Annotated in this window: 111 protein-coding genes and 2 tRNA genes (1 of these 113 only partly in view); 50 read left to right on the forward strand and 63 right to left on the reverse strand. The window is 71.0% G+C overall.

All coding sequences use genetic code 11. The features are described from left to right. The 9 genes from MFF40_RS03640 to MFF40_RS03680 all read right to left on the reverse strand — a co-directional run. Positions 1–1,435, reverse strand: partial view of a TRAP transporter large permease gene (locus MFF40_RS03640; protein WP_238259695.1) — the 5' portion only. It extends 458 nt beyond the left edge of the window; only the first 1,435 of its 1,893 coding nucleotides appear in the window; it begins with the start codon at positions 1,433–1,435; the stop codon falls past the left edge of the window. A 12-nt stretch (positions 1,436–1,447) separates the two neighbouring features. Next, positions 1,448–2,464 (reverse strand): TRAP transporter substrate-binding protein, encoded by a 1,017-nt coding sequence (locus MFF40_RS03645; protein WP_238259697.1) that lies wholly within the window; start codon positions 2,462–2,464, stop codon positions 1,448–1,450. A 231-nt stretch (positions 2,465–2,695) separates the two neighbouring features. After that, positions 2,696–3,577 carry an NAD(P)-dependent oxidoreductase gene (locus MFF40_RS03650; protein ID WP_147897944.1) on the reverse strand — a complete coding sequence of 294 codons (882 nt, stop codon included), beginning with the start codon at positions 3,575–3,577 and terminating at the stop codon, positions 2,696–2,698. Continuing rightward, entirely contained in the window at positions 3,568–4,590 is a 1,023-nt protein-coding gene (locus MFF40_RS03655; RefSeq protein ID WP_147855001.1) for a transketolase family protein, read from the reverse strand. Before MFF40_RS03655 ends, MFF40_RS03650 begins: the two co-directional genes overlap by 10 nt. Beyond that, a complete protein-coding gene (locus MFF40_RS03660) occupies positions 4,587–5,450 on the reverse strand; it encodes a transketolase (RefSeq protein ID WP_187278118.1) in 864 nt (287 codons plus the stop codon). Before MFF40_RS03660 ends, MFF40_RS03655 begins: the two co-directional genes overlap by 4 nt. Positions 5,451–5,460: 10 nt before the next feature. Further along, positions 5,461–6,210, reverse strand: a complete 750-nt coding sequence (locus MFF40_RS03665) for an SDR family NAD(P)-dependent oxidoreductase (RefSeq protein ID WP_238259700.1) — start codon at positions 6,208–6,210, stop codon at positions 5,461–5,463. A gap of 215 nt (positions 6,211–6,425) precedes the next feature. Next, positions 6,426–7,322 carry a LysR substrate-binding domain-containing protein gene (locus MFF40_RS03670; protein ID WP_147897946.1) on the reverse strand — a complete coding sequence of 299 codons (897 nt, stop codon included), beginning with the start codon at positions 7,320–7,322 and terminating at the stop codon, positions 6,426–6,428. A 92-nt stretch (positions 7,323–7,414) separates the two neighbouring features. Further along, positions 7,415–7,705, reverse strand: coding sequence for a hypothetical protein (locus tag MFF40_RS03675; RefSeq protein ID WP_147897947.1), 291 nt, complete (start codon positions 7,703–7,705; stop codon positions 7,415–7,417). A gap of 115 nt (positions 7,706–7,820) precedes the next feature. After that, complete coding sequence (locus MFF40_RS03680; RefSeq protein ID WP_238259702.1) at positions 7,821–8,267, reverse strand: hypothetical protein; 447 nt, start codon at positions 8,265–8,267, stop codon at positions 7,821–7,823. 341 nt (positions 8,268–8,608) lie between these two features. On the opposite strand from MFF40_RS03680, the gene MFF40_RS03685 reads away from it, so the two are divergent. From MFF40_RS03685 to MFF40_RS03695, 3 genes are all read left to right on the forward strand, one after another. Then, complete coding sequence (locus tag MFF40_RS03685; protein ID WP_238259704.1) at positions 8,609–9,199, forward strand: hypothetical protein; 591 nt, start codon at positions 8,609–8,611, stop codon at positions 9,197–9,199. A gap of 119 nt (positions 9,200–9,318) precedes the next feature. Then, positions 9,319–9,588 (forward strand): hypothetical protein, encoded by a 270-nt coding sequence (locus tag MFF40_RS03690; protein WP_147897949.1) that lies wholly within the window; start codon positions 9,319–9,321, stop codon positions 9,586–9,588. A gap of 106 nt (positions 9,589–9,694) precedes the next feature. Further along, complete coding sequence (locus tag MFF40_RS03695; RefSeq protein WP_147897950.1) at positions 9,695–9,958, forward strand: hypothetical protein; 264 nt, start codon at positions 9,695–9,697, stop codon at positions 9,956–9,958. A 27-nt stretch (positions 9,959–9,985) separates the two neighbouring features. Here the strand turns inward: MFF40_RS03695 and MFF40_RS03700 are convergent, their stop codons facing one another. The 9 genes from MFF40_RS03700 to MFF40_RS03740 all read right to left on the reverse strand — a co-directional run bounded on the left by MFF40_RS03700 (position 9,986) and on the right by MFF40_RS03740 (position 17,975). After that, positions 9,986–10,882: a dihydrodipicolinate synthase family protein gene (locus MFF40_RS03700; protein ID WP_147897951.1), complete on the reverse strand. Its 897-nt coding sequence runs from the start codon at positions 10,880–10,882 to the stop codon at positions 9,986–9,988. A 127-nt stretch (positions 10,883–11,009) separates the two neighbouring features. Next, a complete protein-coding gene (locus tag MFF40_RS03705; protein ID WP_147897952.1) occupies positions 11,010–12,011 on the reverse strand; it encodes a branched-chain amino acid ABC transporter permease in 1,002 nt (333 codons plus the stop codon). A 9-nt stretch (positions 12,012–12,020) separates the two neighbouring features. Continuing rightward, positions 12,021–12,923 carry a branched-chain amino acid ABC transporter permease gene (locus tag MFF40_RS03710; RefSeq protein ID WP_147855732.1) on the reverse strand — a complete coding sequence of 301 codons (903 nt, stop codon included), beginning with the start codon at positions 12,921–12,923 and terminating at the stop codon, positions 12,021–12,023. A 333-nt stretch (positions 12,924–13,256) separates the two neighbouring features. Next, on the reverse strand, positions 13,257–14,489 hold the full coding sequence (locus MFF40_RS03715; protein ID WP_147897954.1) for an ABC transporter substrate-binding protein: 1,233 nt from the start codon (positions 14,487–14,489) through the stop codon (positions 13,257–13,259). A 98-nt stretch (positions 14,490–14,587) separates the two neighbouring features. Further along, entirely contained in the window at positions 14,588–15,313 is a 726-nt protein-coding gene (locus MFF40_RS03720) for an ABC transporter ATP-binding protein (RefSeq protein WP_187278119.1), read from the reverse strand. After that, positions 15,306–16,058 (reverse strand): ABC transporter ATP-binding protein, encoded by a 753-nt coding sequence (locus MFF40_RS03725; RefSeq protein ID WP_147855729.1) that lies wholly within the window; start codon positions 16,056–16,058, stop codon positions 15,306–15,308. The genes MFF40_RS03720 and MFF40_RS03725 overlap by 8 nt, the downstream gene beginning before the upstream one ends. Before the next feature lie 90 nt (positions 16,059–16,148). Continuing rightward, positions 16,149–16,841, reverse strand: coding sequence for a GntR family transcriptional regulator (locus tag MFF40_RS03730; RefSeq protein WP_147855728.1), 693 nt, complete (start codon positions 16,839–16,841; stop codon positions 16,149–16,151). 160 nt (positions 16,842–17,001) lie between these two features. Continuing rightward, positions 17,002–17,784, reverse strand: a complete 783-nt coding sequence (locus MFF40_RS03735; protein ID WP_147897955.1) for an SDR family NAD(P)-dependent oxidoreductase — start codon at positions 17,782–17,784, stop codon at positions 17,002–17,004. Next, the gene (locus tag MFF40_RS03740; protein ID WP_147858045.1) at positions 17,781–17,975 is read right to left on the reverse strand and encodes a hypothetical protein; all 195 of its coding nucleotides are present in this window, start codon (positions 17,973–17,975) and stop codon (positions 17,781–17,783) included. The genes MFF40_RS03735 and MFF40_RS03740 overlap by 4 nt, the downstream gene beginning before the upstream one ends. Positions 17,976–18,122: 147 nt before the next feature. Between MFF40_RS03740 and MFF40_RS03745 the strand changes: the two genes are divergently transcribed. Further along, positions 18,123–19,466: an APC family permease gene (locus tag MFF40_RS03745; protein ID WP_147897956.1), complete on the forward strand. Its 1,344-nt coding sequence runs from the start codon at positions 18,123–18,125 to the stop codon at positions 19,464–19,466. 27 nt (positions 19,467–19,493) lie between these two features. Here the strand turns inward: MFF40_RS03745 and MFF40_RS03750 are convergent, their stop codons facing one another. The 5 genes from MFF40_RS03750 to MFF40_RS03770 all read right to left on the reverse strand — a co-directional run bounded on the left by MFF40_RS03750 (position 19,494) and on the right by MFF40_RS03770 (position 24,976). Beyond that, entirely contained in the window at positions 19,494–20,045 is a 552-nt protein-coding gene (locus MFF40_RS03750; protein WP_238259781.1) for an SAM-dependent methyltransferase, read from the reverse strand. Between the two features lie 250 nt (positions 20,046–20,295). Continuing rightward, positions 20,296–21,054: an ABC transporter ATP-binding protein gene (locus MFF40_RS03755; protein ID WP_147856343.1), complete on the reverse strand. Its 759-nt coding sequence runs from the start codon at positions 21,052–21,054 to the stop codon at positions 20,296–20,298. 5 nt (positions 21,055–21,059) lie between these two features. Next, a complete protein-coding gene (locus tag MFF40_RS03760) occupies positions 21,060–22,907 on the reverse strand; it encodes a branched-chain amino acid ABC transporter ATP-binding protein/permease (RefSeq protein WP_147897957.1) in 1,848 nt (615 codons plus the stop codon). Then, positions 22,904–23,779, reverse strand: a complete 876-nt coding sequence (locus MFF40_RS03765) for a branched-chain amino acid ABC transporter permease (protein WP_007562633.1) — start codon at positions 23,777–23,779, stop codon at positions 22,904–22,906. The genes MFF40_RS03760 and MFF40_RS03765 overlap by 4 nt, the downstream gene beginning before the upstream one ends. A 33-nt stretch (positions 23,780–23,812) precedes the next feature. Continuing rightward, positions 23,813–24,976 (reverse strand): ABC transporter substrate-binding protein, encoded by a 1,164-nt coding sequence (locus tag MFF40_RS03770; RefSeq protein WP_147897958.1) that lies wholly within the window; start codon positions 24,974–24,976, stop codon positions 23,813–23,815. A gap of 174 nt (positions 24,977–25,150) precedes the next feature. Here MFF40_RS03770 and MFF40_RS03775 point away from each other — a divergent pair, with 174 nt between their 5' ends. Together MFF40_RS03775 and MFF40_RS03780 are read left to right on the forward strand one after the other, a co-directional pair. Next, on the forward strand, positions 25,151–26,221 hold the full coding sequence (locus MFF40_RS03775; protein WP_238259706.1) for a malate/lactate/ureidoglycolate dehydrogenase: 1,071 nt from the start codon (positions 25,151–25,153) through the stop codon (positions 26,219–26,221). Between the two features lie 354 nt (positions 26,222–26,575). Continuing rightward, positions 26,576–26,986 (forward strand): DUF1236 domain-containing protein, encoded by a 411-nt coding sequence (locus MFF40_RS03780; protein ID WP_147897960.1) that lies wholly within the window; start codon positions 26,576–26,578, stop codon positions 26,984–26,986. A 92-nt stretch (positions 26,987–27,078) separates the two neighbouring features. On the opposite strand, the gene fghA is transcribed toward MFF40_RS03780, so the two are convergent. Together fghA and MFF40_RS03790 are read right to left on the reverse strand one after the other, a co-directional pair. Next, the gene (gene fghA / locus MFF40_RS03785; RefSeq protein ID WP_147897961.1) at positions 27,079–27,912 is read right to left on the reverse strand and encodes an S-formylglutathione hydrolase; all 834 of its coding nucleotides are present in this window, start codon (positions 27,910–27,912) and stop codon (positions 27,079–27,081) included. A gap of 131 nt (positions 27,913–28,043) precedes the next feature. Next, positions 28,044–29,180, reverse strand: a complete 1,137-nt coding sequence (locus tag MFF40_RS03790; protein ID WP_147856776.1) for an S-(hydroxymethyl)glutathione dehydrogenase/class III alcohol dehydrogenase — start codon at positions 29,178–29,180, stop codon at positions 28,044–28,046. Positions 29,181–29,438: 258 nt separating this feature from the next. Between MFF40_RS03790 and MFF40_RS03795 the strand changes: the two genes are divergently transcribed. Next, positions 29,439–30,551 (forward strand): FAD-binding domain-containing protein, encoded by a 1,113-nt coding sequence (locus tag MFF40_RS03795; protein ID WP_147897962.1) that lies wholly within the window; start codon positions 29,439–29,441, stop codon positions 30,549–30,551. 184 nt (positions 30,552–30,735) lie between these two features. Then, on the forward strand, positions 30,736–33,162 hold the full coding sequence (locus MFF40_RS03800; RefSeq protein WP_147897963.1) for a PAS domain S-box protein: 2,427 nt from the start codon (positions 30,736–30,738) through the stop codon (positions 33,160–33,162). Between the two features lie 295 nt (positions 33,163–33,457). On the opposite strand, the gene MFF40_RS03805 is transcribed toward MFF40_RS03800, so the two are convergent. Beyond that, positions 33,458–33,534: transfer RNA gene (locus MFF40_RS03805), tRNA-Arg, on the reverse strand. A 213-nt stretch (positions 33,535–33,747) separates the two neighbouring features. On the opposite strand from MFF40_RS03805, the gene MFF40_RS03810 reads away from it, so the two are divergent. From MFF40_RS03810 to MFF40_RS03820, 3 genes are all read left to right on the forward strand, one after another. Beyond that, the gene (locus MFF40_RS03810) at positions 33,748–34,842 is read left to right on the forward strand and encodes an acyltransferase family protein (RefSeq protein ID WP_238259709.1); all 1,095 of its coding nucleotides are present in this window, start codon (positions 33,748–33,750) and stop codon (positions 34,840–34,842) included. Between the two features lie 96 nt (positions 34,843–34,938). Beyond that, complete coding sequence (locus MFF40_RS03815) at positions 34,939–35,367, forward strand: RNA polymerase sigma factor region1.1 domain-containing protein (protein ID WP_238259711.1); 429 nt, start codon at positions 34,939–34,941, stop codon at positions 35,365–35,367. Between the two features lie 75 nt (positions 35,368–35,442). Continuing rightward, on the forward strand, positions 35,443–35,832 hold the full coding sequence (locus MFF40_RS03820) for a phage holin family protein (protein ID WP_147898243.1): 390 nt from the start codon (positions 35,443–35,445) through the stop codon (positions 35,830–35,832). A gap of 40 nt (positions 35,833–35,872) precedes the next feature. Here the strand turns inward: MFF40_RS03820 and MFF40_RS03825 are convergent, their stop codons facing one another. The 3 genes from MFF40_RS03825 to MFF40_RS03835 all read right to left on the reverse strand — a co-directional run bounded on the left by MFF40_RS03825 (position 35,873) and on the right by MFF40_RS03835 (position 40,830). Further along, positions 35,873–37,576, reverse strand: coding sequence for a sensor histidine kinase (locus tag MFF40_RS03825; protein ID WP_238259713.1), 1,704 nt, complete (start codon positions 37,574–37,576; stop codon positions 35,873–35,875). A 6-nt stretch (positions 37,577–37,582) separates the two neighbouring features. Further along, positions 37,583–40,456, reverse strand: a complete 2,874-nt coding sequence (locus tag MFF40_RS03830) for a PAS domain S-box protein (protein WP_238259715.1) — start codon at positions 40,454–40,456, stop codon at positions 37,583–37,585. Between the two features lie 149 nt (positions 40,457–40,605). Further along, the gene (locus tag MFF40_RS03835; protein WP_147854727.1) at positions 40,606–40,830 is read right to left on the reverse strand and encodes a hypothetical protein; all 225 of its coding nucleotides are present in this window, start codon (positions 40,828–40,830) and stop codon (positions 40,606–40,608) included. A gap of 711 nt (positions 40,831–41,541) precedes the next feature. On the opposite strand from MFF40_RS03835, the gene MFF40_RS03840 reads away from it, so the two are divergent. Beyond that, positions 41,542–41,769 carry a DUF6894 family protein gene (locus MFF40_RS03840; RefSeq protein ID WP_415623805.1) on the forward strand — a complete coding sequence of 76 codons (228 nt, stop codon included), beginning with the start codon at positions 41,542–41,544 and terminating at the stop codon, positions 41,767–41,769. Between the two features lie 178 nt (positions 41,770–41,947). Here MFF40_RS03840 and MFF40_RS03845 read toward each other — a convergent pair whose 3' ends face one another. Further along, positions 41,948–42,811 (reverse strand): SMP-30/gluconolactonase/LRE family protein, encoded by an 864-nt coding sequence (locus MFF40_RS03845; protein WP_238259716.1) that lies wholly within the window; start codon positions 42,809–42,811, stop codon positions 41,948–41,950. A 78-nt stretch (positions 42,812–42,889) separates the two neighbouring features. Continuing rightward, positions 42,890–44,206: a sugar MFS transporter gene (locus MFF40_RS03850; protein ID WP_147898239.1), complete on the reverse strand. Its 1,317-nt coding sequence runs from the start codon at positions 44,204–44,206 to the stop codon at positions 42,890–42,892. A 158-nt stretch (positions 44,207–44,364) separates the two neighbouring features. Between MFF40_RS03850 and MFF40_RS03855 the strand changes: the two genes are divergently transcribed. Together MFF40_RS03855 and MFF40_RS03860 are read left to right on the forward strand one after the other, a co-directional pair. Further along, a complete protein-coding gene (locus tag MFF40_RS03855; RefSeq protein WP_238259717.1) occupies positions 44,365–45,519 on the forward strand; it encodes an aldose epimerase family protein in 1,155 nt (384 codons plus the stop codon). Beyond that, entirely contained in the window at positions 45,516–47,315 is a 1,800-nt protein-coding gene (locus MFF40_RS03860; RefSeq protein WP_147854722.1) for an IlvD/Edd family dehydratase, read from the forward strand. Before MFF40_RS03855 ends, MFF40_RS03860 begins: the two co-directional genes overlap by 4 nt. 30 nt (positions 47,316–47,345) lie before the next feature. Here MFF40_RS03860 and MFF40_RS03865 read toward each other — a convergent pair whose 3' ends face one another. Beyond that, positions 47,346–48,086, reverse strand: a complete 741-nt coding sequence (locus tag MFF40_RS03865; protein WP_147854721.1) for a FadR/GntR family transcriptional regulator — start codon at positions 48,084–48,086, stop codon at positions 47,346–47,348. A gap of 164 nt (positions 48,087–48,250) precedes the next feature. On the opposite strand from MFF40_RS03865, the gene MFF40_RS03870 reads away from it, so the two are divergent. The 13 genes from MFF40_RS03870 (at position 48,251) to MFF40_RS28780 (ending at position 61,326) form a co-directional block, all read left to right on the forward strand. After that, positions 48,251–49,840 (forward strand): aldehyde dehydrogenase (NADP(+)), encoded by a 1,590-nt coding sequence (locus tag MFF40_RS03870; RefSeq protein ID WP_378996953.1) that lies wholly within the window; start codon positions 48,251–48,253, stop codon positions 49,838–49,840. A 71-nt stretch (positions 49,841–49,911) separates the two neighbouring features. Further along, the gene (gene araD1 / locus MFF40_RS03875; protein WP_238259719.1) at positions 49,912–50,892 is read left to right on the forward strand and encodes an AraD1 family protein; all 981 of its coding nucleotides are present in this window, start codon (positions 49,912–49,914) and stop codon (positions 50,890–50,892) included. 1 nt (position 50,893) lies between these two features. Then, positions 50,894–51,829, forward strand: coding sequence for a Gfo/Idh/MocA family protein (locus MFF40_RS03880; protein WP_147898234.1), 936 nt, complete (start codon positions 50,894–50,896; stop codon positions 51,827–51,829). 72 nt (positions 51,830–51,901) lie between these two features. Then, the gene (locus MFF40_RS03885) at positions 51,902–53,425 is read left to right on the forward strand and encodes a carbohydrate porin (protein ID WP_238259720.1); all 1,524 of its coding nucleotides are present in this window, start codon (positions 51,902–51,904) and stop codon (positions 53,423–53,425) included. Between the two features lie 329 nt (positions 53,426–53,754). Beyond that, positions 53,755–53,955 carry a hypothetical protein gene (locus tag MFF40_RS03890; protein WP_050735995.1) on the forward strand — a complete coding sequence of 67 codons (201 nt, stop codon included), beginning with the start codon at positions 53,755–53,757 and terminating at the stop codon, positions 53,953–53,955. A 550-nt stretch (positions 53,956–54,505) separates the two neighbouring features. Further along, positions 54,506–55,084 carry an FMN reductase gene (msuE, locus tag MFF40_RS03895; protein WP_147898232.1) on the forward strand — a complete coding sequence of 193 codons (579 nt, stop codon included), beginning with the start codon at positions 54,506–54,508 and terminating at the stop codon, positions 55,082–55,084. 8 nt (positions 55,085–55,092) lie between these two features. Continuing rightward, positions 55,093–56,043: an aliphatic sulfonate ABC transporter substrate-binding protein gene (locus tag MFF40_RS03900; RefSeq protein WP_147898231.1), complete on the forward strand. Its 951-nt coding sequence runs from the start codon at positions 55,093–55,095 to the stop codon at positions 56,041–56,043. Positions 56,044–56,047: 4 nt separating this feature from the next. Further along, complete coding sequence (locus tag MFF40_RS03905) at positions 56,048–57,049, forward strand: sulfonate ABC transporter substrate-binding protein (protein WP_147898230.1); 1,002 nt, start codon at positions 56,048–56,050, stop codon at positions 57,047–57,049. Next, the gene (gene ssuC / locus MFF40_RS03910) at positions 57,049–57,831 is read left to right on the forward strand and encodes an aliphatic sulfonate ABC transporter permease SsuC (RefSeq protein WP_147857127.1); all 783 of its coding nucleotides are present in this window, start codon (positions 57,049–57,051) and stop codon (positions 57,829–57,831) included. Before MFF40_RS03905 ends, ssuC begins: the two co-directional genes overlap by 1 nt. Beyond that, positions 57,831–58,685, forward strand: a complete 855-nt coding sequence (locus MFF40_RS03915) for an ATP-binding cassette domain-containing protein (protein WP_147898229.1) — start codon at positions 57,831–57,833, stop codon at positions 58,683–58,685. The genes ssuC and MFF40_RS03915 overlap by 1 nt, the downstream gene beginning before the upstream one ends. A gap of 116 nt (positions 58,686–58,801) precedes the next feature. Continuing rightward, positions 58,802–59,977: an FMNH2-dependent alkanesulfonate monooxygenase gene (gene ssuD, locus MFF40_RS03920; protein ID WP_238259721.1), complete on the forward strand. Its 1,176-nt coding sequence runs from the start codon at positions 58,802–58,804 to the stop codon at positions 59,975–59,977. A gap of 342 nt (positions 59,978–60,319) precedes the next feature. Next, positions 60,320–60,589, forward strand: coding sequence for a hypothetical protein (locus MFF40_RS03925; protein ID WP_147898227.1), 270 nt, complete (start codon positions 60,320–60,322; stop codon positions 60,587–60,589). Positions 60,590–61,194: 605 nt separating this feature from the next. Next, positions 61,195–61,326 (forward strand): hypothetical protein, encoded by a 132-nt coding sequence (locus tag MFF40_RS28780; RefSeq protein WP_281408002.1) that lies wholly within the window; start codon positions 61,195–61,197, stop codon positions 61,324–61,326. Between the two features lie 85 nt (positions 61,327–61,411). Here the strand turns inward: MFF40_RS28780 and MFF40_RS03930 are convergent, their stop codons facing one another. Further along, positions 61,412–62,791: a hypothetical protein gene (locus tag MFF40_RS03930; protein WP_238259722.1), complete on the reverse strand. Its 1,380-nt coding sequence runs from the start codon at positions 62,789–62,791 to the stop codon at positions 61,412–61,414. 332 nt (positions 62,792–63,123) lie between these two features. Between MFF40_RS03930 and MFF40_RS03935 the strand changes: the two genes are divergently transcribed. Continuing rightward, positions 63,124–65,376 carry an SLC26A/SulP transporter family protein gene (locus tag MFF40_RS03935; RefSeq protein ID WP_238259724.1) on the forward strand — a complete coding sequence of 751 codons (2,253 nt, stop codon included), beginning with the start codon at positions 63,124–63,126 and terminating at the stop codon, positions 65,374–65,376. Between the two features lie 99 nt (positions 65,377–65,475). On the opposite strand, the gene MFF40_RS03940 is transcribed toward MFF40_RS03935, so the two are convergent. Continuing rightward, positions 65,476–65,871, reverse strand: coding sequence for a DUF3307 domain-containing protein (locus MFF40_RS03940; protein ID WP_238259726.1), 396 nt, complete (start codon positions 65,869–65,871; stop codon positions 65,476–65,478). A gap of 197 nt (positions 65,872–66,068) precedes the next feature. Further along, a complete protein-coding gene (locus MFF40_RS03945; protein WP_238259729.1) occupies positions 66,069–67,043 on the reverse strand; it encodes a quinone oxidoreductase family protein in 975 nt (324 codons plus the stop codon). Positions 67,044–67,131: 88 nt separating this feature from the next. Here MFF40_RS03945 and MFF40_RS03950 point away from each other — a divergent pair, with 88 nt between their 5' ends. Next, the gene (locus tag MFF40_RS03950) at positions 67,132–68,091 is read left to right on the forward strand and encodes a LysR family transcriptional regulator (RefSeq protein ID WP_238259730.1); all 960 of its coding nucleotides are present in this window, start codon (positions 67,132–67,134) and stop codon (positions 68,089–68,091) included. Here MFF40_RS03950 and MFF40_RS03955 read toward each other — a convergent pair. Further along, on the reverse strand, positions 68,070–68,378 hold the full coding sequence (locus MFF40_RS03955; protein WP_147855746.1) for a hypothetical protein: 309 nt from the start codon (positions 68,376–68,378) through the stop codon (positions 68,070–68,072). The two genes, MFF40_RS03950 and MFF40_RS03955, sit on opposite strands and share 22 nt — an antisense overlap. Further along, on the reverse strand, positions 68,375–69,109 hold the full coding sequence (locus MFF40_RS03960) for an SGNH/GDSL hydrolase family protein (RefSeq protein WP_238259732.1): 735 nt from the start codon (positions 69,107–69,109) through the stop codon (positions 68,375–68,377). The genes MFF40_RS03955 and MFF40_RS03960 overlap by 4 nt, the downstream gene beginning before the upstream one ends. A 302-nt stretch (positions 69,110–69,411) precedes the next feature. Here MFF40_RS03960 and MFF40_RS03965 point away from each other — a divergent pair, with 302 nt between their 5' ends. After that, complete coding sequence (locus MFF40_RS03965; protein WP_238259734.1) at positions 69,412–70,176, forward strand: 3-hydroxyacyl-CoA dehydrogenase; 765 nt, start codon at positions 69,412–69,414, stop codon at positions 70,174–70,176. Between the two features lie 59 nt (positions 70,177–70,235). Here MFF40_RS03965 and MFF40_RS03970 read toward each other — a convergent pair whose 3' ends face one another. Together MFF40_RS03970 and MFF40_RS03975 are read right to left on the reverse strand one after the other, a co-directional pair. After that, positions 70,236–70,484 (reverse strand): hypothetical protein, encoded by a 249-nt coding sequence (locus MFF40_RS03970; protein ID WP_147856313.1) that lies wholly within the window; start codon positions 70,482–70,484, stop codon positions 70,236–70,238. A 106-nt stretch (positions 70,485–70,590) separates the two neighbouring features. Continuing rightward, positions 70,591–71,829: a pyridoxal-phosphate-dependent aminotransferase family protein gene (locus tag MFF40_RS03975; protein ID WP_210247813.1), complete on the reverse strand. Its 1,239-nt coding sequence runs from the start codon at positions 71,827–71,829 to the stop codon at positions 70,591–70,593. A 219-nt stretch (positions 71,830–72,048) separates the two neighbouring features. On the opposite strand from MFF40_RS03975, the gene MFF40_RS03980 reads away from it, so the two are divergent. Further along, a complete protein-coding gene (locus MFF40_RS03980) occupies positions 72,049–72,594 on the forward strand; it encodes a PepSY domain-containing protein (RefSeq protein WP_147856311.1) in 546 nt (181 codons plus the stop codon). 144 nt (positions 72,595–72,738) lie between these two features. Further along, on the forward strand, positions 72,739–75,012 hold the full coding sequence (locus MFF40_RS03985) for a xanthine dehydrogenase family protein molybdopterin-binding subunit (protein WP_147898930.1): 2,274 nt from the start codon (positions 72,739–72,741) through the stop codon (positions 75,010–75,012). Between the two features lie 257 nt (positions 75,013–75,269). Here MFF40_RS03985 and MFF40_RS03990 read toward each other — a convergent pair whose 3' ends face one another. The 5 genes from MFF40_RS03990 to MFF40_RS28785 form a co-directional block, all read right to left on the reverse strand. Beyond that, positions 75,270–76,394, reverse strand: a complete 1,125-nt coding sequence (locus tag MFF40_RS03990; protein WP_147857303.1) for an aldo/keto reductase — start codon at positions 76,392–76,394, stop codon at positions 75,270–75,272. A gap of 55 nt (positions 76,395–76,449) precedes the next feature. Continuing rightward, positions 76,450–77,130 (reverse strand): nickel pincer cofactor biosynthesis protein LarB, encoded by a 681-nt coding sequence (gene larB / locus MFF40_RS03995; RefSeq protein ID WP_147898929.1) that lies wholly within the window; start codon positions 77,128–77,130, stop codon positions 76,450–76,452. After that, positions 77,127–77,942, reverse strand: a complete 816-nt coding sequence (gene larE, locus MFF40_RS04000; protein ID WP_147898928.1) for an ATP-dependent sacrificial sulfur transferase LarE — start codon at positions 77,940–77,942, stop codon at positions 77,127–77,129. The genes larB and larE overlap by 4 nt, the downstream gene beginning before the upstream one ends. Continuing rightward, the gene (gene larC, locus MFF40_RS04005) at positions 77,939–79,231 is read right to left on the reverse strand and encodes a nickel pincer cofactor biosynthesis protein LarC (protein ID WP_147898927.1); all 1,293 of its coding nucleotides are present in this window, start codon (positions 79,229–79,231) and stop codon (positions 77,939–77,941) included. Before larC ends, larE begins: the two co-directional genes overlap by 4 nt. Positions 79,232–79,411: 180 nt before the next feature. Beyond that, positions 79,412–79,645: an acyltransferase gene (locus MFF40_RS28785; RefSeq protein WP_283206084.1), complete on the reverse strand. Its 234-nt coding sequence runs from the start codon at positions 79,643–79,645 to the stop codon at positions 79,412–79,414. Between MFF40_RS28785 and MFF40_RS04015 the strand changes: the two genes are divergently transcribed. Further along, positions 79,580–79,888: a hypothetical protein gene (locus MFF40_RS04015; protein WP_238259790.1), complete on the forward strand. Its 309-nt coding sequence runs from the start codon at positions 79,580–79,582 to the stop codon at positions 79,886–79,888. The two genes, MFF40_RS28785 and MFF40_RS04015, sit on opposite strands and share 66 nt — an antisense overlap. 292 nt (positions 79,889–80,180) lie before the next feature. On the opposite strand, the gene MFF40_RS04020 is transcribed toward MFF40_RS04015, so the two are convergent. Both MFF40_RS04020 and MFF40_RS04025 read right to left on the reverse strand, forming a co-directional pair. After that, positions 80,181–80,891: a Crp/Fnr family transcriptional regulator gene (locus tag MFF40_RS04020; protein ID WP_147857409.1), complete on the reverse strand. Its 711-nt coding sequence runs from the start codon at positions 80,889–80,891 to the stop codon at positions 80,181–80,183. A gap of 310 nt (positions 80,892–81,201) precedes the next feature. Continuing rightward, entirely contained in the window at positions 81,202–82,377 is a 1,176-nt protein-coding gene (locus MFF40_RS04025; RefSeq protein WP_238259736.1) for a YihY/virulence factor BrkB family protein, read from the reverse strand. 265 nt (positions 82,378–82,642) lie between these two features. Between MFF40_RS04025 and MFF40_RS04030 the strand changes: the two genes are divergently transcribed. Continuing rightward, positions 82,643–83,407 (forward strand): sigma-70 family RNA polymerase sigma factor, encoded by a 765-nt coding sequence (locus tag MFF40_RS04030; RefSeq protein WP_147857286.1) that lies wholly within the window; start codon positions 82,643–82,645, stop codon positions 83,405–83,407. A gap of 205 nt (positions 83,408–83,612) precedes the next feature. Here MFF40_RS04030 and MFF40_RS04035 read toward each other — a convergent pair whose 3' ends face one another. The 3 genes from MFF40_RS04035 to MFF40_RS04045 form a co-directional block, all read right to left on the reverse strand. Then, the gene (locus tag MFF40_RS04035; protein WP_147899467.1) at positions 83,613–83,840 is read right to left on the reverse strand and encodes a hypothetical protein; all 228 of its coding nucleotides are present in this window, start codon (positions 83,838–83,840) and stop codon (positions 83,613–83,615) included. Positions 83,841–83,962: 122 nt separating this feature from the next. Continuing rightward, positions 83,963–84,250 (reverse strand): hypothetical protein, encoded by a 288-nt coding sequence (locus MFF40_RS04040; protein WP_238259738.1) that lies wholly within the window; start codon positions 84,248–84,250, stop codon positions 83,963–83,965. 99 nt (positions 84,251–84,349) lie between these two features. Beyond that, positions 84,350–84,907 (reverse strand): metallophosphoesterase, encoded by a 558-nt coding sequence (locus tag MFF40_RS04045; RefSeq protein WP_147899469.1) that lies wholly within the window; start codon positions 84,905–84,907, stop codon positions 84,350–84,352. A 38-nt stretch (positions 84,908–84,945) separates the two neighbouring features. Between MFF40_RS04045 and MFF40_RS04050 the strand changes: the two genes are divergently transcribed. The 7 genes from MFF40_RS04050 to MFF40_RS04080 all read left to right on the forward strand — a co-directional run bounded on the left by MFF40_RS04050 (position 84,946) and on the right by MFF40_RS04080 (position 92,151). Then, complete coding sequence (locus MFF40_RS04050; RefSeq protein ID WP_238259740.1) at positions 84,946–85,785, forward strand: DNA-3-methyladenine glycosylase family protein; 840 nt, start codon at positions 84,946–84,948, stop codon at positions 85,783–85,785. A gap of 39 nt (positions 85,786–85,824) precedes the next feature. After that, positions 85,825–85,900, forward strand: a tRNA-Ile gene (locus MFF40_RS04055). Positions 85,901–86,113: 213 nt separating this feature from the next. Then, a complete protein-coding gene (locus tag MFF40_RS04060; protein ID WP_238259742.1) occupies positions 86,114–86,518 on the forward strand; it encodes a thiol-disulfide oxidoreductase DCC family protein in 405 nt (134 codons plus the stop codon). 92 nt (positions 86,519–86,610) lie between these two features. After that, positions 86,611–87,063, forward strand: a complete 453-nt coding sequence (locus tag MFF40_RS04065) for a hypothetical protein (RefSeq protein ID WP_238259743.1) — start codon at positions 86,611–86,613, stop codon at positions 87,061–87,063. Positions 87,064–87,140: 77 nt separating this feature from the next. Beyond that, the gene (locus MFF40_RS04070) at positions 87,141–87,548 is read left to right on the forward strand and encodes a FixH family protein (RefSeq protein WP_238259744.1); all 408 of its coding nucleotides are present in this window, start codon (positions 87,141–87,143) and stop codon (positions 87,546–87,548) included. Then, positions 87,545–88,984 carry an efflux RND transporter periplasmic adaptor subunit gene (locus MFF40_RS04075; protein WP_238259745.1) on the forward strand — a complete coding sequence of 480 codons (1,440 nt, stop codon included), beginning with the start codon at positions 87,545–87,547 and terminating at the stop codon, positions 88,982–88,984. Before MFF40_RS04070 ends, MFF40_RS04075 begins: the two co-directional genes overlap by 4 nt. Further along, positions 88,981–92,151: an efflux RND transporter permease subunit gene (locus MFF40_RS04080; RefSeq protein WP_238259746.1), complete on the forward strand. Its 3,171-nt coding sequence runs from the start codon at positions 88,981–88,983 to the stop codon at positions 92,149–92,151. The genes MFF40_RS04075 and MFF40_RS04080 overlap by 4 nt, the downstream gene beginning before the upstream one ends. On the opposite strand, the gene MFF40_RS04085 is transcribed toward MFF40_RS04080, so the two are convergent. The 7 genes from MFF40_RS04085 to MFF40_RS04115 all read right to left on the reverse strand — a co-directional run bounded on the left by MFF40_RS04085 (position 92,058) and on the right by MFF40_RS04115 (position 101,103). Then, entirely contained in the window at positions 92,058–95,312 is a 3,255-nt protein-coding gene (locus tag MFF40_RS04085) for an efflux RND transporter permease subunit (protein ID WP_147898860.1), read from the reverse strand. The two genes, MFF40_RS04080 and MFF40_RS04085, sit on opposite strands and share 94 nt — an antisense overlap. Positions 95,313–95,322: 10 nt before the next feature. Then, complete coding sequence (locus tag MFF40_RS04090; protein ID WP_147898861.1) at positions 95,323–96,645, reverse strand: efflux RND transporter periplasmic adaptor subunit; 1,323 nt, start codon at positions 96,643–96,645, stop codon at positions 95,323–95,325. A gap of 137 nt (positions 96,646–96,782) precedes the next feature. Then, entirely contained in the window at positions 96,783–97,142 is a 360-nt protein-coding gene (locus MFF40_RS04095) for a hypothetical protein (RefSeq protein ID WP_147898862.1), read from the reverse strand. A gap of 100 nt (positions 97,143–97,242) precedes the next feature. Next, a complete protein-coding gene (locus tag MFF40_RS04100) occupies positions 97,243–98,280 on the reverse strand; it encodes an AraC-like ligand-binding domain-containing protein (RefSeq protein WP_147898863.1) in 1,038 nt (345 codons plus the stop codon). Between the two features lie 457 nt (positions 98,281–98,737). Then, positions 98,738–98,917, reverse strand: coding sequence for a hypothetical protein (locus MFF40_RS04105; RefSeq protein ID WP_238259747.1), 180 nt, complete (start codon positions 98,915–98,917; stop codon positions 98,738–98,740). 101 nt (positions 98,918–99,018) lie between these two features. Further along, positions 99,019–100,107, reverse strand: a complete 1,089-nt coding sequence (locus tag MFF40_RS04110; protein WP_147898865.1) for a catalase family protein — start codon at positions 100,105–100,107, stop codon at positions 99,019–99,021. Between the two features lie 162 nt (positions 100,108–100,269). After that, positions 100,270–101,103, reverse strand: a complete 834-nt coding sequence (locus MFF40_RS04115) for an outer membrane protein (protein WP_147856355.1) — start codon at positions 101,101–101,103, stop codon at positions 100,270–100,272. Positions 101,104–101,304: 201 nt separating this feature from the next. On the opposite strand from MFF40_RS04115, the gene MFF40_RS04120 reads away from it, so the two are divergent. From MFF40_RS04120 to MFF40_RS04130, 3 genes are all read left to right on the forward strand, one after another. Then, positions 101,305–101,547 (forward strand): hypothetical protein, encoded by a 243-nt coding sequence (locus MFF40_RS04120; RefSeq protein ID WP_147856356.1) that lies wholly within the window; start codon positions 101,305–101,307, stop codon positions 101,545–101,547. A gap of 61 nt (positions 101,548–101,608) precedes the next feature. Further along, positions 101,609–101,941: an energy transducer TonB gene (locus MFF40_RS04125; RefSeq protein ID WP_147856357.1), complete on the forward strand. Its 333-nt coding sequence runs from the start codon at positions 101,609–101,611 to the stop codon at positions 101,939–101,941. 101 nt (positions 101,942–102,042) lie between these two features. Further along, the gene (locus MFF40_RS04130; protein ID WP_147856358.1) at positions 102,043–102,243 is read left to right on the forward strand and encodes a hypothetical protein; all 201 of its coding nucleotides are present in this window, start codon (positions 102,043–102,045) and stop codon (positions 102,241–102,243) included. A 51-nt stretch (positions 102,244–102,294) separates the two neighbouring features. Here the strand turns inward: MFF40_RS04130 and MFF40_RS04135 are convergent, their stop codons facing one another. Both MFF40_RS04135 and MFF40_RS04140 read right to left on the reverse strand, forming a co-directional pair. Then, positions 102,295–102,495 (reverse strand): hypothetical protein, encoded by a 201-nt coding sequence (locus MFF40_RS04135; RefSeq protein ID WP_147856359.1) that lies wholly within the window; start codon positions 102,493–102,495, stop codon positions 102,295–102,297. Between the two features lie 93 nt (positions 102,496–102,588). Then, positions 102,589–103,071 (reverse strand): DUF2721 domain-containing protein, encoded by a 483-nt coding sequence (locus MFF40_RS04140; RefSeq protein WP_147856360.1) that lies wholly within the window; start codon positions 103,069–103,071, stop codon positions 102,589–102,591. A gap of 577 nt (positions 103,072–103,648) precedes the next feature. Here MFF40_RS04140 and MFF40_RS04145 point away from each other — a divergent pair. Beyond that, a complete protein-coding gene (locus MFF40_RS04145) occupies positions 103,649–104,497 on the forward strand; it encodes an outer membrane protein (RefSeq protein WP_238259748.1) in 849 nt (282 codons plus the stop codon). Positions 104,498–104,608: 111 nt separating this feature from the next. Here the strand turns inward: MFF40_RS04145 and MFF40_RS04150 are convergent, their stop codons facing one another. After that, positions 104,609–105,115 (reverse strand): hypothetical protein, encoded by a 507-nt coding sequence (locus MFF40_RS04150; RefSeq protein ID WP_147853655.1) that lies wholly within the window; start codon positions 105,113–105,115, stop codon positions 104,609–104,611. A gap of 184 nt (positions 105,116–105,299) precedes the next feature. Here MFF40_RS04150 and MFF40_RS04155 point away from each other — a divergent pair, with 184 nt between their 5' ends. From MFF40_RS04155 to MFF40_RS04170, 4 genes are all read left to right on the forward strand, one after another. Then, positions 105,300–105,482: a hypothetical protein gene (locus MFF40_RS04155; RefSeq protein WP_147853654.1), complete on the forward strand. Its 183-nt coding sequence runs from the start codon at positions 105,300–105,302 to the stop codon at positions 105,480–105,482. Beyond that, entirely contained in the window at positions 105,475–105,684 is a 210-nt protein-coding gene (locus tag MFF40_RS04160) for a hypothetical protein (RefSeq protein WP_147898175.1), read from the forward strand. The genes MFF40_RS04155 and MFF40_RS04160 overlap by 8 nt, the downstream gene beginning before the upstream one ends. Before the next feature lie 138 nt (positions 105,685–105,822). Continuing rightward, positions 105,823–106,092 (forward strand): GCG_CRPN prefix-to-repeats domain-containing protein, encoded by a 270-nt coding sequence (locus MFF40_RS04165; protein ID WP_147898174.1) that lies wholly within the window; start codon positions 105,823–105,825, stop codon positions 106,090–106,092. Between the two features lie 708 nt (positions 106,093–106,800). After that, the gene (locus MFF40_RS04170) at positions 106,801–108,192 is read left to right on the forward strand and encodes an L-serine ammonia-lyase (RefSeq protein WP_147898172.1); all 1,392 of its coding nucleotides are present in this window, start codon (positions 106,801–106,803) and stop codon (positions 108,190–108,192) included. A gap of 44 nt (positions 108,193–108,236) precedes the next feature. Here the strand turns inward: MFF40_RS04170 and MFF40_RS04175 are convergent, their stop codons facing one another. The 3 genes from MFF40_RS04175 to MFF40_RS04185 all read right to left on the reverse strand — a co-directional run bounded on the left by MFF40_RS04175 (position 108,237) and on the right by MFF40_RS04185 (position 109,112). After that, positions 108,237–108,458, reverse strand: a complete 222-nt coding sequence (locus tag MFF40_RS04175) for a hypothetical protein (protein ID WP_238259749.1) — start codon at positions 108,456–108,458, stop codon at positions 108,237–108,239. A gap of 20 nt (positions 108,459–108,478) precedes the next feature. Further along, a complete protein-coding gene (locus MFF40_RS04180; RefSeq protein ID WP_147857153.1) occupies positions 108,479–108,715 on the reverse strand; it encodes a hypothetical protein in 237 nt (78 codons plus the stop codon). 193 nt (positions 108,716–108,908) lie between these two features. Next, on the reverse strand, positions 108,909–109,112 hold the full coding sequence (locus tag MFF40_RS04185) for a hypothetical protein (protein WP_058192874.1): 204 nt from the start codon (positions 109,110–109,112) through the stop codon (positions 108,909–108,911). 266 nt (positions 109,113–109,378) lie between these two features. Here MFF40_RS04185 and MFF40_RS04190 point away from each other — a divergent pair, with 266 nt between their 5' ends. Then, positions 109,379–109,765, forward strand: a complete 387-nt coding sequence (locus MFF40_RS04190) for a TIGR02300 family protein (protein ID WP_147854610.1) — start codon at positions 109,379–109,381, stop codon at positions 109,763–109,765. Here the strand turns inward: MFF40_RS04190 and MFF40_RS04195 are convergent. Beyond that, on the reverse strand, positions 109,743–110,054 hold the full coding sequence (locus MFF40_RS04195; protein ID WP_147854609.1) for a hypothetical protein: 312 nt from the start codon (positions 110,052–110,054) through the stop codon (positions 109,743–109,745). The genes MFF40_RS04190 and MFF40_RS04195 overlap by 23 nt on opposite strands. Between the last annotated feature and the right edge of the window lie 40 nt (positions 110,055–110,094).

A 110,094-nucleotide genomic window follows, 5' to 3' on the forward strand; every position in this document is an offset into this window, starting at 1 on the left:
TCACCAGCATCGGGTAGAGCCGCCGCCAGTCGAACTGGCGGTAGATCAGCAGCCCCGCCAGCACCGCGTAGACGATGCCGATGGTCGAGACCTCGGTGGCGGTGGCGATGCCCTCGACCACCGCGAAGCGGATCACGAAGGGCAGCGCCAGGGCCGGCACCGCCACCACGAGCGCCCGGCCGATCACGCTCCGCGACGGCCGGGCGACGTGGCTCAGGTCCTCCCGACGGTAGCGCCACCAGACCAGCACGCAGAGAGTCACGGCCAGCACCAGGCCGGGCATCAGGCCGCCGGTGAACAGGGCCGTGATCGACACGCCGGTGACCGAGCCGATGGTGATCAGCACGATCGAGGGAGGGATCGTCTCGGTCTGCGCGCCGGTGGTGGCGAGCAGCGCCACGAGGTCGCCCTCCTTGGCGCCCCGCGCCTTCATCTCGGGAAACAGCACGGGCGCGACCGCGGCCATGTCGGCGGCCTTCGAGCCGGAGATGCCCGAGACGAGGTACATGGCGCCGACCAGCACATAGTGCAGGCCGCCGCGGACGTGACCGAGCAGTGAGGCCAGGAACCCGACCATCGCCCGGGCCATGCCGGTCATCTCGATCAGCAGGCCGAGGAACACGAACAGCGGCACCGCGAGCAGGATCAGGTGGCTCATGCCCTCGTCCATCCGCCCGACCACCACCATCGACGGGGCGTTGGTGGTGAGCGTGATGTAGGCGTAGGTGGACAGACCGAACGCGAAGGCGATCGGCACGCCGGAGAAGACCAGGGCGCCGACCCCGAGGACGAAGAACAGCAGCAGGTTGAGGTTGCCGAGCCCCATGAGCCAGGGCTGGAGCGCGATGAGCCCAGCCGCGATGCCGCCGCCGAGCGCCAGCGCCCCGACGGTGAGCCGCCAGTCGGCGGATTCCAGGAGACGGATCACGGCGACCAGCAGCATGAGGCCGAAGCCGATCGGGAGGGCGGCGGCCCGCCAGGCGTTGTTGAGCTCCAGCGCGGGGGTCTGGACGAAGGTCTCCTCGATGGCGAATTCGAAGGCCGGCTCCAGCACCAGCGCCACGAAGATCAGGCCGGCCACCAGGGCGACCGTCTCTAGGAAGGCGCGCAGGCGCGGGCCGCACATCGCCACGATGGCGGTCATGCGCATGTGCTCGGCGCGGCGGAACGCGACCACGGCGCCCAGCATGGCGAGCCACAGGAACAGGATCGCGGCCAACTCGTCCGACCAGACCAGCGGCTCGCGGAACACGTAGCGGCTGACCACGCCGCCGAACAGCACGCCGATCTCGGCCAGAACCAGCAGCGCCGCCGGGATCTCCACGAGGTAGCCGAGGGCCACGTCCAGCTTGCGCAGCCAGGTCCTGGCGCGGAGCGGCGGCCCCGCCAGCTCAAGCCCGGCCGCGCTCTCGACGGCCGCGATATCGATCTGCATGCCGGTCGTCCTTCAGGTCAGCTTGCCGGAGACGTCTTCGAGATGCGCCCACGCCGCATCCCCGTACTTGGCCTTCCAGTCGCGGTAAAAGCTCGTCCGGCCCAGCGCCTCACGGAACCGCGCGCGGTCGACGTCGACGAAGCTGATGCCCTTGGCGGCAAGGCTCTCCCGCAGGGACAGGCTGAGCTTGGCCACATCCGCGCGCTGGTCGGTGCCGGACCGGTCGAATTCATGCGAAACGGTCCGGCGCAGATCCTCCGGCAGGCGCTGCCAAGCCTTCTTGTTGCCCAGGATCCAGTAGCCGTCCCAGACGTGCCCGGTCAGGCTGCAGGATTTCTGCACCTCGTAGAGCCGGGCCGTCGCCGTGATGGCAAGCGGATTCTCCTGCCCCTCGACCACTTTGGTCTGGAGCGCGGAGTACAGCTCGTTGAAATTGATCGGCGCCGCGCCGGCTTCGAGCGCCTTGAACAGCGAGGTCAGCATCGGCGCCGGCGGCACGCGGATCTTGAAGCCCTTCAGGTCTTCGGGCGTCTTGATCTCGCGGGTCGAGGAGGTGATCTGCCGGAAACCGTTGTCCCAGACCTTCGAGACGGTGAGGATCGGCGTCTTGGCGATCTCGGCCCGGACGTAGGCGCCGAGCCCGCCATCCATCGCCGACCAGACCGCGTCGTAATCCTTGAACGCGAAGCCGGTGTTGGGAAGGCTCGCGGCCGGCACGAAGGTGGCGAGGATCGAGGTCGCGAGGTTGAAGAACTCGACGCTGCCGTTGCGCACCTGCGCCAGCAGGTCGGTGTCGGAGCCGAGCTGGTTGGCCGGGAACAGCTTGATCTCCAGGCGCCCGCCGGTCGCCTCGCGGATCCGGTCGAGGGCTTCCTGCGCCCGGACGTTGACCGGGTGGGTCGGGTCCTGGCCGGTGGCGAGCTTGTAGGAGAACTCGGCCGCCTGCCCGCGCCGGGTCAGGATGCCGAAGACCGGCACGGCGGTCGCGCCCACGAGCAGGCTGCGGCGGCTGAAACGCGTGTCGCGCATGATTTCACTCCCTGGGTCGTCCCGAGCCGCGCGATCCCCGCCGTTATCCGGTCGTGTGGATTCGTGCGTCCCTTCAGTCTTCGCGGCCCGGTACTGGTATCCGGGGGACCGCTTCTGTGCGTCTCACGCGCCGTCTCTTGCTCCGGCGCCGATCATCCAGGCTCAGCGGCGCGGGGACAAGCCGTGGCGGCGCACGAACGCCGACACTTCACCGCTCCCGTGCCCGCCCGTTCAGTCCCCGTTGAGGGCGCGATAGGCGCGCACCACCTGGCTGTCGTCGGCGGCGCCGTCGCCGCGGCCCGATGTCGAGACGAAGAGCTGATGGGCCAGCGCCGCGAGCGGCAGGGCCGCGCCGGCGCTGCGGCCGGCCTCCAGCACGATGCCGAGATCCTTGACGAAGATGTCGATCGCGCTGGTGACCTCCGGCTCGGCCTCCAGCATCCGGGGGCCGCGGTCGCGCAGCATCCAGCTCGATGCCGAGGAGCCCGAGAGGATCTCCAGCACCACCGCGAGATCGACCCCGACCCGCCCGGCCAGGGCCATCGCCTCGGCGGCGGCCGCGATGTGGACGCCGCACAGGAGCTGGTTCACGGCCTTGACGGTGGCGCCCTGGCCCGGCCGCTCGCCGACAGGGAAGATCCGGTCGCCGAGCGCATCGAGCACCGGGCGGATCTCCGCGAGCGTCGCGGACGGGGCCGCGGCCATGATCGTGAGCTTGGCGGCCTTGGCCCCGACGACGCCCCCCGAGACCGGGGCGTCCACGAACCGGCGGCCGGTGGCCGAGACGCGCGCCGCGATGGCCTCCACGGCCCCCGGCGGACAGGTCGCCATCAGCACGACGATCCCGTCGGGCGCGAGTGCGTCGAGGGCGCCGTGTGAGAACAGCACGTCCTCGGCCTGGGCGGCGTTCACCACCATCAGCAGGAGCGCGTCGGCGCCGTCCGCCGCCTGCGCCAGGGTCTCGGCCGGTGCGCCGCCTGCTGCCACCAGCGCCGCGCGGCTCTCCGCCCGGATGTCGTAGCCGCGGACGGAAAAACCCGCGGCGACGAGGTGGCCCGCCATCGGCAGGCCCATGGCGCCGAGGCCGACGAAGGCGAGGCGGCTCACAGCCATCCGCGGATGCTCCGCGCCATGGCGGCCGCCGAGATCCCGTAGCGGTCGTGGAGCGTCGGCAGGGCGCCGGCATCCAGGAACTCGTCCGGCAGGCCGATCTGGCGGAAGCCGCGCTCCGGCATCGTTCCGTTGCGCATCAGCACGCCCGCCACCGCCTCGCCGAGACCGCCGATCACCGTGTGGTTCTCGGCCACCACCACGAGGCGTCCGCCACGTCGGGCCTCGTGCAGGATGGTCGCCTCGTCCAGAGGCTTGATCGTCGGCACGTGGAGGACCGCCACGTCGATCCGGTCGTCGCGCAAAGCGTCCGCCACTTCCAGCGCCCGCATGGTCATCAGACCGGAGGAGACAACGAGCACGTCGCGTCCGTCGCGGATCGTCTTGGCCTTGCCGAGCTCGAACGTGTAGCCGTACTCGTCGAGCACCAGCGGGACGTTGCCGCGCAGGAGCCGCAGGTAGACCGGCCCCTTGTGGGCGGCCATGGCCGGCACGACCTGCTCGATCTCGTGGGCGTCGCACGGGTCGATGATCGTGAGGTTGGGCATGCCGCGGAAGATCGCGAGGTCTTCCGTCGCCTGGTGGCTCGGGCCGTAGCCGGTGGTCAGGCCGGGCAGGGCGCAGGCGATCTTGACGTCGAGATTCTCCTCCGCGATCGCCAGGCAGATGAAGTCGTAGGCCCGCCGCGCCGCGAACACCGCGTAGGTGGTGGCAAACGGCGTGAAGCCTTCGCGGGCGAGCCCGGCCGCCGCGCTCATCAGGAGCTGCTCGGCCATCCCCATCTGGTAGAACCGCTCGGGATGGGCCTGCGCGAAGATGTGCAGGTCGGTGTATTTCGACAGGTCCGCCGACAGGCCGACGATGTCGGGCCGGGTCTTGGCGAGCTCGACCAGGGCGTGGCCGAACGGCGCGGCCTTGGTGCGCTGTCCGGGGGCGGCCAGCGAGGCGATCATCGCCGAGGTCTTGAGGCTGCCGCCCTCCCGCGGGGCGGGCTTCTCGTATTTCGAGCGTCTCACCGCACCCTCCCTTCGTCCAGGATCGCCAGCGCGCGCTGCCACTCGTCCGGCTCGACGCGCAGGAAGTGGTTGCGCTCACGTGCTTCCAGGAACGGCACGCCCTTGGCCATGCGCGTGTCGCAGATGATGATCCGGGGCTGCGGCCCCGGGTGGTTCCGGGCGGCGTCGAAGGCCGTCACCAGCGCGTCGATGTCGTTGCCGTCGACCCGCTGCACGAACCAGTTGAACGCCTCGAATTTCGGGGCCAGCGGCTCGAAATTGAGCACCCCCGTTGAGGCGCCGTCGGCCTGCATGCCGTTCACGTCGACGAGGCCGATCAGGTTGTCGAGCTTGAACGAGCCCGCCGACATGGCGGCCTCCCAGGTCGAGCCCTCGTCGAGCTCGCCGTCGGAAAACAGGTTGTAGACGAAGTTTTTCGAGCCCTTCCGCTTCAGGCCCAGCGCCATGCCGACCGCGATCCCGAGCCCGTGGCCGAGCGAGCCGCCGGTGATCTCCATGCCGGGCGTGTAGGCCGCCATGCCCGACATCGGCAGGCGGCTGTCGTCGCCGCCGTAGCTCGTCAGCTCGTCCTCCGGGATGATCTCCGCCTCGATCAGCGCCGCGTAGAGGGCGATAGCGTAGTGGCCGATCGACAGCAGGAACCGGTCGCGGCCTTCCCATTCGGGATCCTCGGGCCGGTAGGTCATGGCGTGGAAGTAGCTCACCGCCAGCACGTCGCTGATGCCCAGCGCCTGGGCGATGTAGCCCTGGCCCTGGACCTCGCCCATGCGCAGGGCATGGCGGCGGATGTGGTAGGCGCGCTCGCCGAGCGGGACGTTGGACCCCGCGCGGGGCCGTTCGGTCGGGGACGGAGACGTCATGGCGTGCTCCTCAGTGGATCAGCATGCCGCCGTTCACGTCGATCACCGCGCCGGTGATGTACGCGGACAGGTCGGAGGCCAGGAACAGGCAGGCGTTGGCCACATCGTCGGCCACCCCGAGGCGCCCCAGCGGGATGCCCTTGGCGATCTCGACCTTGAGCTCGGGGGTGAGCTTGCCGCCGGTGATGTCGGTCTGGATCAGGCCGGGCGTCACGGAATTGACCCGGATCCCGTCGGGGCCGAGTTCCCGGGCCATCGCCTTGGCGAGGCCCAGCACGCCGCCCTTGGCGGCGCTGTAATGCGGGCCGCCGAAGATGCCGCCGCCGCGCTGGGCGGAGACCGAGGACATGCACACGATCGCCCCGGAGCCCTGTCCGCGCATCCCCGGGATCACGGCCTGGCTCATGTAGAGGGTGCCGCGCAGGTTCACGTCGGTGACCGCGTCATAGTTCTCCGGCGCGATATCCATGATCTTGAGCGGCTGGGTGATGCCGGCATTGTTGACCAGCACGTCGATGCGCCCGAGTCGGGCCACGATCTCCTCGGCGGCCCGGGAGCAGGCGGCCCGGTCGGTCACGTCGCAGGCGAGGCCGACATGGCCGGCGCCGAGGTCGCGGGCGGCGTCCTCGGCCTGGCCGGCATCGAGGTCGAGCACGGCGATGCGGGCGCCGTACTGGGCGAACAGGCGCGCCGTGGCCTTCCCGATGCCGCGGGCGGAGGCCGCCCCGGTGATCACGCAGACCCGATCGTTCAACAGCATGGGACCCTCCCGGCGATCCGCGCGCGTGCGGGATCGAAGCCTGTCGTCGCGACGGAGGCTGAAGCCGGCCGGCGACCGCGATCCGGAGATCGGCGGCCTCGCGGTGACGTTTCCTCGCGTCTTGTTCGTTGGGGCGACATTGGCCCGGTGAGACCGGCCGCGACAAACGCGAATCCTGCACCCGCAGATGAATGGGATTCACCTGCGGGTGCGTGTCAGGCCAGCTCGGCGGCGAGATCGATCCCGAGTTCCCGGGCGAGCCAGCGGGCGAAGACCCGCAGCGGCGCCCGGCGGCGGGCATCGGCCGGGCAGACGAAATGGTGGCCGACGTAGCCGATGTCCTCCGCCCGCCCGGCGAGCGGCGCGACCAGGCGGCCGGCGGCGATCTCCCGCTCGGCGAGCCGGGTCGACTCGAGCGCCACGCCGAGCCCGTCTGCGGCGGCGGCCAGGGCCAAAAAGCTCCGGTCGAAGCGGATCGCGGCAGTGGGCGGCGCGGCCAGCCGGTTGCGCTCGAACCAATGGGTCCAGCGCACCTGCTTGTTGTCGCTCTGGATCAACGTCTGCGCGAACAGGTCGGCGGGGCCGGCGATCCGGGCGGCACGCTCGGGATCGCAGAGCGGCGTCACCGTCTCGAGCCCGAGCGGCATGCGGACGAGGCCTTCGCCCCGGGGTGGCCCGTAGACGATGTCGGCGTCGAACTCGTCGGTGATGAAGCGGGCGTAGTCCATGCCGGCGGCCAGCCGAACCTCGAAGCCCGGATGCTCGCTGAGGAAACGCGCCAGCCGCGGGACGAGCCACTGCGCGGCGAAGCTCGGGGCGCAGTGCAGGCGCAGCAATTGCGGCCCGCGGTTCGCCACGAGGTCGAGGCCGCGGTTCAGCTCCGCGAAGGCCCGGCCGACATGGTCGCACAGGGCCTCCCCGGCCGGGGTCGGCGTGATGCCTTGCCCGTTGCGCTCGAACAGGGCGACGCCGAGCGTCTCCTCCATCTTGCGGACGGCGTGGCTGACCGCGCTCGGCGACAGGTTCAGCTCGCCCGCCGCCGCCTTGAACGAGCGCCGCCGCGCGGCGGCCTCGAAGATCCGGACGGCGGACAGGGGGACGGGCGGACGCATCCGCGGCAGGATGGTCCGGCAATGACGGCGCTGGCAATGGCCGAAGGATCTTTGCGGACCTTCAGGTGGGCCCGCGCTGCGATGAGCCGGCTTCAGGCCGCCAGCGCCGCCTGCCCATCGCGGCCATGGGCCTGATCCATGATCTCGCCGACCCGTTCGCCGACGGCGATCGCGATGCCCGCCGAGGCGGGACCCTCCGAGCCCTGCTGGCAGATCCGGGTGAGGACGTCGGTGACGCGCTGTTCCATGACGGCGAGGATGGCCGCGGCCGCCGCGGGCTGGGCCCCGCGGAGCACGGCCGCGAGGTCGCAATAGGCGTCCTGGAGGAGCCGCAGGGTCAGGCGATCGACAGCCTGCTCGTCTTCAGCCTTCAAGACACCCATGCCACGCCTCCCTCGGGTCGCTCGCTGCAACTTGGGGACGACATATTAACGGCGCGTAAACCGGCAGGACCTTCGGAAGCCGTCGGCTAACCATGCCCCGCGCGGCGTCGCAGGCTCAGCAGCCTGAGCAGATCCCGCTCGCGGCCGCGTGGCCGCCTTTCAGGAGACGCTCCATCGCCGCGTCGCGGTCGTAGGTCTGCGCCGGGATCGTCGACGGGGCCGACCGGCCCGCCGCCAGGACCGGCGGCCTCAGGAGGTCGGCGGGGCGCAACGCCTCCCAAGCCAGGCGGCTGCGCCGGGACGAGTCCAGGGCTGCGCCCGGGTTCAGGCCCCGCGGCTCGAACGCCGGGACCGGGATCGTCATGGTCCCCGGTATGACGATGCGCGGCAGGGCGGCGACCGCCTCGGCGGGGGCCTCCGGGGTTGCGACCACCGGCACCGCGGCGACGGACGCCGGGGTGCGCGGCAACGCGCTGTAGGCCGTCGGCACGTTCGGCAGGCGCGAGCACGCTCCCGCCGACAGCAGCATGCCTAGGACCGCAATCCGCTTAACATTGATCATGATCGCCCTGATGCGATGCCGCAGCCCTAATCACCGCCGTAGGACCCTATGTTAACCACGGATTAAGCCATATGTCCAACCCACATGGCCAATTGAGACTTCTAAATAAATAAACAATACTTGTAGATAACGGGAAATCACGCGATAATCTCGGTCCGCTCAACCCGTCCGGACGGAAGCATCGCCGGCAGGGCCGGTCCAAGACCGGGCTCGCGACCTGCGTATTGAATACCGACTCTTCAAGAAAACGGTTTGCTCGGCGGCGCCCGCACGGCAACGAGAAGCTTGGCGGCTCCGGACAGCCGCCGAGATGGGTCATGAAGAGCGTTGCACATTCCCTGATGGCGGCGCTTGCTGCTTTCGCCGTCCTGTCGCCTTCGATCGTTGCGGCCGTTCCCGCGGGCCGAAGCGCGGAACAACCCCGCCCGCCGGTCGATCGCAGCGCGCTCATCGCGGAGCGACAGCAACAGAGGTGGCAGCAGCTTTCGGGCTCGATCTGCACCGGCTGCATCACGGTGGCCAACCGCGTCGCGCCGGTCAGCTACGACAAGCCGAGCCTGGTTAAGCTGGCGCAGCGCCCGACCCGCCTCGCGACGGCCTCGGGGCGGCCTCGGGCGAAGGTGCGGCTCGCCCAATCGCGACGCGCCAAGATGCGGCTCGCCCAAATACGACTTGTCCAGATGCGCAAGCGCTACGCCCGGCTTCATCGGCACGACCGGCGCCGGCTCGCGGCGGGGGCGCTCCCGGTCCGGTTGGCGAAACGCCCGCCGCCGCAGACACTCGCGCTGCAGGGCGGGCTACCGGTCGGGCCGATCCGCGTCGAGTACCGGTTGCCCGAACACCCGGTCGAGCGGCCGTGGGTGCCTCAGGACGACAACCGCTGGCACGCGACGATCCTGCCGGCCTCGTCGGTACGCCCGCGACGATCCTGACACGACGCGCGGCGCCGTCACGGCGGACGCCGGGATCGGAACGCGATACACCGCCCGGCAGACCGGGACGGGCGATCGAACCCCGCCTCCCGCATACCGTTGTGCCGGCGGAGTTTCCCGTGACCGTCATCCGCCTCGTCGCCGCCGGCCTCGCCGTCTCGCTCAGCCTCGGCTCGGCCCGGGCGGTGGATCGCGATCTGACCGGCAGTATCGCCCGCCCCGCCGGGGGCGAGCCGGCTCAGGATATCGCGGTCGCCGCCCCTGACGGGCGGACCACCGCGGTCGTGCTTCCCAAGCAGAGCGTGACCATTTCGGCCCCCGTCCAGAGGGTGCTGCCACCGCTGAAGCCTCTGCCGAAATGGGATCCGCGGGTCTGCATCGGCTGCTGAGCGGTGTCCCGCGAAGGCGCCGCCGGCCAGACGGCTTCAGATCGGCGGAACTTGGCGGCGGACGCGCGCGTCGAACCGGTAACCCCATCGATCGCCCGAGTTGACCATGCGCGCCATCCTCCTCGCCGGCCTCTGCCTGTCGCCGCTTCTCGCGACCCCCGTCCTGTCCCAGGTGCAGCAGAACAATCCCAACGCTGCGAACCAGTCCATGGAAAACAACAACCAGCTGCGGTCCCTGCGCCAGGAGCAGACGACGCAGGGCAACACGCTCCGGATGGAGATCCAGCGGAATCAGGCCGCGACGCCGGCCCCCAACACCGGGCCGAACGCGGTCGCCCCGATCGGCGGCGGAACCGGGATCGGCCGCTGAGCCGAACCCGGGTCCCGCCGCCCGCGATCAGGCGATTGCGGGCAGGGCGGGGCGGCTCTCGATCGCCTTGCGCACGATCGCCTCGACCTCGGCCCGCCGCGCCCCGGACAGGGGCTTGCGCGGACCGCGCACATGCTCGGTCGAGTTGATCGCGAGGGCTTCGGCGAGCTTGATGTTCTGGACCAGGTAGGTCGAGACATCGAGGTCGAGGAGCGGCCGGAACCAGCGGTAGATCGCCAGCGCCTCCTGGGTGCGCCCAACCTGCATCAGCCGGTAGATCGCGACCGTCTCCGCCGGGAACGCGCAGACGAGGCCGGCGACCCAGCCGCAGGCGCCGACCGCGAGCGCTTCCAGGGCGAGGTTGTCGACGCCGGTGAGGACGGCGTAGCGGTCGCCGAGCCGGTTGATGATCTCGGTGGTGCGGCGGATGTCGTCGGAGGATTCCTTGATGGCCACGAAGCGCGGATCCGCGGCCAGTTCCTCCATGATCTCGGGCGTGACGTCGACCCGGTAGGCGACGCGGTTGGAATAGATCATCACCGGCAGGTCGCCCGCGGCCGCCACGGCCCGCAGGGTCTCGACCGTTTCGGCCGGATCGGTGTGGTAGATCGGGCTCGGCACCACCATCAGGCCGCTGGCGCCGGCCTTGGCCGCCTTGGCGGCGAGGTCGCAGGCCTCGCGGGTGCCCGCCTCGGACACGGTCAGCAGGGTCGGCTTGCCCTTGGTGACCGACTGAGCCCGCTTGAGCACGTCGATGCGCTCGTCCTGGGTCAGCATCGGCCCCTCGCCGAGCGAGCCGCACACGATGATGCCGTCGCATCCGGCGTCCATCTGGAGGCTGAAGCAGCGCTCCATCTCGGCATGGTCGAGGCTGCCGTCGGGCTTGAACTTGGTCGTGACGGCGGGGATGACACCGGTCCACATGGTCGAATTTCCTTTTGTGTCAACGGTTTGAACAGTGCCGCGCTCGGGTCGCGCGGCCATGGCTTCGCCCACGCCTGGCACGGCGCGGCGGCGAAATCGGCCTGCCCGTCGGGGCAGGAGGCGCGGCTCAGGCCGCCTCGGCGGCCGGGGCGGGTGCGCGGGTGGCGGTCGGGACCGGGCGCGTCTTGCCCCGCTCGGCCCGGCGGCGGCGCAAGTGCAAGAACTCGCCGACGACGCCCCGCCGGAAGAACGAGACGCAGACGATGAAGATCAGGCCGATCACCACGGTCACGAGGTCGCCGATGGTCGCGAGGTAGTTCTGCAGCCCGACCACGAGCCCGGCCCCGAGCAGCGGTCCGAAGATCGTGCCGACGCCCCCGAGCAGGGTCATCAGCACCACCTCGGTGGAGGTGTGCAGCGAGACGTCGTTGAGGGAGACGAGCTGGAACACCAGGGCCTTCATCGCCCCGGCATAGCCGGCGACCGCCGCCGAGATCACGAAGGCCAGGAGCTTGAAGCGGTCGGTGTCGTAGCCGAGCGACGTCGCCCGCGCCTCGTTGTCCCGCACCGCCTGCAGGATCTGGCCGAAGGGCGAGTGGACCACGCGGTCCACGAACAGGAAGCCCGCCGAAAACAGCGCCAGCGTCACGTAGTACATCACCGTGTCGGAGGTGAGGTCGAGCCCGAACAGGCTGCCGCGCGGGATGCCCTGGAGCCCGTCCTCGCCGCCGGTCCAGCGGATCTGCACCGCCAGGAAATAGACGATCTGCGAGAGCGCCAGGGTGATCATCGCGAAGTAGATGCCCCGCCGCCGGATCGCGAGGCCGCCGATGGCGAAGCCGACCAGAGCCGCCGCGGCGACGCCCGCCACGAAGGCCGCCGGCATCCCCAGCGGGTGGTTGCCGAAGCGGATCATCAGGGCGCCGGTGACGTAGCCGGCGCTGCCCAGGAAGGCGGCGTGCGCGAAGGACACGAGCCCGGTGAAGCCCAGGAGCAGGTTGAAGGCGCAGGCGAACAGCCCGTAGCACATCACCTTCATCACGAAGACCGGGTAGATCAGCCCCGGCACGAAGGGGACGGCGAGGGCGAGCGCGACCAGGACGAGGACGATCTTGAAGGTGTTCGACATCGGCTCCCCTCAGACTTCGCGGCCGAACAGGCCGGCCGGGCGCACCAGCAGGGCCAGCGCCATGATGACGAAGACCACCACGGTCGAGGCCTCCGGGTAGACCACCTTGGTCAGCCCCTCGATCAGCCCGAGGGCGAGGCCGGTCATCATCGCGCCGAGGATCGAGCCGAGGCCGCCGATCACCACCACGGCGAAGACGATGTTGAGCAGGTTGCCGCCCATCAGCGGCGTCACCTGCATGATCGGCGCGGCCAGCACCCCGGCGATGCCGGCCAGCGCCACGCCGAACCCGTAGGTCAGGGTGATCATCACCGGCACGTTGATGCCGAAGGCCTGGAGCAGGCGCGGGTTCTCGGTTCCGGCGCGCAGGTAGGCGCCGAGCTTGGTCCGCTCGAACAGGTACCAGGTGCCGAAGCAGATCAGCAGCGAGGCCACGACCACGAAGACGCGGTACTTCGGCAGCAGCATGAAGCCGACATCGACCGGCCCCTGCAGGATCTCCGGCGGCTCGTAGCCCTGGCCGGAGACGCCGAACACGTATCGGAAGCCCCCCTCCATCACCAGCGCCACCCCGAAGGTCAGGAGCAGGCCGTAGAGGTGGTCGAGATGGTAGAGCCGGCGCAGCAGCGTGCGCTCGATGACCATGCCGAACAGGGCGACGCAGAGCGGAGCCAGAACCAGCGCGACCCAGAAACTGATCTGGAAATCGGGATAGCCGAGCCAGGGCCCGATCTGGGTCAGCCCGATCCAGGCCAGGAACGCCGCCATCATGAACTGCGCCCCGTGGGTGAAGTTGATGATGTTGAGCAGCCCGAAGATGATCGCGAGCCCCATGCTCAGCAGGGCATAGAAGCAGCCGCCGATCAGGCCGATGGTGAGCTGGGCCATGAAGGCCTGGAAGGTGATGTCCATCGTGGGGTCACCGGCGGGTTGGAGGGGTCGGACGGTCTTTTCGGGGATGCGCCACCAGGGCTACGGCTACGCAGGGTCGAGACACGGTCGCTCTTGCAGGGCTCGACGTGCCCCCTCTCCCGAGCGGGAGAGGGTTGGGGTGAGGGGCCAGGTCTTTCCGGAGATGTCGCATCCCTCACCCTGTCCCTCTCCCGCTCGGGAGAAGGGACCTTCGCTTTCTACGGGCGACGATGTGACCGCGCCCGCCATGCAACCCTCTGTAGTCCGCTGCCACACCGGGGAGGGGACGCGCGCCATCCCGGAGGCCGGTGCGCGCCCTTGCGCGATATTGCTTCAGCCCTTGGCGTTGAGCGGGCAGGCATCGGAGGGCTTCGGGAACACGTCGTCGCCCTTCAGGACCGCCCGGACGTTGTAGAAGTCCCAGTCGCGCTTGGATTCCGCCGGCTTCTTCACCTGCAGGAGCAGCATGTCGTGGACGAGGGCGCCGTCGGTGCGCAGCTTGCCGTTGCGGATCACCGCGTCGTCGATGGTCATGGTGCGCAGCTTGCCCATCACGGCGCCGGCCTCGTCGGTGCTCGCCGCCTCGATCGCCTTCAGGTAGCTGAGTGCGGCCGAGTAGACCGCCGCCTGCGACGCGCTCGGCATGCGCTTCATCTTGGCGAAGTACTTCTCCGCGAAGGCGCGCGAGCGGTCGTCGTAGTCCCAGTAGAAGGCTTCGGTGAGGTACATGTCCTGGGCCTTGGCCAGCCCGAGGCTCTTAACGTCGGTGATGTAGGTGAGCAGCGGGGCGATCACCTGCTTGTCGCCGCGCCCGATGCCGTACTCGGCGGCCTGCTTGACGGCGTTGATCGTGTCGCTGCCGGCATTGGCGAGCGCGATCACCTGCGCGCCGCTCCCCTGCGCCTTCAGCATGAAGGAGGAGAAGTCGCCCCCCGGGAACGGGTGGCGCGAGACGCCCAGCACCTTGCCGCCCTCGGCCTCCACCATGGCGGAGGCGTCCTTCTCGAGGGAATGGCCGAAGGTGTAGTCGGCGGTGACGAAGTACCAGGTCTTGCGGCCGGTCTTCAGCAGCGCCTTGGCGGTGCCGGCCGCGAGCGCGTAGGTGTTGACCATCCACTGCGCGTTGAGCGGCGAGCACTTCTCGTTGATCGCCGCCATGGCGACCCCGGCCGAGAGCATCGTCACCCGGTTCTTCTGCTTGGCGATCTCCATCACGGCAAGCGCGGTCGAGGAGGTCGGGAAGTCGGCGATCATGTCGACTTTGCCCTGGTCGAACCATTCCCGGGCGAGGTTGGCGGCGATGTCGGGCTTGTTCTGGTGGTCGGCCGCGATGAGCTCGACGGGGGCGTTCAGCACCTTGCCGCCCATCTCGTCGATGGCGATCTGCGCCGCCACCGCCGAGCCGCGCCCGGTGAAGTCGGAATAGATGCCCGACAGATCGTTGAGGATGCCGATCCTGACGACGCCGTCGCTGATCGCCTCGGCGGCGAGCGCCGGCAAGGGGATCGACAGGGGAGCCGACGCGAGCGACGCGCCGAGAACGTAACCGATGAACCGTGACCGCATGTTCCCGCCTCCTGTTCGTCCGGATTACTCGCCCCTGCCGGAGCTTTGTCTGCGCATCGTCGTTTTCCGAAAGCCGGCAGCACCTTTCGGGATGAGGCTCAGAGGCCGAGCAGGCGCCCGACCTCGGCCTCCCGTGACGCCACCGCGTCCGCCGGGATCTCGGCCGCGACCCGCCCGTGCTCGATCACGTAGTGGCGGTCGGCGAGATGCCGGGCGAAGTGGAAGTTCTGCTCGACCAGCACGATGGTGAAGCCACGGCTCTTGAGCAGGGCCACCGCCCGGCCGAGCGCCTCGACGATGACCGGGGCGAGGCCCTCGGTGATCTCGTCCAGCAGCAGGATGCGGGCGCCCGTGGTCAGGATGCGGCCGAGCGCGAGCATCTGCTGCTCGCCGCCCGAGAGGCGGCCGCCGCCGCTGTCGGCCCGCTCGGCCAGGTTCGGGAACAGCGTCAGCACTTCGGCCACCGACATTCCGCCGGGACCGAGGCGGGGCAGGAGGGTGAGGTTCTCCTGGGTCGTGAGCGAGCGATAGATGCCGCGCTCCTCCGGGCAGTAGCCGAGGCCGAGCCGGGCGACCCGGTGCGTGCTGAGCCGGATCGTCTCCTGCCCGCGCACCCGCACCGAGCCGGCGCGCCGATCGGTCAGGCCGAGGATGGCCTTGAGCGTGGTGCTGCGGCCAGCGCCGTTGCGGCCGAGCAAGGTCACGCACTCGCCCTCGCGCACCGTGATGTCGATCCCGTGCAGGACGTGGCTCTCGCCGTACCAGGCTTCGAGCCCGCGGATCTCCAGGGCGATGGCGGCTTCGGGCAAATCTACCTCAGGCATGTCCGCCTCCGAGATAGGCCGCCTTTACGCCGGGATCGTTGGAGACCTCGGCGTAGCTGCCCTGGGCGAGGATCTCGCCGCGCTGGAGCACGGTGATCGCGTCGCAGAGGTCGGCCACCACCGACATGTTGTGCTCGACCATCAGGATGGTGCGGCCCACGGCGATCCGCCGGATCAGCCGCTTGATCCGGTCGACATCGTCGAGGGCCATGCCCTGGGTCGGCTCGTCGAGGAGGAGGAGGGGCGGATCGAGGGCGAGCGTCGTGGCGATCTCGAGGGTGCGCTTGCGCCCGTAGGAGAGATCGGCGGCGTTGGTGTCTGCGTAATCCGCCAAGCCGACATCGGACAGAAGCGCCATGGCCTCGTCGTCGAGCACGGACAACGAGCGAATCGAGCGCCAGAACCAATATTGCGTCCCCAATCGCCGCTGGAGCGCGACGCGGACATTGTCACGCACGCTCATGTGCGGGAAAGTCGCCGAGATCTGGAACGAGCGCACGATTCCCCGCCGGGCGATCGCCGCCGAACTCTCGTGCGTGACGTCGGTGCCTTCGTAGAGGATGCGTCCGCCGGTCGGCGTGTGGACCTTGGTCAACAGATTGAAGAACGTGGTCTTGCCGGCGCCGTTGGGGCCGATGAGCGCGTGGATGGCGTGACGGCGGACCGCGAAGTCGACGTCCCGGACGGCGGTGAAGCCTCCGAACGCCTTGGTCAGCCCTTCCGTCACCAATGCGTGCTCAGCCACGACACCCTCGCCGGCTCCATTGCTGTAGATTGTATAAAATCTGCATCCGCGTCAAGCATCCTGTGTGGCGACATCCGCGCCTTGGCGGGCTCACCCGGCCTGGGCGTTCCGGTAGATCGCCACCAGCGATACGGCGGCGTGCGCGATATGCGCTTGCAAGAGTTCGGCCGCCTGGGAGATCCGGCCCACCTCGCAGAGCGCCACGATCTGTGTGTGCTCGTGATCGGCACGCGCGGTGTCCCCGGAAGCGGACAGCTGCAGCCGCGTCGGGCGGTCGCAATCCTGCAGCAGGGCGGAGACGATGCTGAGCGAGCGGGGGCGATCGGCGTAGCGCAGCAGATCGAGGTGGAAGCTTCGGTTCAGCTCGCCCCACCGATCGACCTGGCCGGCCTCGAGGGCCGCGCCGTACCCGTCGGTGAGGCTGCGCAGCCTCCGGTAATCCGCCGCCCCGAAGCGGCGTGCGGAGAGCGCCAGCAGCGGCGGTTCGAGCTGTTCGCGCAGGCGGAAGATGTCTTCCACCTCCTCGACGGACAGGCCGGCCACCACCGCCCCGCGATGCGGCACGATCTTGACCAGCCCTTGCGCCTCCAGTTGCAGCAGCGCCTCCCGGACCGGGATGCGGCTGATGCCGAACTCCTCCGCCAGCGCGTCCTGGCGCAGCTGGATCCCGGGCGCGAACTCACCGTTCAGGATGCGCTGACGCAGCGATTCCGTGACCGCGGCCGAGACGGTCTTGTGGCGCAGGCGATCGGTGGCGGGGGACGGAGACGTCGGATCGGGCATCGGCACCTCGGCATGCGTGTAGATTTTATCCGAAGTTGATGCGCTGCGACAGACGGGGTCCTCACGGGGCCAAGACGTTGCCCGAAGGACGTCCCGCAGACCACCGGGCCGGCCCGACTGGGCGACGCCGCCCCCGCGGCGAGAGGGCCGGGGGTGCCGCTCAGTCCCCCCGTTCGCCGCGCAGGGTCTTGAGGCCGATGCCGGTCGCCTCGAAGCCGCCGTCGACGGCGAGCTGCTGGCCGGTGACGAAGGAGGCCCGTTCGGAGCAGAGGAACACGATCGCCTCCGCGAGTTCCGACTCCAGGCCGTAGCGCCCGAGGGGGACGGCATCGTGGTAGTCGGCGCGGATCTCCGGGCTGTGGACCGCCTTGGCCATCGCGGTGTCCACCGGCCCCGGGGCGACCGCGTTCACCCGGATCCCGAACTGCGCCAACTCGACGGCCTGCTGCTTCGTGAGCTGGGCCAGCGCCGCCTTGCTGGTGCCGTAGGCGGTCCGCAGCGTCGAGGCGCGCAGGCCCGAGATCGATGTGATGTTCACGATCGCGCCGCCACGTTCGGCGAGCAGCGGGACGGCCGCCTGCGTGCACAGGAACGGCCCCGACAGGTTCACGGCGAGCACCCGCGACCAATCGTCGAACGTGGTCTCCATCAGCGGCTTGAAGATCGCGATGCCGGCGTTGTTGACCAGCGCGTCGAGCCGCCCGAACCGGTCGGCGACCTGCCGCATCGCGCCTGCGACCGCTTGCGGGTCGGAGACGTCCGCGGTGACAGCCAGCACAGCCTCCGGCCGGCCGAGCCCGGCGGCGGCGGCCTCCACGGCCGGGCCGTCGATGTCGAGGAGGGCGACGCGCCACCCGTCCGCGAGGAACCGGCTCGCGGCAGCAAGTCCGATGCCGCGGGCCGCCCCCGTCACCAGCGCGGTCCGGTCGTGGGTGTCGCTCATAGCGTCATATCCGTCGGCGAGGGCCGCGCGTCGGCGGCGGGGGATCGTTCCGGCAGCGGCGCCTCGCTCATGGTGCGCGACAGCGGCACCACTCGAAACAGCTCCCACAGATCCATACGATGCGGGACTTGAATTTCCAGTCCTTCCGTCGGCAGCGCGGCACCGACCGCGAAGCCCTCTGCGCGCGGCAAACGGACGCCTCGGCACCTTCGGGGCCTGCATCCGCGTGACTGCGATTCGCAACGCGGCTAGCACGGTGATGGCGGGACCGTGCCGACGCGGTCCGGTCGTGCGCCGAGGCCCCCCGTCCCGGCGGCTGGCCGCGACGGGCCGACGTCATGACCGACCGATCCGGCGCTGCCAAAGCCGCCCCGACCGTCTCCACGCTGGCGGCGACGGCCATCGTCGTGGCCGACATGATCGGCATCGGCGTCTTCACCAGCCTCGGCTTCCAGGTCGCCGACATCCCGTCCGGCTTCACGCTGCTGCTGCTGTGGTTCGTCGGGGGCGTGGTCGCGCTGTGCGGGGCGCTCTGCTACGCCGAACTCGCCACGATGTTTCCCCGCTCCAGCGGCGAGTACAACCTCCTCACGCAGATCTACAGCCCGGCGATCGGGTTCATGGCCGGGTGGCTCTCGGGCACTGTCGGCTTCGCCGCGCCGGTGGCGCTCGCCGCCATGGCGCTCGGCCAGTACGGCAAGGCGGTGCTGCCCGGGGCGCCGCCGCTCCTGCTCGGCCTCGCGGCGATCTGGATCGTCTCGCTGGTCCACCTGCGGGGTACGCGCCACAGCAGCGCGTTCCAGATCGGGTTCACGCTGCTGAAGCTGGCGCTGATCGTCGCCTTCATCGGGGCGGGTTTCGCGTGTGGGGGCGGCCAGGCGATCGGCTTTTCGCCCGCTTCGTTCGATCCGGCGCAGGTCGTCAGCGCCAGCTTCGCGATCAGCCTCGTCTTCGTGATGTACGCCTATTCGGGCTGGAACGCCGCGACCTACATCGTCGGCGAACTCGCCGACCCGCCGCGCAGCCTGCCGCGGGCGCTGTTCTTCGGGACCGGCCTCGTCGTCGCGCTCTCGATCGCGCTGAACGCGGTGTTCCTCTACACGACGCCCGCCGCCGAACTCGCCGGTCAGGTCGAGGTCGCCGTGATCGCCGGCCGTCACGTCTTCGGCGATGTGGGCGGCCGCATCGTGGGCGGGCTGATCTGCGCCGGGCTGATCCCGACGATCGGCGCGATGATGTGGATCGGCCCGCGCGTCACCGTCGCGATGGGCGAGGACGTGGCTCTGCTGCGCCTGTTCGCCCGGCGCTCGCGGCGCGGGGTGCCGGGCGCAGCGCTTCTCCTTCAGGCCTGCATCGCCACCATCCTGCTGTTCACCCAGAGCTTCGAGGCGGTGCTCGACTTCATCCAGTTCAGCCTGATCCTGTGCTCGTTCCTAACCGTGATCGGGCTGATCAAGCTCCGGATCACCCGGCCCGACCTGCCGCGGCCGTTCCGGGCCTGGGGCTACCCGGTGACGCCGATGATCTTCCTGTCGGTGACGCTGTTCATGCTGGTCCACCTCGTGACCGTCCGGCCGCTGCAGTCCCTTGCGGGGCTCGCACTGATGCTGGCCGGCCTCCTCGTGTACGGCATCGCGACGGCGCGGGAGCGGACGACGGCGCGCAGGGCGCCGCCGCGGTGAGGCCGGGGCCGCGCGCGATCACACCTGTCAGGGAGCGGGCTTGAACGCCCGCAGGACGTCCAGCCGATACTCGGCGGTTCGCGACTGCTTCAGGACCCGCGCAAAACCTTGGGCGCCCGCGATGAAGCCTTCCGCCGCCTCGTCGCCGGAGAGCGGGTAATGGGTGACGCCGAGCCAGTGGACCAGCACGATGTCCGCTTCGGGAAGCACCGAGCCCGCCACCCGGGCGACCAGCCGGGCAAGGTCGGCGCGGTCGAGATAATAGGCGACCTCGGAGATCAGGATCAGGTCGAACCGCCCGTCCGGCCATGCGCCCGGGACGGCCGCGAGCTGGAAGCGCACGTTCGGGCAATCGGCGCAGCGCGCCCGGGCGTCGTCCAGGACGGACGGCACAACGTCGAGCCCGATCAGCGCGTCGCACCGGGGGCAAAGCTGATGCGTGAACACGCCGATCGAGCAGCCGACCTCGAGGCCCGACGCGTAGCGGGCCCGCGGCAGGGCCGCCAGCGTGGCCGCATACTTGTCGCGCTCATAGGCGCTCGTGGCGAAGCGCCACGGATCCGACTCCGTGGCATACATGCCCTTGAAGTAATCGGTATCGAGGCTCTTCGCGCGGCGGCCCGTCGGCGTCTCGGCCGGCTGCTTGGGGTCGGCCTCGGCGCCTGAGGCACTTTGAATTCCGAGCATCGCGCTCGTCACGGCCGCGCCTCCGGCTTGCAGCAGGCGGCGCCGGGAGGCTGGCTTGCGATCACGCACGAGGGGCCTCACCGCGCCTTCGGGACTGTGCCGGTGAAACCGGGCCCAGTCGGGGCGGTTCCGGGCTGCGGCGTCAGGCGGCGCTGCCCGCCGCGGCGCGGCCGCCGAGATACGCGGCGCGGATGTCGTCGTTGGCCCAGAGCGCCTGCGGGTCGCCTTCGAGGACGAGGCGGCCGGTCTCCAGCACGTAGCCCCGGTCGGCCACCGACAGGCCCATGCGGGCGTTCTGCTCGACCAGCAGCACCGTCGTGCCGCGACGGCGCACCTCCGCGATGATCGCGAACACCGCCTGGACGATCACCGGGGCGAGACCGAGCGAGGGCTCGTCGAGCAGCAGGAGCCGCGGCTTGGCCATCAGGCCGCGGGCGAGCGCCACCATCTGGAGCTGGCCGCCCGACAGGGTCCAGCCGAGCGCGTCGCCGAACCGCCGGATGTCGGGGAACAGCTCGAACATCGCCTCGACCTCGTCGCGCAGGGCGCGCTTCGGGACGCCGGACCGGTTCGAGGCGCCGAGCATGATGTTCTCGCGCACGGTGAGCCCCGGGAAGACCCGGCGCCCCTCGGGCACGTGGGCGACGCCGAGGCGCACGATCGCCTCGGGCTTCAGGCCGTGGAGCGGCTGCCCGTCGAGCAGGATGCTGCCGCCCGCCGGCTTCACGAGGCCGGAGATCGCCTTGAGGGTGGTCGACTTGCCGGCGCCGTTGGAGCCCAGCAGGGTCACGACCTCGCCCGTGCCGACCACGAACGAGAGCCCGCGCACCGCCTCGATCTCGCCGTAGCGGACGGTGAGGTCGCGGATCTCCAGGACCGGGTTCGACACGGCGGTGCTCATCCTGCTCAGGCCGGCGCGAGATCGGTCTTCAACGCGGTCTGGAGCCCCGCGCCCGGCCCGGTCGAGGCGTCCTCCCCGAGATAGGCCTCGATCACGGCGGGCTCGCGCAACACGGTGGCGGTGACCCCGTCCGCGATGCGCCGGCCGAAGTTCAGGACGGTGACGTGGCTCGCCACGTCGCTGACCAGGGTCATGTCGTGGTCGATGATCAGGATGGTCAGGCCCTTGGCCGCCATCCGGCGCAGCAGCACCGTCAGGGCGTTCTTCTCGCTGGAATTGAGCCCGGCGGCCGGCTCGTCGAGGAGCAGCAGCGTCGGGTTGCCGGCGAGCGCCCGGGCGATCTCGATCAGGCGCTGGTGCCCGTAGGAGAAGCCCGAGATCGGCTCCTGCGCCCGCGCCTCCAGCCCGACGAAGGCCAGGGCCGCGCGCGCCCGGGCCTCCAGCGCCGGCCGGTCGCTTGCGCCGAGGGGGTTGTTCGGACGCTCGGCGCCGATCACCACGTTCTCCAGGGCGCTCATCGAGCGGAACAGGCGGATGTTCTGGAACGTGCGGCCGATCCCGACCGCGGCGCGCCGGTGCGGGGGAAACCGGGTGATGTCCCGGTCCTGGAGGCGCATGGTGCCGCCGGTCGGGGTGTAGAGGCCGGACAGGACGTTGAGCGTCGTGGTCTTGCCCGAGCCGTTCGGGCCGATCAGCGCGTGGATGCCGCCGCGGGTGACGGTGAAGTCGATCGCGTCCACGGCCTTGAGGCCGCCGAAATGCTTGGACAGGCCCGACACCGTCAGCAGGGTCGCCGAGGCGTCGCGCGCCTGGCTCAGGGTCAGATCCGGGGCGGGCGCAGGCGCAGGCTTGGCGGGCCGCAGCCGCCGGACCTGATCGCCCAGGAAGCCCCAGATGCCGTCGGGCATGAACACGACGATCAGGATCACCGCCAGCCCGTAGATCGCCAGGTACAGGCCCGGGATCTCCTTGAGGAAGCGCAGCCATTCGGGGATCAGGATCAGCAGGCCCGTGCCGATCACGGCGCCGACCGGCGAGCCGACGCCGCCCAAGAGCGCCATGGTCAGGAAGACGATCGACTCGGCGAAGGAGAACTGGTCCGGGCTGATATACGTGAAGCTGCCGGCAAACAGCCCGCCGCCCAGCCCCGCCAGCAGTGCCCCGATGGCGAAGGCCGCGACCTTGGTGCGGTAGACGTCGATGCCGCTGACGCCCGCGGCCAGTTCGTTGTCGCGCACCGCCCGCATGGCGCGCCCGAGCCGGGTCCGCGGCAGGTGCCAGACCAGCCAGCCGACCACCGCCAGGACCAGCACGCACAGCGCGAGGTAGCTCTGTCCGTCCGCGAACAGGGCGGGGCGGCGGATGTTGGGCACCCCGTCCGGACCGTGGGTGACCGGGATCCAGTTGGTCAGGACCAGGGTGAGGATCTGCTGGAACGAGATCGTCACCATGGCGAGGTAGTGGCCGCCGAGCCGCAGCGTCGAGGCGCCGAGGATCGCGCCGAGGACGACCGCGAGCGCCAGTCCGATCGGCAGGCACAGCCAGAAATTCAGGCCGTGATCGACCGTGCCGAGCCCGACCGCGTAGGCGCCGATCCCGAAGAAGGCGGCCTGGGCGAGGTTGATCTGGCCGCACAGCCCGAGCACGACGGTGAGCCCGATCACCGCGATCGCGTAGGTCGCGGCCTGCATCAGGATGTTGAGGACGTAGCCGCTGAACGGCGTCGTCGCGGCGAGCGCCACGGCGGCCGCGGCGAGGCCTGCATAGGCGAGGCCGCCGAGCGGCAGCGGCCGGGAAGGCCGGGAGGCGGTGCCCGTGAGGGTCGGGCCGGCCGTCGTCGGATCGGCGCTCATGCTTTCTCCGCCACGCGCTCGCCGAACAGCCCCTGCGGGCGCACGACCAGGAAGGCCACGAGGACGATGAAGGCGAAGGCGTCCTTGTACGGCACCGAGACGTAGGCCGCCCCGAAGGTCTCGATGATGCCGAGCGCCAGCCCGCCGATGATCGCGCCGGTGACGTCGCCGAACCCGCCGATGATCGTCGCGGCAAACGCCTTGAGCGCGATGGTCGCGCCCATCTGGATCGACACGAACAGCACCGGCGCCACGAGGATGCCGGCGATGCCGCCGAGCACGGCGCTGTAGACGAAGGTGAGCATGATCATGCCGGCGACCGGGATGCCGAGGAGCGCCGCCATCTCCTTGTCCTGGGAGGTCGCCTGGAGCTTCTTGCCGACCAGGGTGTGCTCGAAGAACCAGTACTGGAACGCCACGAGCGCCGCGGTCACCGCGATGATCAGCAGGTACTGGCTGTCGAGGAAGACCGGGCCGAGCAGGAAGCCCTGCGTCTCGAACACCGGCGGCAGGACCTGCGGCTGCGGCCCGTAGAGGGCGAGCGTGGTGTTGGCCAGGAAGATCGAGGCGCCGATGGTCGAGATGATCACCGGCAGGTAGGTGCGGTGGCGCAGGGGATAGTAGACGCCGAGGTTGAACAGGGCGCCGAGCAGGGCCATCCCGCCGATGGTGAGCAGCACCGAGAGCCAGTACGGCCACTCGAGATCGACGGCGAACACCACCATCAGGAAGGCCGCGACCATCGAGAACTCGCCCTGTGCGAAGTTCACGACGTTGGTGGCGCGGAAGATCAGCACGAAGCCCAGGGCCACGAGGGCGTAGACCGAGCCGATGCCGATCCCGGTGAAGAGGAGCTGGAGGATCAGGTCCATGTGCGCGCCCGTGCCCCGTCCGCGACGACGTGTTCAGCCCTGATAGAAGTCGATGCGCCGGTCGAACGTGATCGTGCCCTTGTCATTGCGCACGACGTTGTAGCCGTGCAGGCCGTCGCCGTTCTTGTCGAAGTTGTAGGTGCCCTCGGCGCCCGCGTGGCCCCGCACCGCCAGCAGCGCCTCGCGGATCGCCTGCGGGTCGGCCTTGCCCGCCTTGTTGATCGCCAGCGCCAGGACCGTCACCGCGTCGAAGGTCCAGGAGGACTGGTTGTCGGGGGCGATCTTGGTCGCGGCGCGGTAGGCCTTGCCGTAGGCCCGGGCCGCGTCGCTCGATTCCTCCGCGTAGTCGGCCACGCCGTAGGTGCCGTAGAGCGAGGGACCGGCGAGCTTCAGCGCCGTGACGTTGGTGATCGAGGGCGAGCCGACCCAGGGGGCGGTGACGCCGAGCTGGCGGAGCTGGCGGGCGAAGATGCCGAGGTCGTTCTCGAAGGTGAAGTACGAGCCGATCACGTCGGCCCCGGCCTGCCGGATCGCCAGCACCACGGGGGTGAAGTCCTGACCCTGGTTGGCGTAGCCTTGATCGAGCACGACCGTGGCGCCGACCTTACCCAGGCTCTCGGTGAGCGCCTTGGCGCCGCTGGTCCCGAAGGCGTCGGTGGAGTGGATGATCGCCCACTTCTTCTTGCCGAGGCCGTTGACGCCGTGCTCGGCGATCACCCGGGCCGAGAAGCTGTCGTTGGGCCGGAAGCGGAACATCCAGGGATTGCCGAGCTGGGTCAGCACCGGGTCGGTGCCGCCGAAGCACATCGGCTTGCCGGTCTTGAGGATGTCCGGCGCCATCGCGTGGTTCTGCGTGGAGCGGACCGAGCCCAGGAAGCCGACGAGATCGGGCTGCGAGGCCAGCTTGGAGAAGGCCAGCACGGCGCCGGGATTGGTGGTCTGGTCGTCCTCGGTGACGATCTCCAGCGGCTTGCCGAGCACGCCGCCCGCCTTGTTGACCGCCTCCAGGGCGATCTTAGCGCCGTTGAGGGCGAAGCGCCCCGCATCCGCGCCGGGGCCCGTGACCGGCAGCACCATGCCGATCCGGATCGTCGCGCCGGCGCCCTGCGCGTGACTCGATCGGATCACCCCCGGGGCGAGGCCGCTCGCAGCCGCGCAAGCGGCACCCGTCAAGAAAACGCGACGCGTCGTCTTCATAGGCATTCCCGTCCCGCCGCCGGTTCTTATGCCCGACGTTGATTGTATTGGGCCATGCGGGACGCTTCATTGTCTATCCCACGTCACCCGAACCGGTCGCCTTGCGGGTTAAGAAAGCCTAGGATCGTTACCCGAACGCGCCCGGCGAGGCGCGACGACGGGAGATAGACCATCATGCGGATCGACGCCGCCGGACTGACCGCCTTCGTGCGGGACATATTCGTTCGGGAGGGCTGCTCGGAGGCGGAAGCGGGGCGGATCGGCCAGTTCCTCGTGGCCGCCAACCTCACCGGCCACGACAGCCACGGGGTCATCCGGGTGCCGCGCTACGTGGCGTGGCTGCGCGACGGCGAGCTCGTGGCCGATCGCGCCCCAGAGGTGCTGATCGACGGAGGCGCCTTCGCGCTGGTGGACGCCCAGTACGGCTTCGGCCAGACCGCCGGCCCGTTCGCCACCGATCTCGGCATCGCCAAGGCCCGGGAGCACGGCGTCTCGGTCATCGCCCTGCGGCATGCCGGGCATCTCGGGCGGATCGGCGAATGGGCCGAGCGCGCTGCCGCCGCGGGCCTGATCTCGGTGCATTTCGTCAACGTCGCCGGCAGCCTGCTCGTCGCGCCGTTCGGCTCGGTGGAGCGGCGCTTCTCCACGAACCCCATCGCGGCCGCCTTCCCGCTTCCGGGGCGCGATCCGATCGTCCTCGACTTCGCGACCTCGGCGGTCGCCGAAGGCAAGGTGCTGGTGGCCTCGCAGGGCGGCAAGCCCCTGCCCGAGGGCGTCCTGATCGAGCCGGACGGCCGCCTCAGCGCCGACCCGACCACCCTGTTCGGTCCGCTCGACGGGCCGGAGCGCGACAACCAGAAGGGCCGGGGCGCGATCCGGGCCTTCGGCGAGCACAAGGGCTCGGGCCTGTCGCTGATGTGCGAGCTCCTGGCCGGCGCGCTCACCGGTTCCGGCACGGCGGGGCCGGGCAAGCGCCGGGTCTGCAACGGCATGCTCTCGCTCTACATGACGCCGAGCGCCTTCGGCTCGGACGACGCGATCGCGGCCGAGGCGCGCAGCTATCTCGATTTCTTCGCCTCCGCCCAGCCGGCGCCGGGCGGCGCGGTGCTGCTGCCGGGCGAGCCCGAGCGCCGCATGAAGGCGGAACGCCTCGCCGAGGGCGTACCGCTTCCGGAGCCGGTCTGGGAGACCCTGCTCGCCGCCGGCCGGCCGCACGGCCTCGACGGGCAATCCTACTGCGCCTGACCGCGCCCGATCTCCGGAGCGGGCCAACCCCGGCGCTGCAGGCGGGATCGCCGCTCAAGCGCGCCGGGGCGTGAAACGGTTCGCTAACCGAAGCCGCCCACCCTCATGCGCATGTCCAAGCGAACGATCCGAACGGCGAGGGGCGTCCTCTGGATCGCGGCCCTCGCGCTCTGCTGTTTCTCGGCCGTGATGCTGGTCAAGGCCAACCGCCCCGCGGAGCGGTCGGCCGCGGGTCCGGCCGCCTCCGATCCCGTCACGACGGGATCCATCGACCGGGCTCCGATCCGATGGTGCGGGGCCGCCCCGTGGTGCCGCTGACCGTCGCTACCGTTTCCGCTGCTTGACGAGGACCTCATGCGACACTGGATCTCCCTGCCGATCGTGCTGACGCTCGGCTTCGTGGCGCCGGCTCACGCGCAAGGCCTGGCGCGCGGCGCACAGGACGGACGGGAGCGCGGCGAGGCCATCGCGGGCCCGCTCGGCGCCGTCGTCGGCGGCGCGATCGGTGCCGCCGTCGGCACGGCCAACAGCATCCTGGGGATCGACCGGCGGGACCGCTTCCGCATCTACGCGATCGGCGAGCGGCGGCCCTCCTTCGCCTACGCGGGGCCGGTGCGGGTCGGAACCGTGCTGCCGGAGGACGGCGTGGTCTATTACGACGTGCCGGCCGAATTCGCGCTGCCGAACTACAACTACACGATCGTCAACGACCACCCCGTGCTGGTCGAGCCGCGGACGCGGCGCATCGTCGAGGTCATCGATTAGGGGCTGCGCGCATCCTCGCGGAGCCGAGGTTTCACGCCGCCGGGACGCGCCCGGCGGCGGGGTCGTGATCGGCGCGGGGCGCCGACGCGATGTTACTTCAGGCGCGCGGCGGCCCACGCGATGTGGTCGGCCATGAAGGTCGAGATGAAGAAGTAGGAGTGGTCGTAGCCCTCGTGCATGTTGAGGGTCAGCGCGATTCCGGCCTTCTTGCAGGCCTCCTCCAGCAGCCAGGGGCGCAGGCCGTCCTGGAGGAAGCTGTCGGCGGTGCCCTGATCGACCAGGAACTCGGGGAAGCGCTTGCCGTCCTCGATCAGCGCGGTGGCGTCGTGGGCGCGCCAGGCGGCCGTGTCGGACCCGAGATACTTCTCGAAGGCCGGCTTCGACCAGCCGGCCGTGGAGGGCTGGGCGATCGGCGCGAAGGCGGAGCAGGACTTGAAGCGCTCCGGGTAGGTCAGCGCGATGGTGAGCGCCCCGTGGCCGCCCATGGAATGGCCGAAGATGCCCTGGCGGGTCATGTCAGCGGGGAACTCCTTCGCGATGAGCGCCGGCAGTTCTTCCGTGATGTAGCTCCACATCTTGTAGTTCTTGTCATAGGGCGCCTGCGTGGCGTCCAGATAGAAGCCGGCGCCGGAGCCGAACTGCCAGTTGCCCTCCTCGTCCGGGATACCGGGGCCGCGCGGGCTGGTGTCGGGGGCCACGATGATCACGCCATGCTCGGCGGCGGCGGCGCGGTACTCGCCCTTGTCCATGACGTTGGCGTGCGTGCAGGTGAGCCCGGACAGGTACCAGAGCACCGGGACCGGCCCCTTCTCGGCCTGGGGCGGCACGAACACCGCGAAGGTCATCGGGCATCCCGTGGTCTGCGCGTCGTGCTTGTAGACGCCCTGCGTGCCGCCGTGGGCGCGGGCCTTCGAGACGGTTTCCATCAGCTGTGATCTCCTGCTCGGGAGGCGGGAGCCCCGCTCGGGGGCTGGATCGCGGGCCCGGGTCTTCGAGAATGCGAGGACGTGCGCGGGGCTCCCCGGCCTAGCAGGCGGGGAGCCCCGGATGGTCTTCCTCAGTAGACGACGACGGAACGGATCGACTTGCCTTCGTGCATGAGGTCGAAGCCGTGGTTGATCTCGTCCAGCGGCATGGTGTGGGTGATCAGATCGTCGATGTTGATCTTACCCTCCATGTACCAGTCGACGATCTTCGGCACGTCGGTACGGCCGCGCGCGCCGCCGAACGCCGAGCCCCGCCAGACCCGGCCGGTGACGAGCTGGAACGGGCGGGTCGAGATCTCGCGGCCGGCCTCGGCCACGCCGATGACGATCGACTCGCCCCAGCCGCGATGGCAGCATTCGAGGGCCTGGCGCATCACGTGGACGTTGCCGGTGCAATCGAAGGAGAAGTCGGCGCCACCGCCCGTGAGATCGACGATGGCCTGGACCACCTTGTCGGTGCCGACCTCGTTCGGGTTGATGAAGTGGGTCATCCCGAACTTGCGGGCCATGGCCTGCTTCTCCGGGTTGATGTCGACGCCGATGATCTTGTCGGCACCGACCATCCGGGCGGCCTGCAGCACGTTGAGGCCGATGCCGCCGAGACCGAACACCACCACGTTGGCGCCGGGCCAGACCTTGGCGGTGTAGATCACGGCGCCGATGCCCGTGGTCACGCCGCAGCCGATGTAGCAGATCTTGTCGAAGGGGGCGTCTTCGCGGATCTTGGCGAGCGCGATGGCCGGCAGGACCGTGAAGTTCGAGAAGGTCGAGCAGCCCATGTAGTGGAACACGGTGTTCGACCCGCCGGGATTGCCGCCGGTGGAGACGCAGGAGAAGCGGCTGGTGCCGTCCGGCATCACGCCCTGGCCCTGGGTCGCCCGGATCGCGGTGCACAGGTTGGTGCGCTGCGAGAGGCAGGATTTACAGTTGCGGCATTCCGGCGTGTAGAGCGGGATGACGTGGTCGCCGGGCTTCAGCGTGGTGACGCCGGCGCCGACCTCGCGGACGATGCCCGCGCCCTCGTGGCCGAGGATCGCCGGGAACTTGCCCTCGGAATCCAGTCCCGAGAGGGTGTAGGCGTCGGTGTGGCAGATGCCGGTGGCCATCAGCTCGACGAGAACCTCGCCGGCCTTGGGCCCTTCGATGTCGATGGTCTCGATGGTGAGAGGCTTCTTGGCTTCCCACGCGACCGCGGCGCGCGTCTTCATCACGTGTTCCTGTTGTTTGGACGATCACGGACGGCGTCGAACGGCCGACTCTTCGGCGCGCCTCGCCCAGGGGCGGCACACCGAACGGTCCGAAAATCTGGGGTGTGTTTGATGGTTCTGGCGCCGAGATGCAACGTTTGCGGTCGCGTTTCGAACACGTCCCCCGCCCGGGCGGTCCGGGGAATGGGTCGCATCCGCACGGCGCGGGCCGCGCGCTAACTCCGGCGCATGGATCGCACCTCTCCCATCAATCGCCCCATGACCCGAGCCGCCGGGCTCGACCGGCTCGCCGCCTTCCTGGCCGGAGCCGGAGCCGATTACGCCGCCTGCCGCAACACCGACCGCGGCCCCGGCCACGAGCCGACCACCTCGGCCCTCTCACCCTACCTGCGCCGGCGCCTGATCACGGAGGCCGAGGTCGCGGCCGCCGCCGAGCACGCGTTCGGCGACGGCGGCGCGGAGAAATTCGTGTCCGAGGTGTTCTGGCGGACCTACTTCAAGGGCCACCTGGAGACCCACCCGTCCGCCTGGACGGACTACCACGCCCTGGTTGCTCGCGACCGGGAGCGGCTCGCCGCCGAGCCCGGACTGCGCCGGACCTACGCGGCGGCGGTCGAGGGCCGGACCGGGATCGACGGCTTCGACGACTGGGCCCGCGACCTCGTCGAGACCGGCTGGCTGCACAACCACGCCCGGATGTGGTTCGCCTCGATCTGGATCTTCACCCTGCGCCTGCCCTGGGCGCTCGGCGCCGCGTTCTTCATGGACCACCTGATCGACGGCGATCCGGCGAGCAACACCCTGTCCTGGCGCTGGGTGGCCGGCCTGCACACCCGGGGCAAGCACTACGTCGCCCGCGCCGAGAACATCCGGCGCTACACGGAGGGCCGCTTCGACCCCGTCGGCCTCGACGAGGAACCGGACGCGCTGGACGAGGCGATGCCGCCCCGCGAGGTCCCGCTGCCCCGGGCCGAGGCCGCGCCGGCGGGCGACATCGCGCTGCTGCTGCATCTCGACGACCTGCACTCGGAGAGCCTGCCGTTGGGGGACGCCCGGGTGGTCCGCGTCGGCGGCCTGCTGGCCCACGCGCCCGGGGCCTCCGAGCGCGTCCGGGCGGCAGACGCCGAGGCGATGGCCGATGCGCTGCGGCGCGCGGCGGCGCGGTTCGGCTGCGAAGCGCGCCCGGTCGAGGTGGGCTGGTCCGGGGATCGTCCGGTCGTCGCCGCCTGGGCTCCGGTGGGCCCGTCGGCCGATGCCCTGCCGGAGGATTGCATCCGGGTTCGTCGTGCATGGGACGAGACCGCCTGGCCGCGATCCACGCGCGGCTATTCCCGCCTGCGCTCGGTGATTCCCGCGGTCCTGACGGCATGAGGTCCCGGACCCGTCCGCCGCCGACTGTCCGCGCCGCGCTGATTTGAATCGTCGCGGTTCCGGGTCATCCGGCCCCGGTCTTCATGGCGACCGACCCGGCAGATACGGTATGGAGCCGCCGGACGGCATGACCGTTGGGAGACCGACGGCCAGGTCTGGCGACGCGGGGGCGGGATTTCGCTGCATGGATGTCGAACACGACGCGCTGCGTCGGCGCCTTCAGGAGGCCGAGGCCGAGATCGAGCGTTTGCGGGCGTCCAACGCGAGCGCTGTGCATGCGCCGAGCGGCAACGAGCGCACGTCGGCGGCCGGGATCGACCTCTTGTTCACAGCGGCGGAGAAGACCCGCATGCCGCAGATCGTCACCGATCCCAACCTGCCCGACAATCCGATCGTCTTCGCCAACCGCGCCTTCCAGGAGCTGTGCGGCTACGGCGCGGAGGACCTGATCGGCCGCAACTGCCGGTTCCTCCAGGGGCCCGGGACGGACCCCGCCGACGTCGCCAAGGTCCGCGACGCCATCGCGGCCCGCCGCGACGTGGTCGTCGAAATCCTGAACTATCACCGCGACGGCAGGCCGTTCCGCAACGAGCTCTACGTCAGTCCGGTCTTCGATCCGGCGGGGCAGTTGCGCTACTTCTTCGCCAGCCAGCTGGACGTCACCCGCTTCCGCACCGAGGAAGAGCGCCTGGCCGAGAGCGAGGCGCGCTACCAGACCCTGTTCGAGGCCATCGATGCCGGCTTCTGTGTCGTGGAGATGCGGTTCGACGCCGAGGGCCGCGCGGTCGATTACCGCCTGATCGAGGTCAACCCGGCCTTCGAGCGCCATACCGGCCTACGGAACGCGGCGGGGCGCTGGATCAGCGAACTCGTTCCCGATCTCGAACCGTCCTGGTTCGAGACCTACGGCGCGGTCGCCATGACCGGGCGCTCGGTGCGCTTCGAGAGCGCCGCGGTGTCGATGGGGCGCTGGTTCGACGTCCATGCCCTGCGCGTGGGCGAGCCGGCGCGGCGGCGCGTCGCGATCCTGTTCAACGACATCACCGACCGGCGCCGCCTCGAGGATCACCTGGAGACCGCCGCCCGGGAGCGGACCGACGAGCGCGACACCCTGTGGCGGGCGAGCCGCGACCTGTTCGTGGTCTGCGGCTTCGACGGCGTGTACCGGGCGGTGAACCCGGCCTGGACCGCGACCCTCGGCTGGACCGCCGAGGATCTGGTCGGCGCCCGGTTCGACGCGTTCGTGCACCCGGACGACCGGACGCTTGCGGAACAGGCGCTGGAGCGCGTGATCACGGCCGGCGACCTCGACGACGTGGACGTCCGGTTCAGGACCCGCGACGGCGCCTATCGCTGGATCTCGTGGAACGTGGTCCCGCGCGGCGACCACTTCTACGCGGCCGGCCGGGACGTCACCGAGCGGAAGGCCCTCGAGGAGCAGCTGCGCCAATCCCAGAAGCTGGAAGCGGTGGGCCAGCTCACCGGCGGGGTGGCGCACGACTTCAACAACCTGCTCACCGTGATCAAGTCGTCGACCGACCTGCTCAAGCGCCCGAACCTCCCCGAGGAACGCCGGACCCGGTACGTCGACGCCATCTCGGACACCGTCGCCCGCGCCGCCAAGCTGACGGGCCAGTTGCTGGCCTTCGCCCGGCGCCAGGCGCTCCAGCCCGAGGTGTTCGACGTCGGCCGCGGCGTGGCCTCGGTCTCCGACATGGTGCGGACCCTGACGGGCGCGCGCATCCAGGTCGACATGCAGGTCGTGCCCCTGCGGGACGCGGCGGGGCGGGAGAGCCCATGCCTGATCGACGCCGATCCGAGCCAGTTCGATACGGCCCTGGTCAACATGGTGGTCAACGCGCGCGACGCCATGGCGGGCGAGGGGCGGATCACCATCCGGGTGCAGCCCGTGAACCGGGTCCCGGCCGTGCGGGCCCACCCGGCGATGCAGGGGGATTTCGTCGCGGTCTCGGTGACCGATACCGGCACCGGCATCGCCCCCGGCGACCTGGAGCGGATCTTCGAGCCGTTCTTCACGACCAAGGGGGTCGGGCAGGGCACCGGTCTGGGCCTCAGCCAGGTGTTCGGCTTCGCCAAGCAATCCGGCGGCGAGGTCGTCGCCGAGAGCCGCCTCGGCGCGGGCAGCACCTTCACCCTGTATCTCCCGCGGGCGGTGGCCGCGGCCGTCCCGGAGGCCGAGGCGCCCGAGCCCGCGGCCCTGGCCGACGGCCACGGCACCTGCGTCCTGCTGGTCGAGGACAACCTCGAAGTCGGCGCCTTCGCGGCGCAGGCCCTGCAGGAACTGGGCTACAGCACGGTCTGGGCGACGGACGCAGAGAAGGCGCTGCGCGAGTTCGAGCGTGTCCCGTTCCGCTTCGAGGTCGTGTTCTCGGACGTGGTGATGCCCGGCATGAACGGGGTCGAGCTGGCCCACGAGATCCGCCGCCGGCAATCCGACCTCCCGGTCGTCCTGGCATCGGGCTACAGCGACGTGCTTGCAGCTCACGGCACCCACGGCTTCGAGCTGCTACGCAAGCCCTACTCGGTCACCGACCTGTCGCGCATCCTGCGCCGCGCCGTCGAACGGGCACGGTCGCCGACCAGGCGGTGACGAACGGGATCTCCCGAAGGCTGCGCGCGCAGGGCCGAGCACAATCCCCGCGCCGGAGATCCGCACGGCGCGGTGTAGGCGACCGGATCCAGGGGCTGAAGCCGGCCCGCGACCAGATCGCCTCGGCTGAGATTGATCGGAAAGGCCACGGGTTCAGCCCACCGGCATCTGATCGAAGGCAGTGCTGGACGGCACACCGCATTACAGCGCCGCCAGTACGCAGACGTACCGAAGCCCGGTACCAACCCCAGGCGAACCGACACGTTACGCTGACGCGCTAGATCATTGAGGAGATTGGCGCACCCGACACGATTCGAACGTGTGACCTTTGCCTTCGGAGGGCAACGCTCTATCCAGCTGAGCTACGGGTGCAAGCCGCGCCGATTTCCTAACCCAACCGCGGCGCCAGTGCAACGGCCTGGGTGGAGCCGCCTCTGCCTGCGTCCGTGCCCGGAATGGGACCGGGCCTCGAACCGATTCCTGCGGCGGCGGCGCGATGGCTGCCGGGTGTTGCCCTGGCGGCCTTGTCTCCGCGTGCGGTTTCCCGGCCCTTGGAGGTTTCCAGGGGATCACGGGGCGGGGCGGGTGTCGCAACAGGTCGGTGGGGAAGACCGGGCGGCGAACAATTTCGGCACGCTGCGCGTGCTGTTCGCGATCCTCGTCGTGCTCTCGCACGCGCCGGAGCTGGCGGACGGCAATCGGTCGCGCGAATGGCTCACGCAGGTGTTCGGCACGCTGTCGCTGGGCGAGGTCGCGGTGGACGGCTTCTTCCTGGTGAGCGGCTACCTGATCACCGCGAGCTACCGCGCCAAGCGCTCGTTCTCCGACTACCTGAAACGGCGGGCGCTGCGGATCTATCCGGGCTTCGTGGTGGCGTCCCTCCTCTGCATCGCCGTCGTCGCGCCCCTCAGCGGCGGTGACGTGGCCGCGATCTCGCCGGCCGAGACCGCGCTGCGCCTGTCGCTGCTGCTGATGCCGGTGGTCCCGGGTGCGTTCGAGGCGCTGCCCTATCCGATGCTCAACGGATCGCTCTGGACGATTCCGTGCGAGTTCGGCTGCTACCTGCTGCTCGGTCTGGTCGGCAGCGCGCGCGCCCTGCGGCGGCGGCGGCGCTACCTCGTCCTGCTCGCCGGCCTCGGGGGAGTCCTGGCCCTGCGCTGGCTCGTCCTGCCGATCGGCCAGCCCGGGAATGGGCTCGGCATTCTGTCGGAGATGATCCGCCTGAGCTTCGTGTTCTGCTGCGGCGGCGCCTTCCAGCTGTTCGGCGACAAGATCGCCTATACCGGCCGGGGCGCGGCCGCTGCCGCCTCGCTGCTCCTGCCGCTGATGTTCAGCCCGCCGCTCGCCGAGCCGGCCTTCGCGCTGCTCGGCGGCTACCTGATCTTCTGGTTCGCCCTGGCGGTGCGCCCCAACGCCCTGAGCCGCGCCACCGCGCGCGTCGACGCCTCGTACGGGCTCTATCTCTATGCCTGGCCCGTGCAGAACCTGCTGGTCGCCCATCGGCCGGACCTGTCGCCCGGGACGGCCGCGATCCTGGCCCTCGCGGCGGCGATCCCGCTGGGCTTCCTGAGCTGGTACCTAGTCGAGAAGCCGATGCTCCGGCACCGGGCCAGCACGCACCGGCCCGGGATCCTGGGTGCCGGCGACGCCCTGACGACCGCCCCCGCGCTCGGCCGGTGACCGCGCGGTAACCGCCGGGATCTTCGTGGGTTCTCGTCGGGAGAGCACCGGCCCTCGGGGGGTCGGCCGGGGGTCGGTTGGCGGCCGGAGCTGGCGATGACGCAGACGATCGATCGCGGGACGTTGGACCGGCTGATCGCCCTCGGCCGGGCGCGGGGGGCACTCACGGCGGACGACCTGCAGGCCGCCCTGCCGATCGACCGCATGGATGTCGACGCCCTGGTGCTGGTGATGCTGGAGCTCGACGCCGCGGGGGTGAGCGTCGAGCCGGAGGCGTTCGGACCGCCCGTGGATCGGGCGATCCCGGGATCGGTGATCCTCCCGGGGCAGCAGCCCGGGACGCCGCCGCCGGCCCTGCCGGCCGGCGGGACCGAAGCTCCGGCCGACGCGGCGGAACCCCGGCCGATTCGATCCGCCGCCGCGCCGGACCGGGATCCCGACGACAGCCGCGACGCCACCCGGGCCGTCGCCCTGGCGGCGCTCGCGACGTTCCTCATCCTCGGCGCCGTGCTGCTGATGCTGTGAGCGTCGGGCCGGAACGCTTGCGCGGGCGGCTCGGTTGGCCCAGGCCCTGACGGTTCGAGAGGATAGACCCGCACCATGCGTCAACGAGCCGACGGCACCCTGGCCCTGCTGGTCGCGGCCCTGCGCGAGAGCGCGACGCATCTGGAATCGCTGCTGAGCCTGGCGCGGGCCGAGATCGACGGCAACGTCCGGGCCATCGTCTCGCTGGTCGCGATCGTCGGCACGATCCCCGTGCTGCTGATCGTCACGTTCTTTCTCGGGCTCGACGGAATCGTGAAGCTGCTCGCCGTGCCGTTCGGCTCCGAGGCGCCGGCGGCGCTGATCGTGGCGACGCCGTTCCTGGTCGCGGCGGTCGCGCTCGGCTGGCTCGGCCTGCGCCGGATGGCGCTGTCGAACCTGGAGCCGTGGCGCACCTGGCGTCAGGTCAAGCAGGACGCCCGCGCGGTGGCGCGGCCCCGGGGGTGATCCGGGGCACCCGCCGCCTGCGGGAGGAGGGGGCGCCGCTCTACTGCGTCGGGACCAGGATCGTGCTCGGCCCTGGTTCGAGCGGCACGTCCAGATGGCAGCGCAGGCCCCCGGCCTCGAAGGCGAGGTCGACCAGGCCGTCGAGTTCGCGCCGCACGCCGCCGGAGATCAGACGGGTTCCGAAGCCGGCCCGGGCCGGGGGCTGCACCGGCGGGCCGCCGCTCTCCTGCCAGGTGAGGCGCAGGCGCGGCATGCCGCCCTCCGGCGCGGACAGCGACCACGCGACCCGCACGTGCCCCTCCGGCACCGAGAGGGCGCCGTACTTGCCGGCGTTGGTGGTCAGCTCGTGGATCGTCATGCCCAGGGCCAGCACGTGCCGGGGGGAGAGCGCGACGTCGGGCCCGTCGAGGGCGATCTGGTCGCCCTCCGTGCGATAGGGACTCAGCTCGCTCTCCAGCACCTCACGCAGGGAGGCGCCGCTCCAGTCTTCGCGGGTCAGGAGATCATGGGTCTTCGACAGCGCCAGGATCCGCGCCTCGAGGACGCCCTCGGCGCCGCGGGACTGGCGGGCCAGGGCCTGCACCGTGGCCAAGGTGTTCTTCACCCGGTGGTTCAGCTCGTGCAGCATCGTCACCTGCTGTTCCTGCAGGGCGCGACCGTGGCGGATCTCGGCGTGCAGCGCGTCGGTGTTGCTCTGGAGCGCGGACGCCATGGCGTCGAGCTTGCCCCCGAGGCGGCCGAACTCCGTCGCACCGCGCAGGCCCGTGCGGGCGGCGAGGTTGCCGACCTGCCAAGCGGCCGCCGTGCGAAGCAGGCGGTCGATCGGGCGGCGGATGAACATCCGTCCGGCCAGGAGCGCTGCGGCCAGCGCCAGGAGCGCGCCCAGGGCGATCAGCACCAGCCCGCGGCGGGTGGCGGCATCGATATCCGCGAAGGCCGCCGCGCTGTCGCGTCCGACCACGAGGCGCACCCCGGCGAGCGGTCCCTCCGGCATGGCGGTGGCGATGACCCGGGTGCGGCCGTCGAGGCCCTCGTCGATGCGCACCTCGCCGTCCCGGGCCGTCCGCATCACGCCGCGCTCCGGCGGGATCGGCTTGCCGATCCAGTCCGCCCCGTCCGGGCGCCGCGCGATGATCAGGCCGTCGCGGTCCGTCACCGTGATGGCCGTCTCGGCCTGGTGCAGGGTCTGCTCCAAATGGTCGGACAGCCAGTCGAGATCGACGGCGGCCAGCAGAAGGCCGGTCGCGGGGCCGTCGGTCGCGTCCCCACCGGCCACGACCCGGGCGAAGTGGATCGAGGGCCGGTTCGAGACGGTCCCCAGCGCGTAGCCGCCGACCGCGAAGCCGCCGGCCTCCAGGGCGCGGTGATGATAGGCGCGCGCGCCGGTCGAGTAGGATCCCGGCGCCGAGCCGGCGCTGTCGCAGATCACCGCGCCGGCGGGATCCGTGAGTGCGATCAGGATCACGTGCGGGAGCCGGGCGGCGGACCGCTTCAGGTAGGCTGCGCAGGCGGCGGGGTCGTGTGCCCGCACGGACGGATCCCCGGAGATGAGGTCGAGGGCCTGGCGCATCCGCTCCGACAGCTGGGCGAAATCCTCAGCCGCGCCCCGGACGGTGGCGAGGGCGTCGGCGCGCACCGCCGCATCGCGGCTCGTGCGCAGCGCGACCTCGTTGTAGCCCTGGATCGCCAGCGCCGGGGTGAGCGCCAGCAGCACCAGCAGCAGGATGCGGGTGGTGAGCGACATGGCCGGTCAGTCGAGGCCCGCGATCATCGCCCGCACCCGGGCGGCCAGGGCCTCGACCGGGAACGGCTTGGTCATCATCCGCATGCCGGGTTCGAGGTGGCCGTTGCCGAAGGTCGCGTTCTCGGCGTAGCCGGTGATGAACAGGACCTTCAGGTCCGGCCGGTCCGGGCGGATGGCGTCGACCATCTGCCGGCCGTTGAGGCCGCCGGGCAATCCGACGTCGCTGATCAGCAGGTCGATCCGCCCCGGCGCGCGCAGCAGCGCGAGGCCCGCCTCGGCGTCCGCAGCCTGGAGCGCGGTGTATCCGAGGTCGCCCAGAACCTCGGCGATCAGGTCGCGCACCACCGGGTCGTCCTCCACCACGAGCACCGTGTCGCCGTGCTCGGCCCGGTGCAGCGCGACGAGACCGGATTCCGCCGTCTCGGACGGTGCGACGCCGTGGTGACGCGGCAGATAGAGCTTGACCGTCGTGCCGCAACCCGGCTCCGAGTAGATCCGGACATGTCCCTCGGACTGCTTGGCGAAGCCGTAAATCATCGACAGGCCGAGCCCGGTGCCCTGGCCGAGGGGCTTGGTGGTGAAGAACGGGTCGAACGCCCGGGCGGCGACCTCCGGGCTCATGCCGGTCCCGGTGTCGCTGACGCTGAGGCAGACATACGCCCCCGCGTTCACGCCGGCGTGAACGCGGGTGTAGGCGCGGTCGAGATGGGCGTTGGCGGTCTCGATCACGAGGCGGCCGCCCTCGGGCATCGCGTCCCGGGCGTTGATGGCGAGGTTGAGCAGCGCGTTCTCGAGCTGGTGCGGGTCGCAGAGGGTCAGCCACAGGCCGCCCGCGGTGACGAGTTCGAGGTGGATCCGCTCGCCCAGGGTCCGCCGGAGCAGGTCCTCGATGCCGGTGACCAGCGGGTTGGCCGCGGTCGGCTGCGGCTCCAGCGGCTGGCGCCGGGCGAAGGCGAGGAGGCGGTGGGTCAGCGCCGCGGCGCGGTTGGCCGACGACAGGGCCGCGCGGGCATAGCGCTCGATCGCGTCGGTGCGGCCCTGCTGGATGCGGGTCTGCATCAGGTCGAGGGAGCCGACGATGCCGGTCAGCAGGTTGTTGAAGTCGTGGGCGATGCCGCCGGTGAGTTGGCCGATCGCCTCCATCTTCTGCGCCTGGAGCAATTGCTCCTCGACCCGGCGTTGCTCGGTGAGGTCCCGCCCGACGATGTAGAACAGCCCGGTTCCCGGATCGGGCACCGCCGTCCACATCACCACCCGGCGCTCGCCCGCGCGGGTCAGGACGCGGTCGACGAAGCCCGCCACCGTCTCGCCGGCCGACAGGCGGCCCACCACCTCGGCGGTCTCGGCGTGGTCGCCCGGATCGACGATGTCCAGGAACGGCCGGCCGAGCAGTTCCGCCTCGCTCCAGCCGAGCATGTGCGTCCAGGCCGGATTGACGGTCTTGAGGAATCCGTCGAGGCCCGCCGTGCCCATCAGGTCGTTGGTGGTCTCCCACAGCCGGTCGCGCTCGCGGGTCCGCTGGGTGACCTCGGAGAGGAGGGTGGCCTCGACCCGCTTGCGGTCGGTGATGTCCTGCACGAACACGTGGAAGCCATCGACCGCACCGTCGGCGCCGCGCCGGGGCAGGTAGCGGATCTCTGCGTCGCGGTGGCGCCCATCCTGGTGGGGCCAGGCGATCTCGAACCGGACGGCCTCGCCGGCGCGGGCGCGCTCGACATAGGCGCGGCGCAGCTCGAAGGCCGCGGGCCCGAGCAGCACCCGCACGTCCTGACCCACGATCTCCGCGGCCGGGCGGAAGAACCAGTCCTGATACGCCGCGTTGGCGAAGCGGTAGACGTAGTCCCGGTCGATGAAGGCGATGAGCACCGGCAGCGCGTCGGTGATGAGGCGCAGCTCGCGCCGGTCGGCCTCCGCCCGCTGCTCGGCGGATTTGTGGTCGGTGATGTCGCGCACCGCCCCGACGAACCGGATCGGGCGGCCCTCGGGGTCGCGTTCGAGCGCGCCGCGGCGGGCGATCCAGCGTTCCGCGCCGTCATCCGCCCGCCGGATCCGATAGGCCACGTCGGCATCGGTCAGGCCGGCGCCCCGGTCCGCCCATTGCGCGACGCGTCCGGCATCCTCCGGGATGACGAGGCGGACGACCGCGTCGATCGGCAGCGTCTCCTGCTCGGCCAGGCCGTACAGGCGGAAGAAGTGCGGCGTGGCGTGGATGACGTTCTGGTCGAGGTCGATGGAGAAGACGCCAACGCCGCCGGCCTCCTGGGCCCGGCGCAGGCGCGTCTCGGAGGTGCGCAGCGCCGCCTCGGCCCGGACCTGGGCACCGATCTCGGCGTTGACGCCGAACCAGCGCACAACCCGGCCGGTGGCGTCCCGCAGCGGCACGATCCGCGTCAGGAACGGCCGGAACATGCCGTCGGCCCCGCGCAGGGGAAACACCATCTCGAACGGCTCGCCGGTGGCGATCGAGGCGGCCCAGACCGCCATCACCCGGGGCAGCGCCTCCGGGTCGTGGACGCTCTGCCAGCCCCAGCCGGCCATGGCCGCCTGCGTGGTGCCGCAGTAATCGAGCCAGCGCCTGTTGTACCAGTAGAGATAGCCGTCGCCGCGGGCGAGCCAGCACAGGATCGGCAGGTGGTCGGCGAGCCGGCGGAACTCGGCATCGTCGATCCGCTCGGGATCGGGATCGGGCAGGACCGCGTCGCTATGGGCGGGCCGGTGCCAGTACGCGCGGTCGAAGGCAGTCTCGTCCCGCGACGCCTCGTCCCGTACCTCCACCCGGCTCGCGGCGAGCGCGGTGCGCAGGCGGGTGACTTCGTCCTCGAGGGCACGGGTGCGGCGCCGGAGAACCTCCGCCTCGTCCGCGCTCAGGGCACCGCTCACGCGCGGACCGCGCGGCATCGGCCGGGCACGGGCGGCGCACCGGTGGGGATGAGATCGAAGGCTGTACGCCGGCTCATCTCGGCCTTGTTGCAGAACCGGCCGGCGCTCGCCAGCCCGTGGGCGGGCCCGGACTTGAGAGGTGGCGGGCGTTAATGTGCGCGGCCGCGCGCGCCGCCGGCCACGGGACGCAGGTGCAGGAAGCTGCGCTCGCCGGTGGCCGCCTCGGCCACGTGCTGGATCGTGTCGAGCAGTTCGGTCACCGCCTGCGGCGCATCCGGGCGGAACTGCGCCTTGGGCTCGACCCAGCGCTTCTGCGTGCGCCGCGCGGCGATCTGCGCTTCGCTCAATGCATCGAAATCCCGGCGTCGAACCATGGCCCAGCCCTCCGTCCGGAACTGTGTCGGCGCATGGTTGACGAAGGGTTAACGGGTCGGAGACGGCGATGCCGTCGCGACGATCGCGCGGGCGGTGACCCTATGGCGGCGTCGGCCCGCGCGGGCCCGTCCGGTCGGTCAAAGTCCGCACCAGCCTGAGCAAGACCGCGCGGATATGGGCGCGAAGGGGGGTGTTTTCCGCCATGGGTCGGTTACGGCGCTACGAGGCTGGAGGTTTCAGAAACCCGCCATTTCGAAGGGCGTTGCTACGTAAAAAGGCGGTCGTGCGCGGAGACCGTCGCTCCTCCCATCACCCAAGGGCGTATGGTCAAGCCGCCATCAGCGCGTCTGATCTTTGGGTATTGATGAAGCACTGATCTTTGAGAGAACGCTTCGGATATGCGCCCGTACCATCTCTTTTCTGTTTGAACCGCCGCCCGTTCCCTTCACGGCAGGCGGCTCATCGGCGGTCGTCATGGCTAAGCCCCAAGGTCAGAAGCGCCGCCGCTTCGGGCCACCGGGTGTGGGTGGGCGGGCTATCTGCCAGATCTATAGTAGATCGACGCGCTCAAATCCCGGACGCATTGTGGTGAATCGGTCCAATTCACGTTTTAGCTAGGTTAAGGTTTATCGCAGCCGACGTTGGTCGCGGTGGCCCATCAAACTACGTAGAGATAGTCCGGGCGCCCGCCACAGGGGTTCATCAGGGGGATGTCGGTGCCCGAGCGCTTCTACTTCGATGTCGAGAACGGCCGGGAGCGGATCCGGGACGAGGTGGGCGTCGAGGCCGAGAGCCTGGAGGAGGCCCTGGACGAGGCGCGCAGCGTGATCGGAGAGATGGCGGGTTCCGTCGGCACGGGCGCGTCCGGCGGGTCGTGGACCCTCGTCGTGCGGGATGCGACCGGCGCGGTGGTCGGCCGCCTGCCGATCCGTGCGTGATGCCACCGCGATCAAAGAACCCGCCGCGGCACAGGCCGGGCGGGTTTGAAGGTGGTCTCGTCTCGGAGAAGGCCCGACCGTAGACGCGGCACTCCCGCGCCGCATCCCCCATCCGAGGGAAGCGGCCACACGATATAGCGAGCCCTCGGACGGTGCGCCCGGCCGGAGGATCGAGCGGTCAGCCCCCGAACGCCCGGGGCGGCAGGCCGGTTACGCCGACATCGAGCTCGAACAGCGCGCCCGCGGACGGCTCGTGCTCGACGCCCCGCGACGCCGACGTGACGAACAGCCGGTCGAGCCCAGGTCCCGCGAAGGCGCAGCTCGTGATGTTCGTGGCCGGGAGCGGGATGGCCTTCAGGAGGCGCCCCTCCGGATCCAGCCGGCTGATCCGGCCCGCACCCCAGTGGGCGATCCAGAGGCAGCCGTCCGCATCCGTGGTCATCCCGTCGGGCCAGCCCCAGGCCTCGGGAAAGCGCAGGAATTCCCGCTTCCCCGCCAGGGTCCCGTCGGCGGCGAGGTCGAAGGCGAAGACGGTCCGGGCGGCGCTGTCGCTGTGATAGAGGATCCGGCCGTCGCGGCTGAAGGTCGGACCGTTGGCGACGCCGTAGGCGCCGTCCATCCGTCGCCAGCTCAAGTCCGGGTCGAGCCGGTGCAGGGCGCCCGAGACCGCGGTCTCAGCCTGGTGCATGCTCCCGGCCCAGATGCGGCCGGCCGAGTCGACCTTGGCGTCGTTCAGGCGGTTGTCCGGAAAGTCCGGCTCCGGATTGCCGATCGGCGTGACTTGGTCGGCCTCCAGATCGAACAGCGCGAATCCGCTCTTCAGGCCGATCACGAAGTCGCGCCGGCCGGCCCGGGGGATGATCCAGCCGATCGGCTCGGGAAACGGGCGCGTGCCCGTGGCGCCGCCGGCAAGGTCGAGCCAGCGCAGGGCCGGGGCCTCGATGTCTACCCAGAACAGCCGCCCCCGCTCGGGCACCCAGACGGGTCCTTCGCCGAGCCGGTCGCGCTCGGGGCGGGCGACGATGCGGAACTGTGCCTCCATGGGATCGCCTTCTCGAGTCCGGCGGAGGACCGCAGCCCACCGCGTTACGCTGAACCGTGGACGGGGGCCGATATCTTCTCAGGCGCGGTCGGAGGCACCCAGGCCCGGCCGGCTGCCCCACAGCGCGAAGAACAGGACGTAGAGTTCGCAGGCGGCCGTGATGAGGAAGGAGTGCTGCAGGCCGAACCGGTCGGCGGCCCAGCCCTGCACCACCACCAGGGAGCCCCCGGCGATCGCCATGATCAGCAGCCCCGCCCCCTCCTCGGTCAGCGGGCCCAGGCCGCGGATGCCGAGGGTGAAGATCGTCGGGAACATGACCGCGTGGAACAGCCCCACGGAGATCAGCGCCCACATGGCCAGCGACCCCGTCGCGAAGGTCGCCACCAGCATGACCGTGAAGGCCGCCAGGGCGGCGCCGGCCAGGATGGTCTCGGCGGACCGCACCTGCATCAGGTAGCTGCCGACGAAGCGGCCGATCATCATCCCGCCCCAGAGCAGGAACAGGTAATGCGAGGCCTGCGTGTGCGTGAGGTCGCCGATCTCGGGCTGCGAGACGAAGTTGATGAACAGGTTCGACACCCCGATCTCGGCGATCAGGTAGATGAAGATCGCCGGCACGCCGAGCACGAGGTTGCGGTGGCGCCAGAGCGACAGGCCGGTGCGCTCGGCCTTGGCGGCCTGCTTCGCGGCCTCGCCTGCGCCGCCGCCCATGGCGGGAAGCGGGAAGCGTGCGATCACCACGGCGAGCACGACGAGGATCGCCGCCACGATCAGGTAGGGGAGTTGCACCGACTGCGCGTCGGCCAGTCGCTCGGCCGCGGTCAGGGTCGTGCCGGCGGCGAGGTTGCCCGAAGCCGAGCGTCCGAGGATCAGGTAGCCGCCGAAGAGCGGCGCGAGCGTCGTGCCGAGCGAGTTGAAGGCCTGGACGAGGTTGAGGCGCGCCGGGGCGGTCTCCGGGGGGCCGACCACCGCCACGTAGGGGTTGGCCGCGACCTGGAGCAGGGTGATGCCGCTCGCGATGACGAACAGGGCGGTGAGGGTGATCGCGTACGAGACCTGATGCGAGGCCAGGACCATGCCCAGCGTGCCCAGCGCCATGATGCCGACGCCCACCACCAGGGCACGCTGGTAGCCGATGCGCGCGATCAGCTTCGCGGCCGGGATCGAGGCCACGAAATACGCGATGAACCACACCGACTCGATCAGCGTGGTCTGCGTGTAATCGAGGTCGAAGACGCTCCTGAGATGGGGTAGCAGAGTGTTGTTGATGACCGTAATGAAGCCCCACATGAAGAAGAGGCTCGCGAGCAGCGAGAGGGCCGGGCGGTAGCTGCCGCGGTCGGCCGACGCCGTTCCAGCCGCGGGCGCTCCGATGCTCGCGATCGGTCCTGCCATCAAACGTTTCCTCATCCCGGGGCCGCTTTGCCGCGGCCCGATGTTGTGAATTTCATTTGTATGAGTATATAGCGGAGTTTAAGACGTCAACCGCGGCACGCGTCGAGCGCCGGCGCACGATCGGCAAGCGGGAGGCGGGCATCTTGCGGGGAGATCACATGCGTGGAGTCGGGGCTGTGGCGCTGGGCGCCTGCGCGGCGATCCCTGTGGCGGCCCAGGCTGCCGAGCCGGTCCGCACCGTGTTCGGCACCCTGCCGGACGGCCGGACGGTCGAAGAGGTGACGCTGACCAACGGCAGGGGCGTCACCGCCCGCGTGATCTCGTGGGGCGCCCTGCTGCGGACGCTCGAAGTCCCGGACCGCGCCGGAAAGCCCGCCGACATCGTCCTCGGCTACGACGATCTCGCCGGCTACCTGGCCAAGCCCAACTATTTCGGAGTGAGCGTCGGGCGCTACGCCAACCGGATCCGCGGAGGCCGCTTCACCCTCGACGGCCGGACCTACACGCTGGCGACCAATGACGGATCCAACGCGCTCCACGGCGGCACGGCGGGATTCGACAAGCGGCTCTGGACCATCACAGAGGTCAAGGGCGGCGCCGCGCCGTCGGTCAGCCTGCGCTACGTCAGCCCGGACGGCGAGGAAGGCTATCCGGGTACGCTCACCGTGACCGCAACCTACGCGCTGGACGACACCGACACGCTGTCCGTGACCTACCAGGCGACCACCGACAAGCCGACGATCGTCAACCTGACCAACCACAGCTTCTTCAACCTCGCCGGGGAGGGCTCCGGCCGCTCGATCCTGGGCAACGTCCTGACGATCCCAGCCGAGCGCTACACGCCCGTGGACGCGACGCTGATCCCCACGGGCGAGCATGTCCCGGTGGCGGGTACGCCGTTCGACTTCCGCACACCGACGGTGATCGGCGACCGCATCCGCGACGGACGCGACATCCAGATCGTGCGCGGGCGCGGCTACGACCACAACTGGGTCGTCACCGACGCCCCCACGACCGAGCCGCATCTCGTGGCCCGGGTCGAGGACCCCGAATCCGGCCGGATCCTCGAAGTCGCCAGCAACCAGCCGGGCGTCCAATTCTACGCGGGCAACTTCCTCGACGCGACCGCGGTGGGCAAGTCCGGCCTGGCCTACCGGCAGTCGGACGCCCTCGCGATCGAGCCCGAGCTTTTTCCCGACACCCCGAACCAGCCGGCCTTCGGCTCGGCCCGCCTCGATCCGGGCAAGACCTACCGGAACGTCATCACCTACCGCTTCTCCACTAGCGCGGCACACCGGACCCACACGAAATGACCGATCGCCCGAACACACGGCCCCTGCGCTCGCGCGCGTGGTTCGACAACCCCGACAACATCGACATGACCGCGCTCTACCTGGAGCGCTACCTGAACTTCGGCCTGAGCCTCGACGAGCTGCGCTCGGGCAAGCCGATCATCGGCATCGCCCAGACCGGCTCCGACCTGTCGCCGTGCAACCGGCACCACCTCGTGTTGGCGGAGCGCGTGCGTGAGGGCATCCGCGAGGCCGGCGGCATCGCGCTCGAATTCCCGGTCCATCCGATTCAGGAGACCGGCAAGCGGCCCACCGCCGGCCTCGACCGCAACCTCGCCTATCTCGGGCTGGTCGAGCTCCTGTACGGCTACCCCCTCGACGGGGTCGTGCTGACCACGGGCTGCGACAAGACCACGCCGGCCTGCCTGATGGCGGCCGCCACCGTGAACATCCCGGCCATCGCCCTGTCGGTGGGCCCGATGCTCAACGGCTGGTACAAGGGCCAGCGCACCGGCTCCGGCACGATTGTGTGGCGCGCGCGCCAGATGCTGGCGGCGGGCGAGATCGACCACGACGGATTCATCAAGCTGGTGACTTCGTCCGCGCCCTCCACGGGCTACTGCAACACCATGGGCACGGCGACGACGATGAACGCGCTCGCGGAGGCGCTCGGCATGATGCTGCCGGGCTCCGCGGCGATCCCGGCCCCCTACCGGGACCGACAGGAGGTCGCCTACCTCACGGGCAAGCGCGTGGTCGAGATGGTCGCCGAGGACCTCAAGCCGACCGACATCCTGACCCGGGAGGCCTTCCTCAACGCGATCGTGCTCAATTCGGCGATCGGCGGCTCGACCAACGCCCCGATCCACCTGGCCGCGCTCGCCCGCCACGCCGGCGTCGAACTCGACATCGCCGATTGGCAGACCCACGGCCTCGACGTGCCGCTCCTGGTCAACCTGCAACCGGCCGGCGAGTATCTCGGCGAGGATTACTACCGCGCGGGCGGTCTCCCGGCAGTGGCCGCGCAGCTGATGCAGCGCGGGCTGCTCCACGAGGGCGCCCTGACGGTGAACGGGCGCACCATCGGCGACAATTGCCGCGGTGCGGTGATCGAGGACGAGGATGTGATCCGGCCGATCGACCGGCCGCTGAAGGAGGCCGCAGGCTTCCTGGTGCTCCGCGGCAACCTGTTCGACGCGGCGATCATGAAGACCAGCGTGATCGGCGAGGAGTTCCGGGAACGCTACCTCTCGAACCCCGACGATCCGGAGGCCTTCGAGGGCCGGGCCGTCGTGTTCGACGGGCCGGAGGATTACCACCACCGCATCGACGATCCGGCGCTGGCGATCGACGACAACAGCATCCTGATCATGCGGGGCGCCGGCCCGGTCGGTTATCCGGGGGCGGCCGAGGTGGTGAACATGCGCCCGCCCGCCTACCTGATCCGCTCAGGCGTGCACGCGCTGCCCTGCCTCGGCGACGGGCGCCAGTCCGGCACCTCGGCCTCGCCCTCGATCCTCAACGCCTCGCCCGAGGCGGCGGTCGGCGGCGGGCTCGCGCTGCTGCGCACCGGCGACCGGGTGCGGATCGACCTGAAGCGCGGCACCGCCGACATGCTGCTCGACGCGGACGAGATCGAGCGGCGGCGCAAGGCCCTGGAGGAGGCCGGGGGATACGCCTATCCGGCATCCCAGACCCCGTGGCAGGCGATCCAGCGCGCGAGCGTGGGGCAGATGCACACCGGCGCGATCCTGGAGGGGTCCGAGCGCTTCCAGCGCATCGCCCAGACCAGCGGCCTGCCGCGCGACAACCACTGACGCGGAACCCCGCCGCCGCGGCGGCGGGGTTCACGCCGTCAGGGACAGTTCGGTGTCGGACAGGGCGAGGCGGACCAGTTCGGTCATCGCCACCCGCGCTGCCTCGACATCGCCGGCCACGATCGCCTCGTACAGGATCCGGTGGTCCGGCATCGGGTCCCGGGGCAGGGCGCTGCGACGCTGCTTGAAGATCGTCGTCCAAGTCACGGCAGCGGCAATGGAACTCGACAGGGCCATCAAGGGTCCGTTGCGGGCCGCCTCCAGGATCGTGTTGTGGAACGCCTGGTCGGCGGCCCGCCCGATCTCGGTGGCGAGGCCGTAGCGTCCCATCTCCTCCAGGGCGTGCCCCATCCGGGAGATGTCGAGGGCGGAACGCCGCTCGGCCGCCAGGGCCGCCGCCGCCGGCTCGACGATCATCCGCAGTTCGAACAGGTCCCGGATGAACGTTTCGCTCGGCTCGGCCTCGAACGCCCAGGCGAGGATATCCGGGTCGAGCAGGTTCCAGCGGCTGCGCTGGGTCACACGGGTGCCGGTGCGCGGCCGGCTCTCCACCAGCCCCTTGGCGCTCAGGATGCGAATCGCCTCGCGATAGGCGGTGCGCGAGACCTTGAGCTGCTCCGAGAACTCGATCTCGCCCGGTAGCACGTCCCCGGGCGCGTACCGGCCGGCCAGGATCGCGATGCCCAGATCGCGCGCCACCGAACCGTGAATCCTGCGCGAGCCCGAGGCCAGCGGCAGCTTGATGTCCTCGTAGCCCGGATCCCCCCTCAACTGTCACCTCCGGTCCGAAGCCGCCAGGACGGGGCAGGATCACCGCGATCGTACCCTGAAGTTGTAGGAGTGCAAGCGCCAACACCCACAAGCACCATAGTGCTGCGACGCTTGCAGCCACTGCACAACTGCTCTAAGTTATTTGTATGAGTAAAGAGCTGACGATGAACGCGGAGCTTCGCGGCACGATCCTGATCGGCGCCGAGGATGCGACCACCACCGATACGTTCCGGGCCGCCGACGCCGCAAGCGGGGCGGCGCTGGAGCCCGCCTTTTCGGCCGCCGGCGCGGCCGAGGTCGAGGCGGCCTGCGCGCTGGCGGATGCGGCGTTCCCGAGCTTTTCCGAGTCGACCCCCGCGGTGCGCGCCGGCTTCCTGGACGCCGTGGCCGAGGCGGTAGGCGATCTCGGCGAAGCCCTGATCGCGCGGGCCATGGCCGAGACCGGGCTGCCGCGGGCGCGGCTGGAGGGCGAGCGCGCCCGCACCATCGGCCAGCTGCGCCTGTTCGCGAACGTCGTCCGCGCGGGCGACTGGGTCCAGGCCACGATCGATCCGGCCCAGCCCAAGCGCACGCCCCTGCCGCGGCCCGACCTGCGCCGCCGTCACGTCGCCCTGGGACCGGTGGCGGTGTTCGGCGCCAGCAACTTCCCGCTCGCCTTCTCGGTGGCCGGGGGCGACACGGCTTCCGCCCTGGCGGCCGGCTGCCCGGTGGTGGTCAAGGGCCACCCGGCCCATCCCGGAACCGGCGAGCTGGTCGCCCGCGCGGTGCGTGCGGCGGTGGCTGACAGCGACCTGCATCCGGGCGTGTTCTCCTATCTGCCGGGGCCCTCGAACGCCCTGGGGACGGCGCTGGTCGCCGATGCGCGCATCAAGGCGGTCGGCTTCACCGGTTCGCGTGGCGGCGGGCTCGCCCTGATGCGGGTGGCGGCGGGACGCCCCGAGCCGATCCCGGTCTATGCCGAGATGAGCGCGGTCAACCCGGTCCTGCTGCTACCCGGCGCCCTGCGGGCGCGGGGCGCGGCCCTGGCGGCGGGCTTCGTCCAGTCGGTGACCATGGGGGCCGGGCAGTTCTGCACCAATCCGGGCCTGCTGATCGGGATCGCGGGCTCCGACCTGGAGGCCTTCGCGGAGGCCGCCGCGACGGCGATTCGCGAGAGCGCGCCGCACGCGATGCTGACCGCCGACATCCGCGCCCGCTTCGAGCGCGGCGTCGCCGAGATGGCGGGCCGCCCGGGGGTCACGGTGGCGGCGCGCGGCGCGAGCGCCGGACCGGGCGGCGCACCCGCCACCCTGCTGCGCACCGACGGGGCGCGGTTCCTGTCGGATCCCAGCCTCGCCGACGAGATGTTCGGCCCCGCGGCGATCCTGGTGGCGGCCACGGATCTCGAAGAGGTCCATCGCATCATCGCCGCGCTGCCGGGCCAGCTCACCGCGACGCTGCATCTCGACCGCGCGGACGAGCACATCGCCGCCGGCCTGGTCCCGGCGCTGGCCCGCAAGGTCGGCCGCATCCTGGCCAACGGCTGGCCCACGGGGGTCGAGGTCGCCCCCGCGATGGTCCATGGCGGCCCGTTCCCGGCCACCTCCGACGGGCGGACCACTTCGGTCGGCACCCTGGCCATCGAACGCTTCCTGCGACCGGTCTGCTACCAGGATCTGCCCGACGCGCTGCTGCCGCAGCCCCTGCGTCCGGACAATCCCTGGCATCTCACCCGCAGGGTCGACGGCACGATCAGCCCGGCCTTCGAGCGCTGACGCGCGAACGCACGCCGCCACACACCGATTTCGAGCCGGCCCAGCCAAAGCCGGCCCTGGGAGAACGCAAGATGGGGCAATCACTCCTACAATTCCGCGCCTCGGACGGGCGGCGGGGTGTGGCGGTGCTGCAGGACGGCCAGGCTCGGGCCGTGGCCGGCGTGGACAGCGTCCTCGAGCTGGCGCGGCGCGCGCTCGCGGCGGGGGACGGCCTGGTCGAGACGGCCGCCCGGCACGGGCTCGGCGACACCATCGACCTCGACGCCGTGCGGCTGCTGCCGCCGATCGACCACGCGGACCCGGCGCACCTGCTGCTGAGTGGCACCGGGCTGACGCATCTCGGCTCGGCGGAGGGCCGGGACAAGATGCACCGGGCCGCCGCTGCGGATCCGGCCCCGACCGATTCGATGCGGATGTTCCGGATGGGCGTCGAGGGCGGCAAGCCCGCCCCGGGCGAGACCGGGGTCCAGCCCGAGTGGTTCTACAAGGGCGATGGCGCCGCGATCGTCGGCACCGGCGAGCCGCTCGTATCCCCGGCCTTCGCCCTCGACGGCGGCGAGGAGCCGGAGATCGCCGGCATCTACCTGATCGACGCGGACGGCACGCCCGTGCGCCTCGGCTTCGCGCTGGCGAACGAGTTCTCCGATCACGTCACCGAGCGCGGCAACTACCTGTGGCTCGCCCATTCGAAGCTCCGTCCGGCGGCGCTCGGCCCGGAGCTGTGGCTGGGGGCGCTGCCCGCGGACGTGCGCGGCTCCAGTCGCATCCTGCGCGACGGCGCCGTGCTGTGGGAGAAGCCGTTCCTCTCGGGTGAGGCGAACATGTCCCACACGATCGAGAACCTGGAGCGGCACCACTTCAAATACGCCCCGTTCCGCCGCCCCGGCGACCTGCACGTCCACTTCTTCGGCACCGCGACCCTGTCGTTCAGCGACGGCGTCACGGCGCGGCCCGGGGACGTGTTCGAGATCGAGGCCGCACCGTTCACCCTGCCGCTGCGCAATCCCCTGGCGGTCGCGCCCGCCCGCGATCTGTCCGTGAAGGTCCTCTGAGATGCCGGCTTCGAACGGGACGATCCGCATCGGTCTGGTCGGCGTCGGCAAGATCGCCCGCGACCAGCACCTGCCGGTCATCGGCGCCTCGCCGGACTATACCCTGACGGCCGTGGCGAGCCGCGAAGGCCGCTTCGAGGGGGTGCCGAACTACCGCACCCTGGCGGAGATGCTGGCGGGGCAGGGCGACCTCGACGCGGTCGCCCTGTGCCAGCCGCCGCAGGTCCGGTTCTCGGCCGCCCTGGCGGCGATCGAGGCCGGCCGCCACGTGTTCCTGGAAAAGCCCCCGGGGGCGACGCTGGCGGAGGTCGGGATCCTGGTGGAGGCCGCGCGGGCGCGGGGTGTCAGCCTGTTCGCCAGCTGGCACTCCCGCTACGCCCCCGGGGTCGAGCCGGCGCGGCAATGGCTGTCCGGCCGCCGGATCCGGTCGGTGGCGATCGCCTGGATGGAGGATGTCCGGCACTGGCATCCCAACCAGGCCTGGATCTGGCAGGCCGGCGGCATGGGTGTGTTCGATCCGGGCATCAACGCCCTGTCGATCGCGACCCACATCCTGCCGCCCTTCTTCCTCACGGGCGCGACCCTCTCGGTCCCGGAGAACCGGCAGGCGCCGATCGCCGCCGACCTGCACTTCACCGACGCCGCCGGCACCTCGATCGAGGCCGTGTTCGACTGGCGCCAGACCGGCCCGCAGACCTGGGACATCCGCGTCGACACCGAGGACGGCCTGCTGGTGCTGTCGCAAGGCGGCGGCGTCCTCACGATCGACGGCGCGCCGCAGTTGCTGCCACCGGAGGCCGAGTATCGCGGCCTCTACGACCGATTCGCCGCCCTCGTCCGATCCGGCACGAGCGACGTCGACCTGAACCCGCTGATCCACGTCGCCGACGCCTTCCTGCGCGGCGAGCGCCGCTCCGTGGAGGCCTTCACGGACTGACCGGAGGGATCCCGGCGGAACACGAACGCGACAGAGCCAATCAGGGCCGCGCGTCTTAGGGGGAGTTATCTCATGGGAAAGCACACGCGATGGGCGGCGCTCGCACTTTGCGCCACCACATTCTCTGCGGGCATCAGCACGGCTGAGGCTCAGATCGCAGACGCCCCGGACGGGGGGCCGTCCCTGGTCAATCCGGGCCCGAGGGCAACCCCGGCCGCAAAGGCCAAGTACCGTGCGAATCGCGCGCGGCGTCGGACGATCCGCGAGTCACGGAGTGCTGCCGGCCCGAGCAGCGCGGCGGCCTCGATCGACGTGCAGGGCAACAGCGCGACGCCGCCGGGCCTGCCGCCGGGGACGCTCTATCTCGGTAACGGGATCAGCATGATCCTGAACTACACCGGGGAATTCGCCGCCAACCCGTCCGGCGGCATCCGCCAGGGATCGGCCTATGCCGGTCAGGTCGTGTTCGGCCTCGACGCCGACCTCGACCGACTCGCCGGGATCGAAGGCGGCTCGTTCCACACGATCGTGACCCAGCGTCACGGCCGGAGCCTCGCGCAGGATTATATCGGTTTCAACGGAAGCGTTCAGGAGATCTACGGCGGCGGCCAGACGGCTCACCTCACGTCGGTCTCCTACGAGCAGAAGCTGTTCGACAACCGTCTCGATATCGAGGTCGGCCGTCTTCTCGCCAATCCGAACTTCCTTGGTTCACCGCTGTATTGCAACTTCCAGAATAATGCAACCTGCGGCGCGCCGAAATCCATCTTCAAGCTGACGAACTTCACGTATTGGCCGATCGCCACCTGGGGCGCCCACGCCAAGGCCTGGGTCACCGACAAGGTGTTCATCCATGCCGGCGTCTACGAGGTGAATCCCCGCGATCAGCAGCCCAACCAGAACGGCATCGACTGGTCGACCCGCGGGGCCACCGGCGTCCTCGTCCCGGTGGAGGTCGGCTACTCGACCAACTTCGGCAACGACCCGCTGCCGCGCAACTACAGCATCGGCGCGGTCTTCGACCGATCCGACTATCAAGACCCGATCTACGATCTGCGCGGTGGGGCCAGCGTGTTCAGCGATCTCGACCCGCTCACCCGGTTCGGTCGGTCGGCGGTCTATGCCCGCTTCGACCAGATGGTCTGGCGTCCGGACCCGAATGCCGTCCAGGGCCTGTCGATCTTCGGCGTCGCGATCGGCGGCACCGGCGGGCGGCAGACCCAGGATTACTTCCTGGAGGGCGGCGCCGTGCTGACCGGCACTTTCCCGGGCCGGCCCTACGACACCCTCGGGTTCGTGTTCGCCATGGAGAAGCTGTCGCCCCTGGGCTCGGCCAACATCCGGGCGGCGCGGGCTTCGTACGGGCTCAGCAGCCGCAACGTCGACACCCTGCAGACCATCCTGGAGCTGAGCTACGGCATCCAGCTCACCCCGGCGGTCCGGCTGATGCCGAACCTGCAATACGTGATCGGCCCGGACCAGACCCGTTTCCCGCTCCGGCCGAAGCCGATCCCCGATGCCTTCGTCATCGGCGCGAAGCTCTCGGTCGACCTGTTCACGCTGGGCGGCCTGGCCAAGGGCCCGGGAAGCCTCTGACGGCAGTGGCCGCGCGCCCACCCCGGTGGGCGCGCGGGCGAAAGATCGCCAGGATCGGCGCGCGCGGAACCTCCACGCGCGCCGATCGCGTTTCGGGGTGAGCGATGCGGGCACGGCGGTCGAGGACGGCGGCAGGAAGCGCAGGGGCTCGGCCCAAGGACGATTGCAGCGGCCAAGTGTCGGCGGCCGAGCGGATGGGCACCGGATCCGAGCGCGCCGCTCCGGACGTGGAACCACACACTCCGTCGCCGGTTGACCAGCAGATTGTAGCTGTTCTAATTCGCAAGAGAGAACGGCACGCCGCCGAACCGATACGGGAGCAACGAGACATGGCCAGCGCAAACTGCGAGAGCTGCAAGTTCTTCGACGAACACAAGGGCAACGGCGCGAGCGCCCAGGGCGATGCCGGCCTGTGCCGCTTCAACCCGCCGGTGAGCCAGCCCGCTCCCGAGTCCAAGGGCCTGTGGCCGGTCGTGACCACCAACGATTGGTGCGGCCACTTCACCGCCGAGATGACCGCGGCGGAGTAAGTTCGAGCGCGGACCGGCGAAGCGCGCGACGCACGAGACTCGTCGAACGATGCAGGGTCAGCCACCACGGCTGGCCCTTTTTCGTTCGCGACCCCGGATCCGAACCGGGACGCATGCGACGGAGCCTCGGCATTCGCGCAGCCTCCCCCGGCCGGCCCGCACTGCACGGACCAGGGCCCTTGCAGCGTGTTACGGCCACCTCCCGGCGACACGATCGTCCCGGCAAGACGGTCCTTCTCCCGACACGCCAATCCGAACAATTTTCCTCTCCGTTCGTCACGACGGCGAGACCGGATGCGCGCCGGTGTTAAATTTTCTCCCTGCCAAGCGCGGACCGCGCCTGTACCGCGCCTGGATCACGAGATGAAACCGAGTTCCGAACCGCCGTTTTCGAGCAGAACGTTTTTCTATTCCAGATGAATTGGAAAAGCCGTTTCATTGACGTCGCCCGGCGCAGTCAGCAATTCTAGCGCTCTATTCGGATATCCGGTTGCGCCGTCGCCATTCGCCATCGCGCAGGGCGGTCCGGCCTTATCGCAAGGCTTCTGCAATGACACGACCGAGACTCGTCGGGCTGAGCGCGAATGTTCAGCGCCCGTCCAAGACCCGCACGCTGGTCGATGCCGTGCTGCACGAGGCCTGCGCCCAGGCGGCATTCGACGGGCGGATCTTCGATTTCGTGGATGCCGGCACCGGCCTCGGGGCCGCCTGGACCCGGGATCAGCTGCCGCTGCCGGCCCGCCGCGTGCTCGACGCGATCGAGGAGGCGGACGGACTCGTGGTCGGCTCGCCGGTCTACAAGGGCGCCTATACCGGCCTGTTCAAGCACCTGTTCGACCTGGTCGATCCGACCGCGCTGGCCGGCAAGCCCGTGGCCATCGTGGCCACGGGCGGCGGGGCGCGCCACGCCCTGGTGGTCGAACATGCCTTCCGGCCACTCTTCGGCTTCTTCGGCGCGCTGCAGATCCCGACCGCGGTCTACGCGTCCGATACGGATTTCAGCGACGGCGTCCTGGTCGAGGCCGGCGTGCGGGCCCGCGCCGCCGAGGCCGGCGGCCAGCTCGCCGCCCTGCTGCTGCACCGGGCGGCGACGGCGACCGGCCCGGCCGAACTCGCCGCCGCCGAGTGAGCCGCGCGATGCTCGACCGCCGCACCTTCCTGGCCGCATCCCTTGCGGCCGTCCCGGCCATTCGGAGCGCTCGCGCGGCCGAGCCCGGCGTGCTGCGCATCGGCTACCAGAAGAACGGCATCCTGGTGGTGGCCAAGCAGCAGGGGATCATCGAGCGGCGCCTCGAGGCCCTCGGCCACACGGTGCGCTGGGTCGAGTTCTCGCTCGGGCCGCCCCTGGTCGAGGCCCTGTCCCTCGACGGGATCGATCTAGGCCAGACCGGCGACGCACCGCCGATCTTCGCCCAGGCGGCGCGCTCCAGCCTCGTCTACGTGGCGGCCCAAGAGGCCGGCGGCTCCGGCGCCGGGATCCTGCTGCCCAAGGGTTCGACCCTGCGCAGCCTCGCCGACCTCAAGGGCAAGCGCGTCGCCTTCGGCAAGGCGACGAGCGCACACAACCTCACGGTGGCGGCTCTGGAGAAGGCGGGTCTCAGCTACGCCGATATCGAGCCGGTCCTGCTAGCGCCGGCCGACGGGGCGGCGGCCTTCGCCCGCGGCAGCGTCGACGCCTGGACGATCTGGGATCCTTATCTCGCCATCGCAGAGGCGGGGGAGGGCGTGCGCGTACTGGCCTTCGCCACCGAGATCACGCCACAGAACAATTTCTTTCTGGCGAGCCGTGCCTTTGCGGAAGCACGCGGCCCGGTACTGGTCGCGGCGATCGACGCGCTGGGCGAGGTCGCCGCCTGGTGCCGGGAGAACCGCGGCGCGGTCGCGGCGCTTCTGTCGCAGGGCACCGGCGTGCCGCTGCCGGCCACCCGCCGGGCGGTGGATCGCAACGATTACGTGATCGGCCCGATGACGGCGCGCGTCACCGCCGAGCAGCAGGCCGTCGCCGACCGGTTCCACGCCTTGAAGCTGATTCCCCGATCGATCCGCGTCGCCGACGCGGTCTGGGCGCCACCCGCCCGAAACGGCTGAGATCATGACCGACCATAACAGCCACCCCCTTGCGTCCGGGCTCGCCCCGCACCGCCGAAGATTCCTGTCCGCGGGCCTCGGCCTCGCGGCGGCCGGCGTCCTGCGGCCTGCCCGGGCCGCGGGCGGCACCGTTCGGGTCGGCTACCAGAAATACGGGTCGCTCGTGCTGCTGAAGGCCCGCGGCACCCTCGAGACGGCGCTAAAGCCGCTGGGCTACGCGGTGGCGTGGTCGGAATTCCCGTCCGGGCCGCCGCTGATGGAAGCCCTGAATGCCAGGGCGATCGATTTCGGCACGGCCGGCGAGGCGCCACCCATCTTCGCGCAAGCGGCAAGCCCCGAATTGCGCTACGTGGCGACCGAGCCGCCGGCCCCGCGGGGCGAGGCGATCCTCGTGCCCAAGGACAGCCCGGTGCGCAGCGTGGCCGACCTGCGCGGCCGGACGCTGGCGCTCAACAAGGGCTCGAACGTCCACTTCCTGGTGGTGCGCGCGCTGGAGCAGGCCGGGCTGCCCTACGATGCGGTGAAGTTCGCCTTCCTGGCGCCAGCGGACGCCAACGCCGCCTTCGTGCGCGGCTCCGTGGATGCCTGGGCGATCTGGGATCCCTATCTCGCCGCCGCCGAGCGCGCCACCGACGCCCGCGTGCTAGCGGACGGGCGGGGGATCGCACCCAACCGCGAGTTCTATCTCTCGCGCCGCGGCTTCACGGAAGCCAGCCCGGAGATCATCTCGGCCGTGCTGACGGCGATCGGAGCGATCGACACCTGGGCGGAAGGCCACGCCGAGACCGTGGCGGCGGAACTCGCCCCCTCCGTTGGCATCCCGGCGCCGGTCCTCAAGATCGCCCTCGAACGCCAATCCTACGGGGCCGCCCCCCTGGACGCCACGGCGATCGCCGACCAGCAGCGGGTGGCGGACGCCTTCCACGGCCTCGGCCTGCTGCCGAAGCCGATCCGCGTGGCCGACGCGGTCTGGACACAGCCCGAACGCCGGGCGGAGAGCCGATGATGCGCCCCACCCCCCTCACACGCCTGCGCGACACGGCGCTGCCGTGGCTCCTGCCGATCGCGATCCTGCTGGGCTGGCAGGCTGCGGTGTCGGCCGGCCTCGTCTCGAACCGGTTCATGCCGGCCCCCCTGGACGTGGTCCGGGCCGGCTGGGAGGCCGGGCGCACCGGCGAACTCTGGACCAACCTCTGGGTCAGCACCCTGCGGGCCCTGTCGGGCTTCGCCGTGGGCGGCGGCATCGGCTTCGCCCTCGGGCTCGCCAACGGCCTCTCCCGCGTGTCGGAGCAGCTGACCGACACCTCCGTCCAGATGGTGCGCAACGTGCCCCACCTGTCGCTGATCCCGCTGGTGATCCTGTGGTTCGGCATCGGCGAGGAGGCCAAGCTGTTCCTGGTGGCGCTCGGCGTGTTCTTCCCGATCTACGCCAACACCCTGCACGGCATCCGCTCGGTGGACCCGGCTTTGGTGGAGATGGGCCGCGTCTACGGCATGTCGCGCACGGAGCTGTTCACCAAGGTGGTGCTGCCCGGCGCCCTGCCGTCGATCTTCGTCGGCCTGCGCTACGCGCTCGGCATCATGTGGTTGACGTTGATCGTCGCCGAGACGATCTCCGCCTCCTCGGGGCTCGGCTACATGGCCATGCAGGCCCGTGAGTTCATGCTGGTCGACGTCGTCGTGCTGGCGATCCTGATCTACGCCGCCCTGGGCAAGCTCGCGGACGCGCTGACGCGCCAGCTCGAGCGTGCCTGCCTCGCCTGGAACCCCGCCTACAGGAGCGCCTGATGCTGCTCGACGCCCTTCGCCGCGAGGCCCCGGCCGATCCCGTTCCCGAGACCCGGAGCGCCGACGCGGGCCCGCTGCCGCCCCATCAACCGGCGCCACCCGCCGGCCGCGGCATCGCCGTGACCGCCCGCGACCTCCGAAAGAGCTTCGACGGCCACGCCGTCATCGAGGGACTCGACCTGTACCTGCCGGCCGGCGGGTTCACGGCCGTGGTCGGGCGCTCCGGCTGCGGCAAGAGCACCCTGCTGCGCCTGATCCTGGGGCTCGAGGCGCCGACGGGCGGCCGGATCCTGCTGGAGGGCCCCGAGACCGGCCCGCGCCGGAGCGATCCGCCCAAGCGGATCATGTTCCAGGAGCCGCGGCTGCTGCCCTGGGCCCGGGTGGTGGACAACGTCACGGTCGGCCTATCGGGCCAGGGCTCCCGGGCCGAGCGCCGGGACAAGGCGTTCGCGGCCCTAGCCGAGGTCGGCCTCGCCGAGAAGGCGGGGCAGTGGCCCGCGACCCTGTCGGGCGGCCAACGCCAGCGCGTCGCGCTGGCCCGGGCGCTGGTCGGCCGGCCGGGCCTGCTGGCGCTGGACGAGCCGCTCGGCGCCCTCGACGCGCTGACCCGCATCGGCATGCAGGACCTGATCGAGCGGATCTGGCTGGCGCAGGGCTTCACCGCGCTGCTGGTCACCCACGACGTGTCCGAGGCGGTGGCGCTGGCCGACCGCATCCTGGTGGTCGAGGCCGGCCGCATCGCCCTCGACCTGCGGGTCGACGTGCCGCGCCCGCGCCGGCGCGGGGATCCGGATCTGGCTCGGCTCGAAGGGCGTATCCTCGATCATCTGCTCGGCGCCGAGCCGAACGTCTGACACCGGGCCGCCGTTTCCCGGAAGCGGCGGTCTGCTGTAGCTCTTGGTGATCGCCGGATGCGAGAAGTCGGATCCGGCTTTTCCGCATCCGGCCCGCAACCGCAATGGAGACCCCGATGACCACGACGCATGACGGGCGCGCCGACGTCCTCTGGTTCCTGCCGACCCATGGCGACGGCCGCTATCTCGGCGCCCAGGAAGGGGCCCGAGAGGTCTCGATCGACTACCTCCGGCAGATCGCCCAGGGCGCCGACGAGCTCGGCTATTACGGTGTGCTGCTGCCGACGGGGCGCTCCTGCGAGGATTCCTGGATCGTGGCTTCGGCGCTGGCGCCGCTGACCAAGCGGCTGCGCTTCCTGGTGGCGGTGCGGCCCGGCCTGATGGAGCCCTCCGCGGCGGCCCGCATGACCGCGACGCTGGACCGGATCTCGGACGGGCGCCTGCTGATCAACGTCGTCACCGGCGGCGATCCGGTGGAGCTGGCCGGCGACGGCGTGTTCCTGTCCCATGACGAGCGCTACGTCGTCACCGACGAGTTCCTGACGATCTGGCGGGGCCTGCTCTCGGGCGAGACCGTGACCTACCAGGGCCAGCACCTGCGCGCCGAGAACGGCCGGGTGATCTTCCCGCCGGTGCAGAAGCCCTATCCGCCGCTCTATTTCGGCGGCTCCTCGCCGGCCGGGATGGAGGTCGCGGCCGAGCATTGCGACGTGTACCTCACCTGGGGCGAGCCCCCGGCCCAGGTCGCGGAGAAGATCGCCGCCGCGCGGCAGGCCGCGGAGGCCAAGGGCAAGACCTTCTCCTACGGCATCCGGCTGCACGTGATCGCCCGGGAGACCGAGGCCGAGGCTTGGGAGGCCGCGGAGAAGCTGATCTCGAAGCTCGACGACGCCACCATCGCCAAGGCGCAGGAGACCCTGAAGCGGCAGGATTCCGTCGGCCAGAGCCGCATGATGGCGCTCCACGGCGGCAACCGCGACAAGCTCGTGGTCTCGCCCAACCTCTGGGCCGGGGTCGGGCTGGTGCGCGGCGGCGCCGGGACGGCCTTGGTCGGCTCGGCCGATCAGGTCGCCGACCGGATGAAGGAGTATATCGATCTCGGGATCGACCGCTTCATCCTCTCGGGCTACCCGCATCTCGAGGAGGCCTACCGCTTCGCCGAGCTGGTCTTCCCGAAACTGCCCCTGCGCGCCACCACGGGCCGGCCGCTGGGCAACGCCCGCAACGACGGCCCGTTCGGCGAGATCGTCGCCAACGACATCGTGCCCACCCGCCGCGTCGGCGCGCACTGAGACCGCGGCCCGCCGCTCCGGGGATGGCCGCGCCATCGACCGGATGGCGGGCCCGGGGCCGGGCTCCCGGAGGGTCTGGCGCCCTCCGGCGGCGCTCGGCGCGCAGCCCCGCGGCGCCGGGCGACGCCCTGCCGCAGGGCCGTATCCGGCACCCGCTGACGGTGTAGGGCCTTCTGAAACCAGGATTTTCCCCGACGTCGTCGCACCGGGATAGTGGGAAGAGCGGGGATGGCGCAGGTTCGGCACATCCGCGCCAAAGTCACGCCATCCTTGGCGCTCAGGTGCCGCGTTCATCGCCGCGCGGCCCGTCCGCGCGATCATCGCACAGCGACAAGGACATCCATGACTTCGACCAAGGCGGTCCTCCTGACCCTCGGTCTCTGCCTCGGCCCGGCCGCGGCGCTGGCCGAGCAATCCCCGGCCCGCGAGGCGCTCAAGCAGCACTGCACCGGCGACTACATGGAATATTGCAGCGCCTACGCGCCCGGCGGCCCGGAGGTCGAGGCCTGCTTCAAGACCAATCTCAAGAACCTGTCGCCCGGCTGCTCCGCGGCGATCACCGCCTACAAGCAGGAGAAGCGGGCGACCAAGCGCGTCAGCGAGGTGCGCTGAGGCTGCGCCGCCCCGAACGCGGATGGGCTCGCCGCCCCCGGCGATCGTCGAGCCAGGACCGACGCCACCATAGGGCGGCAGGTCCGATTCCCGGTGCGTTCCAGCCGGAATCGATCTCCCGCATAGGGTTTCCGGGTGATCACTCCGTTTCCGTCATGGCGAGCGTAGCGAGGCAACCCGGCGTGGCGGCCCATGTGGCGTTGTCGCGCTGTCCTGGGTCACTTCGCTTCGCGCGTGATGACGGTGCGGGTGACGCTGCCCGAAGCATCTGCCGGACCAGCGAGCCGTCAGGCCGCCAGCGCCTTCGGGTGTCGGACGCCTCTGTTTGCCTCGGCCGCAAGAAGCTTTTTTGAAGAGCGCTTGCGACAATCAGGCCTGCGGCGAATATCAGACTATATCAATTAAATACTCAGTAATGCATCGCAAATTTCTCTAGATATCTCTATGAAATACTACGAATTGACTAAAAACGCGAATGGTTTTCTATAATCATACATTGTAAAGAATATAAAACATCGCGAAACATTACGGGCGTGACATTCTTGCACTTTCCGAGACGGTGCGGACCATTAGCCTCCGCGCTGCCGAAAATCGGAGATTGCCTCGTGTCCACTGCCCGTTGTTTCGCAAAGAATCCTCTCACGCGCGCCCTGATCCTGACCCTGCTGGCCGCCAGCGTCGCCGCCTGCGCGACCAAGCCGCCGGCCGAGCCGGTGCCGCTGGTGAAGAAGGGCTGAGCACCGCGTCCCGACGGGCGCGGGTTCGCCCTCGGGACCAGAACCGAGCGCCGCCCCGGCTCCGGGGCGGCGCTCACGGCCGGCCTCACCGCACGGCGATGCCCAGCGGGGCCGCGCGGCAATTGAGATGGGCCGGGTTGGTCGAGACCACCCCGGCATTGCACCCGCCCTGCTGGCCGACATAGAGCGGCGTCCCGCCCGCACCGGCGGCTGCAAGATAGCCGATCGGTCGCGTTCCGGCGTCGAGATGGTGCGGGTTGTTGGTGACGAGGCCCGCATCGAGCCCGGCCGCGGTGCCGGCATAGACCGCCGCGTCGTTAGGCGAGGATTGCTGCGCCAGGGTCGCGCCGATCGGGGCCGTGGGGCAGCCCTTGTAGCCCGGGTCGATCGTCACCTCCCCGGCATTGCAGCCCTGCTGCGTCCCGACATAGAGCGCCACGCCCGGAACCCGCGCGGCAGCCGCCTGGGGCGCCGGGGCCGGGATGGCGGGGAGGGGGGCCGGGCGCCCACCGGTCAGGACCGCCCGCAGGGCGACGAGGCCCGCCCGGACATCCTGCAGGGTGCCGACCACCACGTAGCAGGTGTAGCTGTGCGCCCCCGCCGGGACGTTGTTCTCCCGGAAGACGCAGTTCCACTTCGTCGTGGCGTTGCCCGAGCCCGGCAGGGTCGAGAAGTCGAACCGGCCGTAGCCGGCATTCGGCACCGTCGCCTGGGGGAGGGCGGGGCTGTAGACGCCCATCGCCCGGGCGCCGTCGGGGGTCGCCAGGATCACCGGCACGCTCTGCTCGCCCGGCCCGGCCGAGAGCGGCTCGGACCGGCCCGTCGCCGGGTCGAGGTTCCAGAACGCGGTGAAGTCCGGCGGCATGTAGGCGGTGGCCGCCTCGAAGGTCGCCGATTCGTGGGCCTGCGCGGTGATGTAGGTGACGCGGTACGCGATGGCGTTGGCCACCCCCGCCGCGCCCAGGGTGACGGTCTTGGCCAGGACGTCGTCCGAACGGGGGCCGGCATGGGGGCCGGGTCCCTTCGGGCAGCTGCCGGTGACGCGGCCGGGCTCGATCCAGTAGGCCATCTGCGACCGGGTCTGGAGCGTGTTCGGGCCGAGCTTCAGCTCCGTGAGCAGGGTGGTGCTGCGCGGGCCGGTGCCGTCGGAATCGCTGCCCGCCTCGGTGGGGTTCAGGCACTCGCCGTAGCCGTCGTAGGACGAGGCCGATTGCAGCTCGCGGCCGTGATCGTGGGCGTTGATGAACTGCGTGCCGCCCCAGGTCAGGCTGTCGATGGCGCCGCCGGTCCGGGACGAGACGCCGACGGTGATCGGCGATCCGTTGAAGGCCCGGCTGATCGTCGCCCGGCCGCCGGGCTCGGGCCAGGCGATCGACGGCGCATCCTCGGCCTGCGCGGCCCCGGCGAGGCCTGCGAGCAGGAGCGCGGCGGGCAGGGGACGGGGCAGGCGGGTCGGTGCGGGCATCGGCGGCTCCTGTGGGGGGCCGGCTTAGAGCATGACGCGGGGGAGGGGAATCCGGCCCCCGACGCGGCACGCCGCGCGAACAGATCGTCCCGGCCTCCCGGTCGTGACCGGCCTGCCGCATGGTTCCGGTTCCGTCAGAACCGGTTGAAACCTGGCCGGTCCGGTCTTCCGACACGCGCCGGCGGCACGATAATTTAAGTCCCGGGCTGCGATCGAGGTGGACGGCTGCGGCCAAGCCTGATGTCCACCGTTCCGCTGCGTTCGCGCGTGCGGCGGCCGGGGATCTGCTGCACCGGCCTGGATCGAACCTTCGGAATACGGATGCCGTGCCGATGACAACCACCGATATGGCCTCCGCCGGCAGCGGGCAGCCGACCGAGGGACGCCAGGCGCTGGTCCGCACCGCGCGCACGATCGCGGCGGCGGCGGTGGCCGCCATGGTGCTGCTCCTCGATCTCATCAGCTTCTCGCAGCTGATCTTTTCCGGCCCGCTGGCGGAGAGCCGCGTCGCCGGGATGTCGGCGATGCTGGCGGCCTACGTGCTGGGCAGCCTCGTCTTCGTCGCGCTGCGGCGGACCGTGGTGGTGTCGCTGTCCTTCATCGGGGCGGCCGCGATCGTGCAGGCGGCGATCGCCGCCGCGGTGGCCGGGGAACTCCGGGACGCAGGCATCACCGATCCCGCCACGGTCGGCCGGATCGTGCTCGTCGCCTGCGGCGTCTCGACCTTCGCCACCGGCCTCGTCTTCGCCCTGCTCGGCACGCTGCGCGCCTCGCTGCTGGCGCAGCTCCTGCCCTACCCGGTCCTGACCGGGTTCCTCGGCGGCGTCGGGCTGCTGTTCCTGAAGAGCGGCGTGCAGATCGGCGCGCATCTCGACGATCCCGCCGCCGCGCTGCTGGGCCTGCTCGACCCGGCCATGCTCGACCCGGGCCGGATCGACCCCGGATTGCTCGGGCGCATCGCCCTGTCCGTCGTCATCGGGTTCTGCGCCTTCTACCTGCCCCGGCGCATCAAGCATTGGGGCACCTACCCCACGGTCATCCTGGCGAGCCTCGTCGTCGTGCATCTGGGCCTGGCCTGGCAGGGCATCGACACGGCAGCCGCGCAAGGGGCCGGCTGGCTGATCGAGGCGCTACCCTCGGGATCGCTGCTGCAGGCCCCGGCCGCGATGGCGCTCCAGGCCCTCGACCCCGCCCTGCTTCTGCCGATCCTGCCCCGGATCGCCACCGAGATCGTGGTCGCGGTCATCATCCAGATCCTCTACGTCATCAGCGTCGAGCTGGAGATGCGGCGCGAGCTCGACATCGACCGGATGTTCGTCGCCTCGGGCGCGGCCAACCTGGTCGGCAGCCTGTTCGGCAGCCCGGCCATGGGCTTCGGGCGGACCTCGACGCTGCTGCTGCACAATATCGGCGGCAGCCACTGGCTCGGCTGGTGGCTCACGCTCGCCGTGATGGCGGCGCTGCTGGTGTTCGGCGCGAGCCCGCTGGCGCTGCTGCCGCGCCCGCTCGCCGGCGGCGCCCTGATCGCCATCGGGCTGGGCCTGCTGGTCAACCTCGCGCTGGCCTGCCGGACCTTTCCGATCTGGGAGACCGGCATCGCCCTGGCGGTGTGCGGAGCGACCGCCCTGTTCGGCGCCACCGTGGGCTTCCTGGTCGGCGTCGTGCTGGCGATCCTGATCTTCGCGGTCCAGTACGGCCAGATCCCGGCGGTGCGCCGGGCGCTGTCCGGCGCGGAGCGGCGCAGCAGCGTCATCCGCGCCCCCGACACCGCCGAATTGCTGCGCGAGGCCGGGGAGCGGACCCGGATCTACGCGCTGCAGGGCTACCTGTTCTTCCTCAACGCCCAGACGATCTATCGCCGGGCCGCCGCCGAGCCCGGTCCCCTGCGCAGCCTGATCCTGGACTTTCGCGATTGCGTCGGTCTCGACAGTTCGGCCCTGATCGCGTTCCGCAAGATCGGGCAGCTCGCCGAGCAGCGCGGCTTCGACGTGCTGCTGGTCCATCTGGGCCCCGCGGCCCTCCGGCAGATCGAGCGCGGCGGCCTGGCCGGGCCGCGGCTGCGGACGCGCGCCACCCTGGACGAGGCCCTGCGCGAGGCCGAGACGCGGCTGCTGTTCGAAGCCGGCTCCGCCGGGGAGGGGGCCGTGGCGCTGTTTGCCGAGCACATGGCGGATCGCCTCGGCTGCAGCCTCGCGCCGGCCGATTTCGCGCCGTATCTCAGCCTCCGCACCCTCGCGGCCGGCGAGGCGCTGCTCCGCCAGGGCGAGGCGGCCGACACCCTGTACTTCCTCGAGCAGGGCGTCGTGTCGATCGAGATGGAGGTGTCCGGCCGGCCCAACCTGCGCCTGCGCACCACGACCGCCGGCACGGTGATCGGCGAGATCGGGCTGGTGAAGGGCGGGCGGCGCACCGCCACCGCCGTCGCCGAGAGTCCCTGCCGGGTGGTCGGCGTCGACCGGGCCGCGCTGGCCCGGATGGAACGGGAGCGCCCCGACCTCGCGCTCGCCCTCCAGCGCTTCCTGATCCTGGAACTCGCCGGCAAGGTCGCCGACACCAATCTGCTGCTCGAGGCCGAGCTGACCTGAGGATCAGAGCATCGTTCCGAAAGGTGGCTGCCGGCTTTCGGGACGATGCGAAGCAAAGACCCAGCGCAGCGCGCCGGTTCCGATATCCGGCACGATGCGCTAGGCCGCCGCCAGCACGACGGCGAGCCCGATATGGGTCACCTGGTGGAGGAACTGATCGACCCCGATCAGCCACCAGAACCGCGCGTCCGAGGCCGGGAAGCGGGTCCGCTGGCCGACCAGCGCCTTGCCCCGGTCGATCCCCGTGTGGATCACGAAATCCACGAGCGCCAGCCACCATAGGGCCGGCTCGACCGCCAGGGCGATCAGCAGCGTCCCGAAACCGTGCAGGCCGGTATGGGCGCAGAGCGGCCCGGCCCAGGCCGAGGCCCGCTCCTTGCACTGCGCCATCCAGTTGGTCTGGAGGAAGAAGTCGGCCGCGAGGTGTTTCACCGCGAAGGCGACGAGCAGGAGCGCGAAGGCGCCCACGGGAACGGGCGTGTCGACGGACGGCATTCCGGCCCTGTCACTCCTGTCGCGCCCCTGGCGCGACCGCGCGGGACGATCCGCTCCGAGCGTCGAATCGTGCACCTCCCCATACACCTGTGCCGCGATTCGGGCAGCGCGACGCCGCACGCGGGCCGTCGATCGACACGCGGAAAACCGGGTTTCCGACGGTCCCGCAGCCCTCGGTCGAAGCAGGTCGGAGGCACCTAAACCGTAAGTATGACGCTGCCCGTGGTACGGCCGCCCTCCAGGTCGGCATGCGCGCGGGCGGCGTCCCGGAGGTCATAGGCGGCCCCGATCGGGTTGATCAGGCCGGCCTCCAGGGCGGCGATCAGGTCCGCGGCGCCGCGGCGATACAGGTCCGGATCGTTGGCGTAGGCGATCACGCTCGGCCGCATCAGGGCGACCGGACGGCCGTTCCCCAGCGTCTCGACGCGGACAGGCGGGATCGGTCCGGCCGGCTGGCCGAGGCTCGCCACGAGCCCGAACGGCCGGACCGCCGCGAAGGTCCGGGCCAGCATGCCGCCGCCGATGCCGTCGATCGCCAGATGCACGCCCTGCCCATCCGCCAGGGCCCGGGTCCGCTCGGCCCAGTCGTCCGCGCCGTGCAGGAGCACCGCGGCCGCCCCGGCCTCCAGGGCCAGCGCGCGCTTGCCCTCGGAACCGACCGTGCCGATGACATGCGCGCCGAGGCGCTTCGCCCAGCGCGTGACGATCTGGCCGAGCCCGCCCGCGGCGGCGTGGACCAGGATCCAGTCGCCGGGCCCGACCGCCCGGACCTTGTGCAGCAGCATGTGGGCGGTCAGGCCGCGCAGCATCGTGCCGCCCATCAGGCGGTCGGGTAGGGTGGCGGGCAGCCGTACCAGCCGTTCCGACGGCAGGATCCGCGCCTCGGCATAGGCGCCCATCGGGGCGCCGTGATAGGCGACCCGGTCGCCGGGCCCGACCGACACGACCCCCGGGCCGACGGCCTCCACCGTCCCGGCCGCCTCGAAACCGAGCACCGCCGGATAGGCGGCGATCGGGTAGAGGCCGGTCCGGAAGTAGATGTCGACGAAGTTTACGCCGATCACGGATTGCCGAATGCGGACTTCGCCGGCGCCGGGTTCGCCGATGTCGATCTCGGTCGCCGTCAGGACATCCGGCGCACCGGGCCCGGCCATCATCATCGCTGTCGTCATGATCGACCTCCTGCCCCGACAGAGAACCGCGTTTTAGTCTGTGAGAGAATTCGGCATCTCTTCACCGGCCTCGTGCGAAACTTCACCGATGATCGACTGGCAGGATCTCCACCACTTCGCGGTCCTCGCCCGGACCAGCTCGCTCTCGGCCGCCGCGCGCGACCTCGGAGTCGATCATGCGACGATCGGCCGGCGTGTCGCGTCCCTGGAGGACGCCCTGGCGCTGCGGCTGGTGGAGCGCCTGCCGCGCCGGGTCGCGCTGACTCCGGAGGGGACCGCCATCGCGGCCCTGGCGGCGGAGATCGTCGGAACCGTACGGGCGATCGAGCGCCGCGCCCTTGGCTACGCGGTGGCACCGGTCGCCACGGTCCGGATCAGCGCTCCGCCGGCCGTGGCAGCACGCCTCATCGCCCCGCAGGTCGCGCGCTTCCACCGGGCGCATCCCGGCATCACCCTGGTCCTGTCCGGCGCCGCCCGGATCGCCGCCCTCGACCGCGGGGAGGCGGAGATCGCCGTGCGCCTGACCCGCCCCGACGACCCGGACCTCCTGATCCGCCGCATCGGGGTGATGCGTTTCGCCCTCTACGCGACCCCGGACCAGGCAGCGAAGGCCCCGGCGGACTGGACCTTCATCGGCTACGATTCCGCCCTGGACCACGTCCCCCAGCAGGCCTGGCTGCGGAGCCTGCTGTCGGGCCGGCCGATCGTGTTCCAGGCCAGCGACCTGTTCGGCCAGCAGGAGGCGGCCCGGGCTGGCCTGGGCGCCGTCGTCCTGCCCCGCTTCCTCGGGGACGGCGATGCGGCGCTCACCCGCCTCCCGGTCGAGCCAAAGCCGCCGCCCCGGGATGTCTGGCTCGTGACTTATCCCGACCTGAAGCGCTCGCCCGTGATCCGCGCGGCGCTGGCGTTTCTGGCCCAGGTGATCGGCCTGGGATGCCCGGTTGCAGCGTCGGCCGATGAGAGCATCATCTCGAACGGTGGTTCCGGCTGTCGGGATGATGAAAACAAAAGACCGAGCGTTGCGCCTCAGAAGGCGGCCTCGCCGTAGCCGAGCGGGGTGACATGGAAGACGAACCGGATTTCGGCCTCGGCATCCGGCAGCGCCAGGGTGCTGACCGGCCCGGTGAGGATTTTGACGCCGCGCTCCGCATGGGCGGCGTAACGGCCCCGGGAGCCGAGCGAGGCCAGGGCGTGCAGGACGTGGCGTGCCGCGCGGGGGCGCCAGGCACCGTTCTCGCGGAGCCAGAGGGTTTCGTCCGCGGGCCATACCCGTACGGGGCGCCCGGCCCCGCGCGGCCCGGTCGCGAACGCGTCGAGGATGGCCCGGAGCCTCACGGGCGAACGCCCCAGGCCGCGGCGTGGAGCGCCCGAAGGCTGCGCGCCGGGACCGGGGCGCGCAGCCGGGGCGCGGACGGGGCGGAGTCGATGGCGACCAGCCGGACCAGATCGGCGGCCAGCCGGGTATAGTCCGCGAGGTGCACGCCGTCCGGATGGAGACCCGTGCGGGCGAGCCCCGAGCCGTCGTCGCGCAGGGCCGCGAACGGATCGAAGAAGCTGTGACCGCCTACCCGGCAGAGCGCCGCGAGGCGGTCCGAGAAGGCCGCGACGGCGGCGGGATCCCGGCCCGTCGCCCAGGCGCCGATCGGCGGGATCGCGGCCACGAAGACCTGCGTCGACCAGACCTCCAGGATCCGCAGGATGTGCCGGACCTCGGCCTCGAACCGGCGCTCGGTGGAGGCCCGCTCCGGGTGCCGCCAGCGCAGGATGTCGTTCGTGCCGATGATCAGCACCGAGGCCGCGCAGCGCATCGGGGCCCGCAAGTCCGCGAGATGGGCCGCGCAATCAGCCGCGGTGCTGCCGCCGATGCCGAGATTGATGCAGGGCCGGCCACCGAAATCCGGTGTCCCGAGGAACTCGACATGCGAGTTGCCGGCCAGGATCACGCTCTCCGGGGCGGCCTTGCGGAGCGCCACGCGCAGGGCCGGACCCCGCTCGGCGAAGCGGATTCGGACGCACCGCCCATGCCGCCAATGCCGGGCGGCCGTCGCGATCCAGGGTGCAGGCATGGCGGTCCTGAACAGGCATGAGGGATCGGCCGCGCCCGGGGCTGCCCGGGCGCGGGGATGCGGAGTGAACCGTGTCGAGACCGTGCCGCCGGCCAGATTTTCTGGTGTTACGGCCGCAGAAACACTTGTTTACTTTCGATCACCGGCAGCACGACAAGCAGAACTTGACGCGACAATCATCGATGACTTCATCCTGCATATGTGGGAATTTTTCACACGTCAACGGCCCAGCTGTCGAAACGGCCTTCCGGACCGTACGATCCCACGCTACGCCGGAGCTCCAACGAGCGGGGGGAGCCAGGATGATCAAGGATCGCGTCTACATCGTCACCGGCGCGGGCTCGGGGCTCGGCGCCGCGGTGGCGCGCAGCCTCGTGGCGGCCGGCGCCAGCGTAGTGGTGGCGGACATCGCCCGGGAGGCCGGGGCCGGGGTGGCGGCGGAGCTGGGCGCGCGGGCGCGCTTCGCGGCCACCGACGTCACCAGCGAGGCGGACGGGCAGGCAGCGGTCCAGGCGGCTTTGGACGCGTTCGGGCACCTGCACGGGCTCGTCAACTGCGCCGGGATCGCACCGGGCGAGAAGGTCGTCGGCCGCGACGGCCCGCACCGGCTGGACAGCTTCACCCGGGCGGTGACGGTCAACCTGGTCGGCACGTTCAACATGATCCGGCTGGCCGCCACGGCGATCGCCAAGGAGGCGCCCGACGCGGAGGGCGCCCGGGGCGTGATCGTCAACACCGCCTCGGTCGCGGCCTTCGACGGCCAGATCGGGCAGGCGGCCTATGCGGCCTCGAAGGGCGGCGTGGTCTCGATGACCCTGCCGATCGCCCGGGAGCTGGCGCGCCACGGCATCCGGGTCGTCACCATCGCGCCGGGGATCTTCGAGACGCCCATGATGGCGGGGATGCCGCAGGAGGTGCAGGACGCGCTCGGCCAGAGCGTGCCGTTCCCGCCCCGGCTCGGCCGTCCGTCGGAATATGCCGACCTCGTCCGGCACATCTGCGAGAACCCGATGCTGAACGGCGAGACGATCCGCCTGGACGGGGCGCTGCGGATGCCGCCCCGCTGAGAGGACACGGGCGCATCGCCTCATCCCGGACGCCGGCAACCCCCATCCGGAGCGCGACTCTAACCGATCGAGACGCTGGTCAGGAGTTCGGCGGCCCGGCGCACCTCGGTGACGATCAGTTCCTCGCTCGGCCCCTCGATCGGCATGTCGGACAGGATCGCGGCGACGTCGCGCTTCACGTCCTCGCGGATCTCCGGGTTCTCCTCGGACAGGCGCCCGATCAGGACGCCCAGGACGATCTCCAGCGCGGAGAGCTTCGCGTGCACGCGGGTGAAGTCGTCCAGCGGTTCCGGCTCGTTCGCGTTCATGGGCACTCCCGGGATCAGGCCGCCGCACCGTCCGCATGGCGGGCGACGCCTCGGGCCAGCCATACGCTCCCGCGGCCCGCCCGGTCGATCCCGGGACGCACTGCGATCAGGCGGCCGGACTCGCGTTCCAGGCCGCCAGGGCCGCCGCGACGCCGGCGCCCGGCGGGACGGAGAAGCCTTCCGCACGCAGGACAGCCTCCAGGGCGCCCAGGGTGATCAGCACCTTGTGCTTGCGGGCGTTGTAGCCCATCGCGCCGATCCGCCAGACCTTGCCGGCCAGGGGCCCGAAGGCGGTGCCGATCTCGATCTCGAAATCCTCCCGCATCCGGCGCCGCACCGCCTCGCCGTCGACCCCGTCCGGGATGTACAGCGCGGTGACGTTGGTCATCCGGTAGCGGTCGTCGCCGAACACGGTGAGCCCCATCGCCCGGATGCCGGCCGCGACCGCACGTCCGGCGGCCGCATGCCGGCGGAAGCAGGCCTCCAGCCCCTCGCCCAGCAGGACCCGGGCGCATTCGCGCGCGCCATACAGCATCGTGGTCGCCTCGGTGTGGTGGTTCAGGCGCTTCTCCGACCAGTAATCCATGATCATGGCGAGGTCGAAGTAGTTCGAACCGATCCGGACCCCCAAGCCGTCGTCGATGTCGTCCCGGCGGATGCCGTGCTCGACGTGGCGCCGGGAGAAGATCCGCTCGGCCGCCGCAGGCGAGACGGTGATGGGCGACGAGCCCGAGGGGCCGCCGAGGCATTTCTGCAGGCCGCCGGTCACCACGTCGACGCCCCAGCGGTCGGCGGCGATCTCCATGCCCCCGATGGTCGCGGTGGCGTCGACATAGGAGAGGGCGCCGGCCCGGCGGCAGAGGTCGCCGAGCCCGTCAAGGGGCTGGGCCATGGTGGTGGAGGTGTCGCCGTGCACGGTCGCCACGACCTTCGGGCCGAAGCGCTCGACCGCGGCGGCGATCGCCTCCAGGGGCACGACCTCGCCCCAGGGCGCGTCCACGGTCTCGACCACGGCGCCGACCCGCTCCAGGATCTCGGTGAGCAGCAGCCCGAACCGGCCGAAATTGACCACCAGCACCCGCTCGCCGGGGGCGACCAGGCTCACCAGGGCCGCCTCGATCCCGGCCCGCGCCGTGCCGTCGACGAGGAAGGTCCAGCGGTTCTCGGTGCCGAAGATCGGGCGGTAGAGCGCCATCACCTCGTTCATGTAGGCGGTCATCTCGGGGTCGAACTGCCCGAGCAGGTCGGCCGACATGGCGCGCAGGACGCGCGGATGGGCATTGACGGGCCCCGGCCCCATCAGGAGCCGCTGGGGCGGGTCGATCTCGCCGATCTGCTGGAGCACGGGCTGGCTTCCTTCGCTGTTGCGCATTCCGGGCGGGGCGACGCAATCCGCTGGCCAGTCGCCTCCGGCCAATCACCTCCGGCCATGTCGCGGTTGGGAGCGGTGCTAGGGATCTGCGGCGCTTCGATCAAGCGGTGCGTTTTTTCCCAGGGGCGGAAACCCCTTTCGGGCCTCGGCGTTTCTCGGTCCCACAACCGAACCCGCAAAGGGAAACCCGCCATGATCAAACGCTTCGCCACCGCGGCCGGCCTGCTCGCGCTCTCGACGAGCTTCGCCCTGGCCCAGACTGCGACCCAAACCGACAGCAACCTGAAGGAGTGGCAGGTGGCCAAGGTCGCCAAGGTGGGCCTCGCCCAGGCGCTGACCACCGCCCAGGCGCAGGGCGACGAGAAGGGCGGCCGCGCCATCGACGCCGATTTCGAGAAGGCCGACAGCAAGAACCCGGCGCATTACGCCATCAAGGTCGTCTACCCGAGCGGCAAGCTGGTGGAATACGGCATCAACGCCGATAGCGGCGCCCTGTACAAGACCGAGAACCAGCCGATCGAGCGCTACTTCACCCGGCTGAAGCCCGCCGACTTCCAGAACGCCAAGACCTCGCTCAAGGACGCGCTCGCCATCGCCGAGCAGAAGGCCGGCGGCGGCAAGGCCTACGAGGCCGAAGTCGAGAAGGACGGCAAGGCGGTGCAGTACGAGATCAAGGTGGCCGGCGCCGACAAGGAGCAGACGGTCAAGGTCGGCCCGGACGGGAAGGTGGTCGACTGATCCCGTAGGGTCACCATCCGAAGCGACGGGGCTGCACATGCGCTGCCCCGCCGCTGCATGGTGTCGCCCCGCCGCCCGCACGCGGAGCCGCGCAGCCGCTTCGGCCATTGCCCCCGGACGAGACCGCGGACCGGGAGCGCGAACATGGAATCAGGCACGCGGGACTCCCAAAAAATCCTCGGGACGGCCCATACCCGGGTCGAAGGCCCCGACAAGGTCACCGGCCGGGCGCTCTACGCCTCCGACCGGCCCGGCTCGGAGACGACGGCCCACGCCGCCCTGGTCACCAGCACCGTCGCCCGGGGCCGGATCACCGGGTTCGACCTCGGCGCCGCCCAGCGGGTGCCGGGGGTGCTGGGGATCTTCACCCACCGGGAGTTCGCCGGGGCGGTGGCGCCGGTGAAGCACCTGATGGCCGGCGGCTACGCCAACAGCTCGCACCGGCCGCTGAATTCCGACGCGGTCGCCTATGCCGGCCAGATCGTGGCCCTGGTGGTGGCCGAGACCCAGGAAGCGGCCGAGGAGGCCGCCGGCGCGGTCCGGGTCTCCTACGCGGAGGAGCCCGCCGCCGGCGGTTTCGACGCGCCCGGGGCCGAGACCGTCCGGCTGGCGGACCTCAAGGCACAGCACGAGGACATCGTCCGGGGCGACGCCGAGGCCGGATGGCGCGACGCCGCGATCCGGGTCGCGGCGCGCTACGAGACCCCGATCCAGCACCACAACCCGATCGAGCTGTTCACCACCCGGGCCGCCTGGGACGGCGACCGGCTCACCGTGCACGAGCCGACCCGCTATGTCGGCGCCGCGCAGCACGGGCTCGCGGTGCAGCTCGGCCTCGACCCCGCGCAGGTGCGGGTCGTGTCCGGGCTGATCGGCGGCCATTTCGGCTCGAAATTCGCGCTGTCGCAGCACACGGCTCTGGTCGCGCTGGCGGCCCGGCGCCTCGGTCGGCCGGTCTCGCTGGTCCCGACCCGGCGGCAAGGCTTCACCATCGCCAATTACCGGCCGGAATCGCGCCACGCCATCCGGCTCGGGGCCGACCGTGACGGCCGGTTCACCGCCCTGGTGCACGAGGCCGAGACGGTCACGTCGCGGTTCGACCCGTTCGTCATGGAGGGTGCCGAGGTCACCGCCAGCCTCTACGCCTGTCCGGCGATCCGGACCGAGGAGCGGGCGGTGCGGGTCGACCGCAACACCCCGGGGCCGATGCGGGCGCCCCCGGAGGTGCCGTTCCTGTTCGCCTTGGAGAGCGCCGTCGACGAGATGGCGGTGGCGCTGGACATGGATCCGATCGTCCTGCGGCGGCTCAACGACACCGCAATCGATCCCGTCTCCGGCAAGCCGTTCTCGACCCGGCCGCTGATGGCCTGCTTCGACGCCGGCGCGCAGGCCTTCGGCTGGGCGCGGCGGGCGCCGCATCCGGGGACGATGCGTGATGGACCTTGGCGGGTGGGGTTGGGCTGCGCGGCCTCGGTGCGGCCGGTGAAGATCGCGGCCGCGACCCTGCGGGTGCGGCTGGGTCCGGACGGGACCGCGGAGGTCGCCTGCGCCCATCACGAGATCGGCAACGGCATCACCACGCTGCTCGCCATGGGCGCGGCCGAGGGCCTCGGCGTGCCGGTGGAGCGGGTAACCGTCCGGCTCGGCGACACGGCGCTGCCGGCGGCCGGCATCTCCGGCGGATCGAGCACGACCACGAGCCTGATGAATGCCCTGGCGCTCGGCTGCGGCCAGATTCGCGAGACCCTGGCGCAGGCCGCGACGGGGCAGGGCGGGCGCCTCGCCGGGCGGGATCCGGCCGCCCTGTCGCTCGCGGCCGGGCGGTTGTCCGCTCCGGACGGCACCGGCCTCGCGCTGGCCGACGCCGTCGGCCCCGCGGGGGTCGAGACGCTGGCCGAATTCGTGCCCGCGGGCGGCGACCGGGAGAAGGCGCTGGCGGGCCTGCGGCAGGGCCATATCGGGCTGGCCTTCGGCGGGGGCGGCCATGCCGTGTCCTGGGGCTTCGGCGCGCAGTTCGCGGAGGTTCATGTCCATGCCGAGACCGGGGAGATCCGGGTGGCCCGGCTCACCGGCGCCTTCGCGGCGGGGCGGATCCTCAACCCGTTGACCGCCAAGAGCCAGCTCACCGGCGGGATGATCTGGGGTCTCGGCTCGGCACTGCTCGAAGAGACCGTGCTGGACGGGGCCGCCTACCGCAATCCGGATCTCGCCGAGTATCTCGTCCCGACCTCGGCCGACGCGCCGGAGGTCGAGGCGCTGCTGGTGCCGGACCCGGACGATCAGGTCGACGCCCTCGGCCTCAAGGGCCTCGGCGAGCTCGGCATCATCGGCGTCAACGCGGCCATCGCCAACGCCGTCCACCACGCCACCGGCCGCCGGATCCGCAAGCTGCCGATCCGGTTGGAGGATGTGGCATAGGGTCGGACGCCCCTCCCGCCCGCTCTGCGAGCTAGGCGCCGGCGTTGTTGCAGACCGCGACGCGCCCCCTCTCCCGTGCGGGAGAGGGTTGGGGTGAGGGATGCGCCCTATCCGGAAAAACCTGGTCCCTCACCCTGTCCCTCTCCCGCACGGGAGAGGGGACCCGCACCTTCTGCAAGACTGCGGCTACAGTCGAAACCTGAGTAGGCTGGAGTCACAAAGGGGAGGACAGAACTCCCCCCACCCAAGCGGCGCCCCTACTCCATCGTCGGCGCGAGCTTCTTCACGCTCTGCACGTCCTCGCCGAGCCAGGCCGCGTTCTTGGCGGTGCCGTCGAAGGTCGCGCTCGTCTTGAACAGCTCGTACTTGCCCTCCAGCGCGTAGGGCTTGGAGCGCGACAGCAACTCGGCCACCGTCGCCTTGTCCATCGGCTTAAAGGTCTTCACCGCCTCGAAGGCCTGGTCGAGGTCGCGCTGGTTCTGGATGCCGGTGATCACCACCGAGACCGGCAGGTTCAGCGAGAAGTGCAGATATTCCAGCGGCTTGATCGGCGCGTCGGCCTTCAGAATCACCCCGTCGCCGAACGTTTTCATGGCGAGCGGCGCGATGCCCTCGGCCACGAGGTGCGGCAGCACCAGATGGCCGAACGAGCGGAAATGCGCGTCCATCACGTTGAGCGGCATCTGGCAGGAATCGAACTGGAAGCCGCGCTCCTGCGCCACCGCCAGCATCTGCAGGTGGATGCGCGGGTCCTTGTGGCCGGTGAAGCCGATATAGCGCAGCTTCCCCTGCTTCTTGGCCTCGAGGAACCCCTCCATGGCCCCGCCCTCCGCGAAGACGCGGTCCGGGTCGTCGTAGCGCAGGATCTCGTGGTGCTGGACGAGGTCGATCCGGTCGGTGCGCAGGCGCAGGAGCGACTGGTCGATCTGCTTGAGCGCCTCCTCCTTGGTCCGCCCGTCCATCTTGGACATCAGGAAGACCTTGTCGCGATAGCCGCCCTGAGCCAGGGCCGCGCCCATGCGCAGTTCGGAACGGCCGTCGTTATAGTCCCAGCAATTGTCCATGAAGGTGATGCCGCGATCGACGCCGGCATGGATCAGCCGGGTCGCCTCGTCGTCGGTCACCGCGCTCTTGCCGAGGTGGAACCCGCCCATCCCGATCGCCGAGATCTTTTCCGACGTCCGACCGAAGGTGCGATAGAGCATCTCGCCCCGGCGTTCGCCCGGATCGGTGATCAGCGGCAGGTCGGCCGGGTCCTGCGGCCGGGTGTTCGGAAGCGGCGGGACGTTCACGGCCGCACCTGCGCTGCCGGCGCCCGCGAGACTGGTGCCCGTAAGCCCCGCGCCGAGCACGGCGCCTTGAAGGAAGCTGCGGCGTTCCATCGGATATCTCCGTTCGGGAGGGTGTCTGGTTCGGACGGTAACGGGTGGCGGGACATCATCGTTCGGCCTCCTGGGCGAGGCGGCTCGCCGCGTTGAGCAGGCGCAGGGCCGCGCAGGCGGCCCCGTAGCCGTTGTCGATATTGACCACCACGATCCCGGGGGCGCAGCTCGCCAGCACCGCGTCCAGAGCCGTGCGCCCCCCTGCGGCGACGCCGTAGCCCACGGAGGTCGGGACCGCGATCACCGCCCCGGCGACTAGGCCGCCGACCACGCTCGGCAGCGCCGCATCCATGCCGGCCGCGACGATCACCACCGGATGCGCCCGGATCTCCTCCAGCCGCGTGGTCAGCCGCCACAGGCCGGCGACGCCGACATCGGCGAACAGCGTCGCGGCCCGGCCGGCATAGCCGAGCGTCCGCAGGACCTCCCGGGCGACCGGGACGTCCGAGGTGCCGGCCGCGACCACGGCGACCCGGGCCGGGCCGGCGACGGGCGGGGGCTGCCCGAACACCGCCGTGCGCGAGACCGGGCAATAGTCGAGCCGCGCCTCAGCCCCGAGCCGGTCGCGCTTCTCCGGGTCGAGCCGGGTCAGGAGCAGCGAGGCGCCCCGCTCGCGTGCGGCCGCCAGGATCGCGTCGATCTGCTCCGGACTCTTGCCGGCGCAGAAGATCGCCTCCTCCAGGCCGATCCGCTCGGGCCGGGCGAAGTCGAGGGTGAATTCGTCCGCCACGCTCATGCCGGGGAGGCTCCGGTCAGGAAGGCGCTGCCGACCCGGTAGGGCGCGAACCGGATGGCGCCCGAGAGGCGCGGCGGCGTAATCTCCCGGATGCCGGATCCCAGGGCGGCGCGGCGCTCCGCGTCGAGGGCGGCGAGGCTACCGGGGTCGAGCTCCACGACCACGCCCTCGGCCCGCACCCGGCAGCGGACGGCCCGCTTGGGGCCCGGCCCGGCTTCGAGGGCCCCGCCGACCAGCCGCTCGACCGCGTGGATGAAGGCTAAGGTCTCAGGCTCGATCGGAATGCCGGTCTCGACCCGGCTCGACAGGCAAGGCGCGGACGGCAACTCCGCCACCGCACCGAGGCCGAGGTCGCGGGCTAGCGCCCGCACGGCTGCCTTGTCGAACCCGGCCTCCACGTAGGGGTGGCGCACCCCGTGCTCCCGGGCGGCGTCGAGGCCGGGGCGGTACTCGCCGAGGTCGTCGCGATTGGCACCGGACAGGATCTGCCGGTCGGTGACGTGCCGGACCGCGCCGTACAGGTTGGTCTTGCAGAAGAAGCAGCGGTTCACGGGGTTGGCCCGGTAGGCCGGGTCGGCGAACTCGCCGGCCTCGATCACCCGCAGGTCCCAGCCCTCCCGGGCGGCCTCGGCGCGGACCCGCGCGGTCGCCTCGCCGGGCACGGCCGGGGAGACCGCGTGGACCACGAGGGTCGCGGCCGGAGCCAGCCGGTGGGCGAGAGTCGCCAGCGTCAGGCTGTCGACCCCGCCGCTCACCGCCACTGCGACGGGACCGAGCCCCGCCAGCACGGCTTCGAGATGCACGCGCGTCACTGCTCCTCCTTCGTGGTCTCTCGCAGGGCGAGGCGCTCGGCCTCCCGGCGCAGGCGCGCCCGGACGGCGTGGTCTGCCTGGCCCAGGGTATCGTCGGCCTCGGCCTTGGCGGTGCGCCCACCCGGCCGGTCCACCACCTTCACCCGGACCGGCCGGCCCTCCGGCGCGACCGTGACAGCCTCCCGGTCGAGCACCGCACGCACGACCCGGTGGTGGCGCAGCCCGATCGTCGTGGTCTCGCGGAAGCAGGCCGCGATCGCCGCCTCCAGGTTATCGGGCTGCACCAGGGCCTGGATATGGGCCATCATCCGGCCCTTCTTGCCCAGCACCGGCATCTGCACGACGTCGCGCATGCCGGGCTGCGCGCGCAGGCGGTCGAGGCCCATGGCCAGATCCTCCCCCGACTGGTCGTCGATCTCGAACGCGATCACCGCCAGGTCGTCCCGGCCCGGATGGCCGGTGGAGGTCTCCCCCAGCACGAGGGCGCGCAGGCAATTGCTCAGGCCCGGCAGGACCTTCGTGCCGAAGCCGATCCCGCTCGGCCCGAGCGTGCCGGGCGGCCGGCCGCGCCCGGGCGCATCGCCGCAGAGATGGCGCAGGATCGCCGCGCCGGTGGGGGTGACGCGCTCCCCCGGGATCCCGTCGTCGAGGGTCGAAAAGCCTTCGAGCAGGAGCGCGGTGGCGGGGGCCGGCACCGGCAGGGGGCCGTGCTGGGTCCGGACCCGGCCCGAGCCGAGCGGCAGGGCCGAGACGCTCCAGCTACGCGCTTCGAGGGCGGCGATCAGGTGGGCGGCGGCGACGATGTCGGCGATCGAGTCGAAGGCGCCGACCTCGTGGAACGCCACCGCATCGACCGCGATGCCGTGGACCCGCGCCTCGGCCTCGGCGAGGTGCCCGAAGATCGCCAGAGCATGCGCCCGGACGGCGGGCGCGAGGTCCGCCCGCTCGAGATCCGCGCGGATCTCGAACCAGGACCGGTGGCTGTGATGCGGCGGGTGGTCCGAGTGCCCGTGCGTGTGGGCGTGATCGTGCGTATGGGGGTGATCGTGGTGGGCCGCATGGCCGCCGTGCCGATGCGGCGCAGGCATCTCCGCCCCGGGGGCCGAGACCGCGAAGCGCAGGCCCCGCAGGATGCCGTCGTTGTGCTGCGATGCCGTGCAGGCGATGCGCGGATCGACGGCCCGCACGCTGGCGCGCACGCCCTCAAGATGCTCGGGAAAGGCATCCAGCAACGCGGCGGCGAACATGTCGCCGGCGACGCCGCCGAGTGCGTCGAGGTGGATGTGCATGGTCTGTCGGTCGGCTCGAACCGGTTGCCTGATGCGGTGCAGATCGGCCGCCGCAGGCCGAAGGCAAGGGACGCGGCCCCGTCGCGGCGACGCGGCGTATCGCCATCGGCCCAAATAGAGCCGCCGTCCGTCGACGCGACGGCTCCGGATCGCGCGTGCGCCGCGGAGCGGTTCGAGGGACTACCGCTTGTCAGCTCCCGCCGACGCGTCCTGTAGAACCGGGTCCCCGCGGCCTGACGATCGATCTCCGTTCGTGATCAGCCGCCTTATCGTCTTAGCGGGCACACCGCCGACCAAGACTCCCGCCTCGACATCCTTGGTCACGACTGATCCGGCCGCAACTATAGATTGTTCTCCGATCGTGACGCCGCACAAAATGATTGCCCCGGCCCCGATCCAGACACCGTCCTGCACGATGATGTCTTTGTGGAATGTCTGGCGCGTTTTGTTTGTTCTATCGTGGAACGCGTCGATGACGAGATCATGAGTCGATGTTTCGAAGCTTACCCTGGAACCGACCATGCAGCGATTACCGATCTCGATCCGCGCGTTCCGGCAGGCAAATCGGACCTCGGAATTGATGAATGTTTGATATCCAATCGCAAGACCTCTTATTGCTTCATCGTTGAGACTTTGTTCGAAAATTATAGGACTTGAAATATGTGATCTTGCCCCGACCCGAACGCCAATATTTCGCAACAGCGTTCGCCGCGCGCCGTTAAGCCCATAGAAATTCGGAATCCGGTTATATATAATTAGTATAAAATAACTATATATCCGCAATAAGTAGAGGACACTCAATTCGATCGCCCATATATGCCCGCCGATTGGCGGCGATATGGTTAAATACTATCCTAAAAATCAATCTTTGAGCAAGCGTATCCCGCCGGGATTCGGGCGCCGATCCCGGCGGCGGCTGCCGGCAGGGTCCGGACCGGTACGCCCGGTCTCAGGCCAGATGCAGGTAGGCCGGGTCGAACAGGCCGCGCTCCATCAGCCCGTCGAGGTCGTGGATCGTCAGGCGCCGGCCCCGCAGGCCGATCAGGCCGCCGGTGCGCAGCGCCTTCAGGGTGCGGTTGATATGCACGCTGGTCTGGCCGAGGGCGTCGGCGAGGTCGGGCTGGGTGATCGGCATCGGGATCGTGTTCCCGTCCGCGAGGCCGACCCGGGCGAGCCGCAGGTACAGCTCGCAGAACAGGTGCGCCAGGCGCTCGATCGCCGAACGGCGCCCGACGCTGGCGATCCACTCGCGCTGGAGCGCCGTGGTGTCGCGCATCTCCCGCCACAGGCACTCCTCCACCGCCGGCCGGGTCCGGATCGCCTCGCCGATCTGGTCCGGCGCGATCCGGGCGACCGTGACCGGGGTGATCGCCCCGATGGCGTGGTCCAGGCGCGGCCAGCGGGCCGGGGAGGGGTCGCACAGGTCACCCGGCAGGAGCAGCGAGACGATCGCCCGCCGACCGTCGGGAAACTGCTTGTAGCGACAGGCCCAGCCGTCGAGGATCAGGTGGGTGTGGTGCGGATCTTCGTGCTGCCCGACGATGTCCTGGCGCGGCGCGACGGGGCGGATGTGCTGGCGGGCGAGTCCGTCGAGGGCCGCGCGGTCCTCGGGCCCGAGCCGGACGTGCCGCTCCATCTTCCGCACGAACGGGTTGTTCACGGCGACCTCCGGTCAGAGGCCGCCGTGCCGATGCGGTTCCGGGACGGCCGGCCATCCGTGGTCGGATCGCCCCACCCGCAGCCGGCGCGCGGTGGCCAGGCGGGCGTGGAAAAAGGGATCCGGGCAGCTCCGGTGCGCCCGCAATCGCGCGACGACGCTGCCGATGGATGCCCACCGCACGAAGACGACTGTTGTCACAGGTATGTTGCGGCCCGAGCGTCGAAGTCTGGTTGTCTCGACGGCTTATGCCGCGACCGGGCGTGCCCGCGCCAACCTGTGTTAACCACCGCTGAGCCCTTTGGCCGCCCCGTCACGCGGCGGCGGCCCCCACGGAATCGGCCATTTGGGCGCGCCGCGTGCCCAGGGGCTGCGGCTCACCCACGGTGGTATCCTCGGCGGTCTGGTGCTCCATCTCGGCGTTCAGCTGGGCGCCGGCGAGCACGATCATGGTCGAGATCCAGATCCAGGTCATGAAGCCGATGGCCGCGCCGAGGGAGCCGTAGGTCTTGTTGTAGCTGCCGAAATGGGCGACGTACCAAGAGAACAGCAGCGACGCGACGAGCCACAGCAGGGCCGCCGCGGCGCCCCCGGGGGTGACCCAGCGCCAGCGCGGCGCGTCCCGGCTCGGGCCGTAGCGGTAGAGCAGGGCGAGCCCGAGCAGGACCGCCACGAGCAGCGCCGGCCAGCGCAGCAGGGTCAGCCACCAGGCATCGGTCCCGAGCCCGACATAGGTCAGCACCACCGGCAGCACCACGACCGCGGCCAGAGCCAGGATCAGGAACGCCAGCGCCCCCGCGGTGAAGCCGAGGGAGACCACGTTGAGCAGGACGAAATTGCGCTTCTCGCGCTCGTTGTAGACGATGTTGAGGGCGTCGAAGACGTGCTTCACGCCGCCGTTGGCGCTCCAGACCGACAGGACGATGCTGACGACCAGGCTCAGGCCCAGCGCGGTGTTGCCCTTCTCGTTCAGGCGCTTGACCTGGTCGCCGATGATTTCCAGAGCGCCCTGGGGCAGGACGCCCTGGAGGCTGGCGATTTGGTCGTTGATGGTCGAGGCGTCGGCCACGAGGCCGTAGCAGGAGACCAGCGCGGCTACCGCCGGGAAGATCGCCAGCAGGGTGAAGAAGGTGACGCCGGCCGCGATCAGCGACAGCCGGTTCTCGCCGATGTCGCGGTAGGTGCGCAGCGCGATGTCCTTCCAGCCCTTGGCGGGGATCTCCGCCGGATGGCTGGCGCCGCGCCCGCGATCGGCCTGGCGGCTCGCGACCGCCTGGGCCTCGCCGCCCTCGTGCGCGGGCGCGGGATCCGAGGAGCCCCCGAAGGCGGACCGGCGGCCCGGCTCCGCGCCGCCTGAGGCGGGGGTGGCCGACCGCCGCGGGAACGCGACCAGGCCGACGAGCGCGGTAGCCAGCGCCAGGGTCCAGACCGTCGAGGCGTGCCCCCCGGTGTCGCGGGGCACGGTGCGATCGGGATCGGGGGTAGCCATCGACACGCCTCGCTACGGGTTCAGGAACACAGTCCGGCCGGCCTCCTGTCGGAGACGGATCCCACAGGGAACGCCGTTGCGAGCCCGCCGGTTCGCAGCCTGTTCGTCATCGGTCCCGACACATCGGCCCGTCCCGCTTGCTTGTATTGGTTCGTCGCATCGTCGCGGTAACGCAGTCTAAACCCATGTTGGCGCGAGAGCCGCGTGGGCGCGCCACAAGCGAATGCGACGGGCGCGATAGGCCCGCCGTCGATGCCCGGACCTGATGCCAGACACCGAAGGCCACACCCTGCCCGATCCGGCCCGCGACATCCGGCATGGCCTGCCGGACGCGATCCGCATCCACCTCGGAACGCTGCTCGGCCTGACCTACGACGCGGTCGGCCCGACCCCGGCGGCCGCCTCGGATCGCTTTGCCGACTTGCTGGCCCGCCTGGACGCGGCGCTCGCCAAGGACCAGGCTTCGGGGGAGCCGGTCTCGGGGGAGGTCGAACGGGAGGCCGACTTCCGCGCCGGCCTGCTGAAGGTGGTGCCGGCCCTGCACCGCTTCGCCGTCTCGTTGACCCGAGACCCCGCCGCGGCCGACGACCTCGTGCAGGACACGCTGCTGCGGGGCTGGCGCGGACGGGCCGGCTTCACCCCCGGGTCCAACCTGGAGGCGTGGCTTTTCACGATCCTGCGCAACGTGTTCTACAGCCAGCACCGCAAGCAGGGCCGCGAGGTCGCCGACACCGACGGCAGCTATGCGGAACGGCTCACCAGCGTGCCTGAGCAGGGCGGCCACCTCGACCTGCAGGACGTGCGCGCCGCCCTCGACCGGCTCGCCCCGGTGATGCGCGAGGCGCTGGTCCTCGTGGCGATCGAGAACCTCAGCTACGAGGAAGCCGCCTCCGTCATGCAGTGCCAGATCGGCACCGTGAAGAGCCGGGTGTGGCGCGCCCGCGAGCAGCTCGCCCGGATGCTGGGCTACACCGGCGCCGAGATCGGCAACGACGGGGTGATGCTGTCGGTGACTGGGACGTCGGCCTGACGCCGCTACCAGGCTTTCCACCGACGAATACCCGTAACCGTCACATCGCCCTCTGTATTCGACAGCAAATTTGACTTAGGTGAAGGCGCCCGGGGTCGTTCCTGGGCGACATAGGACGGGTTGGGTCGATTCGTCGTCCCGGCTCAGCTCCCGTCGGTGTGACATCCCCCCGATCCATCGACGGGAGCCCCATTGCCGGATCGCCTCAGCGCCCGGTCTCGTCCGCGCGATCGGCGTCGAGCTGCTGCAGCAGCTCCGCCAGCCTCGGATCCAGCATCTCGTCGATCACCGGGTCGTAGAGCGCGCGCAACTGGCGCCCCAGCCGCGTCCGCGTCTGCGCGTCGAGGACCGGGGTCTCGCTTGAGACCGGGAAGACCCGCAGGGGTGTCGGGACGGATCGCGGGGCGGCGCGCTGATGATCGGGACCTGGCATCCCACCTACATCGGCCTGGACCGGCACCACGGCAACCACGCGCCGCCAGGAAGTCTCGGACGGCAACCGATTCCAGGGCATCGTCCGTTTGAAAGCCGGCGGCCACCTCTCGGAACGATGCTTCAGGCGTCGTCCTCCGGTGCGAACACTTCGCTCTGTTCGGCCAGCACGGCGTCGGCCTCGTCATGGGCCAGGACATCCGGATCGGCACGGCCCAGGGCCCGAGCGAGCGCGGGCTCCCAATCCGGCGGCGGGGGGCTGCCCTGCGCGATCAGGATCTCGGCGGTGCGGTCGCGCAGCCGCGCCCAGGATCCCGCATCCAGCCCGGCGAAGGCGCTCCCGAGCCCGAGGTCGGCGGCGGCCCGCGCGGCGGCGGCCGTCCAGGCGGGCGGAGCAAGGGGTTCGGTCATGGCTGCCTCCCGTGGCGATCGCGATCCGCTGCGTCACATAGGGCGGGCGCCCGAAACGACGCGGCCCCGGAACGGAGATCGCGGTGACCTCCGCGGAGGTCAGCGCAGCCCGTGCCGGGCGATCTCCTCCGGCACCAGCTCGGCCGCGTCCTGGCGCGCTAGGATGGCGTCGAGGCCGACCGGGGTATCGTCCCAGGCATCGACGCCGACATCGCAGGAGCGGCTGGTATCGGGCAGCCAGCCGTGGCTGTGCCCGTAGAGGTGGCGGGTCTCCCGCCACAGGCCCGGCCAGGCCCGGTGCGCGTAGTGCGACAGGAACAAGCGGTGCTCCCGGCCCTGGGAATCCGGAGCCGAGATCCGGGCGCTGTCCACGGGCGGGTCCGCCCAGTGCAGGTCGAGCACGCGGTTTGAGTCGTGGTTGCCCCGGATCAGCCGCTTGGTGCCGTTGAGCTGCGCGAATAGCGCCGCGCAATGCTCCCGGCTCGCCCCCGCGGCGAAGTCGCCGAGATGCCAGACCGCGTCGTCGGGGCCGACCACGGCGTTCCAGGCCGCGACCAGGGCCGCGTCATGCGCCGCGACGCTGTCGTACCGCGCCCGGCGGTGGCGGAGGATGTGCGGATCGCCGAAATGCGTGTCCGCGGTGAAGAAGATCGCCATACCGTGAGCTGTCGCCGCGTCCGAGGGCGCCGTCCATCATGCCCGCCTTCACGTCCGGCGCCGATCGGAAGTGGATCGGGGCGGGCGCCCAGCAAGGCGCGCGCGGCATCGTGCCCGCCACCGGGGGGATCGCACCGATTGCCCCGCGCGCGGGCAGTCCCTTAATCTTCGCCGCGATGCTCGACCCCACCGCCTACGCGCACCTGCTCAACGCCGCCCGCGCGCATCCGCGCCTGGAGGCCGCCATCCGGCAGGCCGGCCCGCTCCGGATCGACCCGCCGCCGCAGGCCTGCGTGGCCGACCGCCTGTTCGTCGAGGTCGTGAACCAGCAGCTCTCGACCCAGGCCGCGGCGGCGATCTGGGCGCGGGTCGAGGCCGCCGCGACGGCGGCGGGTTCGAGCCCGCGCGGGCTGTTCGAGGCCGGAGACCCGGCACTGCTGCGGGCCTGCGGCATCTCGGGCAACAAGGTCCGCGCCCTCCAGGCGATCGTCGCCGCCGAGGCGGCAGGCCTGCTCGGGCCCGACCTCGCCGGCCTGCCGCATCCTGAGCGCGCCGCGATCCTGTGCGGCATCCGGGGCGTCGGCCCCTGGACCGCCGACATGGTCGGGATCTTCCACTTCCACGACCCGGACATCTGGCCCGAGGGCGACGTGGCGGCGGTGGGCTGCCTGCGCCGGCTCACCGGCGGCACCGACACGCGCGCCATCGCGGCGGCCTTCGCGCCGTACCGCTCGATCCTGGCCCGCACCCTGTGGCGGATCAAGGACACCGCCCCGGCGGAGCCCGCAAGTCCGCCTGCAAGTCCGCCTGCGAGCCTGCCTGCAAGTCTGCCCGCGCCCCGCCCCCGGCGCCCCCGCGCCCCGACGAAATCCGGGTGACGGGCGCGCCCCGATCGGCTATCCGTTTGGCCTGGCGCAGGGCCTGTAGCTCAATGGTTAGAGCCGACCGCTCATAACGGTCTGGTTGCAGGTTCGAGTCCTGCCGGGCCCACCACCTGTCGCGCAGGACCTTGCGTCCCGACAAGATTTTCGGCCCGCTCTCGGCATCCGCCCGGTCGTCCAGGGCCAGAGCCGAATGATCTGCGACCCTGAGACGGCCTCCGCCTGCGGGGCGATTGCGCGGCTCCCGCGTTGGCTGACGGCTTGCACCGAAACCCGGCCGCAGCTTTCGTAAGGCGGGCACGGGGCGCGCGTCGCCCGGAAAACCATGAGCGCTGATCCGATGAACTCCGACCTGACCGTCTACTACGATGGCGGCTGCCCGCTATGCCGGGCCGAGATCGGCCATTACCGCGCCTGCCGCGGGGCCGAGCGGATCGCCTTCGTCGATGTCGGGCGCGACGCGCCGACGGTCGGCCTCGGGCCGGATCTCGACCGGGGCGACGCCCTGCGGCGCTTCCACGTGCGCGGAGCGGACGGCCGGCTCGTGTCGGGGGCGGCGGCGTTCGCGCGGCTGTGGCGCGTCCTGCCGAACTGGCGCTGGCTCGGCCGCCTCGTCGAGCTGCGCGTCTTCGGGCTGCGTCCCATCCTGCCCGTGGCGGAGGCGGCCTACCGGCTGTTCCTGCCCCTGCGGCCGCGGCTGGCGCGGCTGATCACCCGCCGGCACCGCTGAGACCGCGCGCTCGACCCGCGCGGACCCGCAGCGGATCGCCGGCGAACGATGAGGCGCTTCCGCCCTGACCCGAAAGCTGGCATCCTGACACCGTGATCCTCTGGCTGGCCCTTCGGCGGCTGCTCCCGCTCCTGGCGGTTCTCAGCCTCGCCCTGCTTCCGGTCGCCGCCCCCGCGGCGGTCGCCGGCATGCATGCGCCGACGACGGCTCAAGCGGAGCGGTCCGCGCCGCATGAGCACGGCCACGCGATGGCGCCGATGGACATGGCGCCGATGGACGACATGGCGGGAGCCGCCATGGACGCCATGCCCTGCTGCCCGCCCGAGGCCGCGGCCCCGTCGGACCAGCAGCCCGGGGACGGGTCCGAGGGCTGCCTCAAGGGCTGTCCGCTGATGGCCCTGTGCCTTGCCGGCCTCGCCTCCTTGCCGCCGTTCGGGATCGGCCTGCCGGTGCCCTTCGCCACCGGGGCGCCTCTGTTTGCCCGGAAGGCGGCGCGGTTCGCCAGCGTGACCGGGACACCGCCGCCAGAGCCGCCCCGAGCCTGACCCCGATGCCGCGGGCCATGACGCCCGCGTGAGGCTGCACGCCCGTGCGGCCGGACATCGTGTTCAGGAGATTCTGTGTGACCTTTCAATTCCTTGCCCAATCCCTGGCGCGCGCCTGCAAGGCCGCGCTCGTCGGCACCGCTCTGTGTGCCCCGGCCCGGGCCGCACCGGCGGATTACCGGTTCGAACTCGTCACGCAGGAGGCCAAGGTCGGCGACGCCGTCCTGACGGTCCGCTTGGTCGACACGCGCAGCGGCCAGCCGGTCACCGACGCGGTGATCTTCGCCAAGCGCATCGACATGGCCCCCGACAGCATGGACGAGATGACCTCGACCCTCGCGCAGCTCCCGTCCACGGAGCCGGGCCTCTACCGGTTCAGGACCAAGCTCACCATGGCGGGGGGCTGGCGGTTGTCGCTGGGGGCCAAGGTCCAGGGCGAGACCGGCACCGTGAGCGACAAGCTCGTCTTCCGGGCCGTGCCGTGAACCGCGCGGCCTGGCTGGCCGGGACCCTCGCCGCCCTGGCGGCGGGGGGCGCCGGCTACGGGGCGGGGCGCGTGGGCGGCCCCGATCCGATCCCGCTGTTCGCGCGGGCCTGGGTGGGCTTCGCCGCCGGGCCGTCCGCCGCGCCGGAGGCCGCCACGGGGCCGGTGGTCTATTACCAGGATCCGGACGGCAAGCCGGTCTACTCCCTGTCGCCGATGATGACCGAGGACGGGCGCCTGTTCCGGGCCGTCCAGGCCAGCGAGGATCTACGATTCGACCGGCCCGCCGCCGAGGACGTTCCGGGTCGGGCCGGGCCGGGGGAGGGCGACGGGCCAAAAAAAGATCCCGGCCGAACGGTGCGCTACTACCGCAACCCGATGGGTCTGCCCGACACCTCGCCGACACCCAAAACGGATTCGATGGGCATGGACTACATCCCGGTCTACGCCGGCGACGACCCGGATCCGAGCACCATCACGGTCTCGCCGGGCCGGATCCAGCGCACCGGCGTGCGCAGCGCCGTGGTCGAGCGCCGGGTCGTGTCCCGGCCGGTCCGGGTGCCGGGCACGGTGGCGCTCGACGAGCGCCGGGTCACCGTTGTGGCGACCCGGGCCGACGCCTATGTCGACCATGTCGAGGATGTCACCACCGGCGACCGTGTCCGGAAGGGCCAGAATCTGGTCTCGGTCTACGCGCCGGAGATCAACGCCGCCGCCGCGCAGCTCATCGCCAATCCGGGCTTCGACGGCGCCCGGCGCCGCATCCGCAACCTGAACGTCTCCGAGGCGGTGATCGCCGAGATGGAGCGGACCCGGACGGTGCCCCGCGCCATCACCTGGGTTTCGCCGCGCGACGGGCTGGTGCTCGAGCGGCGGGCCGTGGAGGGCATGAAGGCCGCGGCCGGCGACACCCTGTTCCGGATCGCCGACCTGTCGCAGGTCTGGGTGCTGGCAGACGTGCCGGAGCGCGACCTCGCCGGCATCCGCGTGGGTCAGGCCGCAACCGTGCGGGTGCCCGGCCGGACCGCCACCGGCCGGGTCGGAGTGATCTACCCGCAGGTGAACCGGGAGACCCGCGCGACCCGCATCCGGATCGAATTGCCGAACCCGGACGGGCTGCTCCTGCCCGACATGTATGCGGACGTCGAGATCGCCACGGGCGCCACCGAGCCGGTGGTGGCGGTGCCGGAAGAAGCCGTGCTCGAGACCGGATCGCGCCAGGCGGTGCTGATCGAGGCCGGGGAGGGCAGGTTCGCGCCCCGGGCGGTCGAGATCGGGCGGCGCGGCGACGGCTTCGTCGAGATCCGCGCGGGCCTCCGGGCCGGCGAGCGGGTCGTCACCGCGGCCAATTTCCTGATCGACGCCGAGAGCAACCTGAAGGCGGCGCTGGCAAGCCTCGCCGCCCCGCCGGCCGCCGACGGGGAGGGCGACCCATGATCGCCCGGCTGATCGCCTGGTCGGCGCGCAACCGCGTGCTCGTGCTGATCGCCACCGCCTTCGCGGTGGCGGCGGGCGTCCAGGCCCTGCGCACCCTGCCGCTCGACGCCATCCCGGACCTCTCGGACGTACAGACCATCGTCTACACCGAGTATCCCGGCCAGGCGCCGCAGGTGGTCGAGGACCAAGTCACCTACCCGCTGACCACCGCGATGCTGACCGTGCCGCGGGCCAAGGTCGTGCGCGGGGTCTCGATGTTCGGGGTCTCGTTCGTCACCGTCATCTCCGCGGACGGCACCGACCCGTACTGGGCACGCTCGCGGGTGCTCGAAGTCCTCAACGGCGCCGGCGGCCGCCTGCCCGCCGGGGTGATCCCGACGCTCGGGCCCGACGCCACCGGGATCGGCTGGGTCTACCAGTACGTGATCCTGGCCCGGCAGCGGACGCTGGCCGAACTGCGCTCCCTGCAGGATTGGGTGGTCCGGTTCGCGGCCTCGCGCGGGGAGGGGGTGGCGGAAGTCGCCCCGGTGGGCGGCTTCGTCAAGCAATACAGCGTGGTGGTCGACCCGAACCGCCTGCGGGCGCAGGGCATCAGCCTGAACCGCCTGCGGGACGCGATCCGGGCGAGCAACGCCGATGTCGGCGGTCGAACGGTCGAGCTGTCCGAGTTCGAGGTGGTGGTGCGCGGCCGGGGCTACCTCAAGGGCACCGCCGACATCGGAGCCGTCGTGCTCAAGACCGACGCCGGCACGCCGGTGCGGGTGCGCGACGTCGCCCGGGTCGAGATCGGGCCCGACGAGCGGCGCGGGATCGCCGAGCTCGACGGCGAGGGCGAGGTCGCGGGCGGCATCGTGGTGCAGCGCTTCGGCGCCAACGCCCGCGCCGTCATCGCGAGCGTCAAGGATCGCCTGGCCGAGATCGGCAAGAGCCTGCCGTCGGGCGCCGAGATCGTGCCGGTCTACGACCGGTCGCAGCTCATCGACGCGGCGATCGCGACGCTGACCCACACCCTGGTCGAGGAATGCGCGATCGTCGCGCTGGTCTGCGTCGTGTTCCTGCTGCACCTGCGCAGCGCGCTGGTGGCGATCCTGATGCTGCCGGTGGGGATCCTGATGGCGTTTTCCGCCATGCGGGCGCTCGGGCTTGGCGCCGACATCATGAGTCTGGGCGGCATCGCCATCGCGGTCGGGGCGATGATCGACGCCGCCATCGTGATGATCGAGAACGCCCACAAGCACCTGGAGCGCGCGCCGCCGGGCCGGCCCCGGGCCGAGATCCTGGTCGGGGCCGCCGCCGAGGTCGGGCCGTCGCTGTTCCTGTCGCTCCTGGTGATCACGGTCTCGTTCCTGCCGATCTTCAGCCTGGAGAGCCAGGAAGGCCGGCTGTTCGGGCCGCTCGCCTTCACCAAGACCTTCGCGATGGCGGCGGCCGCGCTGCTGTCGGTGACCCTGGTGCCGGCGCTGATGATCCTGTTCGTGCGCGGCCGGATCGTCCCGGAGCACCGCAACCCGGTGAACCGGCTGCTGATCGGGATCTACCGGCCGCTGATCGCCGCGGTGCTGCGGGCCCGGATCCTGACGCTCGTCCTGGCGCTCGGGATGCTGGCCGCCACGATCTGGCCGGCGCGCCAGCTCGGCTCGGAATTCATGCCCGAGCTCAACGAGGGCACGCTGCTCTACATGCCCACGACCCTGCCGGGCCTCTCCGTCACCAAGGCGGCCGAGCTGCTGGCGACCCAGGACCGGATCATCAAGACGTTCCCGGAGGTCGCCTCGGTCTACGGCAAGGCGGGCCGGGCCGGCACCGCGACCGATCCGGCGCCGCTCGAGATGTTCGAGACGATCATCCGGCTCAAGGCCCCGGAGGCGTGGCGGCCCGGCGTGACGCTGGCGAGCCTGCGGGCCGAGATGGACAAGGCGCTGCAGTTTCCCGGCGTGTCCAACGCCTGGACCCAGCCGATCCGCGCCCGGATCGACATGCTGGCCACCGGCATCCGCACCCCCGTCGGCGTCAAGCTGTTCGGCCCCGATCTCGCCGCCCTGGAACCGGTCGCCCGGGCGGTCGAGGCGGTGCTCCGCACGGTCCCGGGCACGACGAGCGCCTATGCCGAGCGGGTCGTGGGCGGCACCTTCCTCGACATCACCCCGGACCGGGAGGCGCTCGGCCGCTACGGGCTCACCGTCGGCGACGTCCAGGACGTGGTGGCCACCGCGCTCGGCGCCGCCACCGTCACCACCACCGTGGAGGGGCGCGAGCGCTACGGCGTCAGCGTGCGCTACCCGCGTGCCCTCCGGTCCGACCCGCAGGCGATCGCCGATGACGTCCAGGTGGCGCTCCCGGGCGGGGGGACCGTGCCGCTCGGGGCGGTCGCGACGATCCAGCTCGTACGCGGGCCGACGTCGATCCGGAGCGAGAACGGGCGCCCCGCGCTCTACCTGTACGTCGACATCGCCGGGCGTGACCTCGGCGGCTACGTCGAAGAGGCGCGGGACGTGGTGGCCCGCGCGGTGACGCTGCCCGAGGGCGTGACGCTCCAGTGGAGCGGCCAGTTCGAGGCCCTGGAGCGGGCCGAGGCAAGGCTGCGGATCGTCGTCCCGGCGACCCTGCTGGTGATCGTCCTGCTGCTCTACCTCGTGTTCCGACGGGTGACCGAGACGCTGATCGTGCTGCTGTCGCTGCCCTTCGCGCTGGTCGGCGGCGTCTGGCTGATGTGGGCCATGGGGTTCCACCTGTCGGTCGCCGTGGCGGTGGGTTTCATCGCGCTGGCCGGCGTCGCCGCCGAGACCGGGATCCTGATGCTGGTCTATCTCGACCAGGCGCTCGCCGAGCGGCGCGGGGAGGCGGCCCGGGCCGGGCGGCCCCTCACCCGCGCGGACCTGCGCGCCGCCATCATGGTCGGGGCGGTGGAGCGGGTCCGCCCCAAGATGATGACCGTCGTGGCGATCATGGCCGGCCTCCTGCCGATCCTGTGGAGCACCGGGGCGGGCTCCGAGGTGATGCAGCGGATCGCCGTGCCGATGATCGGCGGCATGGCCTCATCGACGCTCCTGACCCTGATCGTGATCCCGGCGGTCTACGGCCTGGTCAAGGGCAGGGGCCTTCCGGCGGCGGCTGACCTGCCAGGCTCGGCCCCGGACGGGGCCGCGGCCCTTCCGAAGCGCGCGTAGAGGGCCGGCAGGACCACCAGGGTCAGCAGGGTCGCGCTGATCAGGCCGCCGATCACCACGGTGGCGAGCGGCCTCTGCACCTCGGCGCCCGTTCCGGTGGCGAGCGCCATCGGGACGAAGCCGAGCGACGCGACCAGCGCCGTCATGGCCACTGGCCGCAGGCGGGTCACGGCCCCCTCCAGGATCGCCGCCCGCAGGGGCCGGCCCTCGGCGACGAGCTGCTTGATGAAGCTCAGCATCACCAGGCCGTTCAGCACCGCGACGCCCGAGAGCGCGATGAACCCGACCGCGGCCGGCACCGACAGCGGCATGCCCCGCAGCCACAGGGCCGCGATCCCGCCGGTGAGCGCCAGCGGCACCGCGGAGAACACCAGGAGCGCGTCGCGCGCGCTGCCGAGCGCCGAGGTCAGCAGCAGGAAGATCAGGCCGAAGCAGACCGGCACCACCAGGGTCAGGCGCCGCCGGGCCGAGGCGAGGTTCTCGAACTGGCCGCCCCAGGTCACGTAGGAGCCGGCCGGCAGCGCGATCTGCTCGGCGACCTTCGCCTGCGCTTCGGCCACCAGCGAGCCGATGTCCCGGCCGCGCACGTTGGCGGTGACGACGACGCGCCGCTGGCCGTTCTCCCGCGAGATCTGGTTCGGCCCCTCGGTCACCGAGAAGCTGGCGACCTGCCGCAGCAGGACGGAGGCGACCTTGCCGTTCGGCCCCGGGGGGAGGGGGACGGGCAGGTTCTCCAGGGCCTCGCGGTCCTCCCGGACGGCGTCGGTCAGGCGCACCACGATCGGGACGCGCCGGTCGCCCTCGAACACGGAACCGGCCTCCCGGCCGCCGATCGCGGCGCCGATCACCTCCTGGATCGCTCCGGTGCTGAGGCCCAGCCGCGCCGCCTCGGTCCGGTCGATCCCGATCTCGAAGACCGGCAGCCCGGCGATCTGCTCGACCTTCACGTCGTCGGCCCCGTCGATGCCGCGCAGGATCGCGGCGATCTGGTTGGCGGTCTTGAGCATCGGCTCGAACGCGTCGCCGAACACCTTGACGGCGAGGTCGCCCCGGGTCCCGGCGAGCAGCTCGTTGAAGCGCAGCTGGATCGGCTGGGAGAACTCGTAGACGTTGCCGGCGAGGTCGCCCAAAGCCGCCTCGATCTGCGCCTGCAGGGCCGCCTTGGTGAGCGTGGGATCGGGCCACTCCGCCTGCGGCTTCAGGATCACGAAGGTGTCCGAGGCGCTCGGCGGCATCGGGTCGGAGGCGATCTCGGCGGTGCCGGTCTTCGAGAACACGGTGGCCACCTGCGGGAAGCCCGCCACGACCTCCTCGACCTTGAGCTGCATCGCCTGCGATTGGGTCAGGGAGGTCGAGGGGATCCGGCTGGCGTTGAGTGCGATGCTCTTCTCGTCCAGCAGCGGGATGAACTCGGTGCCGAGCCGGGCCGCCAGCAGGCCGGCGCCCACGAGCAGCAGCAGGGCCGCCGCCAGGAACGGCGCCGGCGCCCGGATCGCTGCGGCGAGCAGCGGCCGGTAAGCCGCCTTCAGGCCCCGGATCAGCGGATTGTCGACCTCGGTGACCCGGCCGGTGATCACGATGGCGATCATGGCCGGCACGAAGGTCAGCGACAGGACGAACGCGCAGGCCAGCGCCAGGATCACGGTCAGAGCCATCGGCTCGAACATCTTGCCCTCGACCCCCGTGAAGGTCAGGAGCGGCCCGTAGACCAGGATGATGATCGCCTGCCCGTACAGCGACGGCCGGATCATCTCCTCGGCCGAGGCCCGGACCGTCTCCAAGCGCTCCTCCAGGGTGAGCCCGCGGCCGAGCCCCTGCTGGCGCTCGGCGAGGTGGCGCAGCGCGTTCTCGGTGATGATCACCGCGCCGTCGACGATCAGGCCGAAATCGAGGGCGCCGAGGCTCATCAGGTTGGCCGAGATTTTTGCCTCGACCATGCCGGTCACCGTCATCAGCATGGCGACCGGGATCACCAGGGCGGTGACCAGGGCGGCCCGGATGTTGCCCAGCAGCAGGAACAGGATCGCGATCACCAGGGCCGCGCCCTCGGCGAGGTTCCGGGCCACCGTGCGGATCGTGGCCTCGACCAGGACCGTCCGGTCGAGCACCGTCCGCACCACGATCCCGGGCGGCAGCGTCCGCCGGAGCTGGGCCATGCGGGCCTCGACCGCGGCCGCGACCGTGCGGCTGTTCTCGCCGATCCGCATCAGGGCGGTGCCGATCACGGCCTCCCGGCCGTCCACGCTGCCCGAGCCGGTGCGCAATTCGCGCCCGAACCGCAGGGCTGCCACGTCCCGGACCCGCACCGGCACGCCGCCCCGTGTGGCCACCACCACGTCGGCGATCGCCTCCATGCTCTCCAGGCGGCCGGCGGCGCGCACGATGGTGCCCTCGCCGTTATCCTCGAGGTAGCGGGCGCCCTGGTTGGCGTTGTTGGCCTCGAGCGCCCGGACCACGTCCGCGAAGGACAGGTCGAGGGCGGTCAGCTTCGTGGGGTCCGGCTGGACATGGTACTGCTTCTCGTAGCCGCCGATGCCGTCGACCCCGGCCACCCCCGGCACGGTGCGGATCTGGGGCCGGATGATCCAGTCCTGGACGGTGCGCAGGTAGGCGTTCCGCTCCAGCTCGGTGGCGAGACTCTGGCCCTCCGGCGTCAGGTAGCTGCCGTCCGGCTGCCAGCCCGGCCGCCCCCCGGGCGAGACCGTTCGCGCGTCGGGCTTGGCGTACTGGACCGACCACATGGTGATCTCGCCCAGCCCCGTGGAGATCGGGCCCATATGCGGCTCGGCGCCGGGCGGCAGGTCGCCCTTCACCTGCGACAGGCGCTCGGCGACCTGCTGGCGGGCGAAGTAGATGTCGAGCCGCTCGTCGAAGATCGCGGTGACCTGCGAGAAGCCGTTGCGCGAGAGCGAGCGGGTGTATTCGAGCCCCTTGATGCCGGCGAGCGCTGTCTCGACCGGGTAGGTCACCTGGCGCTCGACATCGACCGGCGACAGCGACGGCGCCAGGGTGTTGATCTGCACTTGATTGTTGGTGATGTCGGGCACCGCGTCGATCGGCAGCCGGGTCAGCGCCGTGGCGCCGAAGCCCGCCGCCAGCAGCACGAGGAGCAGGACCAGCCAGCGCTGGCGGATCGCGACGTCGAGGATGCGGCTGAGCATGTCCGGCGCCTCAATCGTCGTGGCCGGCTTCGGCCTTGCCGAGCTCGGCCTTCAGCAGGAAGGTGTTGCCGACCGCGATCTCGGCGCCGGCTGCGAGCCCCGCCGTGACCGCGTAGGATTCGTCGTCGGAGCGCCCGAGTTCGACCGGGCGCATGGCGAAGCCCTCGGGCGTGCGGACGAAGACCACGCGCGCCCCCGCCACGGTCTGGAGCGCCGCCTTGGGCACCCGGACCGGCACGGGATCCCGGTCGATCTCGATCTCGGCGGTGACGAAGGTGCCGGGGCGCCAGGCCAGGTCGGCATTGGGCAGGGCGACCACGACCCGGGCCGAGCGGGTCTCCGGGTTGAGGAACGGGCTCACGAAGATCACCCGGCCCTCCTGGTGGCGGCCGCCGCCCTCCCGGCTCGGGGTGACGGTCACGCGGGCGCCCTCCTGCACCCGGGCGAGGTCGAGGGTCGGCACCGACAATTCGATCCAGACGGTGGAGAGGTCGGCCACCAGGTAGATCTCGGCCGGGTCGCCCTCCTTGCCGACCGCCGAGCCGACATCGACCTTCCGTTCGACCACCCGCCCGGCGAACGGCGCGCGCAGTTCGTAGCGGCGCAGGGTCGAGAGCGTCGGGGTCGCCTCGTCGCGCTTCTGCGCGGCCGCGACCGCGGCGGCGTCGAGCCCCAGCGCCGACAGCTTCTGGCGCGCCAGGTCGGCCCGCAGCCGGGTCTCGAGGAACGCCGCGCGGGCGCTCTGGAACGCCGATTCCGAGGCCGAGCGCGAGGCCAGCAGCGTCTGCTGACGCTCGAAGTTGATCGTCTGGAGTTCGACCTGGACGAGCGCGGTCAGGTACTCGCTCTTGGCGTCGGCGACCTCCCGGCTGTCGAGCACGGCCACGACCTCGTCCTTCTGGACGGCGTCGCCCAGGCGCTTGCGCATCTCCGCGACGGTCCCGACCACCCGGGCGGGGACCCGGGCGATCCGGTCGGTGTCGGGGGTGATGGTGCCGGGGACGAGGAGGTGGCGGGCCAGCGTCCCGCCGGTGACCGGCGCGACCGCGATGCCCTGCGCCGCCACCTGCTCGGGCCGCATCCGGATCACCCCCGCCTCGGCGTGCGCGTGGTCCGGATGCCCTTCGTCCTGGTGGCCTCGCCCTTCGGGCACGGCGGCCTGCGTCGGGCCATGATCGTGATCGTGCCCGACCGGCTCGGGCCCGGGATGACCGGCGGTCCGGGTCAAGCCGACCGCCGCGAGGCTGTCCCGGACGAACCCGGACACGCCCGGAACGGCGGCGCCGACCACGATGCCGGCGGCCAGAAGGAAAAGGGAAATGAGGAGACGCATGGGAGCCTGCTCGGCCGGGACCGCGGCGCGCCGCGCGGCGGCGTTCGGGGAATCCCGTTCAGATGACGCGTGAGGGCGAACCGGACGCCCGCGCGGGCAGGCCGGCCAGGACGCGCGCCGAGACCGGCGGCGTCGGCTCAGGCGCGGGGGGGCCGGGGCAGGCGGTCGGGCACGATCGAGGAAAGGGCGCCGGAGGTCCGGACCGCGACCGGCCGGACGGGAACCGCCGGCGGCGCCAGGGCTCCGGTCTCCAGGGGCGCGACCTGGTGGCAGCCGCAATGGAGGTGCTCGGTCACGCCGGGATCGACGCTGGTGCCGGCCTCCGCGAGCGATGGTCCGTCGATGCGGTCGTGATGGCCGCCCGCATGGAACGCCAGATCCGCCGCGAGGCCGACGCCCGGTCCGGCCAGGCAGAGGGTCAGGACGAGCGCGAGCATGCGGGCGGCGATCGCCCACCAGCCGCGCCCCGAGCGCCCCTGCCGAATCCGAGACTTCATCGCGGCCGTTATGGGCGATCCGGCCCCGGGCGCACAAGGGCCGGCGCGATCGAAGCTGCGTTCGGCCGTCCCGCGACCCGGAGGAGCGGGGCGAGGCGGCTCACGCCGACAGCCGCAGGATCCAGTCGTAGAAGTCGGCCCAGTCCCGGCGCGCCGGCAGCGGGGCGGGCGGTGCGCCGGCCTGGATCCGGGCCTGGGCGCGGACGTCCCGGGGGGCGCAGCCGAACGCGTCCCGGAAGGCCTGCGTGAAATGCGCGGGGTTCTCGAAATGCCACCGGTAGGCGACCTCCGAGATCCGCGCGAAGCGGCCGTCCCCGGCGCGGGCGAGGTCCCGGTAGGCTCGGTCGAGCCGGCGCTGGCGGATGTAGCCGGCCACGCCGCCCATCGGGGCGAACAGGCGGTAGAGGGCGCTGCGTGAGACGCCGAACCGCCCGCAGAGCGCCTCGGCGGTCAGGCCCGGGTTGTCCAGCTCGGCCTCGATCACCCGCCGGATGACGAGGAAGAGCGGCGCGCGCTCCGGCGCCCGGTCGGCCCGCGCGCGCCCGGACAGGCGCGGGACGGCGGCGGCGAGCAGCGTCGCGGTCGCCTCCGCGGCGGCCCGGGACTCGTGTTCCGAAAACCCGTCGGCATGGGCGCTGAGCGATCGGAGATGGTCCGCGAGCAACCGGCCGAACGGCGTGGTGCCGTGCAGGACCGTCCCGTGCAGCGCGTCGAGATCGACCGCCCCCGCGCCGAACAGCGGCCGCGGCAGAACCAGCGTCAGGGCGCGGTAATCCGTGGAGCTGGCGGCCAGGGGCCGGGACAGGTCGAACAGGCAGATATCGCCGGGCCCGCAATCCTGCTCGCCGCCCTCGATTTCGATCCGGGAGCGGCCAGAGACGCGGACATGCGCCAGGATGTGATCGACGCCCATCCGGGCGACCAGGGCGCGCGAGCGCTCGAACCGCAAACCGGAGGCACCCGCCCGGCACAGGATGGCATTGCCCAGGTGCCGGACCTGCGACTGTCCGCGGAAGTCGGCGACATCCTCCGGCCGGATGGCGAACTCCCAGAACGGCGCGACGGCCTCACGCCAGGCCGCGGCCTGAAGCAGACCAGGCCCGTCCCCGCCCATCTCCAGGACTGATTTCGACCGCATCACCCGAGTCGTGCATCCCGACATGCACGTGCGCAGCCGGCCACGTGCTGATGTCAGGTGCTGGTTTGCAGATCAAAGGTCAAGGTTCCACAGCTGGAATACCGGATTAACGCGTTGATAGCACTACGTAGAATATTATTCTCAAGAGCGCCGGCATCTGCGTGATCGAACGTCAGTCCATCGCGCAAGTGAAGCCAGCCTTCGTGTCATGGATTCCGAATTCGGGCCCGACGGCCCTGCCGTGAGGACTTGAACCGATCTCCGTCGGGAGCCGACGGGTGGCTTCCCGCCGCCGCAGGCGGATGGTCTTACGCGGCGTCACGCAACGCGCGCTCCGCTCCACCGGGGCCGGCGCACGAAAAACCCCGCGGGCCCGGTCGGGCTGCGGGGTTGAAGGCGGCAGGGTCGCCGGAGCGCAGGGCTCCGGGATCGACCGGTCACGCGGCGCGAGGCCGGGTCACTTTCCGCTGGGCGCCGCACCGCTGCCCGTGGCCCCGTTCCCGGTGCTGTTGCTGCCGGCGGGCGAGCCGGAGGTCGAGGTGTTGCCGTTGGGCGTGCTCTGGGCGGCCGCCATCCCGGCGCTGCCCGCGACGATGGCGAGGGCGAGAAGCGTGGTCTTGAGGGTACGGCTGGTCATGAAACGCTCACATCCCGAAGGACCGGCCAGGGCCGGCATGACCTAGACAACGGGGACGGCGCCGAGGCTGTTCCCGGGCGCCCCCGCCTCCGGCCCCGGGCTCAGACCCGCAGGGCGGCGGCGCTGGCCGGCTCGTGGAGCGGGCAGCCGTTGTGCGCGGCCCGGAACCCCGACGAGGCCGGGTAGACTGCCCGCCGCGCCCGCATGATCGAGCCGAGCGGCCGATGCGCCATCAGGCCGTGCCACGGGCTGAAGGCGAGGCCGTCGTCCAGGGCCGCGACCTTGGCCTCGCTCCAGGCCGCCTGGCGCGGCACCGTGATCCGCGCCACGGTTCGGTAGGGGCTCTCGGCCTCCGGCCACGGCACCGAGGCATCCTCCACCGGCATCGTCGCGGGGTCGGTCATGAGCTGCGCCCGCACCTCCCAGACGCCGTCATGGGCGGCGAAATAGGCGTCCACCGCCTCGCGCAGGCCGTTCGGCTTGCCGTTGACGTCGAGCGGCGCATGGGTGAGCGCGGTCAGCTCCGGGGAGACGGGCGCCACCGAGACTTTGGCGACGTAATCGCCCCAGCGCAGCGGCACCTGGCTGTAGAAGGTCTCGCCGAGGATGTGGGTCTCGGGGTGGCCGCCCAGCGCGATCACCGTCGGGCTCTGGGTCCCCAGCCCCTCCAGCACCGTCTCGACGCCGCGCAGCAGGGCCGAGAGCCCCTTCTTGAACACCTGCGGGGTGTCGGTGGTGGCGGCCAGGAGCTTGAGGCTCTTCAGGAAGGCAGCGCCGTCCCTGGCCGTGAAGGCCGGAGCGTTGGCCATCACGAAATCCTGCGTCGTGCCCTCCGATCCGGGCAGGCGCTCGCCGGCCACGCCCAGGACCTTGAGGGCGAGGCCCCGCGGGGTCGAGACGCTGTCGTCGAGGATGTCGCCCGGATTGGTCGAGAGCCGCAGGACCACATCGTGGGTCCCCGGCGTCGCGAAGGCGCCCTGGGCAAGGGGGGCGGGCAGGTCGGGCAGCACGTCGAGCCGGCCCAGGAGCAAGCCGTGCGCCTTGGCGTGCACGCCGCGCACCGCGTGGCCGTAATCCTTCAGCGTCGTGCCCTGGATCTTGGCGAATTGCGCAATCATGCCGGCGTGGATCGCGTCCTCGTCGGGCTGCGGCGTCTCCAGGTCGGGGGTGTAGCGGGTGAACGAGGCCATAGGTCGGGTTGCTCCGAGCGGGTATCGCGCGTTGGAGCCTCAACCGGTGTGTTTCCGCGCCGTTCCGGCCATATCCAACGACAAACGCCCCGGGCGCGGAAGCACCCGGAGCGTTTGCAGGCTCAGTCGCCGCCCGGCCCGATCGGCCGGGCGGCGTTGGTCTTAGTACGAGCCGAACTTGTAGTTCAGGCCGGCGCGGACCACGGCGAACTCGTCGTCGCGACGGCCGATGGCGCTGTAGAAGGCCGGGACGTTGTTGGCGGCGTTGATCACGAACGCACCCTGGTTGCGGGTGTTGCGGTCGAGGTTGACGTACAGGCCTTCGACCTTGAGCGTCACGGCCGACGAGCGGAAGAAGTTCAGGAACGAGTCGACCGGCAGGGCGTATTCCATGCCGCCGCCGACGGTCCAGCCGGTGCGGAAGCTGTCGTTGCCGGCAAAGCCGCCGAACGAACGGTCGGCGCTGCCCGAGCCGTAGGCGAAGCCGCCGGTGCCGTACACCAGGACCCGGTCGAAGGCGTAGCCGAGACGACCGCGGACGGTGCCGAAGAAGTCGAGGCTCGACAGGCCGCGCGGGTCGGTCACGTAGAAGCCCGGACGCAGCGCGCCGCCGGTCACGAAGGCGTTGTTCCGGCCACGGCCGAAGTCGAGGTACTGGGCGTCGGCCTCGACGCCGATGACCACGCCCGAACCTGGGGTGAACTGGTAGTTGTAGCCGACCTGGCCACCGCCGGAGAAGCCTTCCTGGTTCCGCTGGCTGAAGTTCGCCGTGGCGACGCCGGTGGCGTACGCGGCCGGGATGCCGAAGCTGGAAGCGCTGTTGCTGCTGGCGTCGAAGGCGTAGCCGGCGTTGATACCGAAGTAGGCGCCGGTCCAGGTGAACACGGGCACCGGGGTGAAGATCGGCGGCGGGGCGGCGCGACGCGGCAGGTCGGCGGCCGAGGCGGCGGCGGTCAGGGCAGTAAAGGCGGCCAACGAGGCCAGAAGCGTCTTCATAACTGGTCTTTCCCCAGCGAATGTTCCTATCCACTGAGGAATTACCCGGTTTTCCACACTCAAGCTGTATCGCCACGGCCACAGGTGCCGCGGAAGGGAATTTTGGCGCCATCGGGCCGCCGACCTGAACCATCCTGCCACCGGCCCGTTGGCGCCGGACGCCCTCGGAAACGACGGCGCGTCGCCCCACGCGGAGGCCCCATGACCAAGCTGTTCATCGCCCAGATCCGCGACGCGGACGGGGACAAGCCGCTCGTGACGGTGCGGGCGGAGGCCGAGGGCGAGGCACGCCTGTTCCTGGCGGCGGCCTACCCGGAGGCGGAGATCGCCGGCCTCACCGAGCCCAGCGACTGGACCAGCGACGCCGATACCGGCTCCCGGGCCGGCGACATCCGCGAGCATCCCGGCACCGCCTGGCAGACGCCCTCCAGCCTGGCGGATTGACTCGCATTCGAGTGATTCCCTTCACCGGCCGTCAGCCCGCCTCAGTGAGGCTGGCGCCGTGATGTCCGGCGATCCCACACCCCGGCTGCTCGCGGCCGCTTCCGCCCTCACGGGCGCCGCCGCCCTGATGGTCCGGTCGGAACCGTCATGGGCGGGCGTGCTGGTCGGCTTGTCGTGCCTGGCGCTCTGGGCCGTCGGCACCCTGGCGTCGAGAGCCGGCAAGCCGCTCGCCCTGACCAAGCCCGCCCGACCGGTGGTGCTGGAGGCGGTGATCGTCGAGAGGCCACGGCCGCCGCTGCTTCTGCCGCCCCCTCGGGCGGCAGAAGCAGCGGCGGCGAATCTTCACCCGACGGATTTGGGGAAGGTACCGACGCGTCGCCAAACCCGCGGCTAGGGATCGCGGCCCGGCTTCGTGCGGCGCCATCAACGCGAGCTTCTGCCGCAGCACCGAGGCCCGACGATCCGCGTTGCCCGCAGCCAAACACGGAGACAGGCATGGCCGACACGGCTGACGTGACCACCTACACCATCAAGCAGGCCCTTGCCGCCCAGGTCGGGGACCATATCGAGATCGCGGTCGAGGCCGAGGACGGCACCAAGCTGAAGCTGAAGGCCACCGCCGACCAGCTCGACGCCCTGGTGGGAGACCTGGAGACCATCCTGGACGCGGACGATTCGGACGGCGAATCCGCCTGACCCGCCCCTCGGGGCCGCCGGCCTTTCGGCGGCCCACCCGGGGATCCGGGCTTACCGCTTCGCCTCGAGGGCGGGCACCTCGATCAACGGGATCAGCGGCTCCAGGTCGATCATCGGGCCGCCGAGATCGAAATAGTCGTTCTCGCAGGCCAGCTCCTCGTCCTCGTCCCGCCGCCCGAACGGCAGGATGGACGACAGCATTCCGAGGCACAACGCACCGGCGATGAGGGCAACCAGAATAGCGACGCTCATGGCGGAACACTCGGACGCGGCGGACGCGTAGAATCAGGCGCCGTCGAGATTAAGACGAAGTTCCTTTGCCGTGCAATGCGAAAGGCGAGCCGGTCACGATTGGGCCGGGACCTTGTCCTGCTGGTGCTCGACTTCATCGCGCACGCCGTGACCGGCCATCAGGATCTCGGTCATGAATGCCCCGATCGCCGCGACGGTGCAGACCAGCGCCGCGCCGAAGCAGGCGAACAGGATCGAGGCGGTCGCCGCGTCGCGCATCGCTCCGACGAACAGCGTCAGCACCGCCATCCCGATCAGGCAAGCGCCGAGCGAGGCCAGGACCACGGCGACATCGAGCACGAAGGAGCGCCGCCGCAGGAAGGTCAGCCTGCGGGACAGGCGCGCGGCCTCCGTATCGGTCGCCTTGGCGATCTGTCCCGAGAGGGCATCGACCTTGTCGGAGATCCGGCCGAGGCGGGTGGAGAATACGTTCAGCAGGGTCGCGAGGGCCGACAGGAGGAAGGCCGGCGCCAGGGCGACCTGGATGATGTGGGCGATGCTGTCGGGCTCGGTGGAGCTCAAGGAGAAGCCGAACATGGGCGCGCTAGGCTCGCGGACGCGGCGCGACCGCCCGGTCTCTGGCACCGCCCCGCGCGGCGGCGGATGATCTCGGGTTCACCATGCCGGGAGCGTCACCACAGGATGGCGTCCGAGCGCAACCCACGGATCACGCCGCGGGGCCGGGGCATGCCCGGGCCACGGAGACCGTTCGCGGGATGGCGGTTATATAACGAGGGTTTACAGCCCCTACACAGGCGGCGGGGGTCGTTAATTAATCTTAACAGCCATCAATAGTCCCGGACGGGCTTGCGAGGCGCCGGCCACTCGGATCTAAGTGAGGGCGAAGCTTCCTGGTTGGTCCTGGGAATGTTCTCGAGCAAACTAGAGCCCCGTCTGCCTCGTGCGGCGGGGTTTTTTGCTGCTGGAAACGTCGAGATACAAATCTCCGGTCTCAAAGGGGCATTCTTGGGCGCGGGATGTGCTCAATCGCACGGACCCAACCACCGGCCCGGGACCCTGGAAGCGCTGTTGCACCGCTGCACTATCGCGTTTCCCCGACCTGCCGTCTCTGTTGCCGGGCACACATCCCGCTGAACGGGAGACAGAGGACCCGATGATCAAGAAGCTTCTTCTCGCGAGCGCCGCCACGGCCCTCCTGACCGGCGCCGCCTCGGCCGCCGACCTGCCGCGTCGCGCCGCCCCGCCGCCGATCTTCACCCCGGTGCCCGTGTTCACCTGGACCGGCGCCTACTTCGGTATCAACGCCGGCTACGCGTTCGACGCCAGCAGCCGCTCCAACAACTCTACCTTCGTCGTGCCGGGCGGTGTCGGCCTGACCAGCGGGCCGGCCGCCGTCGCCACCTTCCGCAACCGCAGCCAGGACGGCTTCTCCGGCGGCGCCCAGGTCGGCTACAACTATCAGTTCACCCCGGGCTCGGGCGTGGTCGTCGGCATCGAGGCCGATGCTCAGTACCTCGACTTCGGCCGCAACCGGAACAACGCCTTCGTCAGCGGCGGTGCGATTGCGCCCGGCCTGATCCTCAACGACCCGCGCGGCCTGGCCAGCCTCGACTACTTCGGCACCGTGCGCGGCCGCCTCGGCTACGCCTTCGACCGCACCCTCGTGTACGGCACCGGCGGCTTCGCCTACGGCTCGGGCAGCGCCGACCGCTCGTTCGGCGGCTACGCCGGCAACGACAGCTTCCGCACCGGCTACGCCGTCGGCGGCGGCATCGAGTATGCCCTCCCCACCGACTCGTTCCTGAACTTCTTCCGTTCGAGCGCCGTGACGCTCAAGGTCGAAGGCCTGTACGTGAACCTCGACCGCGGCACCCGCAACCAGGGTGTCCTGCTCGTCAACGCCGCCAACCTGGCACCAGCCTACGTGACCCCGATCGGTCGCCGCGACGACGAGTTCGCCGTCGTCCGCGCCGGCCTGAACTACAAGTTCGGCTCGTACTAAGCGGCGCCGAAACCGCTTGACCTGAGCATCCCCAGCCCGATCAGACTGGCTGCTTGGTCGAGAAGCGTCCCGGGATCACATCCCGGGACGTCTTCATGTTTGCGACCCCGGTCAGGCCTGGACGGCGTGCTCCAGCTCGGCCTTCGACATCCGCGAGCGGCCGGGGACGTTCTGCGCCCTAGCATTGCGCATCAGCTCGGCCTTCGTCGTGCTTTCGTGTCCTGCCTCGCGCGCCGCCGCGGCCTTCTCGGCAGCCGCCTTGGGTTGCTTCGAGTACTGCTTGCCCTTGCGCGTGTCGGCGCGCTTCTTGGCGGTGCTGGCGGCGTATTCCGCATCGGTCAGGCTCTCGCGGGCCTTCTTGGGCAGGTAGCGCTCACCGGTCTCGCCGCTCTCGGCGCCGGACTTCGTGCCCCACTCCTCCTCGGTCCATTGCGTGAGGTGGTTGTCGGACGCCTTCTTGCCGGCGTAGCCGCCGCCTTCCTTCTTGTATTCCGCGGTCGCCATCTGGGCCTTGCGGGCCGACCATTGACCGGGCTTGCCGCCCTTGTCGGATTCGGTGACCGCGCGCTTGACCCTCTCCCACAGCTTCGGATCTGTCTTCTTGGCGGTTCCCGACATCGCTGCGCCTCGCGCCTGTAGATTTGGCCGTCAACACCACGGTCGTCGCGGTGTTCCTGCGCGCGCATCCGGCCCGCTGCGACCGAACGTCGGGCACGCCGCGCCGACATCCCGACGGCCCCGCGGTCGAGGGGGGCGGATACCGGAAGCGTCTTACGCGGTTGTCCCCGAAAGGGAGTCCCGCATGCCCGACGGACCGACGGCCAACACGCAAGACCTCGCCGAGACCGAATACGACGCCCACCGCCGGGCGCGGGCGGCCGCCGGGCATCAACCAGTCCCGCCGGGCGCCGACTCCGACCAGGCATCCCCGGACGAGGGCCCGAAGGCCGGATCGCCCGACGCGAAAGGATCCCAGCATGGCTGACGGGCCGGCCGACACGCAGGCGCAGCGGATGCCCCACGGCAAGCCCAACAGCGAGGGACTGGCCGACGCGCCGCTCGATACAGCCACCGGCACGGTCAAGCCCCAGGACGGCCCGATGGATCGGGCCGGTACCGAGGCGGAGGGGGCGGCCCGGGGCGGCACCAGCCTCGGAGCGGAGCGCGACAAGTCCGGCGGCCGGTAATCCGCTCCCGGACCTGCGGACCCATTCATGTTTCCGGGCTGTCAAAGCGGAGGTCAGCCGCTATTCAGGCCGCAGGACCAATCTCCCCTCGCCTTGCGCCGGGCGGTTCCGGTGCAGGTTTGCACGGAGGGTCTGATCATGATGCACGTGAAGATGCTCGCGGCGGTTGCAGCCGTCGCCGGCGGTCTCGGCTTGGCGTCGGCCGGCGCCGCGCCGCTGGCACCGACGGCCGCCGACGCCATCACCGGCACCGCGCCGATCGCCGCGATCGCCTACGGGTGCGGTCCCGGCTTCGCCCCCGGGCCCTACGGCCGCTGCCGCCCGATCTACCGCCGGCCGCGCTTCTACGGTCCCCGCTGCTTCTTCCGCCCGACGCCCTTCGGCCCGCGGAGGGTCTGCCGCTACTGAAGCTGCCGCGCGCCGGGGCTCAACGCCCCGGCCGCATCGGGACCGGGAACGGTTTCCGGCCGTCGAAAAAGCGCAGCGGCGCCGGCACCGAACCCCCGACCGCCTCGGCGGTTGGACTTAAGGTCAGGAGTCCGTGATGGCCCGGGATCAGAGCGGCAGCGCCCACCCCTCTCCGGAGGACCGGAATGCGAGCGCGCGCGCCGGCCGGAAGCGGCTCGGTGCGAACGGCCATCCGCAGGCGGCGCCGGACGAAGGCCGAGAGGCGCCCGCACGAAGCTCGGAACCCAAGACGCCGGAACCGGACCGTGCCGCGGTCGAGGGCGGCGCCGACGGGGCGTAGCACGCCGGCGCCGCGGCCGCGCGCCGCCCGGCAAGCACCTGCCGGCGGAGGCCGGTTCCCTGTCCGACCCTCCGGCCTCCCTCCATGTGGCCGCCGGAACGACATCGGTCCGGCGCGAGGCGAGGCATTGATACCCGCCCCCGGGGGGCCTTGGCCGGGATCCGGGCCGTAATCGCCGCTTGGCGCGTTTCTTCCATTCGGAGCTGGCGGGCCTCGATACGGGACGGTCCCGATCGCCGCATGGGAAGGCCGGCTCCGGCAGGCAGGCCGCGCACGACCGGGCAGCTGCGCCTATGACGCGAAGCTGGCTTTCAGAGAAAAGGTGCCGCGGGCCATGACGGGTCCCTGCGGCCGGGACAGGCAAACCGATGTTTCTGAGCGTGTTCGACGTGTTCAAGCCGGGCCTCGGCCCCTCGTCGTCCCACACGATGGGGCCGATGACGGCGGCCGCCGACTTCTTGGACCTCCTGCGCCGGCACGAGTCGGGCGCAGGGGCGGCCGCCCTCCGGGCGACGCTGCACGGCTCGCTGGCGTTCACGGGGCGGGGACACGCCACCGACCGCGCCGTAGCACTCGGTCTCCTCGGTTTCCGGCCGGCCGATATCCCCATGGACGAGGCCGAACGCGCGCTGGAGGCGCTGCGCGTCGAGAAGCGTCTCGCTCCGGCGGGCCTGCCGGTCCTGGCCTTCGATCCGGCGACCGCGATCGTGTTCGATTACGGGCCGCCGCTGCCCGGTCACGCGAACGGCCTGGTGATTACCGCCCTCGACGCGGCGGACGCGCCGCTCGTCTCCGAGACCTACTACTCGATCGGCGGCGGCTTCGTCGTCACCGCGGCCCAGCGCGCGGCCGAGGTGCCGCCGCCCACCGCGGCCGCGGATCTGCGGCTGTGGCCGTACCCGTTCGAGACCTCGGCCGCGATGCTGCGCATGGCCCGCGACAGCGGCCTGTCGGTGGCCGCGATGAAACGCGCGAACGAGGCCGTCGGCCGCCCCGACGCGGAGGTCGATGCCGGCCTCACCCGGATCTGGCAGGCCATGAATGCCTGCGTCGAGCGCGGCCTGGCCCGCGAGGGCGAATTGCCTGGCGGCCTGCGGGTCAAGCGCCGGGCCAAGCGGATCCGGGACCAGCTCAACCGCGAGCACGGCTCGAACACCGCCCAGCCGCACGTCATGGCGGATTGGCTGAGCGTCTACGCCATGGCGGTCAACGAGGAGAACGCGGCCGGCGGCCAGGTCGTGACCGCGCCGACCAACGGCGCCGCCGGCGTCGTCCCAGCGGTTATCCGGTACTACATCGACCATTGCATCGGCGCCGATCCGGGCCGAATCCCGGAATTCCTCCTGACAGCCGCCGCCATCGGCGGCCTGATCAAGCACAACGCTTCAATCTCCGGGGCGGAGGCCGGCTGCCAGGGGGAGGTCGGCTCGGCCAGCGCCATGGCGGCGGCCGGCCTCTGTGCCGTGCTCGGCGGGACGCCCGCCCAGGTCGAGAACGCCGCCGAGATCGCCCTGGAGCATCACTTGGGGATGACCTGCGATCCCGTCGCCGGCCTGGTGCAGGTGCCCTGCATCGAGCGCAACGGGATCGGCGCAACCAAGGCGGTGGCGGCGGCCTCGCTGGCTCTGCGCGGCGACGGCTCGCATTTCATGCCGCTGGACAATTGCATCGCGGCGATGCGGCAGACCGGCGAGGAGATGAGCGCGAAATACAAGGAGACGAGCCTGGCCGGGCTCGCGGTGAACCTACCGGAATGCTGACCGGGCCAATCCACCGGACCGGCGGCGCCCGCGTCAGGCGGGGCTCAGGATTTGAGATCGACGGTGACGCGGCCGGCGCTGCGCACCGGGCCGTCCCGGCCCTCGACCAGCGCGCGCAGATCCGCCTCGTCGAGGGGTTGCCCGTCCGGCCCGGTGATGCTGATGTTGTCGTGGCCGGCGGCCCGAAAATCGCCCAGCTTCTTGAGCGCCCATTCCGGCGTCGGGCAGTTGTATGTCGCGGTCCCGTGGGGCTTCCTCGCCCGCACGACGAAAGGCGGCGCGGCCGTCATTCGAGTTCGATGCCCGCCGCGCCGAGGATGACGCGCTGCTTCAGGATCGCGATGCGGTGGGTCCGGATCGTGTGCTCGATCTGGGTGACGCCCGGATCGTCATCGGTGGCGTTCAGCAGCACGAGCGCGTCCGACAACGCGGCGATCGCGAACTCGTCCAACAGGATGTTGAACGCGAGGCGTTCCCGCAGGGTCTCGCAGGTGCAGTCAGGCTGGTCTTTCCGCTGCGGCATGTTCAATAACGAGCGGGGCCGCCGTTGGTTCTCCGGCCGTCGCCCACACGCCGCCCGGCCGCCCCCTGACAAGGCAGGCGAGCGCAGGCATGCTGGCTGAACCCGCCGCAAAGCGGGCCGCCGGCATCGTCACCGAATCGGTGCGGCGCGCCTCAGATCAGGGATCGTGAGGCGCGCCGCCCGGATCATGTGTTCAGCGACGGCCGCCGTCGGCGCCCGGCTTCATGGCGCGCTCGATGGCCTCCATGGCGCTCTCGAACGCCTTCGCCTCGCTGCGGTGCGGACGATCGGATCGCTCGATCAGCTTGCCGCTCCGGCGGATGGCCCATTGGAAATGGCCCTCCGGCTTGGCGATGGGGGAGACCTCGATGGAGTAGGGGTGTGGTACGTCTGACATAAGTGCCCTATGCCAGCCTTGCCGCGCGGATGCCAGTCACCTGCGGGCATTCCGCGGCGCAATCTGTCATGGGCTGGGGGCAACGGACCGGTACGGCACCGCGGGCCCGGGCATCCGGGCGGGCGCGTCGGGCCGGGCACCGCCCCGGCGGCGGCCCTGTGGGATCCGTCTCGGTCGAGGCGGGCCACCGGGCGCCGTCCTGTGCTACACACCGTCGAAACCACGCCGGCGATCCGGCATCGAACACGTTCTTAAGGAGAGTTGCAGTGGCGCGTCCGGACCTTGGTACAAAGCGGATCTGCCCGACGACGGGGAAGAAGTTCTACGACCTCAACAAGGATCCCGTCGTCTCCCCCTACTCGGGCGAAGTCGTCCCGACCGCGGTCGCGACCTCGTTCGGCAGGGCGGCCCCTCCCGTCGTCGCCCGCAAGGAGGCGCCGGTCGAAGAGGAGGACGAGGCCGAGGGCCCCGAGCTCGTGTCCCTCGACGAGGTCGAGGCCGAAGAGGCCGACAAGGACACCGATACCGAGGGCGACGACGCCCTGGACATCGAGGACGACGGCGAGACGGTCGAGGACGACACCCTCGTGGTCGACGAGGACGACGACAACACCTCCGACCTCGTCGAGGTCAACGACGACGACGACGAGTAGGATCGTCCGATCGCGATGACGCCGTCGGGGGCGTCATCGCGATCGTGGGCCGCGCATGAACAGGGCCGACCGCACGGCCCTGCGGTGCGCCGGCCTCGATAACGACCGTCTTGGCCGGCGCGAAGGCGTGCGCCGCGACGGCCGCGGCCAGATCCAGGACGTGATCCGGCCCCAAGGCGTGCGTCCGCGTCGCGGGCTCCGCGAGATAGGCATCGACCGCACGGCCGACCGCCCCGGTCGCGATGCGCTCGTCGGTCACCAGGTCCCAGAGCGTTGCCGTGTCGGGCATCGGCAAGGTCCTGCACCGCAGGCGGTGATTTCAACAGTTT

It is taken from the genome of Methylobacterium mesophilicum (assembly GCF_022179445.1).
Classification (GTDB): domain Bacteria; phylum Pseudomonadota; class Alphaproteobacteria; order Rhizobiales; family Beijerinckiaceae; genus Methylobacterium; species Methylobacterium mesophilicum.

Bases quoted from the DNA above. Each gene is read 5' to 3' on its own strand.
- MFF40_RS03745 (WP_147897956.1), top strand. From the start codon at position 18,123: ATGACCGACCGATCCGGCGCTGCCAAAGCCGCCCCGACCGTCTCCACG.
- MFF40_RS03670 (WP_147897946.1), bottom strand. From the start codon at position 7,322: ATGCGTCCGCCCGTCCCCCTGTCCGCCGTCCGGATCTTCGAGGCCGCC.
- MFF40_RS03775 (WP_238259706.1), top strand. From the start codon at position 25,151: ATGCGGATCGACGCCGCCGGACTGACCGCCTTCGTGCGGGACATATTC.
- MFF40_RS03945 (WP_238259729.1), bottom strand. From the start codon at position 67,043: ATGACGACAGCGATGATGATGGCCGGGCCCGGTGCGCCGGATGTCCTG.
- MFF40_RS03950 (WP_238259730.1), top strand. From the start codon at position 67,132: ATGATCGACTGGCAGGATCTCCACCACTTCGCGGTCCTCGCCCGGACC.
- MFF40_RS03695 (WP_147897950.1), top strand. From the start codon at position 9,695: ATGCGCGCCATCCTCCTCGCCGGCCTCTGCCTGTCGCCGCTTCTCGCG.
- MFF40_RS03705 (WP_147897952.1), bottom strand. From the start codon at position 12,011: ATGTCGAACACCTTCAAGATCGTCCTCGTCCTGGTCGCGCTCGCCCTC.
- MFF40_RS04180 (WP_147857153.1), bottom strand. From the start codon at position 108,715: ATGCCGCAGCGGAAAGACCAGCCTGACTGCACCTGCGAGACCCTGCGG.
- MFF40_RS03720 (WP_187278119.1), bottom strand. From the start codon at position 15,313: ATGCCTGAGGTAGATTTGCCCGAAGCCGCCATCGCCCTGGAGATCCGC.
- ssuD (WP_238259721.1), top strand. From the start codon at position 58,802: ATGACCACGACGCATGACGGGCGCGCCGACGTCCTCTGGTTCCTGCCG.
- MFF40_RS03790 (WP_147856776.1), bottom strand. From the start codon at position 29,180: ATGAAGACGCGCGCCGCGGTCGCGTGGGAAGCCAAGAAGCCTCTCACC.
- MFF40_RS03990 (WP_147857303.1), bottom strand. From the start codon at position 76,394: ATGGAACGCCGCAGCTTCCTTCAAGGCGCCGTGCTCGGCGCGGGGCTT.
- MFF40_RS04085 (WP_147898860.1), bottom strand. From the start codon at position 95,312: ATGCTCAGCCGCATCCTCGACGTCGCGATCCGCCAGCGCTGGCTGGTC.
- ssuC (WP_147857127.1), top strand. From the start codon at position 57,049: ATGCGCCCCACCCCCCTCACACGCCTGCGCGACACGGCGCTGCCGTGG.
- MFF40_RS04160 (WP_147898175.1), top strand. From the start codon at position 105,475: ATGGCTGACGGGCCGGCCGACACGCAGGCGCAGCGGATGCCCCACGGC.
- MFF40_RS03755 (WP_147856343.1), bottom strand. From the start codon at position 21,054: ATGAGCACCGCCGTGTCGAACCCGGTCCTGGAGATCCGCGACCTCACC.
- MFF40_RS03680 (WP_238259702.1), bottom strand. From the start codon at position 8,267: ATGATCAATGTTAAGCGGATTGCGGTCCTAGGCATGCTGCTGTCGGCG.
- MFF40_RS04090 (WP_147898861.1), bottom strand. From the start codon at position 96,645: ATGCGTCTCCTCATTTCCCTTTTCCTTCTGGCCGCCGGCATCGTGGTC.
- MFF40_RS04110 (WP_147898865.1), bottom strand. From the start codon at position 100,107: ATGGCCTCGTTCACCCGCTACACCCCCGACCTGGAGACGCCGCAGCCC.
- MFF40_RS04050 (WP_238259740.1), top strand. From the start codon at position 84,946: ATGCCCGCCTTCACGTCCGGCGCCGATCGGAAGTGGATCGGGGCGGGC.
- MFF40_RS04165 (WP_147898174.1), top strand. From the start codon at position 105,823: ATGATGCACGTGAAGATGCTCGCGGCGGTTGCAGCCGTCGCCGGCGGT.
- MFF40_RS03925 (WP_147898227.1), top strand. From the start codon at position 60,320: ATGACTTCGACCAAGGCGGTCCTCCTGACCCTCGGTCTCTGCCTCGGC.
- MFF40_RS03815 (WP_238259711.1), top strand. From the start codon at position 34,939: ATGACGCAGACGATCGATCGCGGGACGTTGGACCGGCTGATCGCCCTC.
- MFF40_RS03905 (WP_147898230.1), top strand. From the start codon at position 56,048: ATGACCGACCATAACAGCCACCCCCTTGCGTCCGGGCTCGCCCCGCAC.
- MFF40_RS04045 (WP_147899469.1), bottom strand. From the start codon at position 84,907: ATGGCGATCTTCTTCACCGCGGACACGCATTTCGGCGATCCGCACATC.
- larC (WP_147898927.1), bottom strand. From the start codon at position 79,231: ATGCACATCCACCTCGACGCACTCGGCGGCGTCGCCGGCGACATGTTC.
- MFF40_RS03885 (WP_238259720.1), top strand. From the start codon at position 51,902: ATGGGAAAGCACACGCGATGGGCGGCGCTCGCACTTTGCGCCACCACA.
- msuE (WP_147898232.1), top strand. From the start codon at position 54,506: ATGACACGACCGAGACTCGTCGGGCTGAGCGCGAATGTTCAGCGCCCG.
- MFF40_RS03780 (WP_147897960.1), top strand. From the start codon at position 26,576: ATGCGACACTGGATCTCCCTGCCGATCGTGCTGACGCTCGGCTTCGTG.
- MFF40_RS04155 (WP_147853654.1), top strand. From the start codon at position 105,300: ATGCCCGACGGACCGACGGCCAACACGCAAGACCTCGCCGAGACCGAA.
- MFF40_RS03795 (WP_147897962.1), top strand. From the start codon at position 29,439: ATGACCCGAGCCGCCGGGCTCGACCGGCTCGCCGCCTTCCTGGCCGGA.
- MFF40_RS03940 (WP_238259726.1), bottom strand. From the start codon at position 65,871: ATGCCGTCCGTCGACACGCCCGTTCCCGTGGGCGCCTTCGCGCTCCTG.
- MFF40_RS03855 (WP_238259717.1), top strand. From the start codon at position 44,365: ATGCGTGGAGTCGGGGCTGTGGCGCTGGGCGCCTGCGCGGCGATCCCT.
- MFF40_RS03685 (WP_238259704.1), top strand. From the start codon at position 8,609: ATGGCGGCGCTTGCTGCTTTCGCCGTCCTGTCGCCTTCGATCGTTGCG.
- MFF40_RS03760 (WP_147897957.1), bottom strand. From the start codon at position 22,907: ATGAGCGCCGATCCGACGACGGCCGGCCCGACCCTCACGGGCACCGCC.
- MFF40_RS03985 (WP_147898930.1), top strand. From the start codon at position 72,739: ATGGAATCAGGCACGCGGGACTCCCAAAAAATCCTCGGGACGGCCCAT.
- MFF40_RS03980 (WP_147856311.1), top strand. From the start codon at position 72,049: ATGATCAAACGCTTCGCCACCGCGGCCGGCCTGCTCGCGCTCTCGACG.
- MFF40_RS03770 (WP_147897958.1), bottom strand. From the start codon at position 24,976: ATGAAGACGACGCGTCGCGTTTTCTTGACGGGTGCCGCTTGCGCGGCT.
- MFF40_RS04080 (WP_238259746.1), top strand. From the start codon at position 88,981: ATGATCGCCCGGCTGATCGCCTGGTCGGCGCGCAACCGCGTGCTCGTG.
- MFF40_RS04140 (WP_147856360.1), bottom strand. From the start codon at position 103,071: ATGTTCGGCTTCTCCTTGAGCTCCACCGAGCCCGACAGCATCGCCCAC.
- MFF40_RS03835 (WP_147854727.1), bottom strand. From the start codon at position 40,830: ATGGTTCGACGCCGGGATTTCGATGCATTGAGCGAAGCGCAGATCGCC.
- MFF40_RS04195 (WP_147854609.1), bottom strand. From the start codon at position 110,054: ATGCCCGACACGGCAACGCTCTGGGACCTGGTGACCGACGAGCGCATC.
- MFF40_RS03710 (WP_147855732.1), bottom strand. From the start codon at position 12,923: ATGGACATCACCTTCCAGGCCTTCATGGCCCAGCTCACCATCGGCCTG.
- MFF40_RS04025 (WP_238259736.1), bottom strand. From the start codon at position 82,377: ATGGCTACCCCCGATCCCGATCGCACCGTGCCCCGCGACACCGGGGGG.
- MFF40_RS03715 (WP_147897954.1), bottom strand. From the start codon at position 14,489: ATGCGGTCACGGTTCATCGGTTACGTTCTCGGCGCGTCGCTCGCGTCG.
- MFF40_RS03675 (WP_147897947.1), bottom strand. From the start codon at position 7,705: ATGGGTGTCTTGAAGGCTGAAGACGAGCAGGCTGTCGATCGCCTGACC.
- MFF40_RS03660 (WP_187278118.1), bottom strand. From the start codon at position 5,450: ATGACGTCTCCGTCCCCGACCGAACGGCCCCGCGCGGGGTCCAACGTC.
- MFF40_RS03645 (WP_238259697.1), bottom strand. From the start codon at position 2,464: ATGCGCGACACGCGTTTCAGCCGCCGCAGCCTGCTCGTGGGCGCGACC.
- MFF40_RS04145 (WP_238259748.1), top strand. From the start codon at position 103,649: ATGATCAAGAAGCTTCTTCTCGCGAGCGCCGCCACGGCCCTCCTGACC.
- MFF40_RS04120 (WP_147856356.1), top strand. From the start codon at position 101,305: ATGACCAAGCTGTTCATCGCCCAGATCCGCGACGCGGACGGGGACAAG.
- MFF40_RS03860 (WP_147854722.1), top strand. From the start codon at position 45,516: ATGACCGATCGCCCGAACACACGGCCCCTGCGCTCGCGCGCGTGGTTC.
- larB (WP_147898929.1), bottom strand. From the start codon at position 77,130: ATGAGCGTGGCGGACGAATTCACCCTCGACTTCGCCCGGCCCGAGCGG.
- MFF40_RS04040 (WP_238259738.1), bottom strand. From the start codon at position 84,250: ATGACCGAACCCCTTGCTCCGCCCGCCTGGACGGCCGCCGCCGCGCGG.
- MFF40_RS03965 (WP_238259734.1), top strand. From the start codon at position 69,412: ATGATCAAGGATCGCGTCTACATCGTCACCGGCGCGGGCTCGGGGCTC.
- MFF40_RS03665 (WP_238259700.1), bottom strand. From the start codon at position 6,210: ATGCTGTTGAACGATCGGGTCTGCGTGATCACCGGGGCGGCCTCCGCC.
- MFF40_RS04135 (WP_147856359.1), bottom strand. From the start codon at position 102,495: ATGAGCGTCGCTATTCTGGTTGCCCTCATCGCCGGTGCGTTGTGCCTC.
- MFF40_RS03900 (WP_147898231.1), top strand. From the start codon at position 55,093: ATGCTCGACCGCCGCACCTTCCTGGCCGCATCCCTTGCGGCCGTCCCG.
- MFF40_RS03960 (WP_238259732.1), bottom strand. From the start codon at position 69,109: ATGCCTGCACCCTGGATCGCGACGGCCGCCCGGCATTGGCGGCATGGG.
- MFF40_RS03825 (WP_238259713.1), bottom strand. From the start codon at position 37,576: ATGTCGCTCACCACCCGCATCCTGCTGCTGGTGCTGCTGGCGCTCACC.
- MFF40_RS04095 (WP_147898862.1), bottom strand. From the start codon at position 97,142: ATGAAGTCTCGGATTCGGCAGGGGCGCTCGGGGCGCGGCTGGTGGGCG.
- MFF40_RS04035 (WP_147899467.1), bottom strand. From the start codon at position 83,840: ATGCCAGGTCCCGATCATCAGCGCGCCGCCCCGCGATCCGTCCCGACA.
- MFF40_RS03930 (WP_238259722.1), bottom strand. From the start codon at position 62,791: ATGCCCGCACCGACCCGCCTGCCCCGTCCCCTGCCCGCCGCGCTCCTG.
- MFF40_RS04130 (WP_147856358.1), top strand. From the start codon at position 102,043: ATGGCCGACACGGCTGACGTGACCACCTACACCATCAAGCAGGCCCTT.
- MFF40_RS03840 (WP_415623805.1), top strand. From the start codon at position 41,542: ATGTCGGTGCCCGAGCGCTTCTACTTCGATGTCGAGAACGGCCGGGAG.
- araD1 (WP_238259719.1), top strand. From the start codon at position 49,912: ATGGGGCAATCACTCCTACAATTCCGCGCCTCGGACGGGCGGCGGGGT.
- MFF40_RS03820 (WP_147898243.1), top strand. From the start codon at position 35,443: ATGCGTCAACGAGCCGACGGCACCCTGGCCCTGCTGGTCGCGGCCCTG.
- MFF40_RS03735 (WP_147897955.1), bottom strand. From the start codon at position 17,784: ATGAGCGACACCCACGACCGGACCGCGCTGGTGACGGGGGCGGCCCGC.
- MFF40_RS03845 (WP_238259716.1), bottom strand. From the start codon at position 42,811: ATGGAGGCACAGTTCCGCATCGTCGCCCGCCCCGAGCGCGACCGGCTC.
- MFF40_RS03730 (WP_147855728.1), bottom strand. From the start codon at position 16,841: ATGCCCGATCCGACGTCTCCGTCCCCCGCCACCGATCGCCTGCGCCAC.
- MFF40_RS04030 (WP_147857286.1), top strand. From the start codon at position 82,643: ATGCCAGACACCGAAGGCCACACCCTGCCCGATCCGGCCCGCGACATC.
- MFF40_RS03935 (WP_238259724.1), top strand. From the start codon at position 63,124: ATGACAACCACCGATATGGCCTCCGCCGGCAGCGGGCAGCCGACCGAG.
- MFF40_RS03880 (WP_147898234.1), top strand. From the start codon at position 50,894: ATGCCGGCTTCGAACGGGACGATCCGCATCGGTCTGGTCGGCGTCGGC.
- MFF40_RS03765 (WP_007562633.1), bottom strand. From the start codon at position 23,779: ATGGACCTGATCCTCCAGCTCCTCTTCACCGGGATCGGCATCGGCTCG.
- MFF40_RS04150 (WP_147853655.1), bottom strand. From the start codon at position 105,115: ATGTCGGGAACCGCCAAGAAGACAGATCCGAAGCTGTGGGAGAGGGTC.
- MFF40_RS04125 (WP_147856357.1), top strand. From the start codon at position 101,609: ATGTCCGGCGATCCCACACCCCGGCTGCTCGCGGCCGCTTCCGCCCTC.
- MFF40_RS03970 (WP_147856313.1), bottom strand. From the start codon at position 70,484: ATGAACGCGAACGAGCCGGAACCGCTGGACGACTTCACCCGCGTGCAC.
- fghA (WP_147897961.1), bottom strand. From the start codon at position 27,912: ATGGAAACCGTCTCGAAGGCCCGCGCCCACGGCGGCACGCAGGGCGTC.
- MFF40_RS03650 (WP_147897944.1), bottom strand. From the start codon at position 3,577: ATGGCTGTGAGCCGCCTCGCCTTCGTCGGCCTCGGCGCCATGGGCCTG.
- MFF40_RS04060 (WP_238259742.1), top strand. From the start codon at position 86,114: ATGAGCGCTGATCCGATGAACTCCGACCTGACCGTCTACTACGATGGC.
- MFF40_RS03750 (WP_238259781.1), bottom strand. From the start codon at position 20,045: ATGTATGCCACGGAGTCGGATCCGTGGCGCTTCGCCACGAGCGCCTAT.
- MFF40_RS04185 (WP_058192874.1), bottom strand. From the start codon at position 109,112: ATGTCAGACGTACCACACCCCTACTCCATCGAGGTCTCCCCCATCGCC.
- MFF40_RS03890 (WP_050735995.1), top strand. From the start codon at position 53,755: ATGGCCAGCGCAAACTGCGAGAGCTGCAAGTTCTTCGACGAACACAAG.
- MFF40_RS03800 (WP_147897963.1), top strand. From the start codon at position 30,736: ATGGATGTCGAACACGACGCGCTGCGTCGGCGCCTTCAGGAGGCCGAG.
- MFF40_RS03700 (WP_147897951.1), bottom strand. From the start codon at position 10,882: ATGTGGACCGGTGTCATCCCCGCCGTCACGACCAAGTTCAAGCCCGAC.
- MFF40_RS04170 (WP_147898172.1), top strand. From the start codon at position 106,801: ATGTTTCTGAGCGTGTTCGACGTGTTCAAGCCGGGCCTCGGCCCCTCG.
- MFF40_RS03870 (WP_378996953.1), top strand. From the start codon at position 48,251: ATGAACGCGGAGCTTCGCGGCACGATCCTGATCGGCGCCGAGGATGCG.
- MFF40_RS04105 (WP_238259747.1), bottom strand. From the start codon at position 98,917: ATGACCAGCCGTACCCTCAAGACCACGCTTCTCGCCCTCGCCATCGTC.
- MFF40_RS04100 (WP_147898863.1), bottom strand. From the start codon at position 98,280: ATGCGGTCGAAATCAGTCCTGGAGATGGGCGGGGACGGGCCTGGTCTG.
- MFF40_RS03915 (WP_147898229.1), top strand. From the start codon at position 57,831: ATGCTGCTCGACGCCCTTCGCCGCGAGGCCCCGGCCGATCCCGTTCCC.
- MFF40_RS04115 (WP_147856355.1), bottom strand. From the start codon at position 101,103: ATGAAGACGCTTCTGGCCTCGTTGGCCGCCTTTACTGCCCTGACCGCC.
- MFF40_RS03850 (WP_147898239.1), bottom strand. From the start codon at position 44,206: ATGGCAGGACCGATCGCGAGCATCGGAGCGCCCGCGGCTGGAACGGCG.